At 67.4% G+C, this 114,963-nt stretch carries 95 protein-coding genes, 1 other RNA gene and 1 riboswitch (2 of these 97 running past the window's edge); of the genes, 65 read left to right on the forward strand and 31 right to left on the reverse strand.

What is annotated here, in order from left to right; translation table 11 throughout:
- A protein-coding gene (locus tag ACZK29_RS02805) for a glycosyltransferase (protein ID WP_164147139.1) crosses the window boundary here: on the reverse strand, positions 1-1,058 show its 5' portion. The gene continues 241 nt to the left of window position 1, outside the view; the window shows 1,058 of its 1,299 coding nt (coding positions 1-1,058); it begins with the start codon at positions 1,056-1,058; the stop codon falls past the left edge of the window.
- 83 nt (positions 1,059-1,141) lie between these two features.
- On the opposite strand from ACZK29_RS02805, the gene ACZK29_RS02810 reads away from it, so the two are divergent.
- Positions 1,142-1,723 carry an alpha-ketoglutarate-dependent dioxygenase AlkB family protein gene (locus ACZK29_RS02810; RefSeq protein WP_111204250.1) on the forward strand — a complete coding sequence of 194 codons (582 nt, stop codon included), beginning with the start codon at positions 1,142-1,144 and terminating at the stop codon, positions 1,721-1,723.
- A gap of 4 nt (positions 1,724-1,727) precedes the next feature.
- Here the strand turns inward: ACZK29_RS02810 and ACZK29_RS02815 are convergent, their stop codons facing one another.
- The 4 genes from ACZK29_RS02815 to ACZK29_RS02830 are packed head-to-tail and all read right to left on the reverse strand — an operon-like array spanning position 1,728 to position 5,246.
- Positions 1,728-2,369 carry an ABC-type transport auxiliary lipoprotein family protein gene (locus tag ACZK29_RS02815; RefSeq protein WP_478446641.1) on the reverse strand — a complete coding sequence of 214 codons (642 nt, stop codon included), beginning with the start codon at positions 2,367-2,369 and terminating at the stop codon, positions 1,728-1,730.
- Positions 2,366-3,292: an MlaD family protein gene (locus ACZK29_RS02820; protein WP_164227419.1), complete on the reverse strand. Its 927-nt coding sequence runs from the start codon at positions 3,290-3,292 to the stop codon at positions 2,366-2,368. Before ACZK29_RS02820 ends, ACZK29_RS02815 begins: the two co-directional genes overlap by 4 nt.
- A gap of 3 nt (positions 3,293-3,295) precedes the next feature.
- Positions 3,296-4,123 (reverse strand): ABC transporter ATP-binding protein, encoded by an 828-nt coding sequence (locus tag ACZK29_RS02825; RefSeq protein WP_478446642.1) that lies wholly within the window; start codon positions 4,121-4,123, stop codon positions 3,296-3,298.
- Position 4,124: 1 nt separating this feature from the next.
- Positions 4,125-5,246, reverse strand: a complete 1,122-nt coding sequence (locus tag ACZK29_RS02830; protein ID WP_049427915.1) for an ABC transporter permease — start codon at positions 5,244-5,246, stop codon at positions 4,125-4,127.
- 93 nt (positions 5,247-5,339) lie between these two features.
- Between ACZK29_RS02830 and ACZK29_RS02835 the strand changes: the two genes are divergently transcribed.
- Complete coding sequence (locus ACZK29_RS02835; RefSeq protein WP_005408003.1) at positions 5,340-6,599, forward strand: threonine/serine exporter family protein; 1,260 nt, start codon at positions 5,340-5,342, stop codon at positions 6,597-6,599.
- A gap of 80 nt (positions 6,600-6,679) precedes the next feature.
- Here ACZK29_RS02835 and ACZK29_RS02840 read toward each other — a convergent pair whose 3' ends face one another.
- The 3 genes from ACZK29_RS02840 to ACZK29_RS02850 form a co-directional block, all read right to left on the reverse strand.
- On the reverse strand, positions 6,680-7,063 hold the full coding sequence (locus tag ACZK29_RS02840; protein WP_005408004.1) for an H-NS histone family protein: 384 nt from the start codon (positions 7,061-7,063) through the stop codon (positions 6,680-6,682).
- 222 nt (positions 7,064-7,285) lie between these two features.
- A complete protein-coding gene (locus ACZK29_RS02845; RefSeq protein ID WP_459047881.1) occupies positions 7,286-8,989 on the reverse strand; it encodes a proline--tRNA ligase in 1,704 nt (567 codons plus the stop codon).
- Positions 8,990-9,573: 584 nt separating this feature from the next.
- Positions 9,574-9,951 (reverse strand): DUF4124 domain-containing protein, encoded by a 378-nt coding sequence (locus ACZK29_RS02850; protein WP_459047880.1) that lies wholly within the window; start codon positions 9,949-9,951, stop codon positions 9,574-9,576.
- Positions 9,952-10,031: 80 nt separating this feature from the next.
- On the opposite strand from ACZK29_RS02850, the gene pssA reads away from it, so the two are divergent.
- The 3 genes from pssA to rimI are packed head-to-tail and all read left to right on the forward strand — an operon-like array spanning position 10,032 to position 11,808.
- Positions 10,032-10,808 (forward strand): CDP-diacylglycerol--serine O-phosphatidyltransferase, encoded by a 777-nt coding sequence (pssA, locus tag ACZK29_RS02855; RefSeq protein WP_005408007.1) that lies wholly within the window; start codon positions 10,032-10,034, stop codon positions 10,806-10,808.
- Positions 10,805-11,314, forward strand: a complete 510-nt coding sequence (locus ACZK29_RS02860; RefSeq protein WP_478446643.1) for a hypothetical protein — start codon at positions 10,805-10,807, stop codon at positions 11,312-11,314. The genes pssA and ACZK29_RS02860 overlap by 4 nt, the downstream gene beginning before the upstream one ends.
- Positions 11,311-11,808 carry a ribosomal protein S18-alanine N-acetyltransferase gene (rimI, locus tag ACZK29_RS02865; RefSeq protein WP_099474662.1) on the forward strand — a complete coding sequence of 166 codons (498 nt, stop codon included), beginning with the start codon at positions 11,311-11,313 and terminating at the stop codon, positions 11,806-11,808. Before ACZK29_RS02860 ends, rimI begins: the two co-directional genes overlap by 4 nt.
- Before the next feature lie 104 nt (positions 11,809-11,912).
- Here the strand turns inward: rimI and ACZK29_RS02870 are convergent, their stop codons facing one another.
- The 4 genes from ACZK29_RS02870 to ACZK29_RS02885 form a co-directional block, all read right to left on the reverse strand.
- A complete protein-coding gene (locus ACZK29_RS02870; RefSeq protein ID WP_478446644.1) occupies positions 11,913-12,734 on the reverse strand; it encodes an EamA family transporter in 822 nt (273 codons plus the stop codon).
- 150 nt (positions 12,735-12,884) lie between these two features.
- Complete coding sequence (locus tag ACZK29_RS02875; RefSeq protein ID WP_478446645.1) at positions 12,885-15,713, reverse strand: valine--tRNA ligase; 2,829 nt, start codon at positions 15,711-15,713, stop codon at positions 12,885-12,887.
- A gap of 72 nt (positions 15,714-15,785) precedes the next feature.
- Positions 15,786-16,211 carry a DNA polymerase III subunit chi gene (locus ACZK29_RS02880; RefSeq protein WP_014645876.1) on the reverse strand — a complete coding sequence of 142 codons (426 nt, stop codon included), beginning with the start codon at positions 16,209-16,211 and terminating at the stop codon, positions 15,786-15,788.
- An 82-nt stretch (positions 16,212-16,293) separates the two neighbouring features.
- Positions 16,294-17,772, reverse strand: coding sequence for a leucyl aminopeptidase (locus ACZK29_RS02885; protein WP_171969073.1), 1,479 nt, complete (start codon positions 17,770-17,772; stop codon positions 16,294-16,296).
- A 104-nt stretch (positions 17,773-17,876) separates the two neighbouring features.
- Here ACZK29_RS02885 and lptF point away from each other — a divergent pair, with 104 nt between their 5' ends.
- Complete coding sequence (gene lptF, locus ACZK29_RS02890) at positions 17,877-18,959, forward strand: LPS export ABC transporter permease LptF (RefSeq protein WP_478446646.1); 1,083 nt, start codon at positions 17,877-17,879, stop codon at positions 18,957-18,959.
- Complete coding sequence (gene lptG, locus ACZK29_RS02895) at positions 18,956-20,062, forward strand: LPS export ABC transporter permease LptG (RefSeq protein WP_478446647.1); 1,107 nt, start codon at positions 18,956-18,958, stop codon at positions 20,060-20,062. Before lptF ends, lptG begins: the two co-directional genes overlap by 4 nt.
- Before the next feature lie 90 nt (positions 20,063-20,152).
- Here the strand turns inward: lptG and ACZK29_RS02900 are convergent, their stop codons facing one another.
- Positions 20,153-20,644, reverse strand: coding sequence for an RDD family protein (locus tag ACZK29_RS02900; RefSeq protein WP_111205144.1), 492 nt, complete (start codon positions 20,642-20,644; stop codon positions 20,153-20,155).
- A 56-nt stretch (positions 20,645-20,700) separates the two neighbouring features.
- Here ACZK29_RS02900 and xerD point away from each other — a divergent pair, with 56 nt between their 5' ends.
- Positions 20,701-21,678 carry a site-specific tyrosine recombinase XerD gene (xerD, locus tag ACZK29_RS02905; RefSeq protein WP_111193954.1) on the forward strand — a complete coding sequence of 326 codons (978 nt, stop codon included), beginning with the start codon at positions 20,701-20,703 and terminating at the stop codon, positions 21,676-21,678.
- 100 nt (positions 21,679-21,778) lie between these two features.
- Positions 21,779-22,564: a DsbC family protein gene (locus ACZK29_RS02910; protein WP_478446648.1), complete on the forward strand. Its 786-nt coding sequence runs from the start codon at positions 21,779-21,781 to the stop codon at positions 22,562-22,564.
- A 121-nt stretch (positions 22,565-22,685) separates the two neighbouring features.
- On the opposite strand, the gene ACZK29_RS02915 is transcribed toward ACZK29_RS02910, so the two are convergent.
- Complete coding sequence (locus tag ACZK29_RS02915) at positions 22,686-24,785, reverse strand: glycosyl hydrolase family 18 protein (RefSeq protein ID WP_478446649.1); 2,100 nt, start codon at positions 24,783-24,785, stop codon at positions 22,686-22,688.
- An 827-nt stretch (positions 24,786-25,612) separates the two neighbouring features.
- On the opposite strand from ACZK29_RS02915, the gene purL reads away from it, so the two are divergent.
- The 14 genes from purL to gspD all read left to right on the forward strand — a co-directional run bounded on the left by purL (position 25,613) and on the right by gspD (position 50,001).
- Positions 25,613-29,497: a phosphoribosylformylglycinamidine synthase gene (purL, locus tag ACZK29_RS02920; RefSeq protein WP_478446650.1), complete on the forward strand. Its 3,885-nt coding sequence runs from the start codon at positions 25,613-25,615 to the stop codon at positions 29,495-29,497.
- Between the two features lie 438 nt (positions 29,498-29,935).
- Positions 29,936-37,117 (forward strand): ESPR-type extended signal peptide-containing protein, encoded by a 7,182-nt coding sequence (locus ACZK29_RS02925; RefSeq protein WP_478446651.1) that lies wholly within the window; start codon positions 29,936-29,938, stop codon positions 37,115-37,117.
- Between the two features lie 157 nt (positions 37,118-37,274).
- On the forward strand, positions 37,275-39,167 hold the full coding sequence (locus tag ACZK29_RS02930; RefSeq protein WP_478446652.1) for a S8 family serine peptidase: 1,893 nt from the start codon (positions 37,275-37,277) through the stop codon (positions 39,165-39,167).
- Positions 39,168-39,304: 137 nt separating this feature from the next.
- Positions 39,305-41,026, forward strand: a complete 1,722-nt coding sequence (gene gspE, locus ACZK29_RS02935; protein WP_049428792.1) for a type II secretion system ATPase GspE — start codon at positions 39,305-39,307, stop codon at positions 41,024-41,026.
- A 24-nt stretch (positions 41,027-41,050) separates the two neighbouring features.
- The gene (gene xpsF / locus ACZK29_RS02940) at positions 41,051-42,271 is read left to right on the forward strand and encodes a type II secretion system protein XpsF (protein WP_099484333.1); all 1,221 of its coding nucleotides are present in this window, start codon (positions 41,051-41,053) and stop codon (positions 42,269-42,271) included.
- A gap of 49 nt (positions 42,272-42,320) precedes the next feature.
- The gene (gspG, locus tag ACZK29_RS02945) at positions 42,321-42,764 is read left to right on the forward strand and encodes a type II secretion system major pseudopilin GspG (RefSeq protein WP_099484332.1); all 444 of its coding nucleotides are present in this window, start codon (positions 42,321-42,323) and stop codon (positions 42,762-42,764) included.
- A 6-nt stretch (positions 42,765-42,770) separates the two neighbouring features.
- Positions 42,771-43,265, forward strand: coding sequence for a type II secretion system protein XpsH (xpsH, locus tag ACZK29_RS02950; protein ID WP_099484331.1), 495 nt, complete (start codon positions 42,771-42,773; stop codon positions 43,263-43,265).
- On the forward strand, positions 43,262-43,687 hold the full coding sequence (gene xpsI, locus ACZK29_RS02955) for a type II secretion system protein XpsI (RefSeq protein WP_111193276.1): 426 nt from the start codon (positions 43,262-43,264) through the stop codon (positions 43,685-43,687). Before xpsH ends, xpsI begins: the two co-directional genes overlap by 4 nt.
- Positions 43,684-44,316, forward strand: coding sequence for a type II secretion system protein J (locus tag ACZK29_RS02960; RefSeq protein WP_111111617.1), 633 nt, complete (start codon positions 43,684-43,686; stop codon positions 44,314-44,316). Before xpsI ends, ACZK29_RS02960 begins: the two co-directional genes overlap by 4 nt.
- Complete coding sequence (locus ACZK29_RS02965; RefSeq protein WP_111111618.1) at positions 44,313-45,176, forward strand: type II secretion system minor pseudopilin; 864 nt, start codon at positions 44,313-44,315, stop codon at positions 45,174-45,176. Before ACZK29_RS02960 ends, ACZK29_RS02965 begins: the two co-directional genes overlap by 4 nt.
- Positions 45,173-46,318, forward strand: coding sequence for a PilN domain-containing protein (locus tag ACZK29_RS02970; RefSeq protein WP_478446653.1), 1,146 nt, complete (start codon positions 45,173-45,175; stop codon positions 46,316-46,318). Before ACZK29_RS02965 ends, ACZK29_RS02970 begins: the two co-directional genes overlap by 4 nt.
- The gene (gspM, locus tag ACZK29_RS02975; RefSeq protein ID WP_478446654.1) at positions 46,293-47,006 is read left to right on the forward strand and encodes a type II secretion system protein GspM; all 714 of its coding nucleotides are present in this window, start codon (positions 46,293-46,295) and stop codon (positions 47,004-47,006) included. Before ACZK29_RS02970 ends, gspM begins: the two co-directional genes overlap by 26 nt.
- The gene (locus ACZK29_RS02980; protein WP_478446655.1) at positions 46,996-47,790 is read left to right on the forward strand and encodes a hypothetical protein; all 795 of its coding nucleotides are present in this window, start codon (positions 46,996-46,998) and stop codon (positions 47,788-47,790) included. Before gspM ends, ACZK29_RS02980 begins: the two co-directional genes overlap by 11 nt.
- 9 nt (positions 47,791-47,799) lie before the next feature.
- Positions 47,800-50,001 (forward strand): type II secretion system secretin GspD, encoded by a 2,202-nt coding sequence (gene gspD, locus ACZK29_RS02985; RefSeq protein WP_099553779.1) that lies wholly within the window; start codon positions 47,800-47,802, stop codon positions 49,999-50,001.
- Between the two features lie 198 nt (positions 50,002-50,199).
- On the opposite strand, the gene ACZK29_RS02990 is transcribed toward gspD, so the two are convergent.
- Together ACZK29_RS02990 and ACZK29_RS02995 are read right to left on the reverse strand one after the other, a co-directional pair.
- Positions 50,200-51,060: an IS3 family transposase gene (locus tag ACZK29_RS02990; protein ID WP_111202687.1), complete on the reverse strand. Its 861-nt coding sequence runs from the start codon at positions 51,058-51,060 to the stop codon at positions 50,200-50,202.
- Entirely contained in the window at positions 51,057-51,350 is a 294-nt protein-coding gene (locus tag ACZK29_RS02995; protein ID WP_006388655.1) for a transposase, read from the reverse strand. Before ACZK29_RS02995 ends, ACZK29_RS02990 begins: the two co-directional genes overlap by 4 nt.
- 483 nt (positions 51,351-51,833) lie before the next feature.
- On the opposite strand from ACZK29_RS02995, the gene ACZK29_RS03000 reads away from it, so the two are divergent.
- The 3 genes from ACZK29_RS03000 to pncB all read left to right on the forward strand — a co-directional run bounded on the left by ACZK29_RS03000 (position 51,834) and on the right by pncB (position 54,809).
- Entirely contained in the window at positions 51,834-52,685 is an 852-nt protein-coding gene (locus ACZK29_RS03000; RefSeq protein WP_478446656.1) for a glycosyltransferase family 2 protein, read from the forward strand.
- Positions 52,682-53,521, forward strand: a complete 840-nt coding sequence (locus tag ACZK29_RS03005; RefSeq protein ID WP_478446657.1) for a glycosyltransferase family 2 protein — start codon at positions 52,682-52,684, stop codon at positions 53,519-53,521. Before ACZK29_RS03000 ends, ACZK29_RS03005 begins: the two co-directional genes overlap by 4 nt.
- Positions 53,522-53,627: 106 nt before the next feature.
- Positions 53,628-54,809, forward strand: coding sequence for a nicotinate phosphoribosyltransferase (gene pncB / locus ACZK29_RS03010; protein ID WP_049451372.1), 1,182 nt, complete (start codon positions 53,628-53,630; stop codon positions 54,807-54,809).
- Positions 54,810-54,831: 22 nt separating this feature from the next.
- Here pncB and ACZK29_RS03015 read toward each other — a convergent pair whose 3' ends face one another.
- Complete coding sequence (locus tag ACZK29_RS03015; protein WP_033834854.1) at positions 54,832-55,197, reverse strand: hypothetical protein; 366 nt, start codon at positions 55,195-55,197, stop codon at positions 54,832-54,834.
- A gap of 457 nt (positions 55,198-55,654) precedes the next feature.
- Between ACZK29_RS03015 and ACZK29_RS03020 the strand changes: the two genes are divergently transcribed.
- The 13 genes from ACZK29_RS03020 to bcsZ all read left to right on the forward strand — a co-directional run bounded on the left by ACZK29_RS03020 (position 55,655) and on the right by bcsZ (position 74,862).
- Positions 55,655-56,194 carry a fimbrial protein gene (locus tag ACZK29_RS03020; protein WP_033834853.1) on the forward strand — a complete coding sequence of 180 codons (540 nt, stop codon included), beginning with the start codon at positions 55,655-55,657 and terminating at the stop codon, positions 56,192-56,194.
- An 85-nt stretch (positions 56,195-56,279) separates the two neighbouring features.
- Positions 56,280-57,008, forward strand: a complete 729-nt coding sequence (locus ACZK29_RS03025; protein ID WP_049402407.1) for a fimbrial biogenesis chaperone — start codon at positions 56,280-56,282, stop codon at positions 57,006-57,008.
- 92 nt (positions 57,009-57,100) lie between these two features.
- On the forward strand, positions 57,101-59,665 hold the full coding sequence (locus ACZK29_RS03030) for a fimbria/pilus outer membrane usher protein (protein WP_111205171.1): 2,565 nt from the start codon (positions 57,101-57,103) through the stop codon (positions 59,663-59,665).
- A complete protein-coding gene (locus ACZK29_RS03035; protein WP_049402403.1) occupies positions 59,656-60,693 on the forward strand; it encodes a fimbrial protein in 1,038 nt (345 codons plus the stop codon). Before ACZK29_RS03030 ends, ACZK29_RS03035 begins: the two co-directional genes overlap by 10 nt.
- A gap of 213 nt (positions 60,694-60,906) precedes the next feature.
- Positions 60,907-62,445 carry a BcsE family c-di-GMP-binding protein gene (locus ACZK29_RS03040; protein WP_459047867.1) on the forward strand — a complete coding sequence of 513 codons (1,539 nt, stop codon included), beginning with the start codon at positions 60,907-60,909 and terminating at the stop codon, positions 62,443-62,445.
- The gene (gene bcsF, locus ACZK29_RS03045; RefSeq protein ID WP_111205173.1) at positions 62,442-62,621 is read left to right on the forward strand and encodes a cellulose biosynthesis protein BcsF; all 180 of its coding nucleotides are present in this window, start codon (positions 62,442-62,444) and stop codon (positions 62,619-62,621) included. The genes ACZK29_RS03040 and bcsF overlap by 4 nt, the downstream gene beginning before the upstream one ends.
- Entirely contained in the window at positions 62,618-64,249 is a 1,632-nt protein-coding gene (gene bcsG, locus ACZK29_RS03050; RefSeq protein WP_239503954.1) for a cellulose biosynthesis protein BcsG, read from the forward strand. Before bcsF ends, bcsG begins: the two co-directional genes overlap by 4 nt.
- Entirely contained in the window at positions 64,249-64,428 is a 180-nt protein-coding gene (gene bcsR / locus ACZK29_RS03055; protein WP_111205175.1) for a cellulose biosynthesis protein BcsR, read from the forward strand. The genes bcsG and bcsR overlap by 1 nt, the downstream gene beginning before the upstream one ends.
- On the forward strand, positions 64,425-65,180 hold the full coding sequence (bcsQ, locus tag ACZK29_RS03060; protein WP_111205176.1) for a cellulose biosynthesis protein BcsQ: 756 nt from the start codon (positions 64,425-64,427) through the stop codon (positions 65,178-65,180). The genes bcsR and bcsQ overlap by 4 nt, the downstream gene beginning before the upstream one ends.
- Positions 65,180-67,804 carry a UDP-forming cellulose synthase catalytic subunit gene (gene bcsA / locus ACZK29_RS03065; protein ID WP_478446658.1) on the forward strand — a complete coding sequence of 875 codons (2,625 nt, stop codon included), beginning with the start codon at positions 65,180-65,182 and terminating at the stop codon, positions 67,802-67,804. The genes bcsQ and bcsA overlap by 1 nt, the downstream gene beginning before the upstream one ends.
- Positions 67,801-70,164, forward strand: a complete 2,364-nt coding sequence (gene bcsB, locus ACZK29_RS03070) for a cellulose biosynthesis cyclic di-GMP-binding regulatory protein BcsB (protein WP_478446659.1) — start codon at positions 67,801-67,803, stop codon at positions 70,162-70,164. The genes bcsA and bcsB overlap by 4 nt, the downstream gene beginning before the upstream one ends.
- Positions 70,164-73,745: a cellulose synthase complex outer membrane protein BcsC gene (gene bcsC, locus ACZK29_RS03075; RefSeq protein WP_478446660.1), complete on the forward strand. Its 3,582-nt coding sequence runs from the start codon at positions 70,164-70,166 to the stop codon at positions 73,743-73,745. The genes bcsB and bcsC overlap by 1 nt, the downstream gene beginning before the upstream one ends.
- Positions 73,729-74,862 carry a cellulose synthase complex periplasmic endoglucanase BcsZ gene (bcsZ, locus tag ACZK29_RS03080; RefSeq protein WP_111205179.1) on the forward strand — a complete coding sequence of 378 codons (1,134 nt, stop codon included), beginning with the start codon at positions 73,729-73,731 and terminating at the stop codon, positions 74,860-74,862. The genes bcsC and bcsZ overlap by 17 nt, the downstream gene beginning before the upstream one ends.
- 60 nt (positions 74,863-74,922) lie before the next feature.
- Here the strand turns inward: bcsZ and ACZK29_RS03085 are convergent, their stop codons facing one another.
- The gene (locus ACZK29_RS03085) at positions 74,923-76,239 is read right to left on the reverse strand and encodes an NCS2 family permease (protein WP_478446661.1); all 1,317 of its coding nucleotides are present in this window, start codon (positions 76,237-76,239) and stop codon (positions 74,923-74,925) included.
- Positions 76,240-76,339: 100 nt separating this feature from the next.
- Complete coding sequence (ettA, locus tag ACZK29_RS03090; RefSeq protein ID WP_010481992.1) at positions 76,340-78,004, reverse strand: energy-dependent translational throttle protein EttA; 1,665 nt, start codon at positions 78,002-78,004, stop codon at positions 76,340-76,342.
- A gap of 253 nt (positions 78,005-78,257) precedes the next feature.
- On the opposite strand from ettA, the gene ACZK29_RS03095 reads away from it, so the two are divergent.
- The 7 genes from ACZK29_RS03095 (at position 78,258) to ribD (ending at position 83,489) form a co-directional block, all read left to right on the forward strand.
- Entirely contained in the window at positions 78,258-78,731 is a 474-nt protein-coding gene (locus ACZK29_RS03095; RefSeq protein WP_033834700.1) for an RcnB family protein, read from the forward strand.
- A gap of 188 nt (positions 78,732-78,919) precedes the next feature.
- On the forward strand, positions 78,920-80,173 hold the full coding sequence (glyA, locus tag ACZK29_RS03100) for a serine hydroxymethyltransferase (protein WP_010481990.1): 1,254 nt from the start codon (positions 78,920-78,922) through the stop codon (positions 80,171-80,173).
- A gap of 66 nt (positions 80,174-80,239) precedes the next feature.
- Entirely contained in the window at positions 80,240-80,713 is a 474-nt protein-coding gene (locus tag ACZK29_RS03105; protein ID WP_049397397.1) for a hypothetical protein, read from the forward strand.
- Positions 80,714-80,719: 6 nt separating this feature from the next.
- A complete protein-coding gene (locus ACZK29_RS03110; RefSeq protein ID WP_111205182.1) occupies positions 80,720-81,136 on the forward strand; it encodes a hypothetical protein in 417 nt (138 codons plus the stop codon).
- Positions 81,137-81,163: 27 nt separating this feature from the next.
- Positions 81,164-81,613, forward strand: a complete 450-nt coding sequence (locus tag ACZK29_RS03115; RefSeq protein ID WP_049397456.1) for a hypothetical protein — start codon at positions 81,164-81,166, stop codon at positions 81,611-81,613.
- Between the two features lie 150 nt (positions 81,614-81,763).
- Entirely contained in the window at positions 81,764-82,285 is a 522-nt protein-coding gene (gene nrdR / locus ACZK29_RS03120; protein ID WP_049397400.1) for a transcriptional regulator NrdR, read from the forward strand.
- A gap of 118 nt (positions 82,286-82,403) precedes the next feature.
- Positions 82,404-83,489, forward strand: a complete 1,086-nt coding sequence (gene ribD, locus ACZK29_RS03125) for a bifunctional diaminohydroxyphosphoribosylaminopyrimidine deaminase/5-amino-6-(5-phosphoribosylamino)uracil reductase RibD (RefSeq protein WP_049397401.1) — start codon at positions 82,404-82,406, stop codon at positions 83,487-83,489.
- Positions 83,490-83,514: 25 nt separating this feature from the next.
- Here the strand turns inward: ribD and ACZK29_RS03130 are convergent, their stop codons facing one another.
- From ACZK29_RS03130 to ACZK29_RS03145, 4 genes are all read right to left on the reverse strand, one after another.
- Positions 83,515-83,928 carry a hypothetical protein gene (locus ACZK29_RS03130; protein WP_223846467.1) on the reverse strand — a complete coding sequence of 138 codons (414 nt, stop codon included), beginning with the start codon at positions 83,926-83,928 and terminating at the stop codon, positions 83,515-83,517.
- A 55-nt stretch (positions 83,929-83,983) separates the two neighbouring features.
- On the reverse strand, positions 83,984-84,895 hold the full coding sequence (locus ACZK29_RS03135; protein ID WP_478446662.1) for a hypothetical protein: 912 nt from the start codon (positions 84,893-84,895) through the stop codon (positions 83,984-83,986).
- Positions 84,896-85,024: 129 nt separating this feature from the next.
- Positions 85,025-85,906, reverse strand: coding sequence for a hypothetical protein (locus ACZK29_RS03140; protein ID WP_478446663.1), 882 nt, complete (start codon positions 85,904-85,906; stop codon positions 85,025-85,027).
- Between the two features lie 153 nt (positions 85,907-86,059).
- On the reverse strand, positions 86,060-86,680 hold the full coding sequence (locus ACZK29_RS03145; RefSeq protein WP_049397405.1) for a hypothetical protein: 621 nt from the start codon (positions 86,678-86,680) through the stop codon (positions 86,060-86,062).
- 187 nt (positions 86,681-86,867) lie between these two features.
- A riboswitch (FMN riboswitch) is annotated at positions 86,868-87,013 on the forward strand.
- Between the two features lie 74 nt (positions 87,014-87,087).
- Here ACZK29_RS03145 and ACZK29_RS03150 point away from each other — a divergent pair.
- From ACZK29_RS03150 to thiL, 5 genes are all read left to right on the forward strand, one after another.
- On the forward strand, positions 87,088-87,714 hold the full coding sequence (locus ACZK29_RS03150) for a riboflavin synthase (protein ID WP_459047857.1): 627 nt from the start codon (positions 87,088-87,090) through the stop codon (positions 87,712-87,714).
- Positions 87,711-88,811 carry a 3,4-dihydroxy-2-butanone-4-phosphate synthase gene (gene ribB, locus ACZK29_RS03155; protein WP_099472890.1) on the forward strand — a complete coding sequence of 367 codons (1,101 nt, stop codon included), beginning with the start codon at positions 87,711-87,713 and terminating at the stop codon, positions 88,809-88,811. Before ACZK29_RS03150 ends, ribB begins: the two co-directional genes overlap by 4 nt.
- A 147-nt stretch (positions 88,812-88,958) precedes the next feature.
- Positions 88,959-89,426, forward strand: coding sequence for a 6,7-dimethyl-8-ribityllumazine synthase (gene ribH, locus ACZK29_RS03160; protein ID WP_012479138.1), 468 nt, complete (start codon positions 88,959-88,961; stop codon positions 89,424-89,426).
- On the forward strand, positions 89,423-89,902 hold the full coding sequence (gene nusB / locus ACZK29_RS03165) for a transcription antitermination factor NusB (RefSeq protein ID WP_012479139.1): 480 nt from the start codon (positions 89,423-89,425) through the stop codon (positions 89,900-89,902). Before ribH ends, nusB begins: the two co-directional genes overlap by 4 nt.
- Before the next feature lie 201 nt (positions 89,903-90,103).
- On the forward strand, positions 90,104-91,066 hold the full coding sequence (gene thiL, locus ACZK29_RS03170; RefSeq protein WP_080334762.1) for a thiamine-phosphate kinase: 963 nt from the start codon (positions 90,104-90,106) through the stop codon (positions 91,064-91,066).
- 113 nt (positions 91,067-91,179) lie between these two features.
- Here the strand turns inward: thiL and ACZK29_RS03175 are convergent, their stop codons facing one another.
- Entirely contained in the window at positions 91,180-91,902 is a 723-nt protein-coding gene (locus ACZK29_RS03175) for a fimbrial biogenesis chaperone (protein ID WP_111205186.1), read from the reverse strand.
- Positions 91,903-91,958: 56 nt separating this feature from the next.
- Complete coding sequence (locus ACZK29_RS03180; protein ID WP_012479142.1) at positions 91,959-92,474, reverse strand: fimbrial protein; 516 nt, start codon at positions 92,472-92,474, stop codon at positions 91,959-91,961.
- 198 nt (positions 92,475-92,672) lie between these two features.
- Between ACZK29_RS03180 and ACZK29_RS03185 the strand changes: the two genes are divergently transcribed.
- The 4 genes from ACZK29_RS03185 to ACZK29_RS03200 all read left to right on the forward strand — a co-directional run bounded on the left by ACZK29_RS03185 (position 92,673) and on the right by ACZK29_RS03200 (position 98,988).
- Positions 92,673-93,644, forward strand: a complete 972-nt coding sequence (locus ACZK29_RS03185; protein WP_478446664.1) for a fimbrial protein — start codon at positions 92,673-92,675, stop codon at positions 93,642-93,644.
- An 86-nt stretch (positions 93,645-93,730) separates the two neighbouring features.
- Complete coding sequence (locus ACZK29_RS03190; protein ID WP_258392096.1) at positions 93,731-96,217, forward strand: fimbria/pilus outer membrane usher protein; 2,487 nt, start codon at positions 93,731-93,733, stop codon at positions 96,215-96,217.
- Positions 96,214-96,717: a fimbrial protein gene (locus ACZK29_RS03195; RefSeq protein WP_012479145.1), complete on the forward strand. Its 504-nt coding sequence runs from the start codon at positions 96,214-96,216 to the stop codon at positions 96,715-96,717. Before ACZK29_RS03190 ends, ACZK29_RS03195 begins: the two co-directional genes overlap by 4 nt.
- A 270-nt stretch (positions 96,718-96,987) precedes the next feature.
- The gene (locus ACZK29_RS03200) at positions 96,988-98,988 is read left to right on the forward strand and encodes an acyltransferase family protein (protein WP_459047951.1); all 2,001 of its coding nucleotides are present in this window, start codon (positions 96,988-96,990) and stop codon (positions 98,986-98,988) included.
- 102 nt (positions 98,989-99,090) lie between these two features.
- Here the strand turns inward: ACZK29_RS03200 and ACZK29_RS03205 are convergent, their stop codons facing one another.
- The 4 genes from ACZK29_RS03205 to ACZK29_RS03220 all read right to left on the reverse strand — a co-directional run bounded on the left by ACZK29_RS03205 (position 99,091) and on the right by ACZK29_RS03220 (position 103,241).
- Positions 99,091-100,476, reverse strand: coding sequence for an FAD-binding oxidoreductase (locus ACZK29_RS03205; RefSeq protein WP_111205189.1), 1,386 nt, complete (start codon positions 100,474-100,476; stop codon positions 99,091-99,093).
- Positions 100,473-101,051: a metal-dependent hydrolase gene (locus tag ACZK29_RS03210; RefSeq protein ID WP_478446665.1), complete on the reverse strand. Its 579-nt coding sequence runs from the start codon at positions 101,049-101,051 to the stop codon at positions 100,473-100,475. The genes ACZK29_RS03205 and ACZK29_RS03210 overlap by 4 nt, the downstream gene beginning before the upstream one ends.
- A gap of 110 nt (positions 101,052-101,161) precedes the next feature.
- Positions 101,162-101,530, reverse strand: coding sequence for a YraN family protein (locus tag ACZK29_RS03215; protein WP_024957270.1), 369 nt, complete (start codon positions 101,528-101,530; stop codon positions 101,162-101,164).
- Positions 101,520-103,241: a penicillin-binding protein activator gene (locus ACZK29_RS03220; RefSeq protein ID WP_478446666.1), complete on the reverse strand. Its 1,722-nt coding sequence runs from the start codon at positions 103,239-103,241 to the stop codon at positions 101,520-101,522. The genes ACZK29_RS03215 and ACZK29_RS03220 overlap by 11 nt, the downstream gene beginning before the upstream one ends.
- An 81-nt stretch (positions 103,242-103,322) precedes the next feature.
- On the opposite strand from ACZK29_RS03220, the gene rsmI reads away from it, so the two are divergent.
- Both rsmI and rnpB read left to right on the forward strand, forming a co-directional pair.
- Positions 103,323-104,141: a 16S rRNA (cytidine(1402)-2'-O)-methyltransferase gene (gene rsmI, locus ACZK29_RS03225; RefSeq protein WP_049451410.1), complete on the forward strand. Its 819-nt coding sequence runs from the start codon at positions 103,323-103,325 to the stop codon at positions 104,139-104,141.
- A gap of 155 nt (positions 104,142-104,296) precedes the next feature.
- Positions 104,297-104,648, forward strand: an RNA gene (gene rnpB, locus ACZK29_RS03230) — RNase P RNA component class A.
- 142 nt (positions 104,649-104,790) lie between these two features.
- On the opposite strand, the gene ACZK29_RS03235 is transcribed toward rnpB, so the two are convergent.
- Both ACZK29_RS03235 and ACZK29_RS03240 read right to left on the reverse strand, forming a co-directional pair.
- A complete protein-coding gene (locus tag ACZK29_RS03235; RefSeq protein ID WP_478446667.1) occupies positions 104,791-105,261 on the reverse strand; it encodes a DM13 domain-containing protein in 471 nt (156 codons plus the stop codon).
- A 101-nt stretch (positions 105,262-105,362) separates the two neighbouring features.
- Positions 105,363-106,139 (reverse strand): NRDE family protein, encoded by a 777-nt coding sequence (locus ACZK29_RS03240; protein ID WP_478447064.1) that lies wholly within the window; start codon positions 106,137-106,139, stop codon positions 105,363-105,365.
- Between the two features lie 368 nt (positions 106,140-106,507).
- Between ACZK29_RS03240 and ACZK29_RS03245 the strand changes: the two genes are divergently transcribed.
- The 8 genes in view from ACZK29_RS03245 to ftsW are tightly spaced (at most 14 nt apart) and all read left to right on the forward strand, a layout consistent with a single transcriptional unit that may run on beyond the window.
- Positions 106,508-106,909 carry a division/cell wall cluster transcriptional repressor MraZ gene (locus ACZK29_RS03245; RefSeq protein WP_008266948.1) on the forward strand — a complete coding sequence of 134 codons (402 nt, stop codon included), beginning with the start codon at positions 106,508-106,510 and terminating at the stop codon, positions 106,907-106,909.
- A gap of 14 nt (positions 106,910-106,923) precedes the next feature.
- A complete protein-coding gene (gene rsmH / locus ACZK29_RS03250) occupies positions 106,924-107,892 on the forward strand; it encodes a 16S rRNA (cytosine(1402)-N(4))-methyltransferase RsmH (protein ID WP_010481940.1) in 969 nt (322 codons plus the stop codon).
- Positions 107,889-108,152, forward strand: a complete 264-nt coding sequence (gene ftsL, locus ACZK29_RS03255; RefSeq protein WP_005408074.1) for a cell division protein FtsL — start codon at positions 107,889-107,891, stop codon at positions 108,150-108,152. Before rsmH ends, ftsL begins: the two co-directional genes overlap by 4 nt.
- Entirely contained in the window at positions 108,149-109,993 is a 1,845-nt protein-coding gene (locus tag ACZK29_RS03260; RefSeq protein WP_106549214.1) for a peptidoglycan D,D-transpeptidase FtsI family protein, read from the forward strand. The genes ftsL and ACZK29_RS03260 overlap by 4 nt, the downstream gene beginning before the upstream one ends.
- Positions 109,990-111,498, forward strand: a complete 1,509-nt coding sequence (locus ACZK29_RS03265; RefSeq protein ID WP_478446668.1) for a UDP-N-acetylmuramoyl-L-alanyl-D-glutamate--2,6-diaminopimelate ligase — start codon at positions 109,990-109,992, stop codon at positions 111,496-111,498. The genes ACZK29_RS03260 and ACZK29_RS03265 overlap by 4 nt, the downstream gene beginning before the upstream one ends.
- On the forward strand, positions 111,495-112,889 hold the full coding sequence (locus ACZK29_RS03270; protein ID WP_106549216.1) for a UDP-N-acetylmuramoyl-tripeptide--D-alanyl-D-alanine ligase: 1,395 nt from the start codon (positions 111,495-111,497) through the stop codon (positions 112,887-112,889). The genes ACZK29_RS03265 and ACZK29_RS03270 overlap by 4 nt, the downstream gene beginning before the upstream one ends.
- The gene (gene mraY / locus ACZK29_RS03275) at positions 112,879-113,964 is read left to right on the forward strand and encodes a phospho-N-acetylmuramoyl-pentapeptide-transferase (RefSeq protein WP_010481929.1); all 1,086 of its coding nucleotides are present in this window, start codon (positions 112,879-112,881) and stop codon (positions 113,962-113,964) included. The genes ACZK29_RS03270 and mraY overlap by 11 nt, the downstream gene beginning before the upstream one ends.
- Before the next feature lies 1 nt (position 113,965).
- Positions 113,966-114,963 carry the 5' portion of a putative lipid II flippase FtsW gene (gene ftsW, locus ACZK29_RS03280; RefSeq protein WP_106549217.1) on the forward strand. It continues 322 nt past the right edge of the window, so the window shows 998 of its 1,320 coding nt (coding positions 1-998); the start codon lies at positions 113,966-113,968; the stop codon falls past the right edge of the window.

The following is a 114,963-nucleotide window of genomic DNA, read 5'->3' on the forward strand; positions in this document are numbered from 1 at the left end:
TCATTGACCTTGCCTTTCACGCCTGCGCCGGAGAGGAGCGGGGCGAGCGCGATCCTGCAGCGCGACAGGAAGGGCTGCAGTGATGCTACGTGTCCGTGGACGATGACACCGTTGCCGGCATAGCGCGCCGCCACGTCTTCCGGAATCTCTCCGATCAGGTGCAGGACGATCTCCGGGCGCTGCGCACGGATGCGGGGATGGATCTCGCCGACCAGCCATTCCAGCGCTTCCTGGTTGGGCTGATGGGCATAGCCCCCCACGAAGTACAGGTCAGCAGTGTTCCCGAAACTGCGTTTGCCGCCGTGCACGTCATGGATGTTGGACAGCAGCCGGATGTCGCTGCCGGGCAGTTGCGCCTGCAGCATCTCCAGCTCGGTCTGGCTGACCACCAGCGTCGTGTCGCTGGCGTTGATCAGGGCGAACTCGCTTTGCCGCGTGCGTGCGGCCTGCCGCTGCAGGTCCGGGTCTTGGCGCAGGTCCGCAGCACGCTGCTCACGCACATGGTGCAGGTCCACGGTGTCGAAGATCACCTTGGCCACGGCGTAATCGCGGATCAGCCCGATGTGGGCTGCCGCCACATGGTGGCGGCTGAGCAAGGTGGCACGCAGCTGCTGGCCGTGCACACGCAGCCACTGGTCGAGACGGGGGCTGCCTGCGATGCCGATCAGGTCCACGCCCAGTGTGTCGAGGAAAGCGCGACTTTCGGCACTGATGACACCATTGTCCGGCATGAACACCGGTTGCCATCCCAGCTCGCGGATCGACTGGAGGATCTTGCACATCCGGACCGAGCCAGAATCGCGGGTCGGATCGGGCGCGCTGGCATCAATCACCAGCACGTATCCAGCACGTGCAGGGGCGGTGCTGTGCACCTCGCCGGAAGAACGCACTGCTTGAGCGGGCACCGATACTGCGGCCGGTGGATGTGGGCGAAGCACCGCCTTGACCTTGCGTAGCGTGGCCGCCGGGCCTACTTGGCGCAGGTTGTGAATCACCGAGGCCAACCGGCGCGAGGCCTGGCGAATCCGCCATTTGAGGCTGTACCAGGAGTGCTTCATCGTCTTCATCGTCAGGGGGCGCGCAGGAATGCGGGCGACCATCATAGTCGCTGGCCGCATAGGGGGTGTGCTAGCGTGCTGGCATGCATTTCCCACTGGACGACGCCGACGTTCACTGGCATCGGGGTTGGCTGGCCGCGGACCAGGCGGACCTGATGCGGCAGCAGCTGGAGCACCACATCTCCTGGCAGGTGCATCGCATCCGCATGTTCGGCCGTATCGTCGATTCGCCCCGCCTGAGCTGCTGGATGGGAGATGCCGAGGCGCGCTATCGCTATTCGGGTACCGATTTCCTGCCCGAGCCGTGGCAGCCGGCCCTGCTGCTGCTTCGCGAACGGCTGCAGGCATTCTGTGGACATGCCTTCAACAGCGTACTGCTGAACCTCTATCGCGGCGGCGGCGATTATATGGGCTGGCACAGTGACGACGAACCCGAACTGGGCCCGGCGCCGGTGATCGCCTCGCTGAGCCTGGGGGCGGCACGGCGTTTCCTGCTACGCCGGCGTGATGATCCGACGCAGAAGACCGAGTACCTGCTCGGCCATGGCGACCTGCTGGTAATGGCCGGGCAGACCCAGCGTTATTACCAGCACGCGTTGCCGAAAATGGCGCGCGTGCAGGGCGAGCGGATCAACCTGACGTTCCGCTGGATTGCGCCACGCTGATCGATCAGCGCGTGTCGGTCGGCTGGTCGTTCTGCCCGCTCACCAGCGTCCAGCCCACCACATCCTGCGCCAGCTGCTGCAGGCCGCGCTCGAACGCGGCGGTCACCGACGGCACGTCGGTACTGCCGACCGGCTGTGCCTGGCGGAAGGTACGGTCGGCGACCACGCGCTGGTCGGCGACGTGGATCAGCTTGGCGTTGACCTCGATCACCACCGTCGGCGTGGCCTGGCCCTGGTAGTCCGATTCGAAGCGGCGCACGTCGGTGGACAGCTTGTAGTCGGCGCGGATGCCGGCAGTGCTGCGGGCGACGCCGTGGATGCGTCCGGAATCCTCGAAGCCGCGCAGCAGGGTGTCCTCGATCATGTCGGTGGCCGGCTGGGCCCAGCTGGCGCCCTTGTAGATCTCCAGCTGCGACGGGGTCGGCCGCACGTTGATGCGCGGGCTGTCGACCATGCGTGCGGCGCTGGGCTTGGCCAGTACCAGCTGCCAGCTGGCCTGCGGCCACGCCGGATCGGCCTTCACCTGCACGGCGGGCGAGTACAGCGTCACTGGGGTTTTCTCGCTGCTGCCAAGGATGGAGCAGCCGCCCAGCAGGGTGACCAGCGAAGCGGCCAGCAGCAGGCGCGGAAGGGGCATCGGGCTCATTTGGGTTCGAACTCCTTCGGTGCGTCGCGGCCCAGCAGGTAGCGCGCGGGATTGTTCTCGAGGCGGTCGCTGACCCGGCGCAGGTCGCGGATCAGGCCGCGCAGTTCGGTCAGCGTCGGGCCCAGCTGGCCGAGGCCATCATTGGCGAAGCTGTTGATCGCGGCGCGGTTCTCGCCAAGGATCGAATCGGCGTTGCCGGCGGCCGAGTCGAGCTTGGCCAGGGTGCCGTCCAGCTTGTCGATGATGCCCGGCAGCTGCTGCACCAGGTTCCTGTCCAGGCGCTCGATGGTGCCGTTGGTGGTCTTCAGCGTGGCGTCCAGGCTGCGGGCGGCATCGCGCGCGCTGAGCAGCAGCGCCTGGGTACCCTGGTCACGGTCGGCCAGGCCGCCGCTGATCGTCTCCAGGTTGGCCAGCGTCGCGTTGATCGAGGCCACGTTGCGGTCGCTGAGGATCTGGTCCATGCGCTCGACGATGCGGTTGGCGACGTCGGTGATGTTCTGCAGCGCCGACGGCGTGGTCGGGATGATCGGCGCCGGGTCCTTGTTGACCGTGGTCAGCGCCGGCGACTGCGGCGTGCCGCCGCTGAGCTGGATGATCGACGGGCCGGTCAGGCTGGTGATCGCCAGCTTGGCACGGGTATCGGTCTTGACCGGGGTGGTCGAGTTCAGGCGGATGCGTGCGACCACCTGGCGCGGGTCGTCCGGCACCAGGTTCAGTTCGATGATCGAACCGACCGCGATGCCGTTGTACTGCACCGGGCTGCCCACCGACAGGCCGGTCACCGCCTCGCGGAACACCACGCGGTATTCCTGCCAGGTGCGGTCGGAGGAGTACTTGGCCGCCCACAGGCCGAAGGCCAGCAGGGCCAGGCCGGTGATCAGGGTGAACGCGCCGATCAGCACGTAGTTGGCTTTGGTTTCCATGGCTCAGGCACTCTCGATCTGTTCGCCGCGCGCGGCACGCGCACGCGGTCCGTAGAAGTATTCCTGGATCCACGGATGATCCAGTTTCTCGATGTCCGGCAGTGGCGCGTTGGCCACCACTTTGCGGTCGGCGATCACCGCCACCCGGTCGCAGATGGCGTACAGCGTGTCCAGGTCGTGGGTGATCAGGAACACGGTCAGCCCCAGCGCCTCCTGCAGGGTCTTGATCAGGCGGTCGAACGCGGCCGCACCGATCGGGTCGAGGCCTGCGGTCGGTTCATCCAGGAACAGCAGCGGCGGGTCCAACGCCAGTGCCCGGGCCAGGCCCGCACGCTTGCGCATGCCGCCGGACAACTGCGATGGCAGCTTGTTGATCGCATCGGCGGGCAGGCCGGCCAGCTTCACCTTCAGCAGCGCGAGCTCGTAGTGCCAGCGCTCGGGCAATTCGCGGTGGTGTTCCTTCAAGGGCACCTGCACGTTCTCGCCCACGGTCAGCGAAGAGAACAGGGCGCCATCCTGGAACAGCACGCCGGTGTTGCGTTCGATGTGCAGGCGGCTCTCGGCATCGTCGGCACGCGCATCGCGGCCGAGCACTTCGATCTGGCCGGCGTCGGGCGTGCGCAGGCCGAGGATCGAGCGCATCAGCACCGACTTGCCGGTGCCCGAGCCACCCACCACGCCCAGGATCTCGCCACGGCGCACGTCCAGGTCCAGGTCTTCATGCACGGTCTGGCTGCCGAAGCGGTTGACCAGCCCGCGCACGCGGATGGCCAGGTCGTGACCGTCGCCGTCCTGCATGGGAATGTCTTCGGGAGTCGTATACGTGCTCATGTCACCAGTCCATGTGCATGAACCACAACGCCGCGAAGGCGTCGATGATGATCACCAGCGAGATCGTCTGCACCACGCTGGAGGTGGTGCGTTCACCCACCGACTGCGCCGTGCCTTCCACCTTCAGCCCTTCCAGGCAGCCGATCAGGCCGATCACCAGCGCGAACACCGGCGCCTTCGACAGGCCGACCAGCATGTGCCGCACTTCCATCGTCTCGTGCATGCGCGCGATGTACATCTGCGGCGGGATGTCGAGGTCGAACGCACCGACGGTGATGCCGCCGGCCAGGCCAGCAACCATCGCGATGAAGGTCAGCAGGGGCAGGGTGACCAGCAGCGCCATCAACCGTGGCAGCACCAGCAGGTCGATCGGGTCCAGGCCCAGCGTGCGCATGGCATCGATTTCCTCGCGCGCCTTCATCGCACCGATCTGCGCGGTGAACGCACTGGCGGTGCGGCCGGCCAGCACGATCGCGGTCAGCAGCACGGCGAACTCGCGCAGGAAGGCAATGTTGACCAGCTCGACCACGTAGATCTCGGCGCCGAAGTCGCGCAGGATGGTCGAGCCGAGGAAGGCGATCACCGCGCCAACCAGGTAGGACAGCAGCGCCACCAGCGGTACTGCGTCCAGCCCGACCTGCTCCATCTGGTGGACGGTGGCGGTCAGGCGGAAACGGCGGGGCTCCTTGACCAGGCGTGCAGCCTTGACCAGGTTCTCGCCGAGGAAACTGCACAGCGCCTTGATGTTGTGGCCAGTGGCATGGACGCTGACACCGAGCCGTTCCAGCGCCGCCAGCACGCCGAAATCGCGCTTGGGCCGGGGCCGGTCGTCGGCCACTTCCTCGATGGTGCAGACCAGTGCCTGGTGGTCCGGCCGGAACTGCAACGCGTCCTCGCCAAGGTCGGCGCGATGCGCTACGCGCAGTACCTGCAGCACGCCGGCCGAATCCATCTTCTCGATGCCGGTGGCGTCGATGCCGGTCAGCGTGTCGGGAACGCCGCGCAGGACTTCGGCCGCGGCCAGCGCGGTCTTCAAGGTCCAGGTGCCGGACAGGCGGATCAGGCCCGGGTCATGGGCATCCTGTTCGAGCTGGGGGGCGTGGTTCGGGGTCACTTGGGCCATTCGGGTCGCAGCATAACCGTTCTGTCTGGGGCATCGCGTCGAACCCGGATGAATTTATCCAGTGCGGCCCGGCAGTAGGTAATACTACGGCGCATGTCCGCAGACGCTCACACGATCCCCACGCCCCAGGCCACCTACGCGCAGCGCGTGGCCTTTGTTTCCGAGATCGCCGGACGCCTGCACAGCTACGGCACCACGGCCCAGCGCCTGGAAACGGCAGTGGTGGCACTGGCCCGCCAGCTCGATCTGGATTGTGAACCGTGGTCGAATCCCACCGGTATCATCCTCAGTTTCAGCGACCCGGCACAGGCGATCGGCTCCAGCGACATCACCCGGGTGATCCGCCTGGCACCCGGCGAGAACGACCTGCACAAGCTCAGCGTCGCCGACCATATCGCCGAGGAAGTGGCCAACGGGCGGATGAGCATTGCCCAGGGCCACACCGCGCTGCGCCAGTTGGACAAGGATCCGGGCCGGCGCGGCAAGCTGCGCACCATTCTTTCATTCACCCTCGGCGCGGCCGGCGTGGCCGGCATGTGGAAGCTGCCGTGGCTGGACATCGCCACCGCCGGTGTCATCGGCCTGATGATCGGCCTGCTCGGCATGGTCACCGACCGTCGCCCGGCCACCCGCGAAGCGGCCGAGGCGCTGGCGGCGCTGCTGGCCGGCATGGTCGCAACCCTGGTCGCGTCCTTTGTTGGCGCACTCAACCTCAACACGGTGATCATCGCCTCGCTGGTGGTGCTGCTGCCCGGCATGTCGCTGACCAATGCGGTCAATGAACTCGCCAGCCAGCATTGGGTCTCGGGTACCGCGCGCTTTGCCGGCGCGTTGACCACCATCATGAAGCTCAGCGTGGGCGCGATGATCGCGGTGACCCTGGCCGATGTACTCGGCCTGGACCCGGTGATCCGCGCCACGCGGCCGCAGGGGCCGTGGGTGGAGTGGGGTTCGCTGCTGACCGCGGCATTCGCCTTCGCGATGCTGTTCAAGGCCAACCGGCGCGATTACCCGTGGGTGATCGCGGCCTCGGTGGCGGGTTACGCGATCTCCAAGTTCGGCGGGCACGCCTGGGGCGCGCCGGCCGGCATCTTCCTGTCAGCGATGCTGCTGACCGCCGGTGGCAATCTGTTCGGCCGCCTCGTTGGCCGCCCAGGAGCGATCATCCGCCTGCCGGGCATCATCATGATGGTGCCCGGCAGCACCAGCCTGCGCGGCGTGCTGACCCTGGTCCAGCAGCAGGACGTTGGCGCGGGCCAAAGCGTGTTCCTCACCGTGCTCAACGTGGTGATGGCGCTGGTGGCCGGCCTGCTGTTCGGCAACCTGCTGATGCCGGCGCGCAAAACCCTGTAGGTGTGGACCGTTGGCCCGCACACCGAAGAATGAAAAACGCCGGCTTCCGCCGGCGTTTTTCATTGCATCCCGATCCGGCCTCAGGCCTTCTTGATCAGGAAATCTTCCGGCTTCTTGTTGCCCTTGGCGGTCAGCTCGGCCATCCAGCGCGGCTGCTTGCCACGACCGGTCCAGGTTTCCTTGGGGTTGGCCGGGTTGCGGTACTTCGGGGCAACCTTGCCCAGCTTGCGGCCGGCGGTCTTGGACGGTGCCTTGGCTGCCGGGGCGGCTTTGCGTGCGCGCGGTGCCGGGGCGCCGCCGAACAGTTCTTCGATGGTGTAACCCTCGGTCTTGGCCAGCTTGGTCAGCTGGGCCCGGACCTTGGTGATTGGCCGGCGCTTGGCGACGATGGTCTGCTGCTTCTTGGCGGTACGGATCAGGGCGCCCAGCTCGCGTGCCGACAGGCCGGTCAGGTCAATGCTCATTTACGGTTACTCCGGAAACTAAAATGTGGACGGGACGAGCCAGTCCATGGCGTCGCGGGACAGAATAAAGATGAATTAATCACAGCACAAATGCAGGCGGGTCATGGCCTGGCAGCATCCCGGCTGCATTGCGTCGATTTTGACCGGATTATGTCCGCTGCAATATTGCTCAACTGGGCGACAGGCAAAAAAAGACCGGGGCGTGCCCCGGTCTTCTCCTGATCAGCCCTGCAGTCGCTGCAGCAGGGTGGCCTTGTCCAGGCTTTCCGCTTCGCTGGCGCGGCGCGAGCGGTACTCGTAGGTACCGCCGGCCAGGCCGCGCTCGCTCACCACCACGCGATGCGGGATGCCGATCAGTTCCATGTCGGCGAACATCGCACCCGGGCGCAGGCCACGGTCGTCCAGCGCGGCATCGAGGCCGGCGTCGCGGAGTTCCTGCAGCAGGCTGGCAGCAGCATCGGCCACGGCGGCGTCGCCCTTCGGGTTGATCACGCACACCACCACCTGCCACGGCGCCATCGCGTCCGGCCAGATGATGCCGGCATCGTCATGGTTCTGTTCGATCGCGGCAGCCACCACGCGCGAGATGCCGATGCCGTAGCAGCCCATCGCCATCACCGCGGCCTTGCCGTTCTCGTCCAGCACGGTGGCATCCAATGCTTCGGCGTACTTGCGGCCGAGCTGGAATACGTGGCCGACTTCGATGCCGCGGGCGATCTTCAGTTCGCCGCCGTCCAGCGCGCGGTCACCGGCACGCACGTTGCGGATGTCGGCCACTTCCGGTTCCGGCAGGTCACGGCCCCAGTTGACCCCGGCCAGGTGGAAACCGGCCTCGTTGGCGCCGACGACGAAGTCGGACATCGCGGCCACTTCGCGGTCGGCGACCACGCGGATGGCCTTGGCCGGTGCGACCGGGCCGAGGAAGCCCGGTACGCTGCCCAGGTACTCGGCGATTTCCGCTTCGCTGGCGAAGCGCTGCTCGTCCAGGCCGGCAACCTTGGCCAGCTTGATCTCGTTGACCTCATGGTCGCCGCGCACCAGCACCAGCACGAACTGCTGTGCTTCGCCTTCGCCGGCGATCAGCGCCACCGACTTCACCGTGCGCTGCAGCTCGATGCCGAGCAGGGCGGCGACATCCTCGCAGGTCTTCTGGGTGGGCGTGTCGACCTTGCGCATCGCTTCGCTGGCGGCCGCACGGGGTGCCGGATCGGCGGCGATCGCCGCTTCCATGTTCGCGGCGTAGTCCGAGCCGGTGGAGAACACCAAAGCGTCTTCGCCGGAATCGGCGATCACGTGGAATTCCTGCGAGGCGTCACCGCCGATCGCACCGGAGTCGGCCTGCACCATGCGGAAATCCAGGCCGAGGCGGGTGAAGATGCGGCTGTAAGCCGACTTCATGTTCTCGTATTCGCGCACCAGGCACTCATCGTGCAGGTGGAACGAGTAGGCGTCCTTCATCAGGAACTCGCGCGAGCGCATCACACCGAAGCGCGGGCGGATCTCGTCGCGGAACTTGGTCTGCACCTGGTAGAAGTTCACCGGCAGCTGCTTGTAGCTGGACAGCTCGCTGCGCGCGAAGTCGCAGGCGGCTTCTTCGGCGGTCGGGCTGTAGCAGAAGACCTGGTCCTTGCGGTCCTTGATCTTCAGCAGCTGCGGGCCGAATTTCTGCCAGCGACCGGTCTGCTCCCACAGTTCCTTCGGCTGGATGGTCGGGATCTGGAATTCCACGGCACCGGCGCGGTCCATTTCCTCGCGCACGATGCGTTCAACCTTGCGCAGCACGCGCAGGCCCAGCGGCGACCAGGTGTACAGGCCCGATGCCAGCTTTCGGATCATGCCCGCGCGCAGCATCAGCCGGTGGCTGGTGAGCTCGGCGTCGCTGGGGGTTTCCTTGGTGGTGTGCAGGTGGAACTGGGAGAGGCGCATCGTCGGCTTCGGATAACGGCAGAGACGCCTATTCTGCCAGCCTGGCCGGGGGGAGGGGTATCGGCAGGGCTGCGCCCTGCACCCGCCTCAAGCAACGTCAACTGCAACTGCCGAAGCAACGGCAAAGGCGGGTTTACTGGTGGATGCCGGGGTGGGTCCGGTTGCGTGGGACGCCGTAAACCCATCCCTGGGGGCTTGGCAGCCGCATCCATGCGGCTGACACCCCCGCAACCGGACCCACCCCGCCTTCGACAGTTTTTCCGCGATCTGTCGCCCTTTTGTAGAGCCGAGCCATGCTCGGCTGCTGCTCGATCAATTCTCGAAATATTCGATTTCCATGGAGATTCATCCACGCATGGCGTGGATCTACTAGCGGTCACTAGCCATCTGTCAGGGGGCGGGGCGGTGTGGGCTGGCAGGACCGTTGGCGCCATGGATGGCGCCATCGAGCCCCCAGGGATGGGTTTACGGCGTGTCCTGCCAGCCCACACCGCCCCGCCAAACCAGCAGAAAACCAGAGCCGCTTTTGACGTTGCCGTTGCTTGAAGCCTCGGTAGGTGCAGGGCGCAGCCCTGCCGATCCCCTTAACCCGCCGGTGGGCAGTAAGCCTTGATGGCGGCCTCCGCCAATCCCTTCTGCGCGCTGCGCTGTTCCGCGGTCAACGCGGTATCGGCCTTGCCGTCGCCATTGGTGTCCTGCATCACTTGGCCGGAGCCATCCAGCAGGGCCAGGTTGGCACGGGCGGTGCTGCACTGCTCCGGTACGGGTGTGGCCGGGGTCTCTGCACTGGCCGCGGCCTGCGGGCTGCGGGCCTGCTCGCGGGTCTCGAACTTCTTGCCCGCCGGCGGGGTCTCCGAATACTGGGTCACGCCATGGGCGTCCTTCCATTTATAGACCGGGCCGGCCACGGCGTTGGCACTGGCCAACAGCAGCAGGCATCCAAGGCAGGACAGGGCACGCATGGCAAACTCCGCGGAATGGGCGTAGAACGCCGATTGCAGCATTGGCGCCGAGCACTGGCAAGTCGATTAAACTGGATTCCATGGACCCGATCACACCGCCGCCGCGTTCGCGCACGATTTACCTGCTGCCCAACCTGTTCACCACCGCCGGCCTGTTCGCCGGCTTCTACGCGATCATCGCCGCGGCCAACGGGGATTTCGTCAATGCCAGCATCGCCGTGTTCGTGGCGGCGGTGATGGATGGCCTGGACGGGCGCGTGGCGCGCCTGACCGGTACCAGTAGCGAGTTCGGCGTCCAGTACGACTCGCTGGCCGACCTGGTCAGCTTCGGCATGGCCCCGGCGCTGGTGATGTACCACTGGTCGCTGTCGTGGCTGAAGTTCGATGACCCGCTGCTCGGCCGCGTCGGCTGGGCCGTGGCCTTCCTGTATGCCGCCTGCGCGGCGCTGCGCCTGGCCCGCTTCAATACGCAGGTGGCGGTGGTCGACAAGCGCTGGTTCGTCGGCCTGGCCAGCCCGGCCGCGGCCGGCCTGATGATGTCCTTCGTCTGGGCCTTCGCCGATGGCAACCTGGGCTGGGACGGCAACCAGCTGCGCTACGTTGCACTGGCGGTGACGATCGTCGCGGCGCTGCTGATGGTCAGCCGCATCCGCTTCTGGAGCTTCAAGGGCGGCGGCGCCAAGGGCACCCGTTCCGACCGTGTGCCGTTCCTGGTGCTGGCCCTGGTGCCGGTGGCGATCGCCATCGCGGTCATTGACCTGCCGCGCGTACTGTTCGCTGTGGGCATCCTGTACGCCTTGTCCGGCCCGGTGATGTGGGCCGTGCAGCGCCTGCGCAAGAAGCCCGAGGCCGCGTGAGCCAGGACCTGCCCGTGCTGTGGTCACCGGCCCAGCAGGCCTGGCTGCAGGCCATGGGCTACACCGTGTATCACGACGGCCAGCTGGCCGCCGAACTGGACGCCGCGCTGCAGTTGAGCGTGGCCGAAGCCGATGCGGCCGCAGCGGCTTCGGCGGAGCCGGTGCGGGCAGGTTCGGCCTCCATGCGGGAACACCCTGCCGAAGTCGCACCGGCCCCGCACCAGGAACGTCCGGCGCCGCCGCGTCGCGAGACCCCGGTCACCGCACCGGAGACCGCACCGGCAGCGGCCCGACCGCTGCCGGGTGTCAATGCCCGGCAACCGGTGGTGCGGCTGCCGGATCGCCTGCAGATCGCGCTGCTGCGTGCCTCCGGCTGCAATCCCAACGATCCGGCCACGCAGGCGCTGATGGACAGCTGGCCGCTGGACCAGCTGCGCCAGGACCCGGCGGCCAAGCGCGCGCTGTGGCCGCAGCTGCGGGCCCTGCGCAAGCGGGGCGGCGCATGAGCGCGGTCAGCCAGCCCGGTCCGGTCAGCCTGCGCGCACTGCGCGAGAGCGACCTCAATGCGGTGATGGCGATCGAAGTGCGTGGCTATCCGTTCCCCTGGACCCGCGGCATCTTCGTTGATTGCCTGCGTGCCGGTTATCCCGGCCTGGCGATGGAGCGCGATGGCCAGCTGATCGGCTACGGCGTGCTCAGCATTGCCGCCGATGAGGCACATGTATTGAACATCTGCATCGATCCGCTGGCGCAGTCGCGTGGGCTGGGTCGTCAACTGCTGCGCGCACTGGTGCAGCTGGCGGGCAACCGGGGTGCGCACCGCGTGTTCCTGGAAGTGCGTCCGTCCAATACACCTGCGCTGGCCCTGTACCACAGCGAAGGTTTCAACGAGATCGGCCGCCGTCCACGTTACTACCCGGCCGCACAGGGCCGCGAAGACGCGGTGGTGATGGCGATCGAACTGGTCGACGGCGACCTGCAGACGATGCCGCCGCTGTAACGGAGAAGGGTTGCCGGCCAGCGGCCGGCACTACCGGTGGATCTCCGCTGTCATCGACACGTCACCTGCCGTGGTAGGTGCCAACCTTGGTTGGCACGCTTTTCTCACGCCAGCCGCAGTGCCAACACACCGCCGACGATCAGCGCCGCTGCCAGCCAGCGCGCACGCGGGATCCGCTCGCGCAGCAGGAACACCGAGATCAACAGCGCGAACAGGATCGATGATTCACGCAGCGCTGAGACCATCGCGACGGGGACCTGGGTCATCGCCCACAAGGCCATCGCATAGGACGCCGTGGTGCCGACACCACCGGCCAGGCCCAGGGGCCAGTGCTGGCGGGCATAGGCCAACACCGTGCCGCGCCGGGTGTACAGCGCCCACAGGGGCAGTGGAATGCCCGACAGCAGGAACAGCCACAGCGTGTAACTGAGCGCGCTGCCGGACTGTCGCGCGCCCTGCGCATCGACCAGGGTGTAGGTGGCGATCATTGCCGCGGTCAGCAGTGGCAGGCGCAGTTGCCCGCCACGTGCACCCAGTGCCATGCACAGGATGCCGGTGCTCACCAGCACCACGCCCAGCCACGCGGCAGGTGGCAGTTGCTCGCCCAGCAGGGTGCCGGCCAGCGCAACCAGGATCGGCGCGCTGCCACGCATCAGCGGATAGGCCAGGCTCATGTCGACCTGCTGGTAGCAGCGTGCTACCAGGCCGTAGTAGGTCACCTGCAGCAGCACGGATGCAGCCAGCCAGGGCCAGCCTTGCGCGGCCGGGAACGGCAGGAAGGGCAGGGCGGCCGCCGACAGCAGCGCGGCGCTGCCGGTGACCAGCACGGTGCCGAGAAACTTGTCCGGCCCGCGTTTGACGATCGCATTCCAGCTGGCGTGCAGGGCCGCAGCCGCGAGGACCAGCAGGAAGATGGAAAGAGGCATCGGGCGATGATGCCATGCCGGGGAAATGTTCCGGGTCTGGTGGGTGCCAACCTTGGTTGGCACATCGCTCAGTGCGGACCAAGGTCTGCACCCACCAGAGCGAGGCAGGGTAGGTGCCAACCTTGGTTGGCACGCAGCAGAGCGCGGCGCTTACAGCTTCGCGCGCTGTTCGCGCAGGCCGGCCAGCTGGGTGTTCCAGTCGGCCAGGCGTACGCGTTCCTGCTCGACCACCGCCGGCGGCACCTTGTCGGTAAACCTGGCCAGCTTGGTCTCGCTCTTTTCCTTCTCTGCTTCGACGCGGGCGATTTCCTTGTCCAGGCGCACACGCTCGGCATCGAGATCGACCAGGCCTTCCAGCGGCACCAGCAGCTTCAGTTCACCGACGATCGCGGCGGCGGCTGGCGGTGCGCTTTCGCCTTCGGCCAGCCACTGGATGCTGTCCAGCTTCAGCAGGAACGACAGCGAGGCACTGAAGCGTTCGATGCGCACGCGGTCCTGTTCCAGGCCGGCCTGCAGGCGCAGCGGCACCAGCTTGGACGGGGCGACGTTCAGTTCGCTGCGCACGCGACGCACCGCACTGATCACCGCCTTCAGCCATTCCACGTCGGCCTCGGCCTGGGCGAAATCGCCTTCGAACTCGGCGGCGGTCGGATACGGGCGCAGCGACAGCGTGGTTTCGGCCAGGCCCAGGCGCGGGGCCAGCTGCTGCCACAGCTGTTCGGTGATGAACGGGGTCAGCGGGTGCAGCAGGCGCAGCAGCGCTTCCAGCACGTACAGCAGGGTGTGGCGGGTGCTTTCGGCATCGGCGGCATCGGCACCGTTCAGCGCCGGCTTGCTCAGTTCCAGGAACCAGTCGCAGAACGCGTTCCAGGCGAACTCGTACAGGCACTGCGCCAGCAGGTCGAAGCGGTAGGCGGCGAAGTGGCCCTGCGCTTCGGCGGTGGTGGCCGCCAGCCGCGCGAGGATCCAGCGCTCGGCATCGGTACGCGGCTTGGGCACGCCGGTGAACGCCGCGCCTTCAGTGTTCATCAGCGCGAAGCGGCTGGCGTTCCACAGCTTGTTGCAGAAGTTCTTGTAGCCCTCGGCGCGGTTCATGTCGAACTTGATGTCGCGGCCGTGGGTGGCCAGCGCGGCGATGGTGAAGCGCAGCGCGTCGGCACCATGGGCGGCGATGCCGTCCGGGAATTCCTTGCGGGTGGCCTTCTCGATCTTCTCAACCATCTTCGGCTGCATCAGGCCGCCGGTGCGCTTGGCGACCAGGTCGTCGATGGTGATGCCGTCGATGATGTCCAGCGGGTCGAGCACGTTGCCCTTGCTCTTGGACATCTTCTGGCCCTGGCCGTCGCGGATCAGGCCGGTGAAGTAGACGTCCTTGAACGGGATCTTCCCGACCAGGTTGTCGGTGGCCATGATCATGCGCGCCACCCAGAAGAAGATGATGTCGAAGCCGGTGATCAGCACCGACGACGGCAGGTAGCGGTCGAAGCCACGCTCGGCCATGGCCTGCTCGTTCGGCCAGCCCAGGGTGGAGAACGGCCACAGCTGCGAGGAGAACCAGGTCTCCAGCACGTCGCTTTCCTGGTTCAGCACCACGTCGCTGCCGAGGTTGTGCTTGGCGCGCACTTCGTCTTCGCTGCGACCGACGTAGCAGCTGCCGGTGGCTTCGTCGAACCACGCCGGAATGCGGTGGCCCCACCACAGCTGGCGGCTGATGCACCAGTCCTGGATGTTGTTCATCCAGTGGCGGTAGGTGTTGATCCAGTTCGGCGGCACGAAGGCGATGGTTCCGTCTTCGACCAGTTCCAGGCCACGCTTGGCCAGGTCGTCCATCTTCACGAACCACTGGTCGGTCAGGTACGGCTCGATCACCTGGCCGGTGCGATCACCGCGCGGCACCTGCAGCTTGTGCGCCTTGGTCTCGACCAGGATGCCCAGGTCTTCCAGCTCGGCCAGCACCGCTTTGCGCGCGGCGTAGCGGTCCAGGCCCTGGAAGCGTTCCGGTGCGTTTTCATTCAGCGCAGCCACCGGGGTGAACAGGTTGATCATCGGCAGGCTGTGGCGCACGCCGACTTCGTAGTCGTTGAAATCGTGCGCCGGGGTGACCTTGACCACGCCGGTGCCGAACGCACGGTCCACGTAGTCGTCGGCGATCACCGGCACGCGGCGGCCGGTCAGCGGCAGCACCACGCTCTTGCCGATCAGGTGGGCATAGCGCTCATCTTCCGGGTGCACCATCACCGCGGTATCGCCCAACAGGGTTTCCGGGCGGGTGGTGGCGACCACCAGGTAGTCGCGGGTTTCGCGCAGGGTTTCCACGCCGTCGGCATCGCGCTCGACGTGCTCGTAGCTCAGGCCTTCATCCAGCGTGTAGGCGATCGACCACAGGAAGCCGTCTTCCTCGGCGCTCTCCACTTCCAGGTCGGAAATGGCGGTCTTCAGCACCGGGTCCCAGTTGACCAGGCGCTGGCCGCGGTAGATCAGGCCCTGCTCGTACCAGCGCACGAAGGCTTCGTTCACCGCCGCCGACGGCTGCGGATCCATCGTGAAGGTGCTGCGCGACCAGTCGGCGGAGGTACCGAGGCGGCGCATCTGGCGCTCGATGGTGTCGCCGGACTGCTGCTTCCACTCCCAGACCTTGCCGATGAAGCCCTCGCGGCCCAGCGAATCGCGGGTCTCGCCCTTGCCTTCCAGCGCCAGGTTGCGGCTGACCACCATTTCCGTAGCGATGCCGGCGTGATCGGTACCGACCTGCCACAGCGTGTCGTAGCCGCGCATGCGGTGGTAGCGCACCAGCGCGTCCATCAGGGTCTGCTGGAACGCATGGCCCATGTGCAGGGTGCCGGTCACGTTCGGCGGCGGCAGCAGGATGGTGTACGGCTCGCCCGTGCCGGACGGCTTGAAGTGGCCGGCCTTCTCCCAGGCCTCGTAGAGGTCGGTCTCGAAGGACTTCGGGTCGTAGCTGGAGGCGAGTTGGGTCATGCGGGGGAACCAGGAGGTAATCGTTGAAGGATCAGGGCGCGGCGGCGGCCCATCAAGGGGGCCGGGGCGCGCCTACATGTCGTGCTTGTTCAGGTCGTAACCGGCGGCCTTGTACTGGCGCCAGCGCTCGCGCAGCGGCTCGCGCGCTTCCGGATCGGCCGGGACAACTTCCAGCACGCGCTCGCACTGGCCCAGCCAGGGTTCATCGCGCAGGTTGATCACCAGCGGGCGCGCCGGCGCGTCGGTGCCGGGCACGGCGATCAGCACCAGCGCCTCTTCCTCGTCCATGTCCTCGCCGGCGATCTGGTGCGGGATGTAGGCATCGTTGTCGAACGCCCACAACAGCTCGTCCAGCTCCTCGGCCTGGGCCTGGTCGCGGGCCAGCACCAGGGTGAACAACCCGGCGTCGTTGGCCTTGCGCGCCAGTTCGCAGACCAGGCGCAACGGCTCGGTCAGGAAACGGGGCTTGGCGATCAGGTAGAAGTCGGCGCGGGGCATGGCAGGGTCCGGGTCAGGCAGGGTTCCGGCGGTGCCGGGCGAGGCCCCGGCCGGCGGAGGCCGGCCAGGGTCGGGTACGGCATCAGGCGCGGGCGGCCTGGTCCAGCAGCCACTGGCTCAGCAGGCCGACCGGGCGGCCGGTGGCCATGCCACGCTTGCCTTCATCGCTGGCCACGCCGGCGATGTCCAGGTGCGCCCAGCGCTGGCCTTCGGCGAAGCGCGACAGGAAGCAGCCAGCGGTGATCGCGCCGGCCCAGCGGCCGCCGATGTTGTAGACATCGGCGAAGGTCGAATCCAGCATCGGCTGGTACTCGTCCCACAGCGGCAGGCGCCAGGCGCGGTCGAACACGTGCTCGCCGGCGGCCAGCAGCTCGTTGGCCAGGTCGTCGTGCTTGCTCATCAGGCCGGCGGTCTGGTGGCCGAGGGCGACCATGCAGGCACCGGTCAGGGTGGCGACGTCGACCAGCGCGGCCGGCTCGAAGCGCTGTGCGTAGGTCAGCGCGTCGCACAGGATCAGGCGGCCTTCGGCGTCGGTGTTGCCCACTTCGATGGTCTTGCCCGACATCGAGGTGATCACGTCGGAGGGACGGTAGGCATTGCCGTCGATGGCGTTTTCAACAGCCGGCACCACCACGACGAGGTTCAGCGGCAGCTTGGCCTTGACCGCGGCGACGAAGGTGCCGATGACGTTGGCGCCACCGCACATGTCGTACTTCATCTCCTCGATGCCGCCCTGGGTCTTCAGGTTGACGCCACCGGTATCGAAGGTGATGCCCTTGCCGACCAGCACGTACGGCTTGGCGTCGCCGGCGCCGGTCCACTTCAGCACCACCAGGCGCGGGCGGTTGGCCGAACCACGGGCCACGGCCAGCAGCGAGCCCATGCCCAGCGCTTCCATCTGGTGCTCGTCGAGGATCTCGGCTTCGGCACCATCGTGCTCACCGGCGAACTTCACGCCCACCTCGGCCAGGTAGGCCGGGGTGCAGTAGTTCGGCGGCAGGTTGCCCAGCTCGCGGGCGAACTCGACACCGGCGGCGATGGCCTGGCCCTGGGCCAGGGCCTGGGCGTCGTCACCGGCGATGGCCAGCTGGGCCAGGCCGGCGTCGTCGGCCTTCTTCTTGCCCAGGGTGGCGGTGTAGCGGTAGGCGGCGTGATCGGCGGCGATCACCGCCTGGCGGATCGCCCAGGCCGCGTCGCGGTCCTTGATGGCCACTTCGGACAGAGTGAACAGTGCGCTGCGGGCAGCGCCGGCCTTCAGCGCGCGCACGGCGTCGCCAACGGCCTTCAGGTACTGCGGCACACCGAAGCGGGCGGCGTCGCCGAGGCCGACCACCAGCACGCGCGGGGCGGACACGCCCGGCAGGTCGTGCAGCAGGGTGGTGGCGCCGGTCTTGCCGGACAGGTCGCCGCGCTGGGCCAGCGAGGCCAGGCGGCCGCCGCTGGCGGCGTCCAGGGCCTGTGCGGCCGGGGTCAGGGTATGGTCGGCATACGCGCCGACCACCAGGCAATCAACGGCGGCGGCGGCCGGAGCAACGTGGTTCAGGGTGAATTCGAGGGCCATTGAGCAGATTCCATTGGCAAGTCCGTACAATCGCGGACCGTTTACGCCCAGACAGTAGACTGGGCGGCACCGCGAACGAACCCCAGAGTTTAAACCACCGCCCCATGTTGAAGCTCGACCGATACCTGCTGGGCGATTTCGTCCAGAGTTTCCTGGCTACCCTGATCGTCCTGCTGGTGGTCAGCGTGGGCGGCGTGCTGGTGGACATCCTCGGCAACATCGCCGACGGGCGCCTGCCAGCCAAGCTGCTGTTCTCCCAGCTGGGCCTGCAGTTCATCGCCTACCTGCCGCTGATCCTGCCGCTGGCGCTGATGCTGGGTCTGCTGCTGGCGGTGGCCCGCCTGTACCGTGACTCGGAAATGGCCGTCATCACTGCCATTGGCGTGGGCCCCAAGCGCCTGCTGCGGCCGCTGCTGATGCTGGTGGTGCCGGTGGTGCTGCTGGTCGGCGCCTGCTCGCTGTGGCTGGGTCCGTGGGCCGGCCGGGTGGCCGAGCAGATGATCATCGAGGCCAACCGCAGCGTGCTGATGGCGGGCCTGGAGCCGGGCCGCTTCACCCAGCTGCCCAATGGCGGCGTGGTCTACCTGTCCTCGATCTCGCCCGATGGTACCCAGCTGGGCAGGGTCTTCCTGCAGCGGCAGAAGGACGACCGCCTGGAAGTAGTGTCCGCCGCAGGGGGGCGCATGTTCTTCGAAGGCGCCCGCCAGCGCTTCCTGGAACTGGATGATGGCCACCAGGTGGAAGGACCGGTGGCAGGGGCTCTGGATTACCGTCTGGCCACCTTCGCCCGCAACGATGTGGCCCTTCCCGACGGTGCGCAGACCCGTACCGGGGATGATCCGGAACTGATGCCGACCACGCAGCTGTTCGGCGATGACCGGCCCGAGGCGCAGGCACAGCTGCATCGCCGCCTTGCCCCGCCGTTGATCGCACTGGCGTTTGCGCTGCTGACCGTGCCGCTGGGCCGCAGTTCGCCGCGCCAGCAGCGCTACGGGCGGATGATGCTGGCGCTGATGGCCTACATGGTGGGCACCAACCTGATGTTCATCGGCAGCGGCTGGATTGCCAACGGCAAGATTCCGCCTGCGCTCGGCCTCTGGTGGCTGACCCTGCCGCTGCTGGCGCTGGCGATCTGGATGTATGCACGTGATGGCCGCCTGGGCCGCCCGAAGGGAGCCCGCGCATGAGGCTGCGCCCGATGCGTTTCGACCTGTATCTCGGCCAGTCGGTGTTCACCACGGTGCTGCTGACCTGGGCCGTGCTGGTGGGCCTGGACGTGGTGATGGCGTTCTCCGGCGAGTTCAAGGACATCGGCAAGAACGGCTACACCCTGGGGCACGCTGCCGCCTGGGTGCTGTACACGGTGCCACGCCGTGCCTACACCATGTTCCCCACCGCTGCGGTGATCGGTGCGCTGATGGGTCTGGGCCAGCTGGCCGCGACCTCTGAGCTGACCGCACTGCGTGCACTGGGCCTGTCGCGCAAGCGCCTGAGCGTATCGGTGGCCATCGCCCTGTCGCTGCTGACCGCAGTGATGGTGCTCAGCGCCGAGACGCTGGGCCCCTGGGGCCAGGACCGGGCCGACGCGCTGAAGTCCAGTGCCAAATGGGGGCGCGACATCTCCACTACCCGCTATTCCGGCCTGTGGGCGCGCGAGGGCGATACCTTCCTCAGCGCCGCCGGTGGCGAAGAGCAGCTGGTGGGCGACAAGGGCACGCGGCTGATCCTGCGTGACGTGCGCCTGTATCGCATCGCCGAGAATGGTGGGATCGCCTCGCTGACCCATGCGGACACGGCCGAGCATGACCGTGACGGCTGGGTGCTGACCGGCGTGCGCCGCGATACCTTCGGTGAACGTTCGGCCACGCGCGAGGAAGTGGCGCGCGAGCCATGGAACTCCAAGCTGGACGCCGGCGCGCTGGCCACCGGCATCGCCAAGCCGCGCAACCTCAGCGTGGCCGAACTGCGCACCAGCATCGAATACCGCGAGCGCAACGGTCTGGATGCGCGCGACTACGAAGATGTGTACTGGAGCCGCTGGTTCTACCCGGTGAACGTGCTGGCGCTGTGCCTGGCGGCGGTGCCGTTCGCGTTCGGCTCGCTGCGCAGTGGTGGCATGGGCAAGCGCCTGTTCCTCGGTATCCTGTTCGCGCTGGGCTTCTGGCTGCTGCAGCTGTTCTTCGGCCGCATGGCCGGCGCGTTGAAGTTCGATTACCGCATTGCCTATGCGTTGCCGCCGATCGTGATGCTGGCGGTATCGGGATTGCTGTTCCGGCGCAAATCCGGCTGATCCTGATTGTTGTAGAGCCGAGCCCACGCTCGGCTGCTTTTGGCTCACCGCTCACCAGCCGAGCATCGGCTCGGCTCTAAAGGTCGTGCATCAGCGCTTCGGCATCCGCAACAGGCGGGTGCCGCTGGCGCGGTCGTGCCAGGTCAGCCGCTGGCGGTCGATCCACGCCCACCAGAATCCCAGGCCGCCCAGCAGCAGTGACAACGTGCCCACGGCGAAACGCAGCCAAAGCTGTGCGCGTCGCAAGGGCGTGCCATCGCTCGATTCCAGCTTCAACCGCCATGGCCGCATGCCCAGTGTCTGCCCACCACGGCGCCAGCTGGCCGTGGCGTACCACCCCGTGATCACCCAGCACACTGCCCACAGCAGCCACTGCCAGGCACTGAACGGTGCGATGTTCTCGCGCTGGGCGTGGCCGCTGAAGGTGTAGGCAAGGGTGAACAGGGTGCCGGCCAGCATCCACAGCGCCAGCACCGGCAGCGCGTCGTAGACCATCGCCAGCGCGCGCCACAGCAGCAATGCGCGCGGGCGGGGCAGCTTGGTAGCGGCCGCGGGGGCCGTATCAATGGCGGGGCGGGACATGCGCCGAGCATACGCAATGCTGGCCGCATCCGCAGTGGCCCTCGTATCCTGCACGCATGGCCTCTGTCTCCACCCCCGCCGAACGCCGCCAGCTGGTGCAGCAACTGCCGGAACTGCGTGCCGATGACAGTGCGCGAATCCAGCGTTTCCTCGATGCGATCTGGGCCGAGAACGGCCTGGCCCGCGCCACCCTCGACAGCTACCGGCGCGACCTGGAAGGGTTGGCACGCTGGATGGACGGGCGCGACGGTGGCCTGGCCGGCATTGAACGTCCGGGATTGTTCGACTACCTGGCCTGGCGCACCCGGCATGGCTGGTCGCCGCGAAGCAATGCCCGCCTGTTGTCGGCGTTGCGCGCGTTCTTCGCCGATGGCGTGCGCCGGGGCGATCGCAGCGAAGACCCCAGTGCGCTGCTGGACCCCCCCAGGTTGCCTCGGCTGCTGCCCAAGGCACTGGCCGAGAGCCAGATCGACGCGCTGCTGGCAGCACCGGAGGTCGACAGCCCGCTGGGCCTGCGCGATCGGGCCATGCTGGAGCTGATGTATGCCGCCGGCCTGCGCGTGAGCGAACTGGTGCTGCTGCCGGCCACCGCCGTCAACCTGCGCCAGGGCGTGCTGCGGGTCACCGGCAAGGGCAGCAAGGAACGGCTGGTGCCGCTGGGCGAGGAGTCGCAGCACTGGCTGGAACGCTACCTGCAGCAGTCACGCCCCCTGCTGGTCGGCAAGGGCAGGGTGCAGGCACTGGCGGATGGGCAGACGCCATTGTTCGTCGAGCCGACGCTGCATGCGCTGACCCGGCAGGCGTTCTGGCACCTGGTCAAGCGCCATGCGCAGGTAGCCGGCATCGACCCGGCGCGGATCAGCCCGCACGGCCTGCGCCACAGCTTCGCCACCCACCTGCTCAATCGCGGCGCCGATCTGCGCGCGCTGCAGATGTTGCTTGGCCACAGCTCGTTGTCGACCACCCAGATCTACACCCTGGTGGCGCGCGAGCATCTGCAGAAACTGCACGCCCGGCATCATCCGCGCGGCTGAGCCGTGGCCTGAACCTTGGCCCCGGGTGGTGCGCGGCGTCGCGGCCCGGTGCCGGTGGCTGTGTCAGAATCCGGGGTCTTCTTCTGCCGCGGACCGTTCCATGCTCCGATTTGCCATCGCCGCCCTGTTCGGTGCGCTCAGCCTGACTGCCTGCGCCCAGCCGGCCCCGCCAGCCGCCAAGGCACCTGCTGCAGCTGCTGCCAAGGCCGGCCCGGCCGCCAACGCGCCGGCCGACCAGGCCGTGCGCGCCGCGTTGACGGCCCTGAACCCCGGTTTCAAGGTGGACTACATTGGTGCCGCGCCGTTCCCCGGCTTCCGCGAGGTGGTGGTGTCGGGCCAGCTGCTGTACGTCTCCGACGATGGCCGCTACCTGTTCCAGTCGCAGCCGTACGACACCCGCGCCAAGGGCCCGGCCAACAGCGAAGGCCTGCTCGGCTACCGCCGCGATCTGCTGGCCAAGGCCAACCATGGCGACCGCATCGTGTTCGCCGCGCCGAACGCCAAGTACACCATCAGCGTGTTCACCGACATCGAATGCGGTTACTGCCGCAAGCTGCACCAGGACATCGCCGAACTGAACCGCAACGGTATCTCCGTCGAGTACCTGGCGTTCCCGCGCATGGGCCTGGGCAGCAAGGACTACACCGACATGATCTCGGTCTGGTGTGCGGCAGATCGTCGCCAGGCACTGACCAACGCCAAGCGCGGTGGCAGCGTGCCGGCCAAGAACTGCACCAACCCGGTGGCGATGCAGTACGCACTGGGCCAGCAACTGGGCGTGAATGGCACGCCGGCGATCTTCGCCCCCGACGGCACCCAGCTGGGCGGCTACCTGCCGCCGGCGCAGCTGCGCGCGGCACTGGAAAAACTGTCGGCCAAGCGCTGATAGCCGCCGACCTTTTCCTGTAGAGCCGAGCCCATGCTCGGCTGTCGAAACATCAGCCGGGCATGGGCTCGGCTCTACAGGTGGGAAGCCGGGGATGCGTGCTGCATCCCCGGCTTTTTTCTTACTTCAGGCCGTCACTGACCGCCTTGGTCAGCGTGCCCTGTGCATCGTCACCACTGAACTCCCAGACGAACGCGCCGCCCAGGCCCTGGGTCTTCACATAGCCCATCTTGCGGGTGATGTTGGCCGGGGTATCGAAGCTCCACAGCGTGCTGCCGTTGTAGATCCAGGTGGCACCGGCGGTGTTGTCGGTGTAACCCGGCCACGCCAGGTTCTTCAGCACCTTCCAGTCTTCGATGCCGGCCTCATACGTGCCCGGGGCGGCGCCGGTCGCGGTCTGGTACAGGCCGTTGTTGGCGTTGGCCACGCCGGTCCAGCCACGCCCGTAGTAGCCGATGCCGAGGTTGAGCTTGGCGGCGGGCACGCCACGGCTGATGAAGGCCTCGATGGCGTCGTTGCTGTTGTACAGCTTCTGGTCGCCGGTGGACGGATCATTCGGCGAATCGAACAGTGCCGACTGGTGATTGGTCTTCGCATCCCACGCGCCGTGGAAGTCGTAGGTCATCACGTTGATGTAGTCCAGGTACGGGTGGTATGCAGCCGGGTCGGTGACGCGGATCTTGTCGATGCCGGCACCCACCGCCACCGTCAGCAACAGGCCCGGACGCACCGCATCGAGCTGGCGGCGGAACTCGGCCATCAGCGCGGTGAAGTTGGCGTTGTCTTCCGGCTTGCCGCATTCGATGCCGCAGGCCACCGGGTATTCCCAGTCGATGTCGATGCCGTCGAACACGCCCAGCGCGGCACCGGTGCCGCCGGCACCGTCGGTCACCGGCAGGTTGCCCTTGATGTAGGCGTCGATGCACGAGGCGACGAAGGCCTGGCGGTTTTCCGGACGCGCCGCGCTGGAGAAGCCACGCGACCAGGTCCAGCCACCCAGCGAGATCAGCACCTTCATGCCCGGGTACTTGGCCTTGAGCTGCTTGAGCTGGTTCCAGTTGCCGCGCAGCGGCTGGTCCCAGGTATCGGCGCTGCCGCTGACGCTCTCGGCGGCGCTGAAGGCCTTGGTGTAGTCGGCGAAGGCATCGCCACCGGCACCGCTGTTCGGATCCGACGGCTGGGTGATGCCCACTTCGCAGCGGTTGTTGCGCACGTTGCCGAAGGCGTAGTTGATGTGGGTCAGGCGCGCGGCCGAACCGCTGCTGTCGATGTTCTTGACCCGGTAGTTGCGGCCGTAGATGCCCCACTGGGTGAAGTAGCCGATGACCCGCTTGCCGGTGGTGCCGCCGTCGCCGGCCAGCGTGGTGGCGCTGATCTCGGTGCCCTGGGCGGACGCGTTGCCGGCGTTGTCGCGGGCGCGCACGCGGTAGCGGTACGTGGTCGACGCGGTCAGTCCGCCATCGACGTAGCTGGCACTGGAGGGCGAGCCGACCAGGCTCCCATTGCGGTACACGTCATAACCGGCCACGCCGCTGCCACCGGTATTGTCGGTGGACGGGCTCCAGCTGAGCGCGATGCTGTTGGCGGTGCGCGTGCCCACCGCCAGCCCACCGGGCACGCTCGGCGCGGTGGTATCGCCACTGGCGGCGTTGACGGTGATGGTGATGGTCGGGGTGCTGCTGGTGGCGTTGTTGTTGTCGGTGGCCACCGCGCGCAGGGTGTGGCTGCCGGCGCTGGCGTTGACCCAGCTGGCCGCATACGGCGCACTGGTGGCGATGCCCAGCGAGGCGCCGTCGCGGAAGAACTCGACCTTGGCCACGCTGCCGTCCGGGTCGCTGGCGTTGGCGGTCACGTTGACCGTGCTGCCGGCGCTGAAGGTGGCGCCGTTGGCCGGCGAGGTCAGGCTGACCACCGGCGGCTGGTTGCTGCCGCTGCCATCGCAGGCACCGAGGTTGGTGTAGTAGGGCGCACCGGCCGGATGGTCCGGCGGCGCGTTCCAGATGTCCTGGTTCGCCCGATAGAGGACGCCTCCTTTCTGCAGGGTATCGCCGGCCCGGTAGATCTTGGCCTGGTCCCACTGGGCCACGCCGGCACAGCTGGCGGCCTGCGCCAGGCCGGGCAGGGCGGCGGTACCGGCGGCCAGGGCAAGCAGCCAGGCCAGGCGGCGGGGACGACAGCTTCGGGTCGCACGTTCGGCACTGCGCACAATCGGGTCGTACATGGGTAAGTCTCCGATCAAAGGGCGCGCGGGCCCCGATGGCGCCGCGCGTGACGCAGGTCCGGGCATCGCCCGGGAAGGCGACGGAGGGGCCGGACGGAGGTACCTGGGAGGCCGGGGAGAGAGTCCGGCACCAGGTGGGGACAACGTTGTCATCAATTGTGTGGTCAATCCGTGAGCAAGCGCATGGTTCCGGGATTCAGGCGGGAAGGCGGCGCTGCGCGCGGTCGGCGGCCATCGGCGGAGCCCCTTGTGGCTGGGGTGGGTCGCTTACAGCGGATTTCTGGGGGTTGGCCGGGTGGGTGGGGTCAGGCGGGGACGCCGTGAACCCGTCCTTGGGGGCTTGGCCGCGGCATCCATGCCGCGGACACCCCGCCTGACCCCACCCACCCGGCCCCTGACAGGTTCCTGCGCGGCCAGCCACGGAAGACAGAACAAAAGATCAAAAGCAAAAGCCGGTCGCTTCGCTCTTCAATGCCTGATTTCTGACTTCCTCTGGTTGCCGGCCAGCGGCCGGCATTGCCGGGGAGCGTCCACGCATGGCGTGGATCTACCGCAGATCGCAGAAATCTGTCGAAGGCGGGGTGGGTCCGGTGGCGGGGGTGTCCGCGGCATGGATGCCGCGGCCAAGCCCCCAAGGACGGATTTACGGCGTCCCCCGCCACCGGACCCACCCCGCCATCCCACGGGAACCCAGCTTTTGCTTTGGCCGTTGCCGTTGCTGTTGCCGTTGCCCTGGCCTCGGCGGGTGCCGGGCGCCGCCCGGCCAAAGCCCACCCCCCGCTTCCGGTACAATGTCGGGCCCGTTTCCCAACTACGGTTCCCCGGACATGATGGTCCTCGAGGGCGCGCCCGCCCTGTCGCCGTTCCGCCGCGAACGTCTTGAATCCCGCCTGCAGTCCATCGCTCCCTCCCTGCGCATCAGCGGTGCCTGGCACGTCTACTTCGTGCAGCCCGAAGGCAGCGCCGCTCCCGACCTCGCCACCCTGTGCCGCATCCTTGAAGCTGCTCCGCAGGCAGAAGCCGTGGCCGACGGCGCGGTCAGCCGCATCGTGGTGCCGCGCCTGGGTACGCTGTCGCCGTGGTCGAGCAAGGCCACCGAACTGGTGCGCGGTGCCGGCCAGCCGGTGAGCCGGGTCGAGCGAGGCCTGCGCATCGACGTGCAGGGCTGGCCGGCCGATGCCGACGCGCAGCAGGCGCTGGTCAAGGCGTTGCACGACCCGATGACGCAGTCGGTGCTGGAGACCGTGCAGCAGGGCCAGGCGCTGTTCTCGGCGCCGGCCCGTGGCGAACTGGAACGCGTGCCGGTGGACCAGCTGGAGGCCGCCAACGAGCGCCTCGGCCTGGCCATGGCCCAGGACGAGATCGATTACCTGCGCGAACGCTTCACCGCGCTGGGCCGCGCGCCGTCGGACGTCGAACTGATGATGTTCGCGCAGGCCAATTCCGAGCACTGCCGGCACAAGATCTTCAACGCCAGCTGGACCATCGACGGCCAGGAGCAGGACCGCTCGCTGTTCCGGATGATCAAGAACACCCACCAGCAGACACCGCAGCACACGCTCAGCGCGTACAGCGACAACGCCGCGGTGATCGAAGGCCATCCGGCCTCGCGCTACCGCCCGGATCCGGCCAGCGGCGAGTACCGTCGTGAACCGCAGGTGCCCAGCGCGTTCCAGATCAAGGTGGAGACCCACAACCACCCGACCGCCATCGCACCGTTCCCGGGCGCCTCGACCGGCGCCGGTGGTGAAATCCGCGATGAAGGCGCCACCGGCCGCGGCGGCAAGCCGAAGGCGGGCCTGACCGGGTTCTCGGTCTCGCACCTGCGCATTCCCGAGCTGCCGCAGCCGTGGGAAGCGCCGCGCGCGCTGAACCCGCGCATGGCGCCGGCGCTGGAAATCATGACCGATGGCCCGCTCGGCGGCGCCGCGTTCAACAACGAGTTCGGCCGCCCGAACCTGCTCGGCTACTTCCGCAGCTTCGAGCTGCCTGAAGGCGCCGACCTGGTCCGCGCCTACGACAAGCCGATCATGCTGGCCGGTGGCCTCGGCGCCATCGACCGCATCCAGGTCGACAAGATCCAGCTGCAGGCCGGTGATGCGGTCATCGTGCTCGGTGGCCCGGCAATGCTGATCGGCCTGGGCGGCGGTGCCGCCAGTTCGGTGGCCTCCGGCGAAAGCGCCGAAGACCTGGACTTCGCCAGCGTGCAGCGCGACAACCCGGAAATGGAACGCCGCTGCCAGGAGGTCATTGACCGCTGCGTGGCGATGGGCGCCAACAACCCGATCAAGTTCTTCCACGACGTCGGTGCCGGTGGCCTGTCCAATGCCATCCCCGAACTGCTGCACGACTCCAAGGTCGGTGGCGTGATCGATCTGGGCAAGGTGCCCACCGATGATCCGTCGCTGTCGCCGATGCAGCTGTGGTGCAACGAATCGCAGGAACGCTACGTGCTGGGCGTGGCCCAGGAGCGCCTGGCCGAGTTCGCCGCGCTGTGCGCGCGCGAGCGCTGCCCGTTCGCTGCGGTCGGCGTGGCCACCGCCGAGGAACACCTGGTGGTGGCTTACGGTGCCGTGCCGGGCCACACCCCGGCCGATGCGCCGATCGACCTGCCGATGGACGTGCTGTTTGGCAAGCCGCCGAAGATGCACCGCGATACCGCGCATCCGCCGGCACCGCGCTGGCCGGCGCTGAAGACCGCGGGTCTTGATCTGCAGGAAGCGGGCCTGCGCGTGCTTGCGCACCCGACGGTGGCCTCGAAGAACTTCCTGGTCACCATCGGTGATCGCAGCGTCGGCGGCCTGACCGCACGCGAACAGATGGTCGGCCCGTGGCAGCTGCCGGTGGCCGATGTGGCCATCACCGTGGCCGACTTCGACGGCGTGGCCGGTGAAGCGATGTCGATTGGCGAGCGCACCCCGCTGGCCCTGCTCGATGCGGCAGCTTCGGCACGCATGGCGGTGGGCGAAGCGCTGACCAACCTGTGCGCGGCCCCGGTCGATGCGCTGGATGAGATCAAGCTGTCGGCGAACTGGATGGCCGCTGCTGGCCACCCGGGCGAGGACGCGCTGCTGTACGACGCGGTGAAGGCCGTGGGCATGGAACTGTGCCCGCAGCTGGACATCAGCATTCCGGTGGGCAAGGACTCGCTGTCGATGCAGGCGCAGTGGCACGACCAGGGCGAAGCGCACAAGAGCGTGTCGCCGGTGTCGCTGGTGATCTCCGCGTTCGCGCCGGTCGCCGACGTGCGCCAGCAGCTGACCCCGCTGCTCGACCGCGACGTCGAAAGCGAGCTGTGGCTGATCGGCCTTGGCGCCGGCAAGCAGCGCCTGGGCGGTTCCATCCTGGCCCAGGTGCATGCCGACCACGGTGACCTGCCGGCCTTCGCCGGTGCCGCGCCGGATCTGGACGACCCGCAGCGCCTGCGCGGCTTCTTCGAACTGATCCGCGATGCCCGCCAGGCCGGCCTGCTGCTGGCCTACCATGACCGCAGCGACGGCGGTGCCTTCGCCGCGCTGTGCGAAATGGCCTTCACCTCGCGGCTGGGGCTGGACATCACCCTCGACGCCTGGGGCGACGATCCGTTCCGCAGCCTGTTCAACGAAGAACTGGGCGCGGTGGTGCAGATCGCGCGCGAAGACCGCGCGGCATTTGCCGACCTGGTCGAGCGCCATGCACTGACCGAGTGCGCGCAGCGCATCGCCAAGCCGACCACCGCACCGGTGGTGCGTGTGTCGCTGGCTGGCGAGAACCTGGCCGAATGGCGCTGGGAAGCGCTGTTCGACGCCTGGTGGTCGGTCACCCACGCCATGCAGAAGCGCCGCGACAACCCGGCCAACGCCGATGCCGAGCGTGAGATCGCCCGTGCCTTCAACGCACCGGGCCTGAAGCCCAAGCTCAGCTTCGACATCAATGAAGACGTGGCCGCCCCGTTCATCAGCACCGGTGCGCGTCCGCGCGTGGCCGTGCTGCGCGAGCAGGGCGTCAACGGCCAGATTGAAATGGCGAACATCTTCGAACGTGCCGGCTTCCGCCCATTCGATGTGCACATGAGCGACCTGATCGAAGGCCGCGTCGCCCTGCAGGACTTCACCGGCCTGGTCGCCTGCGGCGGCTTCAGCTACGGCGACGTGCTTGGCGCTGGCCGTGGCTGGGCGACTTCGATCCTGGAGCGCAGCGCGCTGCGCGATGCCTTTGCCGCGTTCTTCGCGCGCGAGGACAGCTTCGCCCTTGGCGTGTGCAACGGCTGCCAGATGATGAGCCAGCTGAAGGACATCATTCCCGGTGCCGAACACTGGCCGCAGTTCCGCCGCAACGCCAGCGAGCAGTTCGAAGCCCGTACCGCGCTGCTGGAAGTGGTGGAATCTCCATCGATCCTGCTGCGTGGCATGGCCGGTTCGCGCCTGCAGGTGGCAGTGGCGCATGGCGAAGGCCAGGCGGTGTTCGACAACGCGGTTGACCAGGCCGCGGCCCGTGTTTCGCTGCGTTACATCGATGGCCACGGCAGCGTGGCCAGCCAGTACCCGCTGAATCCGAACGGTTCGCCGGACGGCATCACCGGCCTGACCAGCAGTGACGGCCGCGTGACCATCATGATGCCGCACCCGGAACGCACCCCGCGTGCGCTCAACATGAGCTGGGCCCCGGCCGAGTGGCAGGGTGATTCGCCGTGGATGCGCATGTTCCGCAACGCGCGGGTGTGGTGCGGCTGATCGCACTACATCGCGCAGGCATCAATGCCGCCGCGTATGGAAAAACCCGCCGTTGATCGGCGGGTTTTTCTTTGCGCGCGTGAAAATCCTGATGCGCCCGCTAGTTACATGGATTTTCAGGCGACAAAGTATCGTCACGCATCGCTAACAAAATCCTTCTATAAACAGGCGAAAGAGTGAACTGCTTCACGGCAATAGGATTTGTCGTGTCAAAGTCTTGACGATCTGCAAAGTTGCCGTTAACACTTGAACCCCGTTTCAGAATCATTCATTTCGCAGTAACCGGTTGGCGCACGCGCTCGGTTTTCTGTCGCTGCGCGCCGTTCGGCAATACCCCGCAGTAAATCACGCGAATAAACGCCCCCAGGGGACGTTGGGCCGGAAAGCCCAGCGGTGGCGTTGCTTTGCCCAAAACCAGTCCAATCAGGAGCCGTACCGATGAATCGGATTTATCGCAAGGTCTGGAACAAAGCATTGGGTCAGTTGGTGGTGGCCTCGGAACTGGCTTCCTCCGACAGCAGCAGTGGCGGGGTCGTCGACCAGCGCCACAATGCGACACAGGCCACGCCCGCACTGCTGGCGGTGGCACTGGGCCTGGTATTGGGATTGGGCATGAGTGGCTCTGCCACCGCACAGTCGGTGCAGATCGGCGGTAGCGCCACCTGTGTGGCATTCAGCGGCAAGCTGCTCGAAAAGTGTCTGATCGAAGGCTCGGCCACGGCCAAGGGCAGCAATGCGGTGGCGATCGGCAGCAACAGCAGTGCCAGCGCGGCCAACAGCGTGGCGCTGGGCGCGGGCTCCAGGGCCACGCGCGCCAACACCGTCTCCGTCGGTGATGCCGGCAAGGAACGGCAGGTCACCAACGTCGCCGCAGGCACGCAGGCGACCGACGCAGTGAACAAGGCGCAGCTGGATGCGCAGGCGCGCGCCACGCAGGCCGCTCTGGCCAACGTTGCCGCAGACGGGAACCGCTATTTCAAGGCCGACGGCGCAGGTGATGACAGCGACGCGGCGAAGATCCAGGGCGAGGGTGCACTGGCCGCTGGTGCCGGTGCGCAGTCGCTGGCCAACGCCACCACCGCCATCGGTACCCAGGCCATAGCTGCGGGCATCGGCGCCAGCGCGTTCGGCCAGGGCGCGTTGGCGATTGGTGATGCCAGCGTAGTGGTCGGGCAGAGCGCAGCAGCCTTCGGCCTTGGCGATACCGCCGTCGGCGCCAGTGCGTATGCCGCCAGCGAAAACGGTGCAGCAACGGCACTGGGTGCACTGTCTGAAGCCACCGCCGATGGTGCGACCGCCGTCGGTGGCGGTGCCGTGGCGATGGGCCCGGGCAGCACCGCGCTCGGTCGCGGCGCCACCGCCGCCAACGAAGCCTCGATCGCCGTCGGTGCGTTCAGCACGGCCGTCGGTGAATACAGTACGGCCCTGGGCTCCAATTCCGCCGCAGTCGCTACCGGCAGCGTGGCGCTGGGCGCCGGTTCGCTGGCCGACCGTGTCGATACCGTATCCGTCGGTGCCGCCGAATACGGCCTGACCCGCCAGATCACCAGCGTTGCCGCCGGCACCGAAGATACCGATGCGGTCAATGTTGGCCAGTTGAAGGGCGTTGCAGCGGTGGCCGATGCCACCGCCAAGCGCTTCCAGGCCACCGGCAGCAGCAACAGCGATGCCGGTGCCCTGGCTGAAGGCGACGACGCGCTGGCCGCAGGCGAGGCCGCCAATGCCATCGGCAATGGCACCACGGCGGTCGGTGCCGGTGCCACCGCCGTTGCGCAGAACGCGACCGCGGTGGGCAACAACGCGCTGGCCTCGGGCCAGAACAGCGCAGCATTCGGCAACAACGCGCAGGCCAACGGACCGGGCAGCGTGGCCGTCGGTGGCGCTGCGGTGGATGCCAACGGCAATCCGCTGATCACCAGTGGTGGCGTGCCGGTGGTCACCGGCGCCACCAGTGCCGGTGTGGGTGGCACGGCCGTCGGCGCGAGTGCCGATGCCAGCGGTTTTGCCGCATCGTCCTATGGCGTGGGGGCCTATGCGTCCGGCGCGCAGGCGTCGGCGTTCGGTGCGGTTTCCAATGCCATCGGTGACTACTCCACGGCACTGGGTACGCAGAGCAATGCCACGGGCACCAGCAGCGTTGCCATCGGTGGCCCGGCTGACCTGATTCCCGGCCTGGGCTTCTTCGTACAGACACAGGCCAGCGGTGAATCGGCGACTGCAGTCGGCGCAGGCGCCATCGCCAGCGGCGACCGTGCCGTGGCCAACGGCAGCCTCAGCGAAGCCTCCGGTGCCGAAGCCACCGCAGTGGGCTACTTCGCCTATGCGCCGGGCGAGAACGCCAGTGCGCTCGGCGCGCAGACCTGGGCCAGTGGTGCGCAGAGCACTGCGGTGGGCTACTACGCCACTGCACGCGGCGCCAACAGCGTCGCGCTGGGCGCGAACTCCGAAGCGGTGCGTGCCAACAGCGTGGCCGTCGGCAGTGCCGGCAACGAGCGGCAGATCACCAGCGTCGCAGCCGGCACCGAAGCCACCGATGCGGTGAACAAGGCGCAGCTGGATGCGGTGGCCAGCACCGCCGACAGTACCGCGCGCTTCTTCCAGGCCCAACCGGAAGCTGGCAGTGATGCCGGTGCGCTGGCGGAAGGCGAGGGTGCCATCGCGGCCGGTTCGTCGAGCAACGCGATCGGTGCGGGCGCGGTTGCGCATGGCGCGGCCGCGTCGGCCATCGGCGATGACAGCGTGGCGGTGGGCCGCAACAGCACGGCCACCGGCAATGGCGGTGTCGCCATCGGTGGCCTGGGGCAGGCCTACGACGAGTTCAACCAGCCGATCATCGGTGCCGATGGCAAGGCGCAGCAGGTGGGTACCACGGCCGTGGCCGATGCCACGGCGGTCGGCAGCGCTGCGCAGGCCACCGGTGCTGCCAGCAGTGCCTTCGGCAATGCGGCCAAGGCCAGCGGTGGCAACAGCTTCGCCGCCGGCGGCAAGTCGCGCGCAACCGGCGCGTATGCGGTGGCGGTGGGTGACAGTGCGTTCGCCAGCAGCGATGACAGTACCGCGGTGGGCGGCTACAGCTGGGCTACCGCCAGCGGCGCCAGCGCCTTTGGTTCCGGTGCGTGGGCGACCGCCACCAACGCTTCGGCGTTCGGCAACGCGGCGTGGGCCAGCGGCGCCGGCGCCACGTCGATCGGCTACAACAGCTGGGCCAACGGCACCAGCGCCACCGCGGTCGGCCGCGGTGCCTTCGGCTATGGCGACAACAGCGTGGCGCTGGGCTTCCAGGCGCTGGGCAACAGCATCAACAGCATCGCCATCGGCACCAACACGGTGGCCGGCGGCGAAAGTGCGATCGCGCTGGGGGCGGGCAGCAACGCCAGTGCCAGCAATGCCGTCGCACTCGGCGCGGGCTCGGTCGCCAACCGCGCACGCACGGTGTCGGTGGGCAGCAGCGGCAACGAGCGCCAGGTCACCAACGTCGCCGCCGGTACCCAGGCCACCGATGCGGTGAACAAGGCACAGCTGGACGCGGTGGCAAGCACCGCCACGACCACCAGCCGCTTCTTCCAGGCCAGCGGTAACGGCGACGATGTGGCGGGTGCGCTGGTGGAGGGCGACAACGCGCTGGCCGCAGGTGATGCGGCCAACGCCATCGGCAATGGCGCCACCGCGCTTGGCAGCGGTGCCAATGCGCTGGCCGGCAACGCGCAGGCGATCGGCTTCAACGCGCTGGCGACCGCCGCCAATGCCAGTGCCGTAGGCGCCAATGCACAGGCCACCGGCGAATACGCCACCGCGCAGGGTGCGGAAAGCGAAGCCAGCGGTGAGCAGAGTGCGGCGTTCGGCGCGGCCAGCATCGCCAGCGGCGCGGGCAGCACCGCCAGCGGTGCCTTGTCCGAAGCCTCCGGCGAAGAAGCCGTAGCCGTGGGCTACTTCAGCAACGCCAGTGGTAGTGGTGCCACCGCGGTCGGCAGCGAGAGTGTGGCCAGCGGCAAGGCCGCGGCAGCATTCGGTATCGGTGCCGAAGCCACCGGTGGTTACAGCACCGCCATCGGCGGCTACGCACAGGCTTCGGCCTTCAATGCCACCGCCTTTGGCAACTTCGCCAACGCCTCGGGTTCCAACAGCGTGGCGCTGGGCGGTGATTCGCAAGCGTCCGGTGCCTACAGCACCGCCACCGGCCAGGGCAGCCTGGCCACCGGTACCAACAGCGTCGCCATCGGCGGCTCGCTGTTCGGCACGCTGGCCACCGAAGCCTCGGGCAACTACTCCACCGCGGTGGGCGGTGGCGCCTGGTCGGGAGGCATCAACAGCACCGCGCTGGGCAATGCGGCGGAATCGCGCGCGGCCAACAGCGTGGCGCTCGGTGCGGATTCGATTGCGGACCGCGACAACACCGTATCGGTGGGCGGCGGCGGCAACACCCGCCAGATCACCAACGTGGCCGATGGCACGCAGGGCAACGATGCGGTCAACAAGAACCAGCTCGATGCCGTAGCCGCCGCTGCGGAAAAGACCAGCAGGCAGTTCCAGGCCAGCGGCAATGCCGATGGTGAAACCGGAGCGCTGGTGGAGGGCGACAATGCGCTGGCCGCCGGTGATGCGGCCAACGCCATCGGCAACGGCGCTACCGCGCTGGGCAGTGGTGCCAATGCGCTGGCCGCCAACGCCACCGCAGTCGGCATCGATGCGCTGGCGACCGGCAACAACGCGGCGGCACTGGGCAGCACGGCACAGGCCACCGGCGAGGACAGCCTGGCCCTGGGCAGCGGCGCCAGCGCCAGCGAAGTGGGGACAAGCGCGGTGGGCGCGCGTGCACAGGCAAGCGGTGTCTACAGCACCGCCAACGGTACTGAATCCAACGCCAGTGGCGCACAGTCCCTTGCCAGCGGCTTCCGCAGCGCGGCCTCCGCCGATGGCACCACAGCGGTGGGTGGCTATGCCGAAGCGACCGGTCGCCTCGGCACCGCACTCGGCTATGGCTCGGCTGCCAGCGGTGCCAACACCACGGCGGTGGGCTTCGGCGCAGCGGCGGCGGGCACCGGCGCGGTTGCGGTGGGTCAGTCGAGTGAAGCCAGCGGTGCGGAAAGTGTGGCGATCGGCGGCAGCACCTTCTTCGGCCTGATTCCGTCGCGCGCCAGTGGCACCGGTGCGGCAGCATTCGGTGCCGGTGCGTGGGCCACCGAGGATTACGCTACGGCCATCGGCTGGAATGCCTGGTCGGCAGGTACCAACACCACGGCGCTGGGTGCCAACGCCACCGCCAATGGCAGAAACAGCGTTGCGCTCGGTGCCGGTTCCAAGGCTGACCGCGACAACACGGTGGCCGTTGGCAAGGCCGGCAGCGAACGCCAGGTCACCCACGTTGCCGCCGGTACCGAAGCCACCGATGCGGTGAACAAGGGCCAGCTCGATGCCGTTGCCAGTGTCGCCGACAAGACCAGCCGCCAGTTCCAGGCCAGCGGCAATGCCGATGGCGAGGCCGGTGCACTGGTCGATGGTGAAAATGCGCTGGCGGCCGGCAATGCGGCCAATGCCATCGGCAACGGTGCGACCGCGCTGGGCAGCGGCGCCAACGCCATGGCCGCCAACGCCACGGCGGTCGGCTTCGATGCCCTGGCCACCGGCAACAATGCTGCCGCACTGGGCAATGCTGCGCAGGCCAGTGGTGTCGACAGCGTGGCGCTGGGCAGCGGTGCAAGCGCCAGCGAAACCGGCGCCAGCGCCACCGGTGCCGGGGCCCAGGCCAAGGGCCCCTACAGCACCGCCAGCGGTGCGCAGGCCACGGCCACCGGCACGCAGGCGCAGGCCAGTGGTTTCCGCGCCAATGCCTCGGCCGATGGCGCTTCGGCGCTGGGCAGCTATGCCGAAGCCAGCGGCCGCCTGGGTACTGCGGTCGGTTACGGCAGCAAGGCCACCGGTTTGAATGCCACGGCGGTGGGTGTCAGTGCCAACGCTTCGGCTGCCGGCAGTGTCGCACTGGGTGGAGGCTCGGTGGCCGATCGTGCCAATACCGTGTCCGTCGGCAGTGCCGTCAACAACCGGCAGGTCACCAATGTCGCCAACGGTACCGAAATCAATGACGCAGTGAATCGCGGTCAGCTGGACGCCGTTGCGTTCACCGCCAACACCACCAACCGATATTTCCGCGCCAATGGCACGGGAACCGCGAACGCCATCGGTACCGATTCGGTAGCGATGGGCTCGGTGGCCAATGCGGCGGGCGCACGCAGCATCGCGCTGGGTGCCAATGCCACGGTGTCTGCCTCCGGCGCACTGGCCGTTGGCGCCGGTGCGGGTGCGGTCGGCGTCAACTCGGTTGCAATCGGTGCTGGAGCGCGTGCGCTGGATGCCAATGTTGTGTCGGTAGGCAGTGGCAACCCCACCGATGGCCCGGCCACGCGCCGCATCGTCAACGTGGCTGATGGCCGCATCGCTGCCGGCAGCAGTGACGCGGTGACCGGCTCCCAGCTCAATGTCACCAACCAGCGCGTGGGCGCAGTGGAAACCCGCGTCGGTGATTTCGATTCGCGCATCGCCACGGTGGAGACCACGGCGGCCAGTGCAGTCGGCTACGACGACGCCAGCCGTGACCGCCTGACCCTGTCCGGCTTCCAGGGCACCACCATCGACAATGTCGGTGCCGGCAGCATCGCCGCCGGCAGCCGCCAGGCGATCAATGGCGGCCAGCTGTTCCAGTCGCTCAGCGATGCCGCCAGCTTCCTGGGGGGCGGCGCCAGCGTCGGCATGCAGGGCGTGTTCGTGGCGCCGAACTACGTGATCCAGGGCGCCACCTACAGCAACGTCGGTGATGCGCTGGGTGCGTTGGACCGCAAGGTCAGCGAGATCGACCGCCGCACCGCCGGTGGTTCGCGTTCGGGAACGGCCAGCCTGCGTTCGATGAGTGCCTCGCTGGATGAAAGCGCACTGGCCAGCGTTGCCGAAGCACCGGCGGCGGCCGATGCGGCACCGGCCAGCACCGCACGCGTGCAGGGCACGCCGACCGCAGCGGCGGCGGGTGCGGGCATCCCGGTGGGCACCCCGGCATCGGGTCTCAACGCGGTCGCCATGGGCGACGGCGCAGTGGCCAGCGGCGCCTCCTCCACCGCCATCGGCCAGGGCGCAAGTGCCACCGCTGCCAACGCTGTGGCGCTGGGCCAGGGCTCGGTTGCCGATCGTGCCAATACGGTGTCGGTGGGCAGCGAAGGCAACGAGCGCCAGGTCACCAACGTTGCGGCCGGTACCACCGCCACCGATGCGGTCAACAAGGGCCAGCTCGATCGTGGCATGGCCACCGCAAACAGCTACACCGACAGCCGCGTGCAGGCCGTCGCCGACAGCTTCGATGTGTTCAAGGGCGAGGTCGACGGGCGCCTGCGGCACATGGATCGCCGCATCGACCGCCAGGGCGCGATGAGCGCGGCGATGCTCAACATGGCCACCAGTGCTGCCGGCATCCGCACCCAGAACCGGGTCGGCGTCGGCATCGGCTTCCAGGGCGGCGAATCGGCACTGTCGCTGGGTTACCAGCGTGCGATCAGCGATCGCGCCACGGTGACGGTCGGCGGTGCCTTCAGCAGCGACGACAGCTCGGTCGGCGTCGGCGCCGGCTTCGGCTGGTAAGCCACTCCATCGCGCCGGCGGCCACCCACGCCGGCGCAGCACCTGCAACGAGGGCCTGGGGGGAGGTCACGGCAATCCCGGCTGGGCCGGCCGGGAGTCGTCAAGGAATGATGGCCGCAGTGTTGGTTCGATCCATGACCCAGAAGAGGAATTCGACGTGATCAAGAAGCAGAACCTTCGCATCAATGTGTTGGCAGCCGCCGTGCTGTCGCTGACCGGTGTTGGCCTGGCACAGGCCGCCGACCTGAAAGCAAATGCGCCGTTGTCCGGCCCGAAGACGCAGCAGGTTGATGGCATCATCGTGAAGTACCGCGCTGGCAGCGCCGCAGCGGCCGATGCAAATGCCAAGCTGGCCGTGGTCAACTCGGCCATCGCGCGCGCCGTGCCGGCAGGCACCAATGCAGCTGCGCGCAGTGCCGCGCTGCGCCCGCAGGTGGCCCGCAGGCTCGGCATCGGTGCCGATCTGATCCGCCTGCAGGGAGGGATCGCGCGCGCCGAACTGGACAAGGTGCTGGGCGAACTGAAGGCTGACCCGACCGTCGAATATGCGGTGGCCGACGCCGTCATGTATCCGATCGATGCCGCGTCGTCGCCGCGCGCGGACGCCGTCGCGAAGTCCGATGCGTCGCCCAACTTCGTGCCCAACGATCCGTACTACCAGAGCCACAACTGGCACTTCCACAACCCGGTCGGCGGCGTCAACGCACCGGCCGCATGGGACGTCTCGCAGGGCGAGGGCATCGTGGTGGCCGTGCTCGATACCGGCATCCTGCCCGAGCACCCGGATTTTGCCGCCGGCACCCTGCTGGAGGGCTACGACTTCATCAGCCAGGCCAGCCGCTCGCGTCGTGCCGCCGACGGCCGCGTGCCAGGTGCACTCGACTACGGTGACTGGATGCCCACCGCCAATGCCTGCTACGACGGTTCGCCGGTACGCGACAGCAGCTGGCACGGTACCCATGTGACCGGCACCATCGCCGAGGCCACCAACAACGGCCTGCATACCGCCGGCCTGGCCTACAAGGCCAAGGTGCTGCCGGTGCGCGTGCTCGGCTATTGCGGTGGCACCCTGTCGGACATCACCGACGCCATCACCTGGGCCTCGGGCGGTACCGTGGCCGGCATTCCTGCCAACCAGAATCCGGCCGAGATCATCAACATGAGCCTGGGCGGCTCCGGCAGCTGTGATCCGGCCTACCAGGCGGCCATCAACGGTGCCACCAACCGCGGTACCCTGGTGGTGGTGGCAGCCGGCAACGACTCGATGAATGTCGCCAATGCCCGCCCGGCCAACTGCGATGGCGTGGTCTCGGTCGGCGCGACCGGCATCACCGGCGCCATGGCCTACTACTCCAACTTCGGTACCCGCATCGATCTGTCCGGCCCGGGCGGTGGCGTCACCGACGGCAATCCGAACGGCTATGTCTGGCAGGCGGTGTCCAGCAGCAAGACGTCGCCGCCGGCAGCCGGTTCCACCGAGGGTTACACCCTTGGCGGCAAGGCCGGCACCTCGATGGCGGCACCGCATGTGGCTGCCGTCGCCGCGCTGGTGCAGAGCGCGCTGATCGCCGCCAACCGCGACCCGCTCGCACCGGCAGGCATGCGGACCCTGCTGAAGGAAACGGCACGTCCGTTCCCGGTCAGCATTCCGTCCGCCACCCCGATCGGCACCGGCATCGTCGACGCCAAGGCCGCGCTGGACAAGGCCCTGGAAGAGCCGTGCACCGAGAACTGCGGTCCGGTGGCCAAGCCGCTGACCAACAAGGTGGCCATCGGCGGGTTGAGTGGTGCCGCCGGCAGCAGCGTGCTTTACAGCTTCGAGGCCGCGGCAGGCAAGCAGCTCAGCGTCATCACCTATGGTGGCACCGGCAATGTGTCGGTCTACCTGGCCAAGGGCCGCGAGCCGAGTGCCACCGACAACGATGCGCGCTCGACCCGCCCGGGCACCTCGGAAACGGTGCGCGTGACTGCAGCGACCGCCGGCACCTACTACATCAAGGTGGTGGGCGAGGCGGCATACAGCGGCGTGAGCATTCTCGCCACGCAGTAAGCGCGCAGTGCGGTAGTTGAATGGCCGAAGCCCGTCACCCGCATGTGACGGGCTTCGTCTTTTTACGAAAGCGGGCGGCGGGGCGACGGAAATCACGGCGTAACTGCTAAAGTCGAGCCGATTGACAGGAGAGTCACGTGAACGCGCTTGCTGCAACCGCCGCCGACGACGCCGAAGGTCGCATCCTGGATGCGTTGCTGGCGCGTGGCCGCCTCAAGGAGGGCGATCTTGCACGGGCTCGGCCGCTGCACGCGGAGGCGGGCGGCAGCCTGCTCGGCCTGCTGGTGCGGCTGGGGCTGGTATCCGAACGTGACCAGGCGCAGGCCAGCGCCGAGGTGCTGGGTCTGCCGCTGCTGGATGGCAAGCAGTTGCCGGATTCACCGCCCCAGGGCCTGGCCGAGGGCCTGCCGCTGTCCCTGCGTTTCCTCAAGCAGTTCCATGTATGCCCGCTGGCGCTGGATGAACAGGGTGTACGGCTGTGGCTGGCCGACGCCCACGATCCCTATCCGCAGCAGGCTGTGCAGCTGGCGCTGGGCGTACCGGTGACGCCGGTGCTGGGCATGCGCGCGGAGATCGATGATCTGGTCGAGCGCTGGTTCGGCCAGGGCCGCAGCGCGATGGGCGCGATCGTTGAAACCGCGGACGGCGAGGGTGGCGCGGTCGACGATATCGAGCACCTGCGCGACCTCGCCTCGGAAGCGCCGGTGATCCGCCTGGTCAACCTGGTGATCCAGCGTGCGGTGGAGCTGCGTGCTTCGGACATCCATGTCGAGCCGTTCGAGAGCCGGCTGAAGGTGCGTTACCGCGTCGATGGCGTGCTGGTGGAGGGCGAAAGCCCGCCGGCCAACCTCACCGCAGCGGTGATCAGCCGCATCAAGATCATGGCCCGCCTCAACATCGCCGAGCGCCGCCTGCCGCAGGATGGGCGCATCATGCTGCGCGTGCAGGGCAAGGAGCTGGACCTGCGCGTGAGCACGGTGCCGACCGCGCACGGCGAGAGCGTGGTGATGCGCCTGCTCGACCGCGAAACGGTGGTGTTCGATTTCCATCGGCTCGGCTTTACCGATGCCTTCCTGCCGCAGTTCCGCAAGGTGCTGGAACAACCGCACGGCATCCTGCTGGTCACCGGCCCGACCGGTTCGGGCAAGACCACCACGCTGTACACCGCGCTGAGCCAGCTCAACACCGCCGACGTCAAGATCATCACGGTGGAAGATCCGGTCGAGTACCAGATCGAGGGCATCAACCAGATTCAGGCCAAGCCGCAGATCGGCCTGGACTTCGCCAACGCACTGCGCAGCATCGTCCGCCAGGACCCGGACATCATCATGATCGGCGAAATGCGCGACCTGGAAACCGCGCGCATCGCGATCCAGTCGGCGCTGACCGGCCACCTGGTGCTGTCCACCCTGCACACCAACAATGCGGCCGGCGGCATCACCCGCCTGCTCGACATGGGCGTGGAGGACTATCTGCTCACCTCCACCATCAACGGCATCCTGGCGCAGCGCCTGGTGCGCCGGTTGGAGCCGACCCACGCCGAGCGCTATGAAGCCTCGCCGGAGGAGATCGAGCGCTTCGAGCTGCGCCGTCTGCAACCGGAAGGGCCGATCCATCTATACCGCCCGAAGCCTTCGGCACTGGCGCCGACCGGCTACCTGGGCCGCACCACCATCATGGAATTCCTGGTGATGAACGATGCGCTGCGGCGCGCGGTGATGCGCCGCGATGGCATGGGCGAGATCGAACGCATCGCCCGTGAAGCCGGCATGCGCACCATGTATGAGGATGGCCTGGCCAAAGCACTCAGCGGCCAGACCACCATCGAGGAAGTGCTGCGCGTGACCGAGGAAAGCTGATGCGCGCAGGACGCCGGGGCTGACATGCCGAACTACCGCTACAAGGCGCTCAATCCGCACGGCGAGATCTTCGACGGGCAGATGGAAGCCGCCAGCGAGGCCGAACTGGTCGCGCGCCTGCAGGATCAGGGGCACCTGCCGATGGAGACCCAGCTGGCCGATGGCGGCGTGGTCGGCGGCAGCAGCTGGCGCACGCTGCTGCGCCAGCGCCCGTTGCAGGGCGCGGCGCTGCTGCAGTTCACCCAGCAGCTGGCGACCCTGCTTGGCGCCGGCCAGCCGCTGGACCGTGCACTGTCGATCCTGCTCGGGCTTCCGGAAGACGAACGTTCGCGCCGCGCGATCACCGACATCCGCGACGTGGTGCGCGGCGGTGCGCCGCTGTCGACCGCGCTGGAACGCCAGCACGGCCTGTTCTCGCGCCTGTACGTGAACATGGTGCGTGCCGGCGAGGCGGGTGGCAGCCTGCACGAGACCCTGCAGCGGCTGGCCGACTACCTTGAACGCAGCCGCGCGCTGCAGGGCAAGGTGATCAACGCACTGGTCTATCCGGCCATCCTGCTGGTGGTGGTGGGCGGTGCGCTGCTGTTCCTGCTCGGTTACGTGGTGCCACAGTTCGCGCAGATGTACGAAAGCCTGGACGTGGCGCTGCCGTGGTTCACCAATGCGGTGCTGCAGCTTGGCCTGTTCGTGCGCGACTGGTGGGTGCTGCTGCTGGTGGTGCCCGCAGTGCTGGCACTGTTCTTCGAACGCAAGGTACGGCAGCCGGCATTCCGGCTGGCGCTGGATGGTTGGCTGCTGCAGCGTCGCGGCATCGGCCGCCTGCTGGGCGAACTTGAAACCGCACGGCTTGCGCGCACGCTGGGCACCCTGCTGCGCAACGGCGTGCCGCTGCTCGGTGCGCTGGGCATCGCCCGCAACGTGCTGGGCAACCGTGCGCTGGCTGCCGATGTCGAAGCGGCCGCCGATGAAGTGAAGAACGGTGCCGGCCTGTCGCTGGCGCTGTCGCGCGGCAAGCGCTTCCCGCGCCTGGCGCTGCAGATGATCCAGGTCGGCGAGGAGTCCGGTGCACTCGATACCATGCTGCTGAAGGCCGCCGACACGTTTGAACAGGACAGCGCCCGTCGCATCGACCGTCTGCTGGCCGCGATGGTGCCGGCGATCACCCTGGTGCTGGCCTCGGTGGTCGGTGCGGTGATCGTGGCCGTGCTGGTGCCGTTGTACGACCTGACCAATGCCATCGGCTGATGATGGCTCCCTACGCAACCCCGACACTCCGCAACCGAAAGGACCGACCATGATTGCTTCCCGTCGACCGATCCGCCTTTCCTTCGCCGCCGCGCGCAACCAGTCGGGCATGAGCCTGCTGGAGATCATCATCGTCATCGTGCTGATTGGCGCGGTGCTGACACTGGTCGCCAGCCGCGTGCTGGGCGGTGCCGATCGTGGCAAGGCGAACATCGCCAAGGCCCAGGTGCAGACCGTTGCCTCCAAGGTCGACAACTACCAGATCGATACCGGCAAGCTGCCGGGCTCGCTCAACGATCTGGTGACCGCACCGGCCGGTGTCGGCGGCTGGCTGGGCCCGTACGCCAAGCCGGCCGACCTGAATGACCCGTGGGGCCACGCGCTGGAGTACCGCGCGCCGGGCGAAGGCCAGCCGTATGAACTGATCAGCCTGGGCAAGGACGGCAAGGCCGGTGGCAGCAGCGTCGACGCTGACATCCGCTACCAGCCGTAACCGAGCATGACGCATTTCCTGCCGCGGCGGCTGCCTCGCCCTCGCCTGCACGGCAGGCGCGCAGCGGGCCTGTCGCTGCTGGAAATGCTGCTGGTGATCGCGCTGATCGCCGCGATCGGCCTGATCACCGCCGCGGGTCTGTCGCGCGGCTTTGCCGGCATGCAGCTGCGCAGCGCCGGCAAGGACATCGCCAATCAGCTGCGCATGGTGCGCGCCCAGGCCATCGCACGCGGTGAACCGCAGCGCTTCGTGATCGAACCGGCGCGTCGCCACTGGCAAGGTGCGAACCAGCGCCAGGGCGACGTCCCGGCGCAGCTGCAGGTGCAGTTCGAAGGCGCCGCGCAGCTGGCCACCGCACCGGGGCAGGGCGTGATCGAGTTCCATCCCGATGGCGGCTCCAGTGGTGGCCGCATCCGGCTGCAGCGTGAGGGCGCCGAATGGCGCATCGATGTCGGCTGGCTGACCGGCGAGGTCCGCTCCGGCCCGTGGCAGGCGCCATGAAGCGGCGGGCGCGTGGTTTCACCCTGCTGGAAGTCATCATCGCCTTCGCCCTGCTGGGCCTTGCGTTGACACTACTGCTGGGCAGCCTGTCAGGTGGCGCGAAACAAGTCCGCGAGGCTGAGCTGCGCACGCGTGCGGTGCTGCATGCGCAGTCGTTGCTGGCCGAAGCCGGTGTCGCCTCGCCATTGCAGGTCGGCAGCCAGCAGGGCGACTGGGAACAGGGCCGATACCATTGGGAGCTGCAGGTGCAGCCCTGGGTCGAGCCGCGTGCCGGCAACGCGGCGCAGGTACAGGCGCAATCGCCGGGGGCTCCCTGGCTGGCCGAGCTGCAGCTTCAGGTGCACTGGGGCGAAGGCGAACGCGAGCAACTGCGCTGGCGCAGCCTGCGCCTGCTGCCGCCGGACCTGGAGAGCGCGCGATGAAGCGAAGCGCCGCGGGCTTTACCCTGATGGAAGTGATGCTGGCCACGGTGCTGTTGGCCGGTGGCCTGGCGTTGGCGTTCGCCAGCGTGCGCTCGGCGATGGCGGTGAGCCAGCGTGGCGAGCAGATTGCCGCCGAGAGCGAACGCATGCGTGCGGTTGAAGCCCTGCTGCGGCGACAACTGGCGGGTGCGCTGCGCACGCCGCTGGAAGTGCCTGATCCCACCCGCGAACCGATCTTTTTCCAGGGCGAAGAGCAACGCATGCTGTTCGCGGCTGATCTGCCGGGCTACCTGGGCCGTGGCGGTGCCTACCTGCACGCATTGCAGGTGGATGGCCGCAGCGGCCAGCAACGCCTTCTGCTCGACCTGGTACTGCTGCAGGAAGGCGAGCGCATTGCCGAGAACCCACCGCGCCCGCCGGAGGTGCTGGTGGAGAACCTGAAATCGGTGCAGCTGCGCTATCGCGGCATCGATGCCAGCACCGGCCAGGTGACTGAGTGGATGCCGCGCTGGGATGACACCCGGCGCCTGCCGATGCTGGTGGAGATCCAGATCGTGCCTGCCAAGGGTGCCCCCTGGCCTGCACTGGTGGTCGCTCCGCGCGCCGGCGGCAGTGGAGGTGCGCGATGAGCCGGGCGCGAGGGGCGGCGCTGGTACTGGTGCTGTGGCTGATCGCGCTGATGACGGCGCTGGTGGGGGCGTTCGCGTTGAGCGCGCGGGTCGAGCATCTGCAGCAGCGGGTGCTGGACGATGACGCGCGTGGCCAGGAGCGTGCACGGGCGGGACTGGAATACGCGTTGACGCGCCTGTCCGCCGATCCGCAGCGAGCGCCCTGGCGCGCCGATGGCCGTGTCTATCGCTGGCAGTTCGATGACGCCAGCATCGAGATCAAGGTGCTGGACGAGAACGGCAAGATCAACCTGAACCTGGCCGACGTGGCCCTGCTGAGCGCCTTCCTCAAGGCGCTGGGTGAAGACGAAACGCAGGCCCGCCAGCTGGCCGGCGCGATCGTCGACTGGCGTGACGAGGACAGCCTGCTGCAGCCCGGCGGTGGTGCCGAAGCGCCCGACTATGCCGCAGCAGGCCTGCCCTATGGCCCCCGCAACAAGCGTTTCGAGACGCTGGGCGAGCTGCAGCGGGTACTCGGCATGCGCGGGCCGCTTTACCAGGCCATGCTGCCGCACCTGACCCTGTACAGCCGGCAGGCGCGGCCGGATCCGCAGTTCGCCAGCGCACCGGTGCTGACCGCACTGGGCATGGATGCGGACACCGTGCTGGCGCAGCGCGCCCAGCAGGAGCGTGATGCAGATGCCGCTGGCGGTACGACAACGCTTGCCAGCAGCAGCGGCACCTATAGTATCGAGTCTCGTGCAACGGACGGCAGTGGACGCCGGTCGGTAGTGCAGGCAGTGGTTCGCAATGGCTCGGGCGGGGTTCCCGGGCGGTCCTACACAGTGCTTCGCTGGGAGCAGGGAATGACAGCAAGATGACGGCTTGGCAGGACAGTGTGCGGCAGGTGCAGGGCCGGATCGGCCCCGGTGCCGGCCGTTTCCTGCGCTGGTGGCGGCAATCGCTGCTGGCGTGGGTGCCGGCCCGTTGGCAGTGGGCGCTGGGCTGGGCGCAGGCCCGCCTGCTGCTGCAGCGCGAAGGCGACCACCTTCAGGTCTGGCGTGAGGCGGGGGAGCGCCGCGAACCGGTGGTGCGGCTGCCGTGGCCGCTGTCACCGGCCGAACTGGATCGCGTGCTGGAAGCCCGCCTGCGCAGCTTGCCGCGGGTGTGGCTGCTGCCGGCCGGCGATGTGCTGCGCCGGCAGCTGCGCCTGCCAGCGGCCGCGGCTGACCGCCTGCGTGCGGTGGTCGGCTTCGAGATCGACCGGCAGACGCCGTTCGAATCCAGCCAGGTCAGCTATGACGTGTGTGAACGTGGCGCGGCGGGCGAGGGCCAGCTGCAGGTCGAACTGGTGGCCTGGCCGTTGCGGCAGCTCGAGGCCTGGCGCAGCAACGTGGGCCAATGGGCCGATGCACTGTCCGGTGTCGATGCCATCGATGCGCAGGGCAACATCCTGCAGGTGAACCTGCTGCCGCCCGCGCAGCGTCAGCTGCAGGCCGACCCGATGCGGCGCTGGAACCTTCTGCTGGCGGTGGCCGCGGTGGTGATGCTGGTGCTGGCTGGCCTGCAGCTGCTCGACAACCGCCGCGCGGCAGCTGATGAACTGCGTGCCGAAGTTGAGCGCAGTGCGCGCAGTGCGCGTGGCGTGGCCAGCGAACGTGCCCAGCTGCAGGCGCTGATCGACGGTGCTGCGTTCCTGGAAAAGCAGCGCGGCCAGCGCGCCGGTACGGTGGAGATCTGGAACGAACTGACCCGGCGCCTGCCGGAGGGGACGTACCTGGAAAAACTGGCCATCGAGAACAACAACCTGCAGCTGATCGGGCTCAGCCGCGAGGCATCGCAGCTGGTGCAGCTGCTGCAGGATGCGCCGCAGTGGCGCAAAGTGAACCTGACCGGCGTGCTGCAGGCCGACGGTGCCGCCAGCGGCCGCGACCGCTTCACCATGACCGCTGAACTGCAGCCGTTGCCGACGGCAGCCCCGACCCGGGAGGCGGCCGATGCCGATGCCAAGCGCACGCCGTGACCGCTGGCTGGCACTGGCACTGCTGCTGGCAGTGCTGGGCCTGGCCTATCTGCTGCTGGTGCACCCGTGGTTCACCCAGCCGTTGCGCGGGATCGATGCCGATGTGGCCGCACTGCGCGAACGCGAATCGCGCGTGCAGGCACAGCTGCAGCAGAAGCCGCAGATCGAGCAGCGCCTGCGAGCCACCCGCGAAGCCCTGCAGCAACGGCCGGGCTTCCTGCGTGAGGCCACTGCCGAGGCCGCCGCCGCCGCACTGGGCGCGAAGCTGCAGGACGCGGTGGCGATGGCCAGCCCGGGCAACCGCAGCTGCACCATCAGCAACCGCACGCCGCTCACCGACAACCGCCGTGACGCCGAGTTCGTGCGCGTGGCCATGCAGGTGCGCCTGCGCTGTGGCGTGGCCGAGCTGGCCACGGTGCTGCACAGCCTGGAAACCGGCAGCCCGCGCTTGTTCGTCGACAACCTCAACCTGATCGCGCAGCGCTTCCAGCAATCTCCGAATGAATCCGGGCTGGGTCTGGATGTGTCGTTCGAGCTGGCCGGCTACCTGCTGCCGGGCGCTGCTGCCGATGGCAGTGCCCCGGCACCTGCCGCCGAACCGGTGTCCGCGCCGCAGCCGCCTTCAGCGGCGCCCGCCCCCGTACCGGCTGCGCCGGTCGAGGGACAGGAGGTGGCTGATGAAACTTGAGCAGATCAGCCTGCGTACCGGTTTCCTGCTGGCCCTGGCCGGTTGGGCCGCGGCGGTCTGGTTGGCCACCGGTTTTGGTCTGGGCAGCCAGCTACCAGGTGCCGACGGCGATGCCGATGCGGCGCCTTCGCTGCCGGTGCTGCCGCCGTTGGCCGCAGAACGCATGCCCAGCGCCGACAGCTACAGCGCGATCAGTGAGCGACCACTTTTCGCCGAGGACCGCACGCCGAAGCCCTACCTGCTCGGTGGCAGCGAGCCTGCCGCCAGCGCCGCGCTGCGCTTGACCGGCGTGCTGCTGACCGGCGACTTCGGCATGGCCACCTTCACCACCGAACAGAATCGTTCGCTGCGGCTGCGCCTCAATGGCGAAGCGGTGGACGGCTGGCAACTGGTGGGGCTGGCGCCGCGCCAGGCCACGGTGATCGGCCCAAGTGGCAGCCAGGTGCTGGAACTGGCCGTGTTCAACGGCCAGGGCGGCGAGCCACCCACCGTACTGCGCGGTGCCAATGGCGTGCCGCCAGCGGGTGCGGTCGTTGTGCCGCCGCCGGCGGGCGCACCGCCGATGCCACCCCCACCTCCGGCTGCTGCAACCGCAACCGCGCAGCCGCAGCCCGCCAGCAGCGTGCCATCAGCCGCCGCCGCGGCACCGCCTGCCAACAACAACGGCCCCAGCGAAGCGCAGATGCAGGCCATCCGCGAACGCATCCAGGCCCGTCGCCGCCAGCTGCAGCAACAACAGCAGCAACAACCGTCGCCGCCCCCGGGCGATGGCACCAACCGATAGAGTGAATGCATGAGCCTGCGTTTTCTTCCCTGGTCCTTTGCCCTCGCGCTGCTGGTCGGCTGCAGCACCGTGTCCGCGCCGCATGTGCAACGCAAGGGCAACCTGTCGCCCACTGCCGAGGCCGGCCAGGCGGCCGAGGTCGCCGCCGATGCCGCCCGTGACGCCCAGGGTGCTCCGCAGGCCGTGATCCGCCGCGGCACCGGCACCATGATCAACCGCGAAGCCGCACGCGCACCGGCACCGGCGTTGCATGGCGCCAGCACCGGCGAGGCCACCTTCAACTTCGAAGGCGAATCCGTGCATGCGGTGGTCAAGGCCATCCTGGGTGACATGCTGGGCCAGAACTACGTGATCGCACCGGGCGTGCAGGGCACGGTCACCCTGGCCACGCCCAAGCCGGTGTCGCCGGCACAGGCGTTGAACCTGCTGGAAATGGTGCTGGGCTGGAACAACGCCCGCATGGTCTACAGTGGTGGCCGCTACAACATCGTCGCCGCCGACCAGGCCCTGGCCGGCACCGTCGCGCCGAGTACCGCGCCGGCGGCCAGCGCGCGTGGCTTCGAAGTGCGGGTGATCCCGCTGCAGTTCATCTCCGCCACCGAGATGAAGAAGGTGCTGGAGCCGTATGCGCGGCCCAACGCCATCGTCAACGTCGACAGCGGCCGCAACGTGATCACCCTCGGTGGCACCCGCGCCGAGCTGGAAAACTACATGCGCACCGTCGAGATCTTCGACGTCGACTGGCTGTCGGGCATGTCGGTGGGCGTGTTCCCGATCCAGTCGGGCAAGGCCGAGCAGGTCGCTGCCGATCTGGAGAAGGTGTTCGGCGAGGAGAGCAAGACCCCCAGCGCCGGCATGTTCCGTTTCCTGCCGCTGGAAAACGCCAACGCGGTGTTGGTGATCACCCCGCAGGTGCGTTACCTGGACCAGATCCAGCAGTGGCTGGACCGTATCGATACCGCCGGTGGCAGCGCACGCCTGTTCTCCTACGAGCTGCGCTACATCAAGGCGCGCGACCTGGCCGAGCGCCTCAGTGAAGCCTTCGCCAGCAGCGGCAATCGTGGCGGCTCCAGCCCCGCATCGCTGGCACCCGGCGCGATTCCATCGCAGCTGGGCAGCGACGGCGAGCGCGGCATGGACAGCAACAACAGCAGCAGCTTCGGTTCGACCCCGGGCAGCAGCTCCGGCAGCGGCAACAGCGGCAGCATGAACCTGCCGCAGCGTCAGTCCGGCAACGTCAGCGTCAGCCTGGAAGTGGAAGGCGACCGCGTGGGCGTGTCGGCGGTGGAGGAAACCAATACCCTGCTGGTGCGTTCGACCCCGCAGGCCTGGCGCTCGATCCGGGAAGTGATCGAGAAGCTGGATGTGATGCCGTTGCAGGTGCACATCGAAGCGCAGGTGGCCGAAGTCGCGCTGACCGGAGACCTGAAGTACGGCGTCAACTGGTTCTTCGACAATGCCGTGCTCGGGCAGAAGCTGACCGGCGCCCTGGGTGGCGTGACCCTGCCTGCCGCCGCTGGCGGTTCCTGGAGCAGCTTCGCCGGTGCAGTGACCGGTGGCGAAGGCCTGGGCTGGGCGTTCACCGGGCACAACGGCGCGGCGGTGGTGAGTGCGCTGGACAAGGTCACCGATGTACGCCTGCTGCAGACGCCTTCGGTATTCGTGCGCAACAACGCCGAGGCCACGCTCAACGTGGGTGACAAGGTGCCGATCAACACCACCACGGTGAATACCGGCATTGGCACCAGCAGCTACAGCTCGGTGCAGTACATCGACACTGGCGTGATCCTGAAGGTGCGCCCGCGCGTGACCCGCGACGGCACGGTGTTCCTGGACATCGTGCAGGAAGTGAGCAGTGCCTCGGACGTTCCGGAGAACTGCAATCCGACCGAGCGCAACTGCAACCCGCGCATCTCCACCAAGAAGCTGTCGACCGAAGCGGCGGTGCAGAGCGGTGACACCATCATGCTGGCCGGCCTGATCACCGATTCGGCGACCGATGGCAGCAGCGGCATTCCCGGCCTGAGCCGGATTCCGGTGGTGGGCGCCCTGTTCGGGCAGAAGACGCGCACCAGCCGTCGTTCGGAAGTGATCGTGCTGTTGACCCCGAGCATCGTGCGCAACGGCCAGGAAGCACGCACGCTGACCGACGAGTACAGCCAGCGCTTCCGCGCGATGGAACCGCTGAACCAGCCGCGCGCAAAGAAGTAAGGGGTATAGGCCGGGCTGCGCCCGGCACCCGCAGAGGCCAGAGCTGGAGCAACAGCAACAGCAACAGCGGGTTTACTGAGGGATGGCGGGGCACTGTGGGTTTGCGGGGACGCCGTGAACCCGTCCATGGGGGCTTGGTCGCCGCATCCATGCGGCTCACTGATCTGGCCCCCTGAAAACGGACGCCATGAAGCCGTTTCAGGCGGCAGCCCGGCGCTGCCGGGCGTAGTTGTTAGGCGAGCGGTAGCCCAGCGCCGAGTGTAGCCGGGCTGGATTGTAGAAGCCGTGGATGTAAGCAGCGATGGACTGGCTGGCTTGTTCCCTACTGGCGTAAGGCTCGGCAGCCTCTTCTGTCTTGAGCGTCGCAAAGAAGCTCTCGGCCACCGCGTTGTCCCAGCAATTGCCAGGCCGGCTCATGCTTTGGACCACGTCATGGGACTGCAGCAGCTGGCGAAACTGGTTCCCCCAGTACTGCCCACCACGATCTGAATGGAAGATCAGGCCGGGTCGTTGTGGATGCAGAGCCCAAGCATTGGCAAATGCTTTCGCCACCAGCTCTTCAGTCAGGCGCTTGGAAACGCTGTAGCCCAGCACCTGCCGGGTCTGGACGCTGATGACCACGGCCAGATGCAGCCATCCCTGGCGGGTGGGGACATACGTGATATCCCCAACCCACGCCGTCGGTCCGGTTCCGGGGGCAAATTGCCGATCCAGCAGGTTGGGGGCGAGCTGAGATGAGCCGCCGGAGGACTTGGGTCGGAATCGGCCTTTGGTCTTGCCCTGGATTCGCTCCTCGGCCATTAACCGTGCCACGCGCTTGTGGCCGACTGGGTGATTCCTGGCTCGTAAGGCCCTGACCAGCCGACGTCGCCCATAACTGCGCTTGCTGGTCACATGAATGGCCCGAAGCTCGGTACGGAGGGCCGAATCGACATCGCACGTTTGGGCACACTGCCGGCGCAGGTAATCATGGAATCCAGAGACAGAAACCCTAAGAACCCGACACAACAACCTGGTCGGGTAGTGAGTCCTTTGACTGGCGACGAAGGCGTACCTCACTTGGACTCTCTGGCAAAGAACGCCGCCGCTTTTTTTAGGATTTCCCGCTCCATCTTCAGATTGGCGTTCTCGGCCCGAAGGCGGCTGATCTCGCTTTCCAGGTCGGTGGCCGGCCTGCGAGCCTCAGAGGTCAACGACCGGCCAGCACGGACCGCGTCAAGCCAATTTGCCAGCGTCTTGACCGACATCTCCAGCTGACGGGCTGCTGCGGCAGGCCCGAGCGACTCGGCCAACTCCACGGCTTGGTGCTTGAACTCATCGGTGTAGCTACGACGGGTGATACGGGACATAAGGGACCTCCAGGTGCGATCAAAGTATCGCTTCTTGGCGTCCGCTGACGGGGGGCCAGATCACACACCCCGCAAACCCACAGTGCCCCGCCTTCGACAGTTTCCCGCGGCTGTTGGTAGGTGTCGACCTTGGTCGACACGGTAGATCCACGCCATGCGTGGATGCTTTTCGATTCCAATTCGAAATATTCGATTTCGATAGAGATTCATCCACGCATGGCGTGGATCTACTGCAGATCGCAGAAATCTGTCGAAGGCGGGGTGGGGCCGGCTGCGGGGGTGTCCGCGGCATGGATGCCGCGGCCAAGCCCCCATGGATGGGTTTACGGCGTCCCCCGCAACCGGCCCCACCCCGCCACTCCCCAGGAACCCAGCTTCTGCTTCGGCTGTTGCTTCGGCCCCGGCCTGAAGCGGGTGCCGGGTGCAACCCGGCCGATACCCTCCCAGTGCTAGGCTGTGGCCACCGACAACCACGGAGGCGGGATGGGGGCGATCGTGTTGTTGCCGCTGTGCGTGGACGATGCTGCGCTCGACCGCTGCCTGGCCGCACTGGATGCCGGCACCGCGCCGGGCACCGCAGTCTGGTTGGCCGACGATGCGCAGACCGGTCCGCGTGCGCAGGCGGTGGTGGAACACTGGCTGGCGCATACGCCGCTGCAGGCCGAATACACCCGCCGCGCGCGGCCGCTGGGTGAAGTGGCGCATCTTGACGAGATGCTGCGCGCCTGCGACGGCCTGGACGTGGCCGTGCTGGCTCCAGACAGCGTGCCGGCACCCGGTTGGCTGCAGCAGCTGCAGGACGCCTTCGCCCGCGATGCCGCCATCGCGACGGCAACCCCGTGGTGCAATGCCGGCGAAACCGCAGCGTGGCCACGGTTGGGCGAGATCAATCCCGAGCCTGAGGATGCGGCGCTGCTGGCACAGACCTGCGCTGCCTTGCCGACGCTGCATCCGGAACTGCCATCGGCGGTCACCCATGCGGTGCTGGTGCGTGGCAATGCGCGCCGTCGCGCCGGTGGCCTGGATGTGGACAGCTACGCCGGCTGGAACGCGGCCCTGGTCGACCTCAGCCTGCGCATGGCCGGCCTGGGCTGGCGCAACGTACTGTGCGAGACCGCCTTTGTCAGCCGGGCGGGCGAGGCAGCCAGCCGCGATGGCGACCTTGAGGCGCTGGCTGCGCGTTGGCCTGGCTGGGTGCCGCGCCTGGCCGATTTCCTGATGCACGATCCATTGCACGGGCTGCGCGCCGACCTGCAGCAGCGCATGCGGCAGGCGATAATGCCGAAGGAACAGGGCGACCTGTTCGTTCCTTCCGCGCCGGAGTCACCCGCTTGAATGTTGCCATCGCCGCCATCGTCGTCACTTACCAGAGTGGCAGCACCATCGATGCCTGCCTCTCGCGCCTGCGCCAGGCGCAGGACGTGGCCGAGATCCGGGTGATCGACAACGGCTCGCTGGATGGCACGCTGGACATCGTGCAACGGCATGCCAGCCACGATCCCCGTGTGCGTTTTGTCGGCAATCCTGACAATCCCGGCTTTGCCGCTGCCAACAACCAGGGGGTGGCCGATTCGCACAGCCCGTGGCTGGCCTTCATCAACCCGGACCTGATGGTGGAGCCCGATACCCTGGCCGAGCTGCGCAGCCGTGCCGAAGGGGTGGGTGATTGCCTGCTGGGTGTCGAGCAGCTGGACGAGCATGGCCATGCCGACGAGGCGGTGCGCCGTCGTGATCCGGATTTCCTGTTGATGCTGCGTTCGCCGGGCAAAGGCTCGAAGCTGGCGGTCCCGCGCGACCCCCAGCAGCCGCTGCAGCGGGTGCCGGCACTGTCCGGTGCGCTGCTGATGATGCCGCGTGCGCTGTTCGACCGCATCGGTGGCTGGGACGCTGGCTACCGCCTGCACGCCGAAGACCTGGACCTGTGCCGGCGCGCACGTGAGGCTGGCGCGGTGGTGGCGATCGCCAACGACCTGCAGGTCACCCATGTGCGTGGTGTCTCCAGCCGCTCACGACCGTTCTTCGTTGAATGGCACAAGCACAAGGGCCTGTGGCGCTATTTCCAGAAGTTCGAAGCGAAGCAGCGTTCGCTGCCGGTGCGAGTGGCGGTATGGGGCGCGATCTGGGCCCACGCCCTGATGCTGGTGCCGAGGCTGCTGCGCAGGTCGTTGTAGAGCCGAGCCCACGCTCGGCTCAAGCAACGTCCGGCCGAGCGTGGGCTCAGCTCTACGGAAGGCGGGCGCGCCCACGGTTCACTCCGCCGGGCGCATAATCCGCCCCATGCCTATCATCCAGTCCCTGCTCGACACCGACCTGTACAAGTTCACCATGATGCAGGCGGTGCTCCACCAGCACCCCGGTGCCCAGGTGCAGTACCGGTTCAAGTGCCGCACGCCCGGCATCGACCTGGCCCATTACATCGACCAGATCGACGAAGAGATCGACCACCTGTGCAGCCTGCGTTTCAGCGACGCGGAGCTGGATTACATGCGTGGCCTGCGCTTCGTGAAGCCCGACTTCGCCGATTTCCTCGGCCTGTTCCACCTCGACCGCAAGTACATCCAGCTGCGCGCGTCGAAGACCGTGCCCGGCGAGATCGAACTGGACATCACCGGCCCGTGGCTGCACACCATCCTGTTCGAAGTGCCGCTGCTGGCGATCATCAACGAAGTCTGGTTCCGCAACACCACCACGCCTGACTTCGCCGAAGGCGAGCGCCGCCTGCAGGCCAAGGCCGCGCTGCTGCGCGATACCCCCGGTTTCGAACAGTGCCGCATTGCCGACTACGGCAGCCGCCGCCGCTACTCGCGCGACTGGCACGCGCGCCTGCTGCCGCTGCTGCGCGATGCACTGGGCCCGCAGCTGGTCGGCACCAGCAACGTGCACTTCGCCCGCCTGTACGGCATGACCCCGCACGGCACCATGGCCCATGAGTATCTGCAGGCCTTCCAGGCGCTGGGCCCACGCCTGCGTGACTCGCAGGTGGCGGCGCTGGAATCGTGGGCGCGCGAGTACCGCGGCGACCTGGGTATCGCGCTGTCCGACGTGGTTGGCCTGGACGCGTTCCTGCGCGATTTCGACATGTACTTCTGCAAGCTGTTCGACGGTGTCCGCCATGACTCCGGCGATCCGTTCGACTGGGGCGACCGCATGCTGGCGCACTTCCAGCAGCGCCGGGTCGACCCGCGCAGCAAGGTGCTGGTGTTCAGCGATGGGCTCGACATCGCCAAGGTCATGCGCCTGTACGACTACTTCCGTGGTCGCTGCCAGGTCGCGTTCGGCGTCGGCACCCACCTGACCAATGATCTGGGTCCGACGCCGCTCAACATCGTCATCAAGATGGTCCGCTGCAACGGCCAGCCGGTGGCCAAGCTCAGCGATTCGCCGGGCAAGAGCATGTGCGACGACCCGGGTTACCTGGCTTACCTGCGCCAGGTCTTCGAGCTGCCGCAGCCGGCGTAACCGCGCCGGCCTTCAGTGCTGCTTACAGGTAGTCGACAACGACCAGGTAGGCGCCCTGCAACGGCTGCTGCTTCGAGGCCTGCACGCTGTAGCGCTCGGAGAAGGCGATATCGCCGGCGCGCATCGCGCTGGCCGACACCGACAGCTTCTGCCCCTGACGCTTGCCATCGCGCAGCGTTGCGGCCTGGCCATCGGCCAGCGCCGTCACAGCCACCGTCGAGCCCTTGGCCGACGGCGGGCAGGCCGCCAGGCTCAGCTCGCCCTGGGACAGGTTGGTCGTGCAGCCCGGTTCGACGATGCGGCCGCTGAAGCGGATGCTGCCGCTGCTGGCCTGGGCCACGGCACTGATGGACATCAGGGCCACGCACAGCAGAAGGGAGGTTCTCATGACACGTTCTCTGGTTCGGTGTGTCCTAGTTAGCGACAGCTTCGATCAGCCTTTAATAGGACGATTCCGAATCTGCTAGGACCATCACCAAGAAAGAGTGATGCGCATCAAAGAAGCCGATTTCCACCTGAAAAAGGCCTGTTTCCGTGCATGCCGAACGCGCCACCCGAAGCGTCATCCAAGGTCGTTTCCGACCTGATCCGGCGACCGTCAAATCCCCGCACCTTTGAGGCCATCATTTCGCCTAGCACGTCACATTTGCAGCGTCAATGAATTGACGTTCAGAAAAATAATGAGACTTTCATCACACTTGCGCATATACTTGCGTCACGGATTCAGGGGAACGTATGTCCGAATCCGGCCACAGGTGAGACGCAAGGATGGGTCTTGTTCGCCCGGCAGTGCTCCTTGCTTCCTCCTCTACTTCCATCTCTTCAGTAGGGTTAGGTAAAAGCGAATGCACAAGATCAACCTCATCGCCGCTCTGATGCTGGCCGCCGCTCCGCTGGCCGCCAACGCCGCCGACGGCACCATCACCTTCACCGGCAAGGTGACCGACAAGACCTGCACCATCTCGACCCCGGGCGGCAAGGACTTCGCCGTCAACCTGCCGACCGTGTCGAAGAACACGCTGGCCGCCGCCGGCAACGTTGCGGGCCGTACCCCGTTCGCGATCAACCTGACCAAGTGCAGCGCCGGCAACGTCGCTACCTACTTCGAGCCGGGTTCGACCGTTGACTTCAACACCGGCCGCCTGCTGAACCAGGCCTCGGCCAACGCTGCCACCAACGTGCAGCTGCAGCTGCTGGGCTCGAACAACCAGGTCCTGCCGATCAAGGCTGCAGGCGCTGGCCAGGCCCAGACCAACTCGCAGTGGGTCACCGTCGGCACCGACGGCTCGGCCGACCTGAACTACTACGCCGAGTACTACGCCACTGCCGCCGCCACCCCGGGCGACGTCACCAGCAGCGTCAAGTACACGATCATCTACAACTGATCGCAGCCGTACCCGCATTGGCCGGCGTACGCGCCGGCCAGTGCCTCGCGGCCTCTGGCCCCATACCTCGAGCGTAGTACTTCCGATGAAAGCATTCTTTCCCCGGGCGCTGCTGCTGGCAGCGTTCACGCTGCCCTTCTGCCAGAACGCTCTGGCCGGCGTGGTGGTCAATGGCACGCGGGTGATCTACCCGGCGCAGGCGCGCGAAGTCACCGTGCAGGTTGACAACGTCGGCGACTCGCCCGCCCTGGTCCAGGCCTGGATCGACAGTGGCGACGCCAACCAGACCGCCGATACCAGCGACGCCCCGTTCGTACTGACGCCGCCGATCGCGCGCGTTGAACCGGGCCGCAGCCAGGCGCTGCGCGTGATCTTCTCCGGCGCGCAGCTGCCGACCGACCGCGAGTCGGTGTTCTGGCTCAACGTACTGGACGTGCCGCCGTCGCCGGACAACGCCGACAGTGGCGACCAGAACTACCTGCAGGTCGCGTTCCGTTCGCGCCTGAAGCTTTTCTACCGGCCGCAGGGCCTGAAGGGCGTCGCCAACGACGCGCCGGCAGCGCTGCGCTGGACCCGTTCGGGCGACCGCCTGCGGGTGGAAAACCCAAGCCCCTTCCACGTCACCCTGGCCGAAGTGCATGCCGTGACCGGCAGCACTGAAAAGGCTGTCGAGGACAAGGGCGCAATGGTCGCGCCGAAGCAGAGCCTGGAGTTCGCCGCACCGGCGGGCACCGACCAGGTCCGCTTCATCACCATCAACGACTACGGCGGCCGGGTGGAACACACGATCCGCCTCGGCAGCACCGGGGGCTGAACGCGCCGCGCTGGCCCACGGCCCGCGCATCCCGCCACCGCCGCCGTGCGGCGAACTGAAGGAATGTCAGTGTGATCGGAAACAGATTGACATTGTCGATCCATCAGGCGCTTTGCCTGCTGGTTGCTGGCGTGGCCTGCCCAGGATGGGCGCTGGCTGCTCCGGCCAATCTCGGCGAACAGGCGCTGATGGCGCAGAGTGGTGCGGCCAATGCGCGTGCCCCGGAATCGGCCCAGTTCAACTCCAGCTTCCTGTCTGGCCAGGCCAAGCAGGTCGATCTGGCGGCCTTCAGCAACGGCAACCCGATGGTGGCCGGCAACTACCGTGTCGACGTCTACGTCAACGGAGCCTGGCAGGGCCGCCGCGACCTGCAGTTCAAGGCCGATGCGCAGGGCCGCGTAGACGCCTGCCTGCCGCTGCCGATGCTGGAAGAAATGGGCGTGGACAGCGAGGCCGTGCTGTTGCAGCAGGACCCGTCCGTGCCGACCGACAAGACCAGCTGCGTGCCGGTCCAGCAGCGCATGGCCAATGCCTATGGTGTCTACGACAGCGGCAACCTGCGCTACGACCTCAGCATCCCGCAGGTGTTCCTGCGCCGCGAGGCGCGTGGCTACGTCAACCCGGCACTGTGGGACCGTGGCATCAATGCCGGCTTCGTCGGCTACAGCTTCAATGCCATCGACAGCGACAGCCGCGTCGAAGGCGGCCAGCGCAACCGCAGTGCCTACCTGGGCCTCAACGCGGGCCTCAACCTGGGCGGCTGGCAGTTCCGCCACGATTCGAACCTGACCTGGTCCGAGGGTGATGGCCGTCATTGGCAGAGCATCGCGACCTACGCCCAGCGCGGCATCCCGCAGGTGCGCGGCATGCTCACCATCGGTGAGGCCTACACCACTGGCGAGCTGTTCGATTCGATCGGTTACCGCGGTGCCAGCCTGGCCAGCGACGACCGCATGCTGCCCGATTCGCTGCGCGGCTATGCGCCGGTCGTGCGCGGCATCGCCGAGACCAACGCGCGCATCGAAGTGCGCCAGAACCAGCAGCTGATCTATTCCTCGACCGTATCGCCGGGCAGCTTCGTCATCGACGATCTTTATCCGACCGGCTATGGCGGCGACCTGGAAGTAAGCGTGATCGAGGCCGATGGTCGTCGCCGCGAGTTCAAGGTGCCGTTCGGTTCGGTGCCGCAGATGCTGCGCGAAGGCGTGTCGCGTTACTCGCTGACCGCCGGCCAGGTGCGCAACAAGCTGCTGGCCGATGAGCCGTGGCTGGTGCAGGGCACCTACCAGCGCGGTATCGGCAACCAGCTGACCCTGTACGGCGGCAGCGCACTGAGCGACGGCTACCTGTCGCTGCTGTACGGCGTTGGCCTGTCCACGCCGGTCGGCGCGTTCGCCGCCGACGTCACCCATGCGCGTACCTCGTTCGATCACTACGGCAACCACACCGGTGCCAGCGTGCGCCTGAGCTACAGCAACATGATCGGCGAGACCGGGACCAACCTGACCCTGGCCGCCTACCGCTACTCGACCGAGGGCTTCTACAGCCTGCAGGACGCACTGTACGGTCGTGATTCGGACAAGCGTGGCATCGATCCGACCACCCGCGGCCGCCAGCGCAGCCAGTTCCAGGTGACGCTGAACCAGCCGCTGGGTCGTCGCGGCGGCGCGCTGTACTTGACCGGTTCGGTGCGCGACTTCTACGATCGCCCCGGCACCTCCAAGCAGTACCAGGTCGGCTACAACAATGCCTGGCGCTCGGTGAACTATGGCTTCTCGGCGCTGCGCACCGAAGAGGGCGTACTGGGCCGTTCCGATACCCAGTACCTGCTGTCGATGAGCGTGCCGCTGGGCCGTGGCACCCACCCGGTGTCGTTCAGCGCCGACCTCGGCGTGCGCGACCGCGGTGGCTACGACAACAGCCGCGTCGGCATCACCGGTTCGGCAGGCGTCGACAACAACTTCAGCTATGGCGCAGCCCTGTCCGACTCGCGCGAGGGTGGCACCACCGCGGTCGGCAACGTCGAATACCGCAGCCGCTACTCCGCGTTGAACGCCACCTACAGCCACTCGCGTGATTTCCGCCAGGCCTCGGTCGGTGCCAACGGCAGCGTGGTCGTGCATCCAGGCGGCTTCACCTTCACCCCGCAACGTGGCGACACCATGGTGCTGGTGGAAGCGCCAGGTGCACGCGATGCCATCGTCAGCAACGCCCCGGGCCTGCGTGTCGATGGCCGCGGCTACGCGGTGGTCCCGTACGTGTCGCCGTACCGCCTCAACACCGTCACCCTCGACCCGCAGGGCATGGCCCACGACGTCGAACTGGAGAGCACCAGCCAGGCGATCGCGCCGTTCGCCGGTGCCATCAGCTACCTGCGCTTCGATACCCGCAAGGGCAACGCGCTGCTGATCCAGGTACGCAACCCTGATGGCCGCACCATGCCGTTCGGTGCACAGGTCAAGGACGAGCAGGGCCAGCCGGTGGGCATGGTCAGCCAGGGCGGCCGCCTGTATGTGCGCAGCGAGCAGACGCAGGGCCGCCTGCTGGTGGAGTGGGGCGCAGGTGCCGACCAGCGCTGCACCGTCGATTACCAGGTTCCGGCGGACGCCGATGCGTCCAAGACCGGCTTCATCCCGCTGGAGGCAGCATGCCGATGATTTCTTCCCGTGGCCGCAAGGTGCTGGCCGCAATGGCACTGCTGGGCAGTGTGTTGATGGCGCAGCAGGCCAGCGCGGCCTGCCGCATCCAGATCAACGGTTTCGTTGCCCAGGATGTGCAGATGGACATGGGCCAGATCGTGATTCTGCCGAGCACCCCGGTGGGTGGCGTGATCAAGGAAATCAGCGTGCCGATCAACCAGCAGAACAGCGTCGCCCGCTGCGACTATTGGTATGGCGGCAGCTCGACCGGCGAGTATGTCAATGCCCCGCAGAAGCGGCCGGTGGCCGGCTTTGCCAACGTCTACGAGACCGGTGTTGCTGGCGTGGGTATCCGGCTGTTCCGCGACTCCGGCGCGATCCAGACCTACTACCCGCATTCCATCAACTTCGGCGCCAACTCCACCATCTCGCTGATCGGTGGCCAGTTCCGCATCCAGCTGATCAAGACCGCCGCGCAGACCGGTTCGGGGGTGATCGCACCCAATGGCCGCTTCACCACCTATTACTTCGATGGGGATGGTCCCAGCCGCCCGGTACTGACCTCGACCTTCAGGGGCTCGGGCACCACCGTGGTCAGCCCGACCTGCGAAGTGCAGGCCGGCAGCCGCAACATCGCGGTCGATTTCGGCAGCGTGGCCAACACCACCTTCACCGGTGTCGGCTCGCGCGCGGTCGACCGTGACTTCGAGATCCGCCTGAACTGCCAGGGCAGCAACGTGGCCGCCTACCAGAGCAAGATCGGCATCCGCCTGGATGCCGACCAGGACAGCTCGAACATGCCCGGCGTGCTGAAGCTGAGCGCAGCCACCAACAGCGCCACCCGCATCGGGATCCAGATGGTCCAGCGCGACGGCAGCACCGAACGCGAGGTGCGCTTCGGCCAGACCATCAGTGTCGGCACGACCACTACCGGTACCAGTGTCATGAGCCTGCCGCTGCGGGCCCGCTATGTGCAGACCCAGGCCGGTACCGTCGGTGCCGGCACCGCCAACGGGCAGGCGACGTTCACGATCCAGTACGAGTAGTACGCGCTTTCCATTGCTGAGTTTCGAGCCTCACGTCGCCCGTTCCGCGGGCGGCGTTGACTGCGTCTTGATCCCGCAAACGTGAAGATCAGGGCTATCATTGCCGTACAGAAACATGAATGTGATGTACGTCATGAAAGTGACCTCCTTTTCACCGCAGCGCCCCCACTGCTGGGCTTTCCGCCCGGTTGAGGGGCAATGAAAGGATCCGGCGTGCCTGCGACCCACCTTGCCATTGCCGGATTGCCCGCCGAGTTCGTCGAGATGCGCAGCGGAGGCCTGTACTGGATGGTGGCCGCCGGCAGCGCGCCGACGGACCTGCTCGGTGCCGGCGTGCTGGCCACGGCCGAGGCACTGGATGAAGCCGTGCTGGTCACGCTGGGGCGCGGGGCCGAATCGATGCTGGCCCTGCTGCCTGCCGACCAGGGGCCCGCCCACCTGCGGCTGTTCCAGCGCTCGCACCACGGCATGCAGCAGGCGCTGCGCGGGCTGACCGGCGATCTGCCGCGCACCGCCTCGGCGCGCACCCGGCTCAGCCTGGTGCAGTTCCCGGTGGCGGCGCTGGACGGCTGGGATGATGCCCGGCTGGCGCGCTGGTGCCAGCAGCTGCAGGAATGGGCCGGACAGGCGCAGCAGGTGCTGCTGTTGCTGTGCCACGGCGAAGTGGCGACGCTGGCCCCGCGCCTGTTGTCACTGAGCCGGAGCTGCGCCGGTGTGGCCCAGCTGCATCCGCATCGTGGCGCTCTGCAGCTGTTGCTGCATTACTGGTCCAACAGCCATGGCGTGGTGGCCCAGCGATCGTTCGGCGTCGAGCAGGAAAGCCGCGGGCTGCGCCACCTGGCCGAGGCCGATGCCGCCGAGACTGGGATCGATGCGACCAGTGGCAGCGACCGCGATGTCTTCCTGGCCCAGGCCGAAGTACTGGAAGGTGCGCCGCCGTTGTCGGCGGCCTGGCGCCTGTATGACGGCTGGGCCGGATTGCTTCCGGCCGCGTTGCAGGCGCGCGAGGCCACCGTGGTGCTGGCCATCGACGCGAATGCCAAGGTGGATGCACTGGCCCGCCTGCTGCACCGCCTGCGCCGCGAACGTGGCAATGCGCTGAAGCTGGTGGTGCGCGAGCTGCAGCCCTGCCTGCGCTACGCCGATGAGCGGCTGCTGATGCAGTGCGGTTGCAGCCTGGTGGTGCCGTCAGCGACGCCTTTGCCGCGACTGCTGACCCTGCTGGAAACCGTGCAGCGGCAGCGTTGGCAGGGCCAGCTGGCGGAAGAACCAGAGCCGCTGATCCGTTCGCATCGACCGCCATCGGTGAGCGGCCTGGTCAACGCCGCACGCTTCCGCCAGATCGCAGGTGATCGCATCGACCAGGACGGTAGTGCGGTCGAAAGCGCCGTGCTGGCGCTGCAGCCGGTGGCCGGCCTGCGTGCCGAGCAGACCCTGCAGCAGCTGCGCATCCGCCGCCAGGGCGATCTGGCCTGTGTCTACCGCGGGCAGGTACGCCTGTTCCTGTTTGGTTGCCGGCGTGATGCGGTCGAGCAGGCCCTGGGCAATCTGTTCCGGCTGCCCTGGCGCGAGCTGTTCGATGGCTACCAGCGCTTGGCCGAGTACGACATTGCAGCGATGAACGCCCACGGCAGCGATCCGGAGGCCGAGGTGCTGCCCGAAGCACCTGCGGCCCTGCCGGCTGTGGCCCCGGCGCTCGAGGCGCCTGTTTTCACCGCCCCGAAGCCGCTGCGGCTGGGAGATCGCGCATGACCACCGACCAGCAACTCTGGACCCTGATCGTCGCCTGCGCGCTGGTGATGATTCCCTTCGGAGCCATGCTCGGCACGCTGTGGCGCGGGCTGCGCCGCCGCGCCGCACGCTGGCTGCCACCCCGCCATCTGCGCCGCGCCGGTGTACGCCAGCGTGCGCCGCGGAGGGTTGCATGAGTCCGCAGATGGCACCCGCATCTCCCTTCGCCTGGGCCAACCTGCGCGGCTGGAACCTGTATTTCCTGTCCAAGGTGGTACTGGCCTGGATGGGCGCGCTGGATCTGAAAATCCTGCCCAACCTGCTTTTCCTGGGTGCGCTGCTGATTCCACTGCGCTGGCGCTGGGCACGCATCGCGCGCACTGTCGTCGCGGTACCGGTGGGCGTGGCTCTGTACTACCAGGACACCTGGTGGCCGCCGTTCCGGCGCCTGTTGGTGCAACCTGGCGTGCTGGACTTCTCGGCGGACTACTGGCTCGAGCTGGTCCAGCGCTTCATCAACTGGCAGATGGTGGCGGTACTGGCGATGCTGGTGCTGGCCTACGTACTGCTCAAGCCGTGGCTGCGCATCACCACCCTGAGCGTGCTGGGCATGCTTGGCCTGGCTGTGATGGCGATACCGATGCCGGCGGGCTGGAACTGGGGGCAGGGTACCGCCACCGCGGCCACCGCCAGCGCCGCAGGCACCTCGGGTGGCGGCCTGCCGCCGGCCAACAACGAGACGCTCAATGCATGGCTGGCCAGCTTCTACCAGCAGCAGTCCAGCCTCAAGACCAGCTTCCCGGCACCGGGCAGCGGCGCGCCGTTCGACGTCATCATCCTCAATATCTGCTCGCTGGCATGGAGCGATCTGGATGAAGTGGGGCTGCGCCAGAACAACCTGCTCGACCACATGGACGTAGTATTCGACGACTTCAACTCGGCAACCGCCTACAGCGGCCCGGCGGCGATCCGCCTGCTGCGCGCCAGCTGTGGCCAGACCTCGCATACCGGGCTGTTCGATCCGGTGCCGGCCGAGTGCCAGCTGTTCTCGAACCTGCAGCGTCTGGGCTTCCAGAGCGAGCTGGCGATGAACCACGACGGTCACTTCGACGACTTCATCGGTGAACTGCACCAGTACGGTGGGCTGCAGGCACAGCCGATGGATATCAGCGCGTTTCCTAAAGCGCTGGTGGCCTTCGACAAGTCGCCGTTGCGCCGCGATGGCGATGTGCTGATGGCGTGGTGGAAACAGCGGCTGGCTGGGTCCAGCCAGCAGGTGGCGCTGTTCTACAACACGATCTCGCTGCACGATGGCAACCGCATCGTCGGTGCCGACGGCCGTTCGAATGCCGCCGACTACAAGGCACGTGCGGAAATGGTGCTGGGCGACATGGCCGGTTTCGTCGACGCGGTGGAGAAGAGTGGCCGCCGCGCGATGATCGTGGTGGTGCCCGAGCATGGCGCGGCCCTGCATGGCGACCGCATGCAGATTCCGGGCATGCGTGAGATCCCCAGCCCGTCGATCACCCACGTGCCGGTGGGCGTGAAGCTGATCGGCATGGGCGCGCCGGCGGCCGGCGGCCCACGTCACGTGCCCGAGCCGAGCAGCTACCTGGCGGTGTCCGAGCTGGTGTCGCGCGTGTACGCGCTCAATGCCCAGTCGCCGCCGAGCGAGCGCAACTGGGACAGCCTGCTGAAGGGGTTGCCGCAGACACCGTCGGTATCGGAGAACGAAGGCGCCAAGGTCATCGAGTACGCCGGCAAGCCCTGGCTGCAGCTGCAGGGCAGCCAGACCTGGAGCCCCTACCCGGAGGAGGCACGCTGATGCCTGCCGCCATTCTTGCCGTGCCGGTCACACTGTCCGTGGAAGAGGACGACATCGACCTGCTGCGCCGCAGCCTGGACATGCCCGGGTTGCCCTACGTGGACTTCTCGGCCCAGCAGGAGCGAGCACGGGCGCTGGCACGCTGGCCGTTGCTGGCCGAACTGGAGCCGCGCCGATGAGCACCTTGTTGTCGCTGCAGGGCATCCATGGCGGAACCGGCGTCACTACGGTGCTTGCCGCGCTGGGCCAGGGCCTGCACACCCAGGGGCAGCGTGTGCTGCTGGTCGAATGCAGCCCGGACCAGATGCTCGGCCTGCACCTGGGCCTGCCTGCCGACGTGGACAACGGTTGGGCGCGCGCGCAGCTGGACGGTACGGATTGGCGTGATGCCGCCTACGCCGTCGCAGCAGGACTCGCGGTGCTGCCCTACGGTCGTGTCGACGCCGAGGCCGCGATGCACATCGAACAGCAGCTGCAGCAGGCACCGGCCACCTGGGCCGAACGCATTCCACTGCTGGAGGCCCAGTTCGACTGGATCCTGTTCGACCTGCCGCAGCGCCTGCCGGCGCACGCTGCGGCCATCAACCAGCACGCGCGCTGCACGCTGCCGCTGCGCCTGGCCTGTGTCGATCCGGTCAGCCATGTGTTCCTGCAACGACAGCCGGATGACACCCGCCTGCTGCTGGCCAACCGCTATGACCCGGTCATTCCGGTGCAGCGCGACCTCATGCAGCTGTGGCTGCACGCGCACGGCGCGCGGCTGGTGCCGCAGCCGCTGCACGAGGATGCGCGGGTACCCTCCGCATTGGCCAGCAAGCAGCCGCTGGGCCGCTATGCGACCGATTCGCTGGCTGCTGCCGATGTGGATGGCCTGGTGCTGTGGTGCCTGGCGGAGGCCGCACGGCGCCAGGCCACGGCGGGGGCACGCTGATGGGCGCCCGCGTCTACTACCTGGGCTGGGGGCGCCTGCGCGAACGCGTGCATGCGTCCTGGCCGACACGGTCGCTGCTGTGGCTGCTGCAGTGCGTGGGCTGGGCGTTCCTGCGCCTGGAAGGGCCGGCGTGGCAGGCACAGGCCCCGCGCCTGCGCAACGCCTTCCCGCAGATCCAGGGCGACCGTCGCTGGCGCCCGGGCGATCCGTTGCGGTTGCTGATCCAGGCCATGTGGCTGTCGGTGGTGCGCTTGGTACCGCAGCCTTCGCTGAGGCGGCAGCGGTTGGCCCAGGCCCGGCGCGAACGCATTGCCGAACTACGGGGGGCGGCGGGTCGCGGCCGCCTGCGCTATCTGCGCGCCATGCGCGATGCGCCCAGTGAATTCTGGAACAGCCGCGTAGCGGCCTGGTTCGGCCGGAAGGTGGGCAGCCTGTCGCCACGTTCGAGGCACCTGCTGACCCTGCTGGCCGGGTTGGCCACGCTGGGGCTGGCGGCGCTGTGCATCACCCAGCCGTTCACCTATCTCGCACAGTTCGTGTTCGTTGCACTGCTGTGGGCCATCGCGCTGCTGGTGCGGCGCATGCAGGGGCGCTATGCGACGCTGGTGCTGGTGGTGCTGTCGATCACCGTGTCCTGCCGTTACCTGTGGTGGCGCTACACCGCCACGCTGAACTGGAACAGTACCTTCGACCTGGTCTGTGGCGTGGTGCTGCTGGCGGCGGAAACCTATTCGTGGCTGGTGCTGATGCTGGGCTACGTGCAGGTGGCCTGGCCGCTGCGTCGCCGTCCGGCGCCGTTGCCGGCCGATATCCGCCAGTGGCCGACGGTGGATGTGCTGATTCCCACCTACAACGAAGACCTGGCGCTGGTGCGGCACACGGTTTACGCAGCAATGGGCCTGGACTGGCCGGCCGACAAGCTGCGCATCCATATACTCGACGATGGCAAGCGCGAAGAATTCCGCGCATTCGCCGAGCGTGCCGGGGTCAACTACATCACCCGCGCTGACAACCGCCATGCCAAGGCCGGCAATCTCAACCATGCGTTGACCCTGATCGATGGTGAGCTGGTGGCCATCTTCGACAGCGATCACCTGCCGGTGCGTTCGTTCCTGCAGATCACCTGCGGCTGGTTCCTGCGCGACCCGAAACTGGCGCTGGTGCAGACCCCGCACCACTTCTTCTCGGCCGATCCGTTCGAACGCAACCTGCAGGTGTTCCGCAGCGACCCCAACGAAGGCGAGCTGTTCTACGGCCTGGTGCAGGACGGCAACGACCTGTGGAACGCGGCGTTCTTCTGCGGCTCCTGCGCGGTACTGCGGCGCGAGGCCATCGATGCCATCGGCGGGTTTGCCACCGAGACCGTCACCGAAGATGCGCACACCGCGCTGCGCCTGCATCGCAAGGGCTGGAACTCGGCCTACCTGCGCATTCCGCAGGCGGCCGGCCTGGCCACCGACAGCCTCGGCGCGCACGTCAACCAGCGCATCCGCTGGGCACGCGGCATGGTGCAGATCTTCCGCATCGACAACCCGCTGCTGGGCAAGGGCCTGAGCCTGTTCCAGCGCTTCTGCTACGCCAACGCGATGCTGCATTTCCTGGCCGGTATTCCGCGCCTGGTCTTCCTCACCGCGCCGCTGGCGTTCCTGCTGCTGCACGTCTACATCATCTATGCGCCGGCGCTGGCCATCCTGCTGTTCGTGGTGCCGCACATGGCCCACGCCAGCCTTACCAACGCACGCATCCAGGGCAAGTACCGCCGGCCGTTCTGGGGCGAGGTGTACGAGACGGTGCTGGCCTGGTACATCGCACGGCCCACCACCGTGGCGCTGTTCAGCCCGGGCCGTGGCAAGTTCAACGTCACCGACAAGGGCGGCACCCAGGCCGGCGATCGATTCGACTGGCGCGTGGCGCAGCCCTACCTGGTGCTGGCGCTGCTGAACGTGCTTGGCCTGTGCTTTGCCGTGTGGCGCTTCATGCACGGGCCGCTGGATGAACGCGGTACGGTGGTCGTCAGTTCGCTGTGGGTGCTGTACAACCTGCTGATCATCGGCGGTGCGCTGGCGGTGGCCGCTGAAGTGCAGCAGGTGCGGCGCACGCATCGCGTCACCACCCACCTGCCGATGGCGCTGCAGGTGCCCGATGGCCGCCGCCTGCGCGGCGTGCTGCAGGACTACTCCAACGATGGCGTAGGCGTTGAACTTGGCGAAGACGCGCAGCTGGCCGAGGGCCAGCGCGTGCAGGTGCTGCTGGGGCGGGGCCGCCGCGAGTTCGCGTTCCCGGCGCGGGTGCAGCGCACGGTCGGCCAGCGACTGGGCCTGCTGCTGCTGTTCGAGGACGAACGCCAGCGCGTGGAGTTCGCCCAGTGCACCTTTGCCCGCGCCGATGCCTGGCTCGACTGGCACGCCGGTTACCAACCCAAGAGTCTGCCGCGCAGCCTGTGGAGCGTGCTGGTCCTGGGCTGGCGCGGCTATCGGCGGATGGGTGATTTCGCACCGTTCGACCTTGACCGCCCGGCACACTGGAACCGTCGCCTGCTGCGATGGCTGGCCAGCTTTGCTCCGCAACGTCCGCTTCTTTCCCACCCGGCTGACCCAGCCGCTGATCCAGGGCTTCGTCCATGACCCTTCCGTCCTCTCTGCGTTGGCTGCTGCTGCCCCTGCTGGCCCTGCCCGTGGCGTCAGGCAACAGCGCGCCTGCTCCGGCGCCGGTGGTTCCTCCCGCCGCGGCGCCTGCCGCGCCGCCGGTGCCGAGCGTGCCGGCCGCACCCGCCACCACTCCGGCCGCCGGTGCCGAGCCCGCACTGGCGCAGACCTGGACGGGCAGCGCCTGGCCCTGGCAGCGGCAGAACACCTTCGCGCAGCTGGGGCGCCGCCAGGACACGCTGCTGTCGGGTGTGCGCAATGCCACCACCTTCGAGTTCCAGGTCCGCCGTGACCGCCTGGTCCGTGATGCGGAACTGGATCTGAGCTTCACCCCTTCACCGTCGCTGCTGCCGACCCTGTCGCATCTGCGGGTCTACCTCAACGACGCGATGATGGGCGTGGTGCCGATCAGCAACGACCAGCTGGGCCGTCCGGTGCAGGCCAAGCTGCCGCTGGACGCGCGCCTGATCGCTGATTTCAACCAGGTCCGCCTGGAGTTCGTCGGCCACTACACCGACATCTGCGAAGAGCCGACGCACAGCTCGCTGTGGGTCAACCTGTCCAGCAACAGCACGTTGCGCCTGGGCGGCCAGCCGCTGGCGATGCAGGACGACCTGGCCAACTTCCCGCTGCCGTTCTTCGATCCGCGCGATACCGCACGGCTGGAGCTGCCGGTGGTGTTCGCCGCCGCACCCAGCCTCGCGCAGCAGCGCGCGGCGGCGGTGATGTCCTCGTACTTCGGCAGCCTGTCCGGCTGGTGGCGCCAGGCGCGTTTCCCGGTCAGCTTCGGCACGTTGCCGGACAAGGGCCACGCGGTGGTGCTGGCGGTCAACGGCAGGTTCCCGCCGGTGATCGCCAACCATGCCCCGGTGAAGGGCCCGATGATCGAACTGATGTCGCTGCCGGAGGATCCGCAGCGCAAGCTGCTGCTGGTGCTGGGCCGCAACGATGACGACCTGCAGAAGGCGGCGGCCGCGATGGCGGCCGGGAACGTGCTGTTCCGCGGTCGCCAGGTCAGCGTCGACGAGATCAAGCCACTGGCCCCGCGCAAGCCGTACGACGCACCGAACTGGGTGCGCACCGACCGCGCCGTCCGCCTGGCCGAACTGCTCGACTACCCGCAGCAGTTGCACGCCAACGGCGTGTCGCCGCAGCCGATCACGGTCAACCTCAACCTGCCGCCGGACCTGTTCATCTGGCGCAACCAGGGCATTCCGCTGAACCTGCGTTATCGCTACACGCCGCCGTTCGGCAGCGATGAGTCGCGGCTGGGCGTAGCGATCAACGACCAGTTCATCTCCAGCTTCCCGCTGGTGCGCCGCAACGGCAAGCAGGGCCTGGAGGAAATCCGCCTGCCGGTGCTGGCCGGCGATGCCGGTGCCGACGACGGGCGCCTGCTGATTCCGGCGCTCAAGCTGGGCGACCGCAACCAGCTGCGCTTCGATTTCAACTTCGCCAGTGTGATGGGCAGTGCGCAGCGCGACCACTGCCAGACCGTGCTGCCGCCGAACCTGCAGGCAGCGATCGAAGAAGACTCGACCATCGACTTCTCCGGGTTCCATCACTACATGGGCCTGCCGGACCTGTCCGCGTTCGCACTCAGCGGTTTCCCGTTCACCCGCATGGCCGATCTGTCCGAGACCGTCGTGCTGGTGCCGCCCAGCGCCAGCGAAGCACAGGTCAGCCTGCTGCTGAACCTGATCGGCGGGCTGGGCGTGCAGAGTGGCTACCCGGCCTATGGGCTGCGACTGTCCGATGACTGGAAGCAGGCCAGCGCACTGGATGCGGACCTGCTGATGCTGGGCGCCTTGCCGGCGGAGCTGCGCGGCAGCCAGCAGCTGTCGCTGCTGATCGACGACCAGCGCACGCGGCTGCTCAACGGCCAGTCGCCGTCGCCGCAGCAGGCGATGGAACAGGCCCGCCGTGGCAGCCGCGATGGCGACCCGGCGGTGACCGAAGTAGCAGTGAGCGCGCAGGCACCGTTTGCCGCGATCATCGGCATGCAGTCGCCGAAGCATGCGCAGCGCAGCATCGTTTCGCTGGCCGCCAGCAATGCCGCCGACTACGGCCTGCTCGACGAAGCGCTCAGCGATACCGGCAAGCGCGAAGCCATCGCAGGTTCGGTGGCGATCCTGCGTACCTCGGGCATCCACAGCCAGTTCGTCGGCGATCACTACTACGTTGGCGCGCTGCCGTGGTGGCTGCTGCTGTGGTACCACCTGGCCGACCACCCGGCACTGCTGGCGGTGCTGGCCACGCTGGTGGTGCTGATGGTCGCCTTCCTGCTGTGGCGCACGCTGCGCTGGGTCGCAGCCAAGCGCCTGGACCCGGGGCACTGATGGCACGCACGCGGCATCCGCTGGTCACCGCTTCCGGCCTGGTCCTGTTGGGACTGGCCGGTGCCGGGCCCTGCGCGGCGCAGGCCCTGCCCGATACACCGGGCGGAACCGTCGCCGAGCAGCGCCAGTGGCTGCTGCAGCAGGTGCGCATTGGAGAGGCCACCGGTCGCCAGAGCCTGATCGAAGACGCGCTGGCGCGGCTGCGCATGCTGGCACCGGATGATCGCGGCACGCTGGTGGCGATCCTGGAAGTGCAGTTGTCGCAGCAGAAGCTGCAGGATGCCGAGGCGACCCTGAAGCGCCTGCGCGAGATCGGCACGGGCACCCGTGAACTGGCCGCCGGCGAGCGCCTCTGGCAGGCCTATCGCGGTGATCTGCAGCAGGATCTGCAGCAGGCGCGGCTGTTCGCTGCCGGTGGTCGCAGCGCCGAAGCGCTGGCGATCTACCGGCGCCTGTTCAACGATGATCCACCTGGCCTGCAACTGGGCCTGGAGTACTGGCGCCTGCGCGGCGCCCGGGCGGATGGGCGTGCACAGGCGATCCGCGCGCTGGGCGAACTGGACCGCAGCTATCCCGGCAATGTGCCATTGCTGCAGGCGCTGTCGCAGATGCTGTTCGCTGCCGGCCGCGATGCCGAGGCGCTGGCCGTGCTGCAGCGCATGGGGCGTAATCCGGAAGCCCGCGGCATGGCGGCGGACGCCGAGTGGGCCTACCTGAAGGATCAGCCGGCCGACGACCGCAGCGTGCGCAGGCTACAGGACTTCATCACCCGCAACCCGACGTTTGCCGACATCGCATTGGTGCGCGAGCGCTACACCGATCAGCACAAGCGGGTCAGTGACTCGGCGTGGCGCGCCGGCCTGCGCGGCCAGCAGTTGCTCGACGCAGGCCGCAATGCAGAGGCCGAGCGCGCTTTCCTGCAGGCGCTGCGCGGCTATCCGCGCGAGCCCGATCTGCTGGGTGGACTGGGCATGGCGCTGATGCGCCAGGGCCGCCGCGAGCAGGCCATCAACTATTTCCAGCGTGCGGTGCAGGCGACGCCCGACGGTGACAGCAACGACAAGTGGCGTGACCTGATTGCCAGTACCCGCTACTGGCTGCAGCTGGACCAGGCCGATGCGGCGCTGGCGGCCGGCCGGCTGGACGAGGCCGAGCGCCTGTATGCGCAGGCGCGCCGCCAGCAGCCCCGCGACGTCAATGCTGCACTGGGCCTGGTCGATGTGGCCGTGGCACGCGGCGATGACGCCGCAGCCGAACGCCAGTTGCAGGTTGCCCGGCGGATGGCGCCCAACGATGCCAACGTGATCCGCAAGCTGGTGCAGCTGTACGGCCGCACCGACCCGCAGCGGCTGGAAGCCTTCATCAATGCATTGCCCGCTGCCCAGCGCAGGCTGTATGCCGAAGATCTGCGCCAGCTGCAGATCAGTCGACTGCGTGAGCGCCGCGAGCAGGCGTTGGCTGCCGGCGATGCAACCACTGCGATCACGCTGGGACAGCAGCTGCGCGGCGAACTGCCGGGCGATGCATGGCTGGCCTATGCGCTGGGCAACGAGCTGCGCGCCGCCGGCCGGCAGGACGAGGCCGACGTGGTGGTGGCCGACATGGCCACGCACAACGACAGTGCCGAAGCGCGCTACGCGCAGGCGCTCTATCTGTCGGGATCCGATCGGCTGCCACAGGCGCTGGCGGTGCTCGATGCGCTGCCGCAGGCGCAGTGGGACGATGACATCCGCGCGCTGTCGGCGCGCCTGCAGCGGCAGCAGCTGGTCGATCATCTGTGGGATCTGCGTGCGCAGGGCAGGGAGGCCGAAGCCATCGCGCTGCTGCAGCAGCAACCGCCCAGCACCGACAACGATCTGCTGATGGCCGAATGGGCGCGCCTGCGCGGCGACCACGCGCAGGCGCTGCACTACTACCAGCGCGTGCTTGCTGCACAGCCGGAGAATGTGGATGCGCAGCTGGGCCAGGTGCAGGCCTGGATCGGCACCGGCGATCTGGCCAGCGCACGCCGCCAGATGCACGACGCACCGCCGGCAGTGGACGATACCGAAATCGGCCAGCAGCGCCAGCTCGCCACCATCTGGACCGACCTGCGCGAGGACAGGAAGGCCCTGGCGATCCTGCGCGCGCTGCTGGCGCGCAAGACCGGGCCCGATGCACAGTCCTGGCGTGACGCGGCACGACTGGTGCGCCGCGATGATCCACAGCAGGCGCTGGACATGTACGCGCAGGCGATGGCCGACAACGGCCTGTTGGCTTCCAGCCAGGCCACGCCGCGCGACAACCGCGCGCTGACCCTGGCCAGCCGCGAGACGGCCGGCGATGACTGGTTGCGGCGCAGCCTGCGCAGCGACGTGGAAACCCTGTACCAGCAGGAGAATCCCACCCTGACGGTGATGCAGGACACCGGCCGCCGCAGTGATGGAACCCCGGGCATTTCGCGGCTGTCGCGTGATACCCGCATCGCGCATCTCGACGCACCGTTCGCCGGTGGCCTGGGCTGGGCGCGCATCGAGCAGGTGAGCTTCGATGCGGGCCGCTTCCAGACCGACGGAAACGGCGCCTACGACGAGGATTTCGGCAGCTGCGACCTGGATCTGCTGCAGGCCGGCAACAGCCGCCTGCGCGCACCGGGTTGCACCCGTTTCGTCCATCAGCGGCGGACGTCCGGCGCTGGCTTTGCTGTCGGCTGGCGCACCCTGGATGACCGCTGGAACTTCGATATCGGCCACACCCCGTCCAACTACGTGGTCGGCAACTGGCTCGGCGGTGTCACCCTCAATGGTGATCTCGGGCGCTTCGGCTGGGGGGCCACGGTGTCGCGGCGGCCGATGACCAATTCGCTGCTGTCGCAGGCCGGTGCCGTTGATCCGCGCAGTGGCATTGCCTGGGGCGGGGTCACCGCCAACGGCGTGACCTTCAGCCTCGGCTACGACCAGGGCGGCCGCGATGGCGTATGGTCGAACTGGAGCTGGCATCGGCTGACCGGCCACAACGTGGTCGACAACACCCGCGCACGCGCGATGGTGGGCTGGTACCACAAGCTGATCCAGCGCCCCGACATGCGGCTGGATGTGGGCACCACCGCGATGTACTGGCGCTACCAGAAGGACCTGGGCGGCTACTCGCTGGGCCAGGGTGGCTACTACAGCCCGCAGCGCTATGCGTCGCTGAGCCTGCCGGTCAGCTTCGCCTGGCGCAACGACGTATGGTCGGTGCGCGTGGATGGTTCGGTCAGCGTGTCCAGTGCGCGCACGTCCTCGATCAGCCGCTTCCCCGACCAGGCCTTGATCGAGCGCGTGATCGAACAGCTGGAGCCGCAGTATGGCCCGCTGCGGCTGGACGAGGCCGGCCTGTATACCGGCGACAGCAGGAGCACAGGCACCGGCTACCGCCTGTACGGCGCGGTCGAGCGCCGCCTGGGCGACCACTTCGTGCTGGGTGCCGCCGGCACCCTGCAGCGCAGCCGCGATTTCTCGCCGAATTCGTTCCAGCTCTACCTGCGCTACACCTTCAAGCCCTGGCAGGGAAACCTGCCGTTGCCCGTATCGCCACTGGTGCCGTATGGCGAGTTCCGCTGACCTGCAGCGCCGGCGCCTGCTGCAGGTGGCCGCCACGCTGCCGCTGCTTGGCTGGCGCAGTGCGCAGGCCGCGCCCGCACCGCGTTGGCCGGCGTGGCAGGTACTGGTGGACAGCAGCCTGAGCCGCGATGGACGCATGATCGATCGCAGCCAGGACGATCAGCGCAGCACCTCCGAAGGCCAGTCCTATGCGTTGTTCTTCGCCCTGGTCGACAACGACCAGGCGCTGTTCGACCGCGTCCTTGGCTGGACCCAGGACAACCTCGCCGAAGGCGACATGGGCAAGCGCCTGGCCGCCTGGCTGTGGGGACGCGATGGCGATGGAGCGTGGCGGGTTCTGGATGACAACCCGGCCTCGGACTCCGATCTCTGGCTGGCCTATGCGCTGCTGGAAGGCGCGCGGCTGTGGCGCCGTCCCGCGTTGAAGGCCATCGCCGAGGGCATGCTCGCGCAGGTGCGGGCACGCGAGATCGTGGACCTGCCCGGGCTCGGCCCGATGCTGTTGCCGGGCCCACAGGGATTCACCGAAGGGGACGCCACGCGGGTCAACCCCAGCTATCTGCCACTGCCGCTGCTGCGCCGCTTTGCGGTGGAGGATCGCAGCGGGCCGTGGCAGGCGCTGGCGCGCAACAGCGTGCAGCTGTTGCAGCAGACCAGCCCAAACGGGTTCGCACCGGACTGGGCGGCGTGGAAAGGCGATCGCTTCGTCGTCGATCCGGTGCGCGGTGCGGTCGGCGGCTACGATGCCATCCGCTGCTACACCTGGGCGGGCATGACCGCACCGCGCGATCCGTTGTTCCGTGCGCAGCTGGCGGCCCTGTCCGGGCCGCTGCAGCGCCTGCGCAGTGGTGCGCCGATGTGGGAGAAGATCGACACCCGCAGTGGCCAGGGGCAGGGCGAAGGCAACTACGGATTCCGCGCGGCACTGCTGCCGTATCTGATCGCGCAGGGCGAAGCGGAGCGTGCCGATGCATTGTTGGCCAGCCTGCCCAGCGCGGAGCAGCAGCGTGCTGACGCACCGGCCTATTACTCGCAGATGCTGGCGCTGTTCGGTCGTGGCTGGGCCGAAGGACGCTGGCGTTTCGCCGCCGATGGTCGCCTGCTGCCGCGCTGGTAGCTGCAGTGCTGCGGGGTCGGATCCCGTTGCATCGCAATGGGATCTGACCCCACTCAACGGTCATTCCAGCGCGTAGCGCAGGGTGAACAGCACCGCCACCAGCCACACCGCCGGATGCACTTCGCGCCAGCGCCCGGTACCGGCCTTCAGCGCGGCATAGGCGATGAAGCCGAACGCCAGGCCGTTGGCAATCGAGTAGGTGAACGGCATCGCCAGCGCACACAGCGCTGCCGGCACCGATTCGGTCAGGTCGCTCCAGTCCACTTCCACCAGTTCGCGCAGCATCAGGCCGGCCACGAACAGCAGCGCCGGCGCGGTGGCATAGCTGGGCACCATCCCTGCCAGCGGCGAGAACAGCAGTGCGGCCAGGAACAGCGCCGACACCACCAGTGCGGTCAGGCCGGTACGGCCGCCCACCTGCACGCCGGAGGCACTTTCAGCGAAGGCAGTGGTGCTGCTGGTGCCCAGCATCGAGCCTGCAACGATGGCGGTGCTGTCGGCCAGCAGCGCGCGGCCGAAACGCTTCTGCGCGCCCGGCAGTTTCAGCAGGCCGGCGCGGCCGACCACGCCATAAAGCGTGCCGGTGGCATCGAACACTTCCACCAGCACGAACACCAGCACCACCTGCAGCAGCACTGCGATCGGCGCGCCACCGTCGTGGTGCAGCAGGCCCGGCAGGTCCAGCTGCAGGAAGGTCGGGGCGAGGCTCGGCGGCAGCGACACCAGGCCCTGGTATTGCACGTCGCCCAGCGCCCAGCCCGCACCGGTCACGGCCAGGATGCCGATCAGGATCGCACCACGGATGCGCCGTGCTTCCAGCACCGCGATCAGCAGGAAGCCGGCCAGTGCCAGCAGCGGCGGCGCCGTGTTCAACGGGCCCAGCGCCACCAGTGTGTCTTCATTGCCGACGATCACGCCGGACTTCTGCAGCGCGATGATCGCCAGGAACAGGCCGATGCCGGCCACGATGGCCGAGCGCAGCGATGACGGAATACCCGATACCAGCCACGCGCGTACACCGGTCAGCGACAGCACCAGGAACACCAGGCCGGAAATGAACACCGCACCGAGCGCCTGCTGCCACGGCAGGCCGGCGGCACCAACCACGGTGAAGGCGAAGAACGCGTTCAGGCCCATGCCCGGCGCCATGCCGACCGGGAAGTTGGCGGCCAGCGCCATCACTGCCGAACCCAATGCGGCGGCCAGGCAGGTTGCCACGAACACCGCACCCGCATCCATGCCGGTGGTGCCGAGGATCTCGGGGTTCACGAAGACGATGTAGGACATCGTCAGGAAGGTGGTCACACCGGCCAGCAGCTCGGTACGCACGGTGGTGCCGTGCTGCTGCAGCTGGAACAGGCGTTCGAACAGGGACATGGGTTCGCTCATGGGTAGATGCCGGCCGCTGGCCGGCATGCATGGTCGGTACACATTGCAAAAGGAGAAAGGCCGCGCGAGCGCGGCCTTTCCGGTTGCCTTACTTCAGCGCCTTGAAGCGCAGGCGCTTCGGCGCCGCGTCGTCGCCCATGCGGCGGCGCTTGTCTTCTTCGTACTCGCGGTAGTTGCCCTGGAAGAACTCCACGTGCGAGTCGCCTTCGAACGCCAGGATGTGGGTCGCGATGCGATCCAGGAACCAGCGGTCATGCGAAATGACGAAGGTGTTGCCCGGGAACTCCAGCAGCGCATCTTCCAGCGCACGCAGGGTTTCGATGTCCAGGTCGTTGGACGGTTCGTCGAGCAGCAGCACGTTGCCACCCTGCAGCAGGGTCTTTGCCATGTGCAGGCGGCCACGCTCACCACCGGACAGCGAACCGACCATCTTCTGCTGGTCCTGGCCCTTGAAGTTGAAGCGGCCGATGTAGGCGCGCGACTGGATCTCGATGCCGTTGATGTTGAGGATGTCCAGGCCGCCGGCGATTTCCTGGAAGACGTTGTGGTTGCCTTCCAGCGCGTCGCGGCTCTGGTCCACGTAGGACAGCTTCACGGTCGGGCCGACCACGATCTCGCCGGTGTCCGGCTTTTCCTGGCCGGTGATCATCTTGAACAGGGTCGACTTACCGGCACCGTTCGGGCCGATGATGCCGACGATGGCGCCGGCCGGCACCAGGAAGCTCAGGTTGTCGAACAGCAGGCGGTCGCCGAACTTCTTGGAGACGTTCTTGAACTCCATCACCGCATTGCCCAGGCGCTCGCCCGGCGGGATGAAGATTTCATTGGTCTCGTTGCGCTTCTGGTAATCGACCGACTGCAGCTCTTCCAGGCGGGCCAGACGGGCCTTGCCCTTGGTGCGGCCGCCCTTGGCGTTCTGGCGCGACCACTCCAGTTCCTTCTGGATCGCCTTCTGGCGAGCCTTTTCCTGGTTGTCTTCCTGCTTCAGGCGCTCGTCCTTCTGGGTCAGCCAGTCGGTGTAGTTGCCCTTCCACGGAATGCCGCGGCCGCGGTCCAGTTCCAGGATCCACTCGGCGGCGTTGTCCAGGAAGTAGCGATCGTGGGTAACGGCCACCACGGTGCCGGTGTAGCGCGCCAGGAACTGCTCCAGCCATTCCACCGACTCGGCGTCGAGGTGGTTGGTCGGTTCGTCGAGCAGCAGCATGTCCGGCTTCTGCAGCAGCAGGCGGCACAGCGCCACGCGGCGCTTCTCACCGCCGGACAGCTTGCCGACCACGGCATCCCACGGCGGCAGGCGCAGCGCATCGGCGGCCACGTCCAGCTGGTTTTCCAGCGTGTGCGCGTCGCCAGCGGCGAGGATCGCCTCCAGGCGCTCCTGTTCCTTGGCCAGTGCGTCGAAGTCGGCACCTTCCTCGGCGTAGGCGGCGTACACCGCTTCCAGCGCGGCCTGTGCCTGCAGCACTTCGCCCACGCCTTCCTCGACCGCTTCACGCACGGTCTTGGTCGGGTCCAGCTCCGGTTCCTGCGCCAGGTAGCCGACCTTGATGCCGGGCTGCGGGCGGGCTTCGCCCTCGAAATCGGTATCCACGCCGGCCATGATCTTCAGCACGGTGGACTTGCCGGCGCCGTTCAGGCCCAGCAGGCCGATCTTCGCGCCCGGGAAGAAGGACAGCGAGATGTCCTTGATGATCTGCCGCTTGGGCGGGACCACCTTGGACACGCGGTTCATGGTGTAGATGTATTGCGAGGACATGCGGTCTCCGTAGGCGCGGCCCTGCGCCCGACCCGTCACGGGAACATCCCGTTGCGGCAGCGGGCACAGACTGAAATGGAATACCACCAATTATAGCCGGAACCGGTTCCGGGCCGCTCCCGGGATGCGCCGCCGGGCTGGCTATCGCCTGAATACTCGGTCAGAGTCCTGCAGCGGGAAGCGTTTCCAGCCGGAAACGGTTCAGATCGGTTGCGCAATATGGGCTCACCACCCACCCAAGCAGAGGTCTGACATGCGCATCAATCGAGTAATGGCCAGTGCCGTGGCCTCTGTGCTGGCACTGGGCGCCGTGGCCCCGGCCTTCGCCGACAACGACCATCGCCGCGACCACGACCGCCGTGAATGGCGGGAGGATCGCCGTGAGTGGCGCCAGGACCGCCGTGACTGGGAGCGCGACCGCCGCGAGGCCCGGCGCGACTGGGAGCGCGACCGCCGCGACTGGCACCGCGACCATGACCGCTACTACCGTCCGGCACCGCCGCGGGTGGTCTATCGCCCTGCCTATGGCCCCGGCTACGGCTGGAAGGTCGGCCACCGCTACCGCGACTACTACCGTGGCCCGATCTACGTGGTGAACGACTACCCGCGCTACAACCTGCGCCGCCCGCCGTACGGCCACCAGTGGATCCGCGATGATCGCGGCAACATGCTGCTGGTCGCCATCGCGACCGGTGTGATCGCCCAGTACGTACTCAGCAGCCGCTGAGGGGCGCGGCTGGGGTCGGATCCCTTTCCAACGGAAAGGGCTCTGACCCCACGACATCAATCGAAACCATACGGGGCCGGATTCCTTCGGGGATGCCGGCCCCGTCTGTTTCGGCCCCAGCGGGCCGGTGCGGGGCTACAATCGAGGGCTGAGCCGTACCCCCTTTTCCCTGCCTGCTGGAGTACCCGATGTTCCCGCGTGACGTCCGCATCGAATCCTACGATCCCGAACTGGCCAAGGCCATCGCCGCTGAAACCCAGCGCCAGGAAGACCACGTCGAGCTGATCGCCAGCGAGAACTACACCAGCCCGGCGGTGATGGAAGCCCAGGGCAGCCAGCTGACCAACAAGTACGCCGAAGGCTACCCGGGCAAGCGCTACTACGGCGGCTGCGAATACGTGGACATCGCCGAGCAGCTGGCGATCGACCGCCTGAAGCAGCTGTTCGGTGCGGACTATGCCAACGTGCAGCCGCACAGCGGTTCGCAGGCCAACCAGGCCGTGTACTTCGCGCTGCTGCAGCCGGGCGACACCATCCTTGGCATGAGCCTGGCCCACGGCGGCCACCTCACCCACGGTGCCAAGGTGAATGCCTCGGGCAAGCTGTTCAACGCCGTGCAGTACGGCGTGAACGACCAGGGCCTGATCGATTACGACGAAGTCGAGCGCCTGGCCCTGGAGCACAAGCCGAAGATGGTCGTGGCTGGTTTCTCGGCCTACTCGCAGGTGATCGACTGGGCGCGCTTCCGTGCCATCGCCGACAAGGTCGGTGCCTACCTGTTCGTGGACATGGCGCACGTCGCCGGCCTGGTCGCCGCCGGCGTCTACCCGAGCCCGCTGGAACATGCTCACGTGGTCACCTCGACCACCCACAAGACCCTGCGCGGCCCGCGTGGCGGCATCATCGTCGCCAAGGGCGCCGACGAAGACCTGGTCAAGAAGCTGCAGTCGATCGTGTTCCCGGGCATCCAGGGTGGTCCGCTGATGCACGTCATCGCCGGCAAGGCCGTGGCCTTCAAGGAAGCGCTGGAACCGGGCTTCAAGGCCTATCAGCAGCAGGTGGTGAAGAACGCCCAGGCGATGGCCAACACGCTGATCGCGCGCGGCTACAAGATCGTCTCCGGTGGTACCCAGAACCACCTGATGCTGGTCGACATGATCGGCAAGGACGTGTCCGGCAAGGACGCGGAGGCCGCGCTGGGCAAGGCCCACATCACCGTCAACAAGAACTCGGTGCCGAACGACCCGCGCTCGCCGTTCGTGACCTCGGGCCTGCGCCTGGGCACCCCGGCGGTGACCACCCGTGGCTACGTCGAACAGGACTGCGTGGACCTGGCCAACTGGATCGCCGACGTGCTTGATGCACCGAACGACGACGCTGTCATCGCCCGCGTGCGCGACGCCGTCAGCGCGCAGTGCCGCAAGTACCCGGTCTACGGCTGATCGAAACAGGGGTCGGATCCCTTCCCGCAGGGAAGGGCTCTGACCCCGGTATTGGAGCAACCGCGCATGGATGAGCGCCGCCTCAAGTATCTGTACGTGGTGCTGGCCGCGCTGTTCGGCCTGCCCAGCCTTTTCGCGGGCGGCGTCGGTGCCTGCATCGCCCTGGTCATGGGGGTGATCGGCCTGGTCTCGCTGGATGCTGACAAGCTGTGGTTCGCTGCCGTCATGTGCGTCTGGGGAACGGCCGCGCTTGCCGGCCTGGTGGCCTGGGTCGCGCTCAGCGTCATCTGGTTGCGTGATGGACTGCAGGGCCTGCGCACGGCCTCGCCACGCTGGTGGTGGTTGCTGGGCATGGGCGTGCTGGCGGGCCTGCCGTTGCTGGGATTGGCGATATATACCTTCTCCGGGTTGGGCCCGGCGGTGGTGAGCGGTCTCTTCGCAGGGCCGTCGCTGCTGGTGCCCACCGGCATGCTGATGTTGCTGCGTGCGCGTGCCGATACCGTGGATGTGCCGCCCGTACGAGCGCGGGCATCGGAGTAACCGCGCATGGATGAGCGCCGCCTCAAGTACCTGTATGCCGCGTTGGCGGTACTGCTCGGCCTGCCCGGCCTGGCGATGGGCGGCGCGGTCGCGGTGATGTTCCTGGTTGTTGGCCTGCAATCCTTCGGCGGCAACCGCTCCCCCGATCTGGTGCCACTGCTGTGGGGCCTGGCCGGCGTGGCGGGTTGCCTGGCCTGGCTGTGGCTCAGCGCCGGCTACCTGCTGCAGGGCCGGGCCGGCCTGCAGGTGCGCGCGATCTGGTGGTGGCTGCTGCTGGCCGGTGGGCTGGCAGCGCTGCCGGTTCTCTGGATGACCGCATGGTTCGGCTTCCAGCAGGGGGGCGCCGCGTTGGAACTACTGCTGCTGGGGCCGTCGATGCTGGTACCGGCCGCCATGCTGGTGTGGCTCAAGCGCCGCGCCTGACGCGGCCAATCAAAGGGAATGGAACGCATGGATGAGCAGCAGCACAAACGATGGATGGGGATAGCAGGCCTGCTGGTGGGCCTGCCCACCGCGGCGGCAGGAGGCACCGGGGCAGTATTGGGGTTGATGGTCGTGCTGGATGGCAAGTATCTGACTGGCGATGAGCACTCGCTGTTGCTGCTCTGGTCATCGGCCGGAGTGCTCGGCCTGCTGTCCTGGATGTGGCTGAGCGGCCTCTTCCTGTGGCGTGGTCGCGCAGGCCTGCATCAGGCGCCGGTGGTCGCATGGATTGGCCTGGTGCTGGGAATACTGGCCGCGCTGGGTGTCGTCGCCGCCACGCTGTATTTCACCTTCAAGGAAGGGGAGATCTCGACCTTGGGCTTTCTCGGGTTTGGCCCACTGCTGCTGGTGCTGGCCGCGCACCTGTTGTGGTTGCGCTGGGGCGGGAATACTCCGGCGTCCGGCCCGGCCGGCTGAGTGGCGGCCCAAGAGCGCATCAGGCGCCCATTCCGGCTTTCGCGCAGGCACTTCCGCGCAGGCAGCATTTGCTGCTGGACCCTTTCTCAGGTACCTTTGCGACGCTGCCATGACCGTGGCATCTAGGTTGCCCCCTGAGCCAGGCGTTCCATGCATTGCCCCTTCTGCCAACATGCCGATACCCGGGTCATCGACTCGCGCGTCTCCGAAGACGGCGCGACGATCCGCCGTCGGCGTGAATGCGAAGCCTGCGGCGAGCGCTTCAGCACCATGGAAACGGTTGAACTGAAGCTGCCGGCGATCATCAAGAGCGATGGCACCCGCGAAGCCTTCGACCAGCGCAAGGTCCGCGCGGGTTTCGACCGCGCACTGCAGAAGCGTGCGGTGGCCGAAGACAAGATCGAAGCGGCGGTGCGGGCGGTGGTTCACCAGCTGCGCATCAGCGGCGAGCGTGAAGTGCCTTCGATCAAGGTCGGCGAGTTCGTCATGAACGAACTGCGCAAGCTCGATCATGTCGGCTATGTGCGGTTTGCTTCGGTCTATCGCAGCTTCGAGGACGTTGCCGATTTCCGCGAGGAGATCGAGAAGCTGGAACGTGACCTGCCGTCCAGTACCGAACAGCTGCAGCTGCTGGGCGACGTGATTGCCCTGACCAAGAAGAAGAAGGGCTGACCGCTTCTGCCTTGGTGGGTGCCAACTTTGGTTGGCACAATGGCCGTTGCTCTGGTGGGTGCCAACCTTGGTTGGCACTGATGGCATGGATCTACGCCGGCGGCGGTACCATGGTGGCATGAGCATCCCGTTCTCCGTCCTCGACCACCTGCACATGGCCAACGCACTGCGCCTGGCCGAGCGTGCTGCCTATACCACCCGCCCCAACCCGATGGTCGGTTGCGTCATCGCCCACGGCGAACGCGTGGTCGGGCAGGGCTGGCATCAGCGCGCCGGCGGTCCGCATGCTGAAGTGTTCGCCCTGCGCGAGGCCGGAAGCGAGGCGCGTGGTGCCACCGCCTACGTCACCCTGGAGCCTTGTGCGCACTACGGGCGCACACCGCCGTGTGCGCTGGCCTTGATCGAAGCGGGCGTGTCGCGCGTCGTTGCCGCGATGCGCGATCCGTTCCCGAAGGTCGATGGTGGTGGCTTCGATCTGCTGCGCAATGCCGGCATCGAGGTTGCCGAAGGACTGATGGCGACGCAGGCGCGTGAGCTCAACAAGGGCTTCCTATCGCGCGTGGAGCGCAACCGGCCGTGGCTGCGGGTGAAGCTGGCGGCCAGCGTCGACGGTCGCACCGCGATGGCCGATGGCAGCTCCAAGTGGATCACCGGCCCGGCCGCGCGCGAAGACGTGCAGCACTGGCGCGCGCGCGCAGGTGCGATCCTGACCGGCGCCGATACCGTGCTGGCCGACGACCCGATGCTGACCGCGCGCCTGGCCGATACCGAGGTGATGCCGCCACTGCGCGTGGTGCTGGATTCGCGCCTGCGCTCACTGGAGTGCAGCCGTGTGCGCGAGGGCGGGGCACCGACGCTGTACCTGCACGATGCAGCGGTGAGTGCACCGGATGCGGCCGACGCCGAATTCGCCAGCGTGCCCTGCGTTGAAGGGCGGCTGGACCTGGGCGCGGTGCTGGCGCTGCTGGCCGAGCGCGGCATCAACGAAGTGCATACAGAAGCCGGCGCGACGCTGGCCGGTGCGCTGCTGCGCGGCGGCTGGGTGGACGAGCTGCTGCTGTACCAGGCCCCCACGTTGCTGGGCGATAACGGACGCCCGCTGCTGGCCGGCCTCGGCATCGATGCAATGGACCAGCAGCGCCGCCTGCGTGTGGTTGACCAGCGCCAGGTGGGCGAGGACATCAGACTGTTGTTGCGCCCGTGAGGGAATGACGGCATCTCCTGTGTCGTCAGGTGCCCTCGTCCTCGTCGGCGGGGCACTGCTCTGCCCATTGCTGCTTCCACAGCATGTGCAGGTCCCGGCAGTAGGCACCGAGCGCTTCCCCCGTCAGTTGCGTTGACTTCGACCGCAGCCTGCGCCGGCTGATGCCGTCGTCGTACTCGTCCGGCAATACCGTCGGCGCACATTCATCGTGGTATATCAGGAATGCACGGCAGTCGTCGTCTTCGCTCAGCTGTGCATCGATGTCCCTGTCGCGTAGCTGGTTCGACTCGAAGGCAACCGATGGGCGGATGATGAAGGTCTTGGGCCTGTGCGCTTCGGCCTGCCCACACACCATCAGCGCCAGCAGCATGACCGTGGTCGACCCTGTACGATGTTTCATGCGGTTGCCCCGGTGGAAGAGAGCAACAGCATTGACCATGCACACCGCAATGGGCCATGCAACGGTTCTGAAAGTGCGTTCGGCTGTTCGCGGCCTAGTGGCACTCATGCGTCCAGAGTGCCTGCATTGCGGGCCGCAAGGCCATGCATTGCTGCAGCAGCTCCGCCTCGGGAATCTGCTGTCGCCGCTTGCTCAGGGTAGTGGCCAGGTCACTCACCCCCTTCAGTTCCTGCGGCGCAATGCGTGCCATGCAGCGGCGATGCTGTTGCAGCAGGTCGTCACACTCGACGATGCCTGTCATCTGTGCGATGGCGTCACGCGTGCCCGCGCGGTCCAGGTGGCGCGGCTGTGCGATCAGTGCTTCGGTCAGAACCACGTATATGTCATGTTCGACGCGGCCGGAGGGGAAGTCTTCATTCGGATGCCTCGACTTCTCGCTGTGCCAGGCGGGTTCGCGAGTGGTCGATACCACGCGCGTGGTGCCAACGATCTCGTGGAAGGGGCCGTCGCGCAACGTCTCGATATAGGCTCTCCAGAAGCGCTGCTCGCTCTGCTCACCGCCATCGAAGACCGTAGCCTCGGACAGGTACCGAAGACGCTCGACATCGCCCACGCGGCAGCTGAAGTGCACGTCGGCAACCTGCATGCCTTCGGTCAGACTGTGCCATGCCTCGCTTCGGTAGGGCTTGCATCGGCTGTTGGCCAGAACCTGCAGCGCCCAGACAAGATGTGGCGAATCCACGCCGTCGATCGGATCGACATGGCGCTCGATGTTCCTCGTCCAGGTCGCCAGCAACTCCGCCATGGGCGGAGCATTGAAGAGATCACTGGTTGCACCGGTCTGGTCGGCCTGCTGCTTCTGGACAAGCATCTGCAGTGCGAAGTCGTTGCGTTCATGCATGGCCTGCAGATGCTGGGAAACGACGTCTTCCGGGGTTCTGTCGCGGGCAGTTGCCAAAGGCAGGTGCATGCCCAGGGCAAGCAGGCAGAGAAGAGGGCGGTGCACGGTGATTCCATCGGGACGGGGCGGGGGAGAATGCCCCCCGCCCCCAGGCCTGTCCATGCAACTCGTCCGAACCTGCGGCCGGGGTCGAGCCGGATATCGCCAATGTGGCTGCGTTCGGCCCCTGCGCCCTCACCTGCACTCGTCGGTCCACATCATCTCGGCGATCGGGCGCAGTGCCTTGCACTCCTGCGTCATCGCTTCGGCCGACTGCACCTGCGCCTTTGTTTTCAGTTCCTCGGCCATCGCATCCACGCCGCTGATCTGGTCCGGCGCGATCTTCGCCACGCAGGCGCGGTGCTGCTGCAGCAGGTCGCAGCCCGGTACGCCGGTCACCTTCGGTGCGCTGGCGGCCTGCACGTCCTGCATCCAGTCTTCGAACGGTGCCAGTGCACCGGCCACGGTGCCTACCAGATCATCGAAGTTGCCGCTGTACCAGTAGCCATTGTCCTTGGCCGGGTACAGGGTGAAGGTGCCGCTGACCGGCACGCGCGCGCCACTCTGCAGTGCCTGGGTATAGGCATCGGTGAACTGCTTGCGCGAGGCCGGGCTGGCATCGGCGGCCAGGCTGGCGGCGAACAGCGGGCGCACCTTGCCCAGGTCGGGCACCTGGCAGCTGAAGCTGATGCGCGCCAGCTTCTGGTCTTCAACGTATTCGTTGTCTTCGATCACGCTCTTGGTCGCGCGGCACTTTGAATCGCGCAGGGCCTTGGCGTACAGCGCTTCAGTGGCCGCAGCGCCGGTCTTGTCACCGGCGCTGGCCAGCACGGTCTGCCACGGTTCGGCCAGGGCCTTGGCCAGTGCGCCCGGGGTCGGGGTCACCGCGTCCTGGCCTTCAAAGGCGGGTTTCAGCGCATCGTTGAGCGTGCGGGTAGCAGCCGCGTCGTCTTCCAGCAGGGTGCGCGCGTACAGGTCGAAGGCCTGCTCGGGGGTCAGCTGGGCCGATGCGGCGCCGGCCATCAGCGGGGCGCACAGCAGGGCGCTGGCCAGCAGGGTACGGGTGAAGGTCTTCATGACGGTGTTTTCCTTTTCCAGAGGCGCGCAAGCCTAGCGCATCCAGCAGTACTTTCGATGGCGACCAGCGGTCACATGGTGGCTGCACACCGGCCAAAAAAACGGGCCCCTTGCGGGGCCCGTTCGATCGCTCGACGAGAAGCGATCGTTGGATCAGAAGCTGGCGCGCACGCCAACCGAGTACTGGGTGACGTCGCGGTAGCCGGAGATCTCGCCCACCAGGCCCCAGGTCCTGGTGAAGTTGATCTGGCCGCCGACCGTGCCAACCCAGGTGCCCTTGAAGTTGTTGCCGCCATCCATGTAGCCGGCCTTGGCCCAGGCTTCGGTCATGCGCGACGGCTTGCCGCGGATACCCATGGTGACGCGGCCCAGGTTGGTGTGGTCCTTGCCGTGGTAACGCACGCCGTCATAGCGCAGGGTCGATTCGGCGTTCTGACGCACCCAGGCGGCATCGGCGGTGAAGTCCACGCGATCGGACCACGGCATGTGGTAACCAATGCCCAGCTCCGGCTGGTTGAGTTCCAGCTTCAGCGAATCTTCGCCGTAATGGCGGGTCTTGCTGGTACGCGACCAGCCGCCGAACACGTAGACCTGTTCGGCCAGCGCGACCGAACCACGCAGGTAGCCGCCGTCGACCTTCGGGTCGTCCAGTGCGTTGTCGTCAACCTTGACCTGCGTCCAGCCACCTTCAACGTAGGTGTAGCTCAGGGCGTCGGCCGACGCAGTGAACGGGGCGGCGGCCAGCAGGGCGGCCACGATCAGGATCTTGCGCATGGGAATTCCTGTGAATTTCAGTCCATTGGCGGGCCTGCCCTTGCGGCTGCCCGTGGCGACATCATGTCGTCCAGGGCAGGATTTTAATGAAAGTTTTACAAATTGCGAGCGACGGCCGTCACAGCTGTGGCATCCGACCCCGTTCAGCCCGGGCTGGTACACTGGCCAGGCCGGTTCGCCGGTACACAAACGTCTTCAGGGCGGGGTGCAATTCCCCACCGGCGGTAGGTGCGCAAGCACGAGCCCGCGAGCGCCCCGGCCCACGGCCGGGGGTCAGCAGATCCGGTCCAATGCCGGAGCCGACGGTCATAGTCCGGATGAAAGAAGACGGTGCCACAGGGCGAATGCCCTGCGTGCGCCTGTTTGCCTTGCGGCGTTTTTCGCTCACATCCTGCGGAGAACGTTTCTTGTTTACTGGAATCATCGAAGGCGTCGGCCGTCTGGCCGCTCGCGAACCCATCGGCGGCGATGTCCGCTTCACCTTCAATGTCGGGAATCTGCCGTTCGACAACGTGCAGATGGGCGAGAGCATCGCCATCAACGGTGTCTGCCTCACCGTCATCGCATTCGACGTCAGCAGCTTCCAGGCCGATGCCTCCACCGAGACCCTGGGCCTGACCACGCTGGGCCAGCTCGGCGAGGGTGCGGTCATCAACCTCGAACGCGCCATGCGCCCGACCGATCGTCTCGGCGGCCATCTGGTCAGCGGCCACGTCGATGGTCTCGGCCAGGTGCTGTCCATCCACAAAGACGCGCGTGCCCAGCGCTGGCGCTTCGCCGCGCCGGCCTCGCTGCGCCGCTACATCGCCAAGAAGGGCTCGATCTGCGTGGATGGGGTCAGCCTGACCGTCAACGAAGTGGACGATGAAGGCTTCGAAGTCGCCCTCATCCCGCACACCGTGGCCAACACCGCGTTCTCCGCCGCTGGCGTGGGCAGCGCGGTCAATCTTGAAATCGATCTGGTCGCCCGCTATGTCGAGCGCCTGATCAGCGTGCCGGCCAACGGTCAGCACCCGCAAGGAGATGCAGCATGAATTTCGCCCCTATTCCGGAAATCCTGGAAGACATCCGCCTGGGCCGCATGGTGGTCATCGTCGATGACGAGGACCGCGAGAACGAAGGCGACCTGATCATGGCCGCCGAGCTGGTCAAGGCCAGCGACATCAACTTCATGGTCACCCACGGGCGTGGCCTGGTGTGCCTGCCGCTGAACCGTACCCGCGCCGCCGATCTGGGCCTGGCGCCGATGGTGCAGGCCAATACCGCGCAGTTCCAGACCAACTTCACGGTCAGCATCGAGGCCGCCGAGGGCGTCACCACCGGAATCTCGGCGCACGACCGCGCCCATACCATCCGTACCGCGGTGAAGCCCAACGCCAAGCCGTCGGACCTGCATCAGCCGGGCCACATCTTCCCGCTGATTGCCCAGCCGGGCGGCGTGCTGACCCGCGCCGGCCACACCGAAGCCGCGGTGGACATGGCCATGCTGGCTGGGCTGGAGCCGGCCGGCGTGCTGGTGGAGATCCTGAACCCGGACGGCAGCATGGCGCGCCGCCCGGAACTGGAAGTGTTCGCGCGCGAGCACGGGCTGAAGATGGGCTCCATCGCCGATCTGATCGCCTACCGCCTGGCCACCGAAAAGACCGTTGAACGCGTGGACGAGCGCGAGATCGACACCGAATTCGGCCGCTTCAAGCTGGTCACCTACCGCGACCGCATCGCCCACGACCTGCATTTCGCGCTGGTCCGTGGCACGCCGGATGCCGATACCCCGACCCTGGTGCGCGTGCAGGTGGAAAACCCGCTGGCCGACCTGCTGCACTGGCGCCGTGACGATTTCGGCGTGGCTGCCACCGATGCCCTGCGCGCGATCGATGCCGAAGGCGCTGGCGTGATGGTGGTGCTGCAGGCCCCGCGCGATGGCGAGGCCCTGCTCGCCCGCCTGCGCCAGCAGCCGGCGCCGGTGGTGCCGGGCAAGGACAAGGACGTGAGCCAGTGGCGCCGCAACGGTGCCGGCGCGCAGATCCTGTCCGACCTGGGCCTGGGCAAGCTGCGCGTGCTGGGCACCCCGCGCCGACAGATCGGCCTGGCCGGCTACGGCCTGGAAGTGGTGGAGACGGTCACCCCGTAAGCTCCACCGCACGTGGGATCGGTAGTGCCGGCCGCTGGCCGGCAACCATGTTCCCCGGGTTGCCGGCCAGCGGCCGGCACTACCCACGGGCGCCCTGGGGCCCATCCACGCTAGAATTACCCCTTAATCGAATCCCCCAAGCCGCATATGAGCCACTACGAAGGCGATCTTCGCACTCCCGAATCGGCGCGCTTCGCCATCCTGGCCAGCCGCTGGAACGCCCGCATCACCGATACGCTGGTCGCCGGCGCCCGCCAGAGCCTGGCCGGCAACGGCATCGCCGAAGCCAACATCGACGTGATCCGCGTGCCGGGTGCCTGGGAGCTGCCGCTGGTGGCCGCGCGCCTGGCCGCCGCCCATGAACACGCCGCCATCCTCACCCTGGGCTGCGTGATCCGTGGCGACACCCGCCACTACGAACACGTGGCCGACCGCTGCGCCGAAGGCCTGATGCGCGTGCAGCTGGACTTCGGCGTGCCGGTGCTGAACGGCGTGCTGGCGGTGGAACGCGTTGAAGACGCCGAGGCCCGCGCAGGCGGCAGCCACGGCAACAAGGGCGAGGAAGTCGCACTCGCCGCATTGGAAATGGTCAACCTTCTGGAGCAGCTGCCATGAACAAGAACACCCAGGGCAAGCCCTCCGGTAAACCCGTCCGCCGCGATGGCGTCGACCCGGTGCTGCGCTCGCGCGCACGCCGTCGCGCCGTGCAGGCCATCTACGCCTGGCAGATCTCTGGCGGCAACGCCCAGTCGCTGATCGCCCAGTTCGCCCACGAGCAGGCCCGTGAAATCGCCGACCTGGCGTATTTCGAGGCGCTGCTGCACGGTGTGCTCGACAACCGTCGTGATATTGACGAAGCCCTCGGCCCGTACCTGGACCGTGGCATCGAGGAAGTGGACGCGATCGAGCGCGCGGTGCTGCGCCTGGCCGGCTACGAGCTGCGTTATCGCCTGGACGTGCCGTACCGCGTGGTGATCAACGAAGCCATCGAATCGGCCAAGCGCTTTGGTTCCGAACATGGCCACACCTACGTCAACGGCGTGCTGGATCGTGCCGCCGTGGAATGGCGCAAGGTCGAATCGGGTCACTGACCCGCTGCGTCCCGCATCGTTCATTGAACGGCGCGGGAATCTGCTTCGGTAGAGTCGACTGTCAGTCGACTGCCTTTCGATCAGCAGTCGTAGTGTCGGACCGGAGAGCAGTCGACTGACAGTCGACTCTACCCCCCCAGCCGGTTCACCTGGTCGGCATCCGCGCCCGCCGCCCATCCATGCAACCCGCCGGAACGCCCCATGTCCCTGGCCGAATTCGCCCTCATAGACCGTATCCGCGCCCGCACCCTCGAGCGCGACGACATCCTGCTCGGCATCGGCGATGACGCTGCGCTGCTGCAGCCGCGGGCCAACGAACAGCTGGTGGTCACCGCCGACACGCTCAACAGCGGTGTGCATTTCCCGGTGGAAACCCGGGCCTTCGACATTGGCTGGAAGACCTTGGCGGTCAACCTGTCGGACCTCGCCGCGATGGGCGCGCGCCCGGCGTGGTGCACGCTGGCGCTGTCCCTGCCGGAAGCCTCTGAAGACTGGATCGAGGCCTTCGCCGATGGCTTCTTCGCCCTCGCCGACCAGCATGACATCGCACTGATTGGTGGCGATACCACGCGTGGCCCGCTGTCGCTGTCGGTTACTGCGATGGGACAGGTCGGCCGTGGCCAGGCATTGCGCCGCGACCGCGCGCAGGTGGGCGACGACATCTGGGTCAGTGGCACGCTGGGCGATGCCGCCGGTGCGCTGCGCCTGTGGCAGCAGGGCGCGCTGAACCTGGCCACCGCCACGTTGCTGGCCGACTACGAGAGCCTGCGTCTGCGCCTGCTGCGGCCGACGCCGCGCGTCACCCTCGGCCTGCGCCTGCGTGCGTTCGCGCATGCGGCGGTGGACGTGTCAGACGGCCTGCTGGCCGACCTGGGCCACATCGCCGCACGCAGCAACGTAGCCGCGCATGTGGATGCCGATTCGCTGCCGATCTCGCACGCGCTGCGTGAGCTGCTCGGCCGCGACGATGCACGCGACTGCGCACTGCGCGGTGGCGACGACTACGAACTGTGCTTCACCGCCGCCGCCGACCAGCGCGACGCACTGCACTACCTGGCCGAATCGCTGGACCTGCCGCTCACCCGCATCGGCCGCATTGCCGAAGGGCAAGGCGTGCACGTGGATGGCGAGGCCGCCGACGGCGGCTACCAGCACTTCGCGTGACCCGCAAAGGTCTGCACACGATTCGTATCCTGTAGAGCCGAGTCATGCTCGGCTGCTTCTACGCAATACATGAAAGGTGGGCGCAAGCTCGGCTCTGCATCAGCGACACGGGTCTACCGCTCAACGCGGGCTTCCGCATCGCGAGGTGTGCCGTAGTCATCCAGCCATGTGAATGACACTGACGCTGGGATGACTGCGCCATCCGGCAGTGCATAGCGTACCTGTGCTCCCGGCGCGATCATGTCCACCTCGACGCTGCGGCCGTCGGCAAGCGTCAACGAACTCAGCGACACGTGGTACGCGCTTGGGTTACGCACCTGCAGGCCATCGCCATCGCCGGACCACAGCAGGGCAGCTGCCGCATCGCGCGCATTGCCCGGCAGCCCTGCCGGGCGATGGAACAGTTTCACCCGCGTGCGCACTGCGAACTGAAGCAGGTTGCGGTCTGCGGTTCCGGAAGGCTTGGGCGGTATGTCCAGCAGATTGAAGTAGAACACCGACTCGCGATCCATGGGCACCGGCGGATCCGAGGGGCGCGGTGCATAGGTGATGCGAAATGCCTGGGCATGCTGTGACAGCAGCAGGCGCGGTTCGGCCGGCGTCAGCCGGAAGGGCGTGCGTACATCTTCCGGTCGTGCGTGGCTGTCGCCATCGTCGATCCAGACCTGGGTCATGGCAGGCTGCTCGCCGACGTTGCTCGCTTTCACTGTGACATCGCGGCCCTTGGCGGCATCGTGCACGATGCGGGTTCCCTGCAGTGTCACGGCGGCGTGGCCGGGAAGGGCGAATAGGGCAGCCAGCAACGCGGACAGCCCTGAAAGGGATGAGAATTTCATGCGGCGCCTCGCTGGACGACGACAGCCTGGCGCATCCGGCCAGGCTGCCACGGAAGTCAGTCGTAGAGAACGACGAAGTCACCGGATGCGTTGGCCTGCCCGGCCTGCGCATTCTGTGAGGGCGATGCGTACCAGGCGCTATACGTCAGCTGTCCACTGCCACCGGCGGCAATCGTCAGCCACTGCGTCGGGTCATCACCGATGCGCTGGTGATTGTCGTCCGCGTCATACAGCGCAACCCCTACGTTGCGTGCTGTCGAGGCCGCTGTCAGGGCGAGATTGCCGGTGCTGTCATGCTGCGTACCACCGAAGCGGACGCCAACCTTCTGCGCGGCACCGGAGCCGCTGCAGTCAAGGTTGATGGTGAAGTTCTTCTGGCCTGCACGTGTTGCCGCGTTCACCGAGACAAGATCAACCTTGCCCATCGGCACGGTGATCGCGCCACCGGTCGTGCCGACCGTACAGGTGGACGTTTCCAGCGATCCGGTGATTTCCAGGCGCTCGGCGTGGGCCAGGGAGGGAATCGTCAGGGCCAGGAAGGCCCCGCACAGCAGTTGTGTTTGAAGGGGCATGGACTGTTCTCTCTGCAATGGAATCCTGCACGACAGCGATGTCGTGGGTTGGCGGGAGTCTGTCCGGGTGTCGTCCCCAACGATATGAAGAATGTTGCAAAAGCCCGTCATTGCGGCAATTGCAACTTTCTGCATGGGCGATGGCTCGGCAAGCGCGTACGGTGCGTGTCCCCGCCTTTGCCCCGGTAGATGCCAATGATGTCGCTCTGTCCTGCATACGCTGGCTGCCTCGCCCTGTTGGGAGCGACGGTTGCTTTCAGTGCGAGCGCGACCTGCCGCGCACCGGGGGGCGACGCACAGCTCGATCACGTTTTCGACGTCGCCTTTACCGACCGTGCCGATATCACTCTGGGATTCCATTCTGGAATGCTGACCCTGGTCTGCGACGCAGGTGAAACGCAGATGGAGGAGCTGCTTCAGCTGACCGGAATGAAGTACGTTCGCGACGTGCCCTGGGGAAGCCGTGCCATTGCCGCTTACGAAATGGATTCCACCTCGCCCTTGTTGGCCTTCAGCTACAGCTATGGTGGCTGCGAAATATCCGATCCCGAATGCCCGATCGAGGAGGTCGAGGAAGGTGGCGTTCCGCTGCGCGACGGTGTTCCGAGCCGGTACTCGCTGAATGGAGCAAGAAAGAACGTCACCGTGCAGGTCATCGCGTTCTCACGGGGCGGACCAATGCACGACGTGGCCCGCCGGCCTGCGGGCTCCCTGCGCACGACGTCTGGCGGCACGGGTGGGTTCCATCGTTTCAACCTTGGTTTCCGCTTTCGTGCCCAGACCTGCGCGGTCACTCCGCAGAACGTCGACCTGGATCCGGTGGACGCGGTAACCCTGCAGCGCAACGGCAGCGCGGGCGAGAAGTCGTTCAATGTGCGCGTCAGCTGTGCCGCCTCCGGGCGCCGACTGGTTCTGGAGCTGGTGGACGTTCACGATCCTGCCAGCACGTCAAACACGCTGAAGGCGGCGCCGGGCAGTACCGCCAATGGTGTGGCAGTGCAGATCCTCAGTGGAGGGAATCCTGTGCGGATGAAAGCACCCTGGACCCATGGCGTCGCATCAGGCAGTGCCCTGCCGGTTCCATTCAGTGCGCGCTACCTGCGCACGACCGGGACGCTGCGCACCGGATCGATACGTGGTGAAGCAACGTTGCTGGCAGATTACTACTGAGGTGCGTCGCGCATGAATGGAATGCGGGCATGATCCCTTCCACTACGCCGCGTCCAGGTCTGTGTGCTTCACGGCTTGCATCGGCCATGGCATTCGCTCTGTCGGGACTGGCGTTACCTGCCCACGCGGAGACCGAAACGGGCCTTGAATTCAGTGACGGCTTCCTCGTGGGTGGGCGAACCATCGATATGCGTCGCTATGTGCGCGGCAACCCCATGCCCGCAGGCGACTACCGCGTTGATGTGCTGGTCAACGGCCAGTACCTGCAGACACGCGACATCACCTTCGTAGCGGGCGACGACCCTGACCGGGCGGGTGCCTGCCTGTCTGCGGATCTGCTGCGGGAGCTGGAACTGCAGGCCACCTATCGAATGGCGCTGGAGCGGGCAACGGGTTGTATCGACCTGCCGTCCGTGATCGCGGGGGCAACAGTGACATTCGACAGCGGCACGCTGCAGCTGCTGATCTCCGTGCCGCAGGCTGCACAGGCGAGGGCGGCACGAGGCCTGGTGCCGGTTGAGCTACGTGATCCAGGCATCAACGCCCTGTTCGTGGACTACAGCGCCAGCCATGGCCGTAGTGCAGGCGTCGATCGCAGCCACCTCGGCCTGCGCATGGGTGCGAACATCGGGAGCTGGCGCTTCCGCCATCGCACCGCCTTCAACCATGCGCGGGGGCAGGTGCGCCGTACCACCATCAACAGTTACGCCCAGCGTGACATTCCCGGGTGGAACAGCCAGCTGTTGCTGGGTGAGGGCAACACCAGTGGGCAGCTGTTTGACAGTGTGCCGTTCACGGGGGTGCGTATCGCCAGTGATGAACGGATGCTGCCTGATTCACTGCGCGGATATGCACCGGTGGTACGTGGCATTGCCGACAGCAGCGCAGTGGTGCGCATCGAGCAGGACGGTGTTGTCATCCATGAAGTAAACGTCGCTCCAGGGCCGTTCGCGATAGACGATCTGTATCCCACCAACTTTGGTGGTGACCTGCAGGTGATCGTAATGGAAGCCGATGGCCGGCAGCAGCAGTTCACCGTCAGCTTCTCGGCGGTGCCACAGGCGCTGCGCGCGGGTACGTCCCGCTCAAGCGTGACCGCCGGTGCACTAAGAGGCCGTCACGTCCTGCAGCGGCTGGGCTTCGCCGAGGCCACCCATGCGCATGGACTGAACAATCGACTGACAGCTCTGGGGGGATTGCAGCTGGCTGAAGGATACGGTGCCGGCCTGCTGGGGGTGGCGGTCAACACTCCTGTCGGCGCGCTGGGCATGGACGTCACCCATTCGCGCGCCCGCCAGGCGGACGGGCGGCCCCTGATCGGCAACAGCTACCGGGTGAACTATCAGCGCTACCTGGCAGAAAGTGGCACCAACTTCGGGCTTGCGGCGTATCGTTACAGCACCCGGGGCTTCCTCACGCTGCACGATCTGGCAACGGCCCGCTCGGACGAGTGGCATCCAGTGGGACGTGCGCGCCAGCGCTACCAGCTGAACTTCTCACAGAGGATCGGGGAGCGCAGCAGCCTGCATCTCGACGGCGGCCACGTCGCGTACTGGGACAGCACGCAGCGCCAGAATGATCTGCAGCTGAGCTTCAATACCGTTGCGGGGAAGGTCAACTACGGCGTATCCGTCATGCGTTTCCGGCAGGGAAACGGTCGTCAGGACACCCGCTACGACCTCACGGTCAGTCTGCCCTTGGGATCCCACGGCAGCACGCAGCGGACCAGCACCCGCGTGGGTCGCTCTGACGGTGGAGGCCAGGCCCAGCTGAGCCTGACAGGTGCGGTGGGAGAGCGTCGCGCGCTCAACTATTCACTGTCTGGAGAGCAGCGGGCGGGCGGGGTACGCAGCAGCACTGCATTCGCCGATTATCAAGGCCGCTACGCACATCTCAGCGCGGGCTTCACCCGAGCCGGGCATTTCAGCAGTCACACGCTGGGGGCCGCTGGCAGCATCGCCTTGCACCGTGGTGGGATCACCCTGGGGCAGCCAGTGGGAGAGGGATTTGCGCTGGTGCAGGCACCCGGCGCGCACGGCGCCCGCATCGGAGCCGGTGCTGATCTCCGTGTTGATCGCCGTGGCTATGCGCTGCTGCCGCACATCAGCCCTTACCGCTGGAACCGCATTGATCTTGACCCGTCCGGTTTGCCGCTGGAAGTGGAACTCCTACAGACCTCCCGGCGCATCGCGCCGACGGCGGGCAGCATCGTACGTGTTCCGTTCGAAGTGCGACGCGAGCGCTCCTTGTTCATCGATGCGACGGACGCGCTTGGGCAGCCGTTGTCGTTTGCCGCGCGCGTGCAGGAGGAGAACGGCACGCCGCGCGGAGCCGTTGGGCAGGGGGGCGTGATTCATCTGCGCGGTGCCCAGGATGAAGGAGCATTGATCGTCGATGCCGATGGCCCCAGCCGCTGTCGACTGCTGTACCGCATGCCCGCCAAGCCTGACGCCTATGGCCTGTCCTGGACCCAGGCGCTGTGCACGCCAATGGGCGACGCCGGGTTGCGGGTAGAGACCGCGATTCCAGGTCCTGACATTCAATCTTCGCTTGCTCCAGGAGAATCTCCATGATCGATCAGTACCGTCATCTGCCGGCCATGCTTGCATTGCTGATGGCCGCATCGCCGGCCAGCAGCCAGACACTTTCCATCAGTGGCCGAGTGTTGCCGGGTACCTGTGCGCTGGCCACCCCCGCCATCACGCTCGACAGCGTCAAGGCCGATGCACTCAATGTGGGCAACAACAATCTCAAGACCAGCAATCTGAATTTCACCGGATGCATCGGCGTCACCAAGGCACTGCTTTCCTTTGATGGGACCGCTGCGGAGGGCGATGCCCTGCGGTGGAAAAACACGGCGACGAGCGAGCCCGCCAAGGGCCTTTCCATTGTGCTGCTGGCAGGCGCGAGCGGATCGACACCTCTGAAGAAGGGAGACAAGGACATTCCTGTCATAGTGACTGGAGCGACGGCCAGCTACACGCTGCGTGCGGGCTACTACCTGCCCTCCACCAGTGGTATCAACGCGGGCTCGGTGCAGACCGAGATCACCATCACAGCAACCTACCAGTAGTCTTCATCCAGTCGCTGCATGGGGAAGAACTCAGGTTCCAATGAGCTTGCCATTGCGAATGGATGCTTCACCTCCATGCCGGATGACGTGCGCGTACGGCAATGACGAACTATCTCGCCTTGCCGATGTGCCGGCGAGGGGGGAATGGTCGTCAGTCGACTGGGGTACACCGCGCGGAGAAGCAGATGGCAGGATCGAAGTCTTGACTGTATCTGAACGAAGGCCCCATCTGTCGTGATTGTCCATTGAGTGACTGTGCAGCCGGTGGCGATGCTGCCGGATCGCTCGCTACTGACCACGCGCATGTCCCCTCCCGAACGTTCCCACAACGCCGCCATCGATGGCCTGCGTGCACTGGCGGTGCTGGCCGTCGTGGTCTTCCACACCAATGCGGCGTGGTTGCCCGGCGGTTTCACCGGCGTGGATCTGTTCTTCGTGGTGTCCGGCTTCGTGATCAGCCAGTCGCTGGCCTCGCGCGCCAATGCGTCGCTGGGCGCAATGCTGCTTGATTTCTACCGGCGCCGCGTGCTGCGCTTGTTGCCGGCGCTGCTGGTGATGCTGATGGCGACCTTTGTGCTGTCGGCGCTGTTCATTCCCCGCGCGTGGCGCAACGAGCAGTTCGACCAGACCGGCTGGGCCGCGCTGATCGGCTTCAGCAACATCGTGCTGGCGGGTCAGCAGGACGATTACTTCTCACCCGGCGTGGAACTGAACCCTTTCCTGCACACCTGGACGCTGGGCGTGGAGGAGCAGTTCTACCTGGTCTTCCCGCTGCTGTTCTTCGTGTGGTTGCGTGGGCGTGAGCGCTGGCCATGGTCGCGTTGGCTCTTGCCGGTGTTGACCCTGCTGTCGCTGGCGTGGGCAGGCTGGCAGGCGCAAACGGCACCGGCGGCGGCGTTCTATCTGCTGCCCGCACGGTTCTGGGAGTTGGCCGCGGGCGCGCTGCTGTACCAGTGGATGCGCACGCGCACGCCGGGCCAGAACGGGGATGCGGTTGCCGTGGCCGGTCTGGCGCTGCTGGGTGCAGGCGTGGTGATTGCACCGCAGCTGGCGATGCCGGTTCCGGGCGTGCTGGCTACCGTGGCTGGCACGTTGATGCTGCTGGCGAGTGTGTCGGCGCCGGGTACATCGCGCATCGGCCGCGCATTGGGGTGCGCGCCGCTGGCGTATCTGGGCAGGCTGTCCTATTCGCTGTACCTGTGGCATTGGCCGCTGCTGGTGCTGCTGCGCTGGACCTGCGGCCTGCACGGTGCTGCGCTGTGGCTGTATCCGGTACTGCTGCTGGCGGTGTCGGCCGCGTCCTACCACTTCATCGAGCGCCCGCTGCGCAGTGCGGCGCCGCTGCTGCGGCTGGCACCGGCCAAGGTGCTGGCGATGGGGCTGCCAGTGGTCGCGCTATGCGGCGCAGGCGCGTGGGCTACGGTGGAATACCACGAGCAGATCTCGCTCAGCGTTACCCGCGATGGCTACGCATGGCAGGCGCGTCGCTATCCCGCATGGCGGTCGCTGGAGCCGGTGAGCGCGCCGGCGCTCGAAGGGCGGCGCCTGTTCGTGGTGGGGGATTCGCATGCGGCGGCCTACCGCACCATGACCAGCATGGTCGCGCGCCAGACCGGCATGGAGATGCGCCAGGATGACCGCGGTGGTTGCAGCTTCGTCAATCTACTGCGGGCCAGCCCGGCCGACTGTCGGGACTTCATTGAAAACGCATTGTCGAATATCGAGCGTGAGGCGCGTCCGGGTGACATCGTGCTGCTGGCAGCATTGCGCATGCCGGAGCTGCGTGGGTTCGATTGGCAGCGCCAGGATGCACAACAGATCTATCAACAGCTGTTGGACGAGCGCACCCCGGCCCATGCACAGGCCGCGCGTGACGAGGCTGATCGTGTTCTTGGGCGTTTGCAGAAGCTGGCCGTGCACGTGGTTGTGGATGCACCGCTGCCGTTGTTCAAGGCCGGGGCCTACCGTTGTTCGGATTGGTTCAACCGCCGCAATCCTGCCTGTGCCGGTGGCCTGAGCATGCCGCGTGCCGATCTGGAAAGGCTGCGCGCGCCGCAGATGGCGTTGCTGGCCGAGCTGGCGGCGCGCTATCCATGGCTCACGGTGTGGGACCCGCTACCGTTGCTGTGCGGGCCGCAGACCTGCTCGGCGGTGGAAGAGGGTGAACCGCTGTTCTTCGACAATGATCACCTGAGTGGGCATGGCAACCGCGTGCTGCTGCCCAGCTTCCGGCAGACGCTGATCGATAGTGCAAGCGACAAGTCCTTGTAGAGCCGAGCCCACGCTCGGCTTGCCACGCGCAGCGCGGGCTTGATCGGGACCGGGTCGACGAGCAGCCGAGCATGGGCTCGGCCCTAAAGGAGTGCACGCGGCCTATGCCAGCGGCAGCACCTTGCCTGGATTGAGGATGCCGTCCGGGTCCAGCGCGGCCTTGATCGCGCGCATCGTCGCCAGCGTGGCCGGGCTGAACGCCTGGGCCATGAAATCGCGCTTGGCCAACCCAATGCCATGCTCGCCGGACAGCGTGCCGCCCAGTGACAGCGTCAGTTCGAAGATCTTCGGCAGTGCGGCATGCGCGCGTGCGTTCTCGTCGGCGTCGTCCGGGTGGTAAAGAATGTTGACGTGCAGGTTGCCGTTGCCAGCGTGACCGAAGGTGACGATGGTCAGCGTGTAGTCGCGCGCCAATGCCTGTACACCGGCCACCAGTTCCGGAATGCGCGACACTGGCACCACCACGTCTTCATTGATCTTGCCGGGCGCGACCGTCCGCAGTGCCGGCGACAGCGCCTTGCGCGCCGCCCACAGCTGGTCGCGCGCGCGGCCTTCCATCGCCACGTCCAGCTCGATCATGCCGTCGCCTTCGGCGGCGCTGGCCAATGCCTGCAACAGATAGGGCAGGGTGTCGTGGTCACCATCGGCCTCGACCAGCAGCATCGCACCGGCCTCCGGAACATCGGCGCCATTGAGCCGCAGCAGCTCCAGGCTGCGTGCGTCCATGAATTCCAGGCGGGTGGGTACCACCGGCTGCGACATCAACCGCGACACGGCGGCTGCGGCGGCATCCGCATCGCGGTACAACACGCGCAGCCCGGCCTGGCTGACCGGCAGCGGAGTGAGCTTGAGGGTGGCTTCCACGATCAGCGCCAGCGTGCCTTCGCTGCCCACCAGCAGGTGGGTGAGGTCGTAGCCGGTGGAATCCTTGGTGTAGGCACCACCGCAGCGGATCACCTCGCCGGTGCCGGTGACGGCGACCAGACCGAGTACGTTGTCGCGGCTGGTGCCGTACTTCACCGCGCGCGGGCCACCGGCGTTGCAGGCCAGGTTGCCACCCACGCTGCAGATCTCCGCGCTGGATGGGTCCGGCGCCCAGAACAGGCCATGTGGCGCCAGCGCCTGCTGCAGCGTTCCATTGAGCACGCCGGGCTGCACCACGGCGCAGCGATCACCGGCACGGATCTCCACGATGCGGTCCATGCGGGTGAACGACAACACGATGCTGCCCGGCAACGGCACGGCTGCACCGGTGGTGCCGGTGCCGGCGCCGCGCGCGACCAGCGCTACGCCATGCACGCGACAGGCACGCACCAGTGCCTGCACCTGTTCGACGCTGGCGGGCAGCGCGACGGCAGCGGGGCGCTGGTGGCGCCACGAGTTGTCCTGCGCGTTCGCCTCCAGCGCGTTGTCATCCATGCGCCAGCCTTCCGCTCCCAGCAGGGCAGACAGTTCGGCAATCAATGTGGCGGGCAGGGCAGTACTCATGACAGATCTCGTGGGGCAGCAGGAGCGGGTTGGATCAGTTTCCAGGCAACAACGGCGCCGGCCAGCGGCAGCCAGACCCAGCGCAGTTCAGAGAGCAGGGTGGCGATGCCGCGCGCGCTGAAGAACTGCGGGGCAAACGGTGAAACGCGGATCGGCCGCCACGGGGCGAAGAAGCGCTGTTCGCTCCACGGCCAGGCCAGGGCAACGCCAAGGCCGCCGGAGGTCATGGCGTCGAGCAGGGGATGGCTGGCCGCGCAGATGAAGACGAACACGGTGGCTTGCATGGTCGATGCCACCGTTGGCCGCGCCTTGGGAGGTGCCAACCTGGGTTGGCACAATGCAGACCACAACGCCGCCAATGCGGCCAACACGCCGGCAAACAGCAGCGAATGGCTGGCGCCGCGATGGCCGAACGCATCGGCGTAGGGAATGTGCAGCGCGAAGGCCAGTACATCGGCATCGGGCAGCATCGCTGCAATCACGCCGGCCGCCAGCAGGCGCGGCGGGATGCGGCCGCGATCAGCGGCGCACCACAGCGCCAGCGGCACAGCAGCATGGGTGATGATCGAAGGCATCAGTCACGCACCGTGGTCGTGCCGGCCTGGCTGCGCTCTGGCAGGTGCCAACCTTGGTTGGCACAGAAGCGCCGACCAAGGTCGGCCTCTACCAGAGCGGACGGTACCCATCAGCAGTCATCCAGCCGGAATGCATCACGCAGCCACCGCAGCTGCGGCGGCTCGCCGGTGGCGTCGACCACATCAAAACGGCAGGGTGCATTGGCCAGCGCCGGGTTGTCCTGCAGGTACAGCTGCGCGGCGTGCGCCAGGCGTCGGCACTTGCGCACATCCACCGAAGCGGCACCGCCACCGAAATCCGATCGCGCGCGATAGCGCACTTCCACGAACACCACGGTGCCGGCATCGTCCATCACAAGGTCCAGTTCACCGCCGCGATAGCGCACGTTGCGCGCACGCGGCTGCAGTCCCGCCTGTTGCAGATGCTGCTCGGCGGCGGCTTCCACCGCCGAGCCCCGTTGGCTGCGCTCAGCGACCACCGACGATCGGCATCGGCCGGCCGCCATTGAAGGTGGACCAGGCCGGCTGGCGCAGGATGTTGCCGTTGCTGTCCAGGAACAGGGTGCCGGTGGCACCGTCCAGGCCACCTTCGTTGGACAGCTTGTCCAGGTAGGCGGTGATCTTCCAGGCATCGGCGCCGAAGGCGAACAGGCGGCCGGCCGCACCGCGTGCGCTGGGCAGGGTGCTGGCGACCTGGCTGGCCGACGGCAGGCCCGACACGCTGCGCACGTTCCAGGCTTCGTTCGGGTAGACGATGCCGTCCAGCGCCACGTCTTCTTCCACCTTGCCGCTGCCGACGGTCAGCTGCGAGGTGCCGACGCGGGTGGCGCCACCGGCACCGGCCAGCGCCAGCTGCGGCGCCAGCAGGCGAGCCTGCGGGGCGCGCACGGCGAGGAACACGGCATCGACCTGGCCGGCATTGCGCACCTGCGCACCGACATCGCCAACCGCATCGCTGACGCCGACCGTGGCCACCACCTGGCCGCCGCGCTGGGCGAAGCGCTGGGCGAAGGCGGCGGCGGCACGGCGGCCGGTATCGTCGGCGCTGTTGATCACCAGCGCCTTGCCGCGCTCGCGGCCACGCAGGTATTCGGCGGCGACGATGCCGTCGTCTTCCGGTGCCAGCGAGAAACCGGCGCTGCCGGCCGGCGGCGCATCCTTGCCACGGTTCAGTGCCAGCACCGGCACCTGCAGCTGCTGGCGGCCGTACACCGCGTCCACTTCGTCGCGGCCCAGCGGGCCGACCACGAAGTCGGCGCCGGAGGCGACGGCCTTGTCATACGCGGCCAGCGCACCGGCCGGGGTACCGGCGGTGTCGATGAAGTTGATGTCCGGGCGGCGGCGGGTCTCGCCGTAGTAGGCGGCGAGCAGGCCATCGCGCACCGGCTGTGCGGCGGTGGCCAGGCGGCCACTGAGCGGCAGCAGCACGGCCAGCTTGGCCGGCGGGCGGTAACCGTCGCTCATCGCCGGCGGGCGCTTGCTGGTATCGAACTGGGTGGCGCCATCACGGTCGAACGGGCGCGGCAGCGGCAGGCCGCGTGCGATCAGCGCACGGCCAGCGAAGTTGTACAACGGGTCATTGGCCGGCAGGGCGGCGGCACGGCTGCGCAGGGTAGCGTCGTCGAGCGTGCCGAGCAGGCCGGCAATGGCGGCCTGGTTCTCGCTGCGGGCGCTGCCGGTCAGGCTGGCGTGCGCGCGGGCGCGCTCGGCGGCGGCGCCGAAGCTGTCGCCGGTGCCCTGCAGGGCATTCGCGCGTGCCACATGCCAGCGCGTGCGCAGCGCCGGAAGTACGTTGTCGCCGCTGTCCTTCAGCAGTGCCAGCGCCTGCGCCGGCTGCTTGTCGGCCAGTGCCAGCTCGGCGCCGGTCAGCTGGTAGCGCTGCAGGCTGGCGCCGGTCAGCTGGCGGGCGGTGAGCTGGCCCAGCAGGCTGCGCGCGCGGGCGCTGTCGCCGGCCAGGTTCCAGGCCCAGGCCGCATCGGCCAGGGCATTGGCGCGGGCACCGCCACGCAGGGTGGCGGCCAGGCCTTCCAGCTGCAGTGCGGCGTCGCGCGGCTTGCCCTGTTCGATCAGCGCCAGCGCCTGGCTCTGGGCCGGCGATTCGGGCGCGCTGGTCAGGCTGGTGGTGGCACAGCCGGCCAGCAGCATCAGCGACAACGACAGGGCGGAGATCCGTGCGGCGGGCTTGTTCATGATCGGGTCCATGCGATGAGGGCAGCGGCCTTGGCCGGGTACACGCTACGATTCTACCCTTGCCCCGTGAGTACCGCTGAAATGAGTGTCCCAACCCTGTACGTCGTCGCCACCCCGATCGGCAACCTGGCCGATCTGAGCCCGCGCGCGCAGGAGGTACTGCGCTCGGTGGCGGCCATCTGTGCCGAGGACACCCGCCGCAGCGGCCAGCTGCTGTCCCATTTCGGCATCCAGCAGCCGCTGGTGGCCCTGCATGAACACAATGAAGAGGCCCTGTCGCAACGCCTGGTCTCGCGCCTGCAGGCGGGCGAATCGCTGGCGCTGGTCAGCGATGCGGGCACCCCGCTGGTCAGCGACCCTGGCTTCCGCCTGGTGCGTGCTGCCCGTGCGGCCGGCATCAAGGTCAGCCCGATTCCCGGTGCCTGCGCCGCCATTGCCGCGCTGAGCGTGGCGGGCCTGCCCAGCGACCGCTTCAGTTTCGAGGGCTTCCTGCCGGCCAAGGCCAGTGGCCGTCGCGACCGTCTGCAGGCGCTGGCCGGCGAAGTGCGCACGATGGTGTTCTACGAATCCTCGCACCGCATCGCCGAATCGCTGGCCGACATGGCGGCGATCTTCGGCGGCGAGCGCCCGGCAGTGCTGGCACGCGAGCTGACCAAGCTGTTCGAGACCGTGCTCGATGGTGATCTGGCGGGACTGCTGGCCAAGGTGGAAGCCGACGACAACCAGCGCAAGGGCGAGTTCGTGGTGATGGTGCAGGGCGCCGGCGATGATGAGGAAGCGCAACTGGCGCATGGCCGCCGGGTGTACGCCAAGCTGAGCGAGCATCTGCCGCCGTCGACTGCAGCGAAGCTGGCGGCCGAGCTGACCGGTGCGCCGCGCAAGGCGTTGTACGGCAGTTGATGGATCGTGCGGACCAAGGTCCGCACCCACCAGATCGGAATCTGCACCCACCAGGGCAGCGACATCGGTAGATCCACGCCATGCGTGGATGGATGAACCGCACGTCGCGATCAACGCGGCAGGAACCACCCACGTGCGCTAGAATGCGCGCTGGCGGAGCCGGCCAGACAGTCGCGTCATCCCTTCGGGGGTGCCGAGGAAAGTCCGGGCTCCATAGGGCAAGGTGCCAGGTAACGCCTGGGCGGCGCAAGCCGACGGAAAGTGCAACAGAAAGATACCGCCTACGTCTTCTTCGGAAGGCCGGTAAGGGTGAAATGGTGCGGTAAGAGCGCACCGCGAGTCTGGCAACAGACCGGCACGGCAAACCCCACCTGGAGCAAGACCAAATAGGGATCCTTTGGCGCGGCCCGCGTTGGATCCGGGTAGGTTGCTTGAGCGTTGCGGTGACGTAACGCCTAGAGGAATGACTGTCCACGACAGAACCCGGCTTATCGGCCGGCTCCGCCTCTTTCTTCCATCCACGCATGGCGTGGATCTACTGATGCCGATGTGTGGCGTGGATTTGCCGACGTCCATGTGTGGCGTCGGTGCGCCAGCGTTACGGGGTCGGATCCCTTTCCTGCGGAAAGGGATCCGACCCCTTTTCCGATCAGCGGTACTGCCCGGCGGAAATGAACTGCTCGAACCGTTCGCACCACACCACGACGGTGGTGTAGTCGTCCACGTTGATGCTTTCGGGCACGTCCACCAGGAAGCGGTTGAAGGTCTTTACCTCGCCGATGCGCTGGGCCTGCGCCTTGGTCTTCAGGAAATCGGCCTTGTTGTCGACGAAGTCGCGGACCAGGTAGACCTTGTAGTCCGGCCCCGGGCCCATCTTGCCGTCGAAGGCGACCTGGCGCGGGCTGACGCTGACCTTGCCTTCGGCCCAGTGCACCGCGTCGCTGCCCTTGAGGTGGCGACGGAAGGTGGTGTGGTAGCGGGCTTCGGCCATGGCGGCCTGCACCTGTGTGACCGGCGGGTCGTCGGGGGCGATCAGGATCGGCAGCAGGTAGATGCCCAGGCCGAAGCCCAGGCCGAGGGCGAGCAGATGGGTTGAGGCAAGTACAAGAACACGGCGCATCGATGACTCCCTGTGGATCGGTGGGGCGCGCGGCCGGACCGCGCCGGGTCATCGTGTGGCGTGTGTGCAGACATTTATAGACACAGAAAACAGGTACAGGGTCAGAAATCGACCTGGCTCTGGCCAAGTGCGACGCCCTGTGGGCCGAAGCGGCGCTCGTGGATCTGGCCGTGGCCATGGGCGTCGATCAGCAGCACGGTGCTGGCGCGGGTGCCGTAGTCGTCGCCACGGATGAAGGCCGGGCTCAGCCAGCGCTCGCGCTCCAGGCCAATGCCGGTGTCGGGCAGGTCGCTGTCGGCCGGGCGGTGTTCGTCGGCGAGGGCGTTCCAGAGCGGGGTCAGATCCCTTTCCCCTTGGGAAGGGGATCTGACCCCGTCTTCCTGCAGCCACGCGGAAAGCGCAGCCATCAGCCGCCGGGTCTTCGGCCACGGCGCGTCCAGCGCGCCGTTGGACATGCCGTGCACGCCGGGGCCCAGGCTCTGGCGTTCGGCCGGGTGGTTGCCCAGGTACTCCAGGCCGTCGCCATCGGCCAACAGCAGGTTGAAGGGCGCATATGCGCCCGCCACGGTGGCCAGCCGGTCGATATGCACGGCAGCCGGGTCGCGGCCGCGCAGGAAGTCGGCCACCAGTGCACCGCGGGACGGGCCGGTCTGTGCGGCCAGCGGATCACGGACATTGGTGACCACGGCCATGCGGCCGCCGGCACCGACCCCGGCCCAGCCACCGCCGGAGCGCAGGTCGCGCCCCCCGATGACGGAGGTCTCATCTTGCCAGGGGGCCAGCGCCGCGGTCGGGCGGGCGTGGAACTCATCACGGTTGCCGGTCATCACCAGCCGCCAGCGCGGGTGGTGCATCCAGCCAAGAGCGAGCAGGCACATGGCCTCATTGTGCATCGTTTGCGCAGTCCGGCGGCGTTTCCGGCCGGTTCCGGATGAATGCGCGGGCGATGTTTCACGCGCTGTCCACAGCCCTGAACTTCCGTTCAATCTCAAAAATTGAGACGGATCAGCAACTTGTGGATAAGCCTTGAACAATTCTCTAAAGGTTGTTGCAAGCCATTGATGCGGCTGGCGATTTCCCCGCTGAAAAGTTGTTGACAACCCTTCGGCCGCTGCTAAGGTGGGCATCAGAGGGAAATCCGGGTGTTTTGTGGGTTTTCGTGGTTCAATGTTTCACCGGGCGAAGGATAGGTGCACGCGTCGTGTTCCAGGGCGAGACGGCCATCACAGTTGACGATAAAGGGCGCATGGCGGTTCCCACCGCTTACCGCGACCTCGTCGCGCGCGCCAGCAACAACCGTCTCGTGCTGACCTACAACCCGTTCGAAGCCGGCTGCCTGTGGCTGTACGCAGAGTCGGAATGGGAGCGGGTCCGCGACGACGTCATGTCCAAGCCCAACACCCAGCGCGTCGTGCGCCTGTTGCAGCAGAAGCTGGTCGGCTCGGCCGCCCATCTGGAGCTGGACGGCAACGGTCGCATCAGCATCCCCGCCAGCCACCGCGGTGCGGTGGGCATTGAGAAGAAGGCGGTATTGCTCGGTATGGGCGACAAGTTCGAATTGTGGAGCGAGCAGGCGCATCGGGCCCTGATCCAGCAGACGTTGTCTGACGAGGATCTGGGTGATGGGTTGCTCGACCTGAAGTTGTGAGCCGGGGTGCCCGGATGCGCCCAGAAGCGCAGGCCGGTCACCTTCCGGTGTCGCAGTCGCCGGCGGTGCACCTGCCGGTCCTGTACACCCAGGTCATCGAAGGCCTGAGGGTGATCGAAAACGGACGTTATCTGGATGGCACGTTCGGTCGTGGCGGTCATGCACGTGGCGTGCTCACCCAGCTCGGTCCCGAGGGGCGCCTGCTGGTCATGGACAAGGATCCGGAAGCCATCGCCGTTGCCGAGCGCGATTTCGCGCCGGACCCGCGCGTGTCCATCTTCCGTGGCAGCTTCGCCCAGCTGCTGCAGTGGGATGCGACGGCCGAAGGCCTGGACGGCGTGCTGTTCGACCTGGGTGTGTCGTCGCCGCAGCTGGACGTGGCAGAGCGTGGCTTCAGCTTCGGCAAGGACGGCCCGCTGGACATGCGCATGGACCCGGACAGTGGTGAAAGCGCCGCGCAGTGGATCAACCGCGTGGAAGACCGCGAGATTGCCGACGTGCTGTGGACCTATGGCGAAGAACGCCAGAGCCGCCGCATCGCGCGTGCCATCGTGGCGCGCCGCGAGAAGCAGCCGTTCACCCGCACCGCCGAACTGGCCGAGCTGATCGCCTCGGTGATGCCGCGTGGCAAGGACAAGATCCACCCGGCCACGCGCAGCTTCCAGGCCATCCGCATCCACATCAACCGCGAGCTGGCCGATCTGGAAGCCGGCCTCGATGCGGCCGTGGAACGGCTCAAGCCCGGTGGCCGGCTGGCGGTGATCAGCTTCCATTCGCTGGAGGACCGCATCGTCAAGCAGTACATGAACCGCCTGGCCAAGGCGCCGCCGGCCAACCGCCGCCTGCCCGAGGCGGTCGCGTTCGTGCCGACGCTGGACCTGATCGGCGGTGCCATCAAGGCCACCGACGAGGAACTGGCCGCCAACCCGCGCGCCCGCAGCGCCGTGCTGCGCGTGGCCCAGAAGCGGGAGGCCGACGCATGAGCCGGCTGCTGCTGATCATCCTGTTGGCCTCGACCGTGGCCTCGGCGATCGGCGTCGTGTTCGTGCGTCACCGTCATCGGCAGACGTTCATCGAGCTGTCGCGCGCCGAACGCAAGCGCGATGACATCAACCTGGAATTCGGCCGCCTGCAGCTGGAACAGGCCACGCTGGCTGAAGCCAACCGTGTCGATCGCATCGCCCGCGAAAAGCTCGGCATGAAGTTCCCCGAAGCCGGGGACATCGTGGTGGTGCGGCCATGAGCAAGACCGGCCGCAACCGCCCGCGCAACGCCTTCAACCTGCGCCAGCGCCTGCGCTGGGTCGCGCTGGCGCTCGGCCTGTGCTCGGTGTCGCTGGTCGGTCGTGCCGCCTACGTGCAGATCATCAACAGCGACTTCTACCAGCGCCAGGGCGAGGCCCGCTACCTGCGCGAGCTGCCGATCAAGACCTCGCGCGGCATGATCACCGACCGCAACGGCGAGCCGCTGGCAGTGTCCACGCCGGTCGCCTCGATCTGGGTCAACCCGCAGGACCTGCTGCGCTCGCCCGAGCGCATCCCGGAGCTGGCCCAGGCGGTCGGCATGTCGGTGGACGAGCTGAGCAGCCGCCTGTCGCAGAAGTCGGACAAGGAATTCATGTACCTGCGCCGCCGGATCAATCCGGACGAGGCAGAAAAGGTGGTCGCGCTGAAGATTCCGGGCGTGGCCGCGCAGCGCGAGTTCCGCCGCTTCTACCCGCAGGGTGAGGCGATGGCGCACGTGCTGGGCTTCACCAACATCGACGACCGCGGCCAGGAAGGCCTGGAGCTGGCGTTCGACGAATGGCTGCGCGGCAAGGCCGGCGCCAAGCGGGTGATCCGCAACCGCAAGGGCGAGACCGTCGAAAGCGATCTGCTGCGCGCCGCCGAACCGGGTAAGGACCTGACCCTCAGCATCGACCGCCGCATCCAGTACCTGGCCTTCAAGGAACTGCGCAACGCGCTGGTGGCCAACAAGGCAGCTGGCGGTTCGATGGTGATCATGGACGTGACCACCGGCGAGATCCTGGCCATGGTCAACCTGCCGACCTACAACCCGAATTCGCTGACCGGCGCGCTGCCCGATGCGCGCCGCAACCGTGCAGTGACCGACCTGGTCGAGCCGGGTTCGACGATGAAGCCGTTGACCATCGCCACCGCGCTGCAGGCCGGCGCGGTGACCAAGGACACCATCATCGATACCAACCCGGGTTACATGCAGGTAGCCCGCTTCACCATCCGCGACGTGCCGCGCAACAACGGCGTGCTGAACGTGACCGGCGTGATCACCCGCAGTTCCAACATCGGCGCGGCCAAGGTTGCGGCAAAGATGCCGGACCAGGTGTTCTATGACGGCGTGCGCCGCTTCGGCTACGGCTCGGTGCCGCACAGCGGCTTCCCGGGTGAATCCGGTGGCGTGGTGCGGCGCCCGGCCAACTGGGACGGTGCCACCAAGACCACCATGTCCTACGGCTACGGCCTGAACGTGACGCCGCTGCAGATCGCCACCGCCTACTCGGCGCTGGCCAATGGCGGCAAGTTGATCGCGCCGACCTTCGTCAAGGGCCAGCGCAACGAAGCGCATCAGATCATCGACGAGAACGTCGCCAGGCAGGTGGTGGCGATGATGGAAACGGTGGTTACCCAGGGCGGCGCCAAGCAGGCAGCGGTGCTGGGTTACCGCGTGGCCGGCAAGACCGGTACCGCGCGCAAGACCGGCCCCGGCGGTTACGAGCGCGGCCATTACAACGCGCTGTTCGCCGGCGTGGTGCCGGCCACCAACCCGCGCTTCGCCACCGTCATCGTCATCAACGACCCGCAGGCCGGCAAGTTCTACGGCGGCCTGGTGTCGGCGCCGGTCTACCACAACGTGATGGAAGGCACCCTGCGCCTGATGGACGTGCCGCTGGACGACCTGCAGTCGTGGCTGGCCGCACAACAGTCCGGCAAGGTCGGCCACTCGGCCTCGATCCTGCCCGCGCCGCCGGCCGAGGCCGCGCTGCCGGCCGATGCCGCCGCTGAATTCGATGCTGCGCTGCCCAGCGCGCATGCCCAGACGCCGCCCGCTACGGGAGGCACGCAATGAGTCCTTCGATGTTGCTTTCGCAGTTGCTTCCGGACGTGGCCCTGGCGGGCCATGATCCCGTTCTGACCGGCCTGGTGCTGGACAGCCGCGCCGTGCGCCCCGGCAATGCCTTCGTCGCCATCGCCGGTTTCGGTGCGCATGGCCTGGGCTTTGTCGAGCAGGCCCGTGCGGCCGGTGCTGGCGTCATCCTGTTCGAACCGCCGGCGCCTGCCGAGCTGCCGGCCCCGGCCGATGCGATTGCGGTGCCGGGCCTGCGCGCGCGCATGGGCGCGATGGCCGACCAGTTCCATGGCGCACCGTCGCGGGCGATGGCGATGGTTGGCGTGACCGGCACCAACGGCAAGACCTCCACCGTGCAGCTGCTGGCCCAGGCCTGGCACCTGCTCGGTACGCCCAGTGGCAGTATCGGCACGCTGGGCGCCGGACTTTATGGTGCGGTTGAACCGACGGGCTTCACCACGCCGCTGGTGCTGCAGATGCATGCGCTGCTGGCGCAGCTGCGCGACGCTGGTGCGCGCGCGGTGGCGATGGAAGTCAGCTCGCACGCGCTGGACCAGGGCCGCGTGGATGCCGTGCACTACGACGTGGCGGTGTTCACCAACCTCACCCGCGACCATCTGGATTACCACGGCGACATGGCCAGCTACGGCGCGGCCAAGGCGCGGCTGTTCCATCGCCCGGGCCTGAAGGCGGCGGTGATCAACCTGGACGACGCCTTCGGTCGCCAGCTGTTCGCCGGCCTGCCGGCGGGCGTGCAGCCGATCGGCCTGAGCTCGCGCGGTGCCACCGATGCCAGCGTGCGCGCCGAAGCGCTGCAGCTGGATGGCCGTGGCATCGCCTTCGAACTGGTCATCGACGGCCAGCGCGCTGCGGTGCAGTCGCCGCTGCTGGGCCGTTTCAACGTGGACAACCTGCTGGCGGTGACCGGTACCCTGCATGCGCAGGGCCAGCCGCTGCCGCGCATCGCCGAGGTGCTGTCGGCGCTGCAGCCGATCCGTGGCCGCATGAACCGCCTCGGCGGCGAAGACGGCCTGCCGACCGTGGTGGTCGATTACGCACATACCCCGGACGCGCTGGAACAGGCGCTGGACAGCCTGCACGGCCATCTGCAGGGCACGCTGTTCTGCGTGTTCGGCTGCGGTGGCGAGCGTGATACCGGCAAGCGTCCGCAGATGGCCGCGATCGCCGAGCGCCTGGCCAACCAGGTCATCGTCACCGACGACAACCCGCGTGGCGAGGACGGCGACGTGATCGTGGCCGACATCCTGGCCGGCTTCCAGAACGCCGATGCCGTGACCGTGCAGCGCAGCCGCGCGCGTGCGATCGGCCTGGCGGTGAAGCGTGCCGGTGCCGGCGACATCATCCTGATCGCCGGCAAGGGCCACGAGCCGTACCAGGAAGTGAACGGCGTGCGCCATGACTTCGACGACACCGAAGTGGCGGCAGCTGCCCTGGCGGCCAAGGCCGGTGTTCTAGCCGCACAGGCCGGGGAGGGCGCCGCATGAAGCGCACCCTGCTTTCGCTGATCGCACATTGGGCTGGCGGCGAGATCCACGGCGACGACGTGGCGATCGATGCGGTCAGCCATGACACCCGCAACCTTGGCCCGGGCAGCCTGTACGTGGCGCTGCGTGGCGAACGTTTCGATGGCCATGATTTCGCTGCCGACGCGCTGGCGCGTGGTGCCAGCGCGTTGCTGGTCGAGCGCCTGCTGCCGATCGAACTGCCGCAGGTGCTGGTGGCCGACAGCGAGCTGGCGCTGGCGAAGATCGCCACCGGCATGCAGCGTGACCGCGGCACCGAGGTGTTCGCGATCACCGGCAGCAACGGCAAGACCAGCGTGAAGAGCCTGCTGCTGTCGATCCTGCAGCAGGTGGCACAGCACGCGCACAAGGTGGTCTACGCCAACCCGGGCAACCGCAACAACGAGATCGGCCTGCCGCTGGCGGTGATCGATGCGCCGGAAGATGCCGACTTCGCCGTCTACGAGATGGGCGCCGGCAAGCCGGGCGACATCGCCTACCTGACCGACATCGCCCGCCCGCGCTATGCGCTGGTCAACAACATCGCCCCGGCACACCTGGAACGCATGGGCAGCCTGCTCGGCGTGGCGGTGACCAAGGGCGCGATCTATGCCGCACTGCCGGCCGATGGCGTGGCGGTGATCAACGCCGACGATGCCTACGGCCGCTGGTTCGAACAGCATTTCGTCGGCACCCCGCCGCGTTGCCGCGTGCTGCGCTACGGCCTGGAACATACCGCCGACGTGACCGCGCGCGACATCCGCGCCGGTGCGCAGGGCAGCCAGTTCACCCTGGTTTCGCCAGCCGGCGAAGCACGCGTAGTGCTCGGCCTGCCGGGTCGCCACAACGTCAGCAATGCACTGGCCGCCGCCAGCCTGGCGCTGGCCGCGGGCGTCGACCTGGCGCTGATCGCTGCCGGCCTGGCCGAAGCGCAGCCGGTGCCGGGCCGCCAGATCGCCCATCAGCTGCGCAACGGCGCGGTGCTGGTGGATGACAGCTACAACGCCAATCCCGGCTCGCTGGCTGCGGCCATCGATGCCCTGGCCGCCGCCCCGGAAGAGGGCTGGCTGGTGCTGGGCGACATGCGCGAACTGGGCCCGGACGCCGAGGCGCTGCATGCGCAGGCTGGTATCCGCGCACGCGCTGCTGGCCTGAAGCGGCTGTATGCGCTGGGTCCGCTCAGTGCCGCCGCTGCGGCCGCCTTCGGTGAAGGCGGTCGCCATTTCGCTACCCATGGTGCGCTGTCACAGGCGCTGCAGGATGAGTTGCACGCTGGTGTGCGCTGCCTGGTCAAGGGTTCCCGTGGCAGTGCCATGGACCTGATCGTCAAAGCGCTGCTGGCGCAAGGAGAGGAATCCCCGCATGTTGTATGAACTGGCTCGATGGTTGCAGCAGTTGGAGAGCCTGTTCGGGCTGTTCAACTACCAGACGTTCCGCGCCATCCTTGCCGCGTTGACGGCGCTGTTCCTGTCGCTGTGGCTCGGCCCGGCGATGATCCGCAAGCTTGCCCAGTTCAAGGGCGGCCAGCCGATCCGCAAGGACGGTCCGCAGACCCATTTCTCCAAGGCCGGTACGCCGACCATGGGCGGTTCGCTGATCCTGCTCACCATCACCCTGTCGGTGCTGATGTGGGCTGACCTGCGCAACCGCTACGTGTGGCTGGTGCTGGCCGTGATGCTGTGCTTCGGCGCCATCGGCTGGTATGACGACTGGATCAAGATCGTCCGCCGTGACCCGAACGGCCTGAAGTCGCGCTGGAAGTACCTGCTGCAGTCGATCTTCGGCCTGGCTGCGGGCCTGTTCCTGTTCTACACGGCCGACGTGCCGGCGGCGCTGACCTTCTACATCCCGATGTTCAAGTCGATCGCGCTGCCGCTGGCCGGCATCGGCTTCGTGGCCATCGCCTACTTCTGGATCGTCGGTTTCTCCAATGCGGTGAACCTGACCGACGGCCTGGACGGCCTGGCGATCATGCCGACCGTGCTGGTGGCCTGCGCGCTGGGCGTGTTCGCCTATGCCTCGGGCAACGTGGTGTTCGCCAACTACCTGCAGATCCCGCAGATTCCGGGGGCCGGCGAGCTGGTCATCATCTGCGCGGCCATTGCCGGCGCCGGCCTCGGCTTCCTGTGGTTCAACACCTATCCGGCCATGGTGTTCATGGGCGACATCGGCGCGCTGGCGCTGGGTGCGGTGCTGGGCACGATCGCGGTGATCACCCGCCAGGAACTGGTGCTGGTGATCATGGGCGGCGTGTTCGTCATCGAAACGCTGTCGGTGATGATCCAGGTCGCTTCGTTCAAGCTGACCGGCAAGCGCGTGTTCCGCATGGCGCCGATCCACCACCACTTTGAACTGAAGGGCTGGCCGGAGCCGCGCGTGATCGTGCGCTTCTGGATCATCTCCGTCGTGCTCGTGCTGATCGGCCTGGCCACGTTGAAGGTGCGCTGAGATGAACGACCTGTCCCGCCAGGCAACACGCCTTGAAGCCATCGAAGGCAGCTACGACAAGTGGCTGCTGGGCGCGATCATCGCGCTCACCGGCGTGGGCGTGGTGATGGTGGCGTCCAGCTCGATCGCCTTGATGAGCAGCCCGTTCTACTACCTCAACCGCCACCTGATCTTCCTGGCGGTCGGTATCGTGCTGGCGGTCATCGCCGCCCGCACCGAGCTGAAGTCCATCGAGCAGTACAACCAGATGCTCCTGCTGGGCTGCTTCGTGCTGCTGCTGGCGGTGTTCACGCCGGGCCTGGGCAGTACGGTCAACGGTGCGCGCCGCTGGATCAACCTGGGCATCTCCAAGTTCCAGACGGTTGAAGCGGTGAAAGTGCTCTACATCGTCTGGCTGTCGAGCTACCTGGTGCGTTTCCGCGACGAGGTCAACGCAACCTGGCCGGCGATGCTCAAGCCGCTGGGCGTGGCCGGTGCGCTGGTGGTGCTGTTGCTGCTGCAGCCGGACTTCGGCTCCTCGACCCTGCTGCTGGCGATCACCGCCGGCATGCTGGTGCTGGGCGGCGTGAACATGCCGCGCATGTCGATGCCGGTGATCATCGGCCTGGTCGGCATGAGCGCGCTGGCGATCATCGAGCCGTACCGCATGCGCCGCATCACTTCCTTCCTGGACCCTTGGGCCGACCAGCAGGGCGACGGCTACCAGCTGTCCAACGCGCTGATGGCCGTGGGCCGTGGCGAGTGGACCGGCGTCGGCCTCGGCAATTCGGTGCAGAAGCTGTACTACCTGCCCGAAGCGCACACCGACTTCATCTTCTCGGTCACCGCCGAGGAATTCGGCTTCCTGGGCACCTGCGTGATCGTGGCCCTGTACGCGCTGCTGGTCGGCCGCACCTTCTGGCTGGGCATGCGCTGCGTGGAAATGAAGCGCCACTTCTCCGGCTACATCGCCTTCGGCATCGGCCTGTGGATCAGCATGCAGACCTTCGTCTCGATCGG

It is taken from the genome of Stenotrophomonas sp. 89682_Sma (genome assembly GCF_056481405.1).

Excerpts from the sequence above, each read along its gene's own strand:
- ACZK29_RS02810 (WP_111204250.1), top strand. The coding sequence starts at position 1,142 with ATGCATTTCCCACTGGACGACGCCGACGTTCACTGGCATCGGGGTTGG.
- ACZK29_RS02815 (WP_478446641.1), bottom strand. The coding sequence starts at position 2,369 with ATGAGCCCGATGCCCCTTCCGCGCCTGCTGCTGGCCGCTTCGCTGGTC.
- ACZK29_RS02820 (WP_164227419.1), bottom strand. The coding sequence starts at position 3,292 with ATGGAAACCAAAGCCAACTACGTGCTGATCGGCGCGTTCACCCTGATC.
- ACZK29_RS02825 (WP_478446642.1), bottom strand. The coding sequence starts at position 4,123 with ATGAGCACGTATACGACTCCCGAAGACATTCCCATGCAGGACGGCGAC.
- ACZK29_RS02830 (WP_049427915.1), bottom strand. The coding sequence starts at position 5,246 with ATGGCCCAAGTGACCCCGAACCACGCCCCCCAGCTCGAACAGGATGCC.
- ACZK29_RS02835 (WP_005408003.1), top strand. The coding sequence starts at position 5,340 with ATGTCCGCAGACGCTCACACGATCCCCACGCCCCAGGCCACCTACGCG.
- ACZK29_RS02840 (WP_005408004.1), bottom strand. The coding sequence starts at position 7,063 with ATGAGCATTGACCTGACCGGCCTGTCGGCACGCGAGCTGGGCGCCCTG.
- ACZK29_RS02845 (WP_459047881.1), bottom strand. The coding sequence starts at position 8,989 with ATGCGCCTCTCCCAGTTCCACCTGCACACCACCAAGGAAACCCCCAGC.
- ACZK29_RS02850 (WP_459047880.1), bottom strand. The coding sequence starts at position 9,951 with ATGCGTGCCCTGTCCTGCCTTGGATGCCTGCTGCTGTTGGCCAGTGCC.
- pssA (WP_005408007.1), top strand. The coding sequence starts at position 10,032 with ATGGACCCGATCACACCGCCGCCGCGTTCGCGCACGATTTACCTGCTG.
- rimI (WP_099474662.1), top strand. The coding sequence starts at position 11,311 with ATGAGCGCGGTCAGCCAGCCCGGTCCGGTCAGCCTGCGCGCACTGCGC.
- ACZK29_RS02870 (WP_478446644.1), bottom strand. The coding sequence starts at position 12,734 with ATGCCTCTTTCCATCTTCCTGCTGGTCCTCGCGGCTGCGGCCCTGCAC.
- ACZK29_RS02875 (WP_478446645.1), bottom strand. The coding sequence starts at position 15,713 with ATGACCCAACTCGCCTCCAGCTACGACCCGAAGTCCTTCGAGACCGAC.
- ACZK29_RS02880 (WP_014645876.1), bottom strand. The coding sequence starts at position 16,211 with ATGCCCCGCGCCGACTTCTACCTGATCGCCAAGCCCCGTTTCCTGACC.
- ACZK29_RS02885 (WP_171969073.1), bottom strand. The coding sequence starts at position 17,772 with ATGGCCCTCGAATTCACCCTGAACCACGTTGCTCCGGCCGCCGCCGCC.
- lptF (WP_478446646.1), top strand. The coding sequence starts at position 17,877 with ATGTTGAAGCTCGACCGATACCTGCTGGGCGATTTCGTCCAGAGTTTC.
- lptG (WP_478446647.1), top strand. The coding sequence starts at position 18,956 with ATGAGGCTGCGCCCGATGCGTTTCGACCTGTATCTCGGCCAGTCGGTG.
- ACZK29_RS02900 (WP_111205144.1), bottom strand. The coding sequence starts at position 20,644 with ATGTCCCGCCCCGCCATTGATACGGCCCCCGCGGCCGCTACCAAGCTG.
- xerD (WP_111193954.1), top strand. The coding sequence starts at position 20,701 with ATGGCCTCTGTCTCCACCCCCGCCGAACGCCGCCAGCTGGTGCAGCAA.
- ACZK29_RS02910 (WP_478446648.1), top strand. The coding sequence starts at position 21,779 with ATGCTCCGATTTGCCATCGCCGCCCTGTTCGGTGCGCTCAGCCTGACT.
- ACZK29_RS02915 (WP_478446649.1), bottom strand. The coding sequence starts at position 24,785 with ATGTACGACCCGATTGTGCGCAGTGCCGAACGTGCGACCCGAAGCTGT.
- purL (WP_478446650.1), top strand. The coding sequence starts at position 25,613 with ATGATGGTCCTCGAGGGCGCGCCCGCCCTGTCGCCGTTCCGCCGCGAA.
- ACZK29_RS02925 (WP_478446651.1), top strand. The coding sequence starts at position 29,936 with ATGAATCGGATTTATCGCAAGGTCTGGAACAAAGCATTGGGTCAGTTG.
- xpsF (WP_099484333.1), top strand. The coding sequence starts at position 41,051 with ATGCCGAACTACCGCTACAAGGCGCTCAATCCGCACGGCGAGATCTTC.
- gspG (WP_099484332.1), top strand. The coding sequence starts at position 42,321 with ATGATTGCTTCCCGTCGACCGATCCGCCTTTCCTTCGCCGCCGCGCGC.
- xpsH (WP_099484331.1), top strand. The coding sequence starts at position 42,771 with ATGACGCATTTCCTGCCGCGGCGGCTGCCTCGCCCTCGCCTGCACGGC.
- xpsI (WP_111193276.1), top strand. The coding sequence starts at position 43,262 with ATGAAGCGGCGGGCGCGTGGTTTCACCCTGCTGGAAGTCATCATCGCC.
- ACZK29_RS02960 (WP_111111617.1), top strand. The coding sequence starts at position 43,684 with ATGAAGCGAAGCGCCGCGGGCTTTACCCTGATGGAAGTGATGCTGGCC.
- ACZK29_RS02965 (WP_111111618.1), top strand. The coding sequence starts at position 44,313 with ATGAGCCGGGCGCGAGGGGCGGCGCTGGTACTGGTGCTGTGGCTGATC.
- ACZK29_RS02970 (WP_478446653.1), top strand. The coding sequence starts at position 45,173 with ATGACGGCTTGGCAGGACAGTGTGCGGCAGGTGCAGGGCCGGATCGGC.
- gspM (WP_478446654.1), top strand. The coding sequence starts at position 46,293 with ATGCCGATGCCAAGCGCACGCCGTGACCGCTGGCTGGCACTGGCACTG.
- ACZK29_RS02980 (WP_478446655.1), top strand. The coding sequence starts at position 46,996 with ATGAAACTTGAGCAGATCAGCCTGCGTACCGGTTTCCTGCTGGCCCTG.
- gspD (WP_099553779.1), top strand. The coding sequence starts at position 47,800 with ATGAGCCTGCGTTTTCTTCCCTGGTCCTTTGCCCTCGCGCTGCTGGTC.
- ACZK29_RS02995 (WP_006388655.1), bottom strand. The coding sequence starts at position 51,350 with ATGTCCCGTATCACCCGTCGTAGCTACACCGATGAGTTCAAGCACCAA.
- ACZK29_RS03000 (WP_478446656.1), top strand. The coding sequence starts at position 51,834 with ATGGGGGCGATCGTGTTGTTGCCGCTGTGCGTGGACGATGCTGCGCTC.
- pncB (WP_049451372.1), top strand. The coding sequence starts at position 53,628 with ATGCCTATCATCCAGTCCCTGCTCGACACCGACCTGTACAAGTTCACC.
- ACZK29_RS03015 (WP_033834854.1), bottom strand. The coding sequence starts at position 55,197 with ATGAGAACCTCCCTTCTGCTGTGCGTGGCCCTGATGTCCATCAGTGCC.
- ACZK29_RS03020 (WP_033834853.1), top strand. The coding sequence starts at position 55,655 with ATGCACAAGATCAACCTCATCGCCGCTCTGATGCTGGCCGCCGCTCCG.
- ACZK29_RS03025 (WP_049402407.1), top strand. The coding sequence starts at position 56,280 with ATGAAAGCATTCTTTCCCCGGGCGCTGCTGCTGGCAGCGTTCACGCTG.
- ACZK29_RS03035 (WP_049402403.1), top strand. The coding sequence starts at position 59,656 with ATGCCGATGATTTCTTCCCGTGGCCGCAAGGTGCTGGCCGCAATGGCA.
- bcsF (WP_111205173.1), top strand. The coding sequence starts at position 62,442 with ATGACCACCGACCAGCAACTCTGGACCCTGATCGTCGCCTGCGCGCTG.
- bcsG (WP_239503954.1), top strand. The coding sequence starts at position 62,618 with ATGAGTCCGCAGATGGCACCCGCATCTCCCTTCGCCTGGGCCAACCTG.
- bcsR (WP_111205175.1), top strand. The coding sequence starts at position 64,249 with ATGCCTGCCGCCATTCTTGCCGTGCCGGTCACACTGTCCGTGGAAGAG.
- bcsQ (WP_111205176.1), top strand. The coding sequence starts at position 64,425 with ATGAGCACCTTGTTGTCGCTGCAGGGCATCCATGGCGGAACCGGCGTC.
- bcsA (WP_478446658.1), top strand. The coding sequence starts at position 65,180 with ATGGGCGCCCGCGTCTACTACCTGGGCTGGGGGCGCCTGCGCGAACGC.
- bcsB (WP_478446659.1), top strand. The coding sequence starts at position 67,801 with ATGACCCTTCCGTCCTCTCTGCGTTGGCTGCTGCTGCCCCTGCTGGCC.
- bcsC (WP_478446660.1), top strand. The coding sequence starts at position 70,164 with ATGGCACGCACGCGGCATCCGCTGGTCACCGCTTCCGGCCTGGTCCTG.
- bcsZ (WP_111205179.1), top strand. The coding sequence starts at position 73,729 with ATGGCGAGTTCCGCTGACCTGCAGCGCCGGCGCCTGCTGCAGGTGGCC.
- ACZK29_RS03085 (WP_478446661.1), bottom strand. The coding sequence starts at position 76,239 with ATGTCCCTGTTCGAACGCCTGTTCCAGCTGCAGCAGCACGGCACCACC.
- ettA (WP_010481992.1), bottom strand. The coding sequence starts at position 78,004 with ATGTCCTCGCAATACATCTACACCATGAACCGCGTGTCCAAGGTGGTC.
- ACZK29_RS03095 (WP_033834700.1), top strand. The coding sequence starts at position 78,258 with ATGCGCATCAATCGAGTAATGGCCAGTGCCGTGGCCTCTGTGCTGGCA.
- glyA (WP_010481990.1), top strand. The coding sequence starts at position 78,920 with ATGTTCCCGCGTGACGTCCGCATCGAATCCTACGATCCCGAACTGGCC.
- ACZK29_RS03105 (WP_049397397.1), top strand. The coding sequence starts at position 80,240 with ATGGATGAGCGCCGCCTCAAGTATCTGTACGTGGTGCTGGCCGCGCTG.
- ACZK29_RS03110 (WP_111205182.1), top strand. The coding sequence starts at position 80,720 with ATGGATGAGCGCCGCCTCAAGTACCTGTATGCCGCGTTGGCGGTACTG.
- ACZK29_RS03115 (WP_049397456.1), top strand. The coding sequence starts at position 81,164 with ATGGATGAGCAGCAGCACAAACGATGGATGGGGATAGCAGGCCTGCTG.
- nrdR (WP_049397400.1), top strand. The coding sequence starts at position 81,764 with ATGCATTGCCCCTTCTGCCAACATGCCGATACCCGGGTCATCGACTCG.
- ribD (WP_049397401.1), top strand. The coding sequence starts at position 82,404 with ATGAGCATCCCGTTCTCCGTCCTCGACCACCTGCACATGGCCAACGCA.
- ACZK29_RS03130 (WP_223846467.1), bottom strand. The coding sequence starts at position 83,928 with ATGGTCAATGCTGTTGCTCTCTTCCACCGGGGCAACCGCATGAAACAT.
- ACZK29_RS03140 (WP_478446663.1), bottom strand. The coding sequence starts at position 85,906 with ATGAAGACCTTCACCCGTACCCTGCTGGCCAGCGCCCTGCTGTGCGCC.
- ACZK29_RS03145 (WP_049397405.1), bottom strand. The coding sequence starts at position 86,680 with ATGCGCAAGATCCTGATCGTGGCCGCCCTGCTGGCCGCCGCCCCGTTC.
- ribB (WP_099472890.1), top strand. The coding sequence starts at position 87,711 with ATGAATTTCGCCCCTATTCCGGAAATCCTGGAAGACATCCGCCTGGGC.
- ribH (WP_012479138.1), top strand. The coding sequence starts at position 88,959 with ATGAGCCACTACGAAGGCGATCTTCGCACTCCCGAATCGGCGCGCTTC.
- nusB (WP_012479139.1), top strand. The coding sequence starts at position 89,423 with ATGAACAAGAACACCCAGGGCAAGCCCTCCGGTAAACCCGTCCGCCGC.
- thiL (WP_080334762.1), top strand. The coding sequence starts at position 90,104 with ATGTCCCTGGCCGAATTCGCCCTCATAGACCGTATCCGCGCCCGCACC.
- ACZK29_RS03175 (WP_111205186.1), bottom strand. The coding sequence starts at position 91,902 with ATGAAATTCTCATCCCTTTCAGGGCTGTCCGCGTTGCTGGCTGCCCTA.
- ACZK29_RS03180 (WP_012479142.1), bottom strand. The coding sequence starts at position 92,474 with ATGCCCCTTCAAACACAACTGCTGTGCGGGGCCTTCCTGGCCCTGACG.
- ACZK29_RS03185 (WP_478446664.1), top strand. The coding sequence starts at position 92,673 with ATGTCGCTCTGTCCTGCATACGCTGGCTGCCTCGCCCTGTTGGGAGCG.
- ACZK29_RS03190 (WP_258392096.1), top strand. The coding sequence starts at position 93,731 with ATGGCATTCGCTCTGTCGGGACTGGCGTTACCTGCCCACGCGGAGACC.
- ACZK29_RS03195 (WP_012479145.1), top strand. The coding sequence starts at position 96,214 with ATGATCGATCAGTACCGTCATCTGCCGGCCATGCTTGCATTGCTGATG.
- ACZK29_RS03200 (WP_459047951.1), top strand. The coding sequence starts at position 96,988 with ATGCTGCCGGATCGCTCGCTACTGACCACGCGCATGTCCCCTCCCGAA.
- ACZK29_RS03205 (WP_111205189.1), bottom strand. The coding sequence starts at position 100,476 with ATGAGTACTGCCCTGCCCGCCACATTGATTGCCGAACTGTCTGCCCTG.
- ACZK29_RS03210 (WP_478446665.1), bottom strand. The coding sequence starts at position 101,051 with ATGCCTTCGATCATCACCCATGCTGCTGTGCCGCTGGCGCTGTGGTGC.
- ACZK29_RS03220 (WP_478446666.1), bottom strand. The coding sequence starts at position 103,241 with ATGAACAAGCCCGCCGCACGGATCTCCGCCCTGTCGTTGTCGCTGATG.
- rsmI (WP_049451410.1), top strand. The coding sequence starts at position 103,323 with ATGAGTGTCCCAACCCTGTACGTCGTCGCCACCCCGATCGGCAACCTG.
- ACZK29_RS03235 (WP_478446667.1), bottom strand. The coding sequence starts at position 105,261 with ATGCGCCGTGTTCTTGTACTTGCCTCAACCCATCTGCTCGCCCTCGGC.
- ACZK29_RS03240 (WP_478447064.1), bottom strand. The coding sequence starts at position 106,139 with ATGTGCCTGCTCGCTCTTGGCTGGATGCACCACCCGCGCTGGCGGCTG.
- ACZK29_RS03245 (WP_008266948.1), top strand. The coding sequence starts at position 106,508 with ATGGCGGTTCCCACCGCTTACCGCGACCTCGTCGCGCGCGCCAGCAAC.
- rsmH (WP_010481940.1), top strand. The coding sequence starts at position 106,924 with ATGCGCCCAGAAGCGCAGGCCGGTCACCTTCCGGTGTCGCAGTCGCCG.
- ftsL (WP_005408074.1), top strand. The coding sequence starts at position 107,889 with ATGAGCCGGCTGCTGCTGATCATCCTGTTGGCCTCGACCGTGGCCTCG.
- ACZK29_RS03260 (WP_106549214.1), top strand. The coding sequence starts at position 108,149 with ATGAGCAAGACCGGCCGCAACCGCCCGCGCAACGCCTTCAACCTGCGC.
- ACZK29_RS03265 (WP_478446668.1), top strand. The coding sequence starts at position 109,990 with ATGAGTCCTTCGATGTTGCTTTCGCAGTTGCTTCCGGACGTGGCCCTG.
- ACZK29_RS03270 (WP_106549216.1), top strand. The coding sequence starts at position 111,495 with ATGAAGCGCACCCTGCTTTCGCTGATCGCACATTGGGCTGGCGGCGAG.
- mraY (WP_010481929.1), top strand. The coding sequence starts at position 112,879 with ATGTTGTATGAACTGGCTCGATGGTTGCAGCAGTTGGAGAGCCTGTTC.